89 protein-coding genes and 2 pseudogenes (1 of these 91 running past the window's edge) are annotated in these 115,343 nt (G+C 62.3%); 59 read left to right on the forward strand and 32 right to left on the reverse strand.

Features of this window, described 5'->3' with window-relative positions:
- On the reverse strand, positions 1-269 hold the beginning of the coding sequence (locus ACR9Y2_RS16535) for a glycoside hydrolase family 140 protein (protein ID WP_435042545.1). 1,162 nt of this gene lie to the left of the window's left edge; only the first 269 of its 1,431 coding nucleotides appear in the window; the start codon lies at positions 267-269; the stop codon falls past the left edge of the window.
- A gap of 91 nt (positions 270-360) precedes the next feature.
- On the opposite strand from ACR9Y2_RS16535, the gene ACR9Y2_RS16540 reads away from it, so the two are divergent.
- On the forward strand, positions 361-3,402 hold the full coding sequence (locus tag ACR9Y2_RS16540; protein WP_435042547.1) for an FG-GAP-like repeat-containing protein: 3,042 nt from the start codon (positions 361-363) through the stop codon (positions 3,400-3,402).
- A 2-nt stretch (positions 3,403-3,404) separates the two neighbouring features.
- Here the strand turns inward: ACR9Y2_RS16540 and ACR9Y2_RS16545 are convergent, their stop codons facing one another.
- Positions 3,405-5,612 carry an FtsX-like permease family protein gene (locus ACR9Y2_RS16545; protein ID WP_435042549.1) on the reverse strand — a complete coding sequence of 736 codons (2,208 nt, stop codon included), beginning with the start codon at positions 5,610-5,612 and terminating at the stop codon, positions 3,405-3,407.
- A gap of 51 nt (positions 5,613-5,663) precedes the next feature.
- Here ACR9Y2_RS16545 and ACR9Y2_RS16550 point away from each other — a divergent pair, with 51 nt between their 5' ends.
- Entirely contained in the window at positions 5,664-7,037 is a 1,374-nt protein-coding gene (locus tag ACR9Y2_RS16550) for a hypothetical protein (protein WP_435042551.1), read from the forward strand.
- A 5-nt stretch (positions 7,038-7,042) separates the two neighbouring features.
- Here the strand turns inward: ACR9Y2_RS16550 and rsmG are convergent, their stop codons facing one another.
- Positions 7,043-7,681, reverse strand: a complete 639-nt coding sequence (gene rsmG, locus ACR9Y2_RS16555) for a 16S rRNA (guanine(527)-N(7))-methyltransferase RsmG (RefSeq protein ID WP_435042553.1) — start codon at positions 7,679-7,681, stop codon at positions 7,043-7,045.
- Between the two features lie 124 nt (positions 7,682-7,805).
- Positions 7,806-8,768 (reverse strand): VWA domain-containing protein, encoded by a 963-nt coding sequence (locus ACR9Y2_RS16560; RefSeq protein ID WP_435042554.1) that lies wholly within the window; start codon positions 8,766-8,768, stop codon positions 7,806-7,808.
- A 699-nt stretch (positions 8,769-9,467) separates the two neighbouring features.
- On the opposite strand from ACR9Y2_RS16560, the gene ACR9Y2_RS16565 reads away from it, so the two are divergent.
- The 3 genes from ACR9Y2_RS16565 to ACR9Y2_RS16575 all read left to right on the forward strand — a co-directional run bounded on the left by ACR9Y2_RS16565 (position 9,468) and on the right by ACR9Y2_RS16575 (position 12,476).
- The gene (locus ACR9Y2_RS16565; RefSeq protein WP_435042555.1) at positions 9,468-10,514 is read left to right on the forward strand and encodes a M91 family zinc metallopeptidase; all 1,047 of its coding nucleotides are present in this window, start codon (positions 9,468-9,470) and stop codon (positions 10,512-10,514) included.
- Between the two features lie 534 nt (positions 10,515-11,048).
- Complete coding sequence (locus ACR9Y2_RS16570) at positions 11,049-11,774, forward strand: terminase large subunit domain-containing protein (protein WP_435042556.1); 726 nt, start codon at positions 11,049-11,051, stop codon at positions 11,772-11,774.
- Between the two features lie 39 nt (positions 11,775-11,813).
- Positions 11,814-12,476: a hypothetical protein gene (locus ACR9Y2_RS16575; protein ID WP_435042558.1), complete on the forward strand. Its 663-nt coding sequence runs from the start codon at positions 11,814-11,816 to the stop codon at positions 12,474-12,476.
- 1,169 nt (positions 12,477-13,645) lie between these two features.
- Here ACR9Y2_RS16575 and ACR9Y2_RS16580 read toward each other — a convergent pair.
- Positions 13,646-13,930: a hypothetical protein gene (locus ACR9Y2_RS16580; RefSeq protein ID WP_435042559.1), complete on the reverse strand. Its 285-nt coding sequence runs from the start codon at positions 13,928-13,930 to the stop codon at positions 13,646-13,648.
- Between the two features lie 1,174 nt (positions 13,931-15,104).
- Between ACR9Y2_RS16580 and ACR9Y2_RS16585 the strand changes: the two genes are divergently transcribed.
- Both ACR9Y2_RS16585 and ACR9Y2_RS16590 read left to right on the forward strand, forming a co-directional pair.
- The gene (locus ACR9Y2_RS16585) at positions 15,105-15,338 is read left to right on the forward strand and encodes a hypothetical protein (RefSeq protein WP_435042560.1); all 234 of its coding nucleotides are present in this window, start codon (positions 15,105-15,107) and stop codon (positions 15,336-15,338) included.
- A 268-nt stretch (positions 15,339-15,606) separates the two neighbouring features.
- Positions 15,607-16,659, forward strand: a complete 1,053-nt coding sequence (locus ACR9Y2_RS16590) for a hypothetical protein (RefSeq protein WP_435042562.1) — start codon at positions 15,607-15,609, stop codon at positions 16,657-16,659.
- Between the two features lie 25 nt (positions 16,660-16,684).
- Here ACR9Y2_RS16590 and ACR9Y2_RS16595 read toward each other — a convergent pair whose 3' ends face one another.
- From ACR9Y2_RS16595 to ACR9Y2_RS16620, 6 genes and pseudogenes are all read right to left on the reverse strand, one after another.
- A complete protein-coding gene (locus ACR9Y2_RS16595) occupies positions 16,685-17,665 on the reverse strand; it encodes a hypothetical protein (RefSeq protein ID WP_435044909.1) in 981 nt (326 codons plus the stop codon).
- A 48-nt stretch (positions 17,666-17,713) separates the two neighbouring features.
- A pseudogene (locus ACR9Y2_RS16600) lies at positions 17,714-17,962 on the reverse strand (DNA methyltransferase); the annotation flags it as partial.
- Positions 17,962-19,008, reverse strand: coding sequence for a hypothetical protein (locus ACR9Y2_RS16605; RefSeq protein ID WP_435042563.1), 1,047 nt, complete (start codon positions 19,006-19,008; stop codon positions 17,962-17,964). The pseudogene ACR9Y2_RS16600 and the gene ACR9Y2_RS16605, both read right to left, overlap by 1 nt.
- Positions 19,005-19,634 carry a hypothetical protein gene (locus ACR9Y2_RS16610; RefSeq protein WP_435042564.1) on the reverse strand — a complete coding sequence of 210 codons (630 nt, stop codon included), beginning with the start codon at positions 19,632-19,634 and terminating at the stop codon, positions 19,005-19,007. Before ACR9Y2_RS16610 ends, ACR9Y2_RS16605 begins: the two co-directional genes overlap by 4 nt.
- Positions 19,627-21,705, reverse strand: a complete 2,079-nt coding sequence (locus ACR9Y2_RS16615) for an AAA family ATPase (RefSeq protein ID WP_435042565.1) — start codon at positions 21,703-21,705, stop codon at positions 19,627-19,629. The genes ACR9Y2_RS16610 and ACR9Y2_RS16615 overlap by 8 nt, the downstream gene beginning before the upstream one ends.
- A gap of 792 nt (positions 21,706-22,497) precedes the next feature.
- Positions 22,498-23,478 carry a WD40/YVTN/BNR-like repeat-containing protein gene (locus ACR9Y2_RS16620; protein WP_435042566.1) on the reverse strand — a complete coding sequence of 327 codons (981 nt, stop codon included), beginning with the start codon at positions 23,476-23,478 and terminating at the stop codon, positions 22,498-22,500.
- Between the two features lie 253 nt (positions 23,479-23,731).
- Between ACR9Y2_RS16620 and ACR9Y2_RS16625 the strand changes: the two genes are divergently transcribed.
- Positions 23,732-24,211, forward strand: coding sequence for a hypothetical protein (locus tag ACR9Y2_RS16625; RefSeq protein WP_435042567.1), 480 nt, complete (start codon positions 23,732-23,734; stop codon positions 24,209-24,211).
- Positions 24,212-26,212: 2,001 nt separating this feature from the next.
- On the opposite strand, the gene katG is transcribed toward ACR9Y2_RS16625, so the two are convergent.
- Complete coding sequence (gene katG / locus ACR9Y2_RS16630) at positions 26,213-28,426, reverse strand: catalase/peroxidase HPI (protein WP_435042568.1); 2,214 nt, start codon at positions 28,424-28,426, stop codon at positions 26,213-26,215.
- Between the two features lie 71 nt (positions 28,427-28,497).
- On the opposite strand from katG, the gene ACR9Y2_RS16635 reads away from it, so the two are divergent.
- From ACR9Y2_RS16635 to ACR9Y2_RS16660, 6 genes are all read left to right on the forward strand, one after another.
- Entirely contained in the window at positions 28,498-29,409 is a 912-nt protein-coding gene (locus ACR9Y2_RS16635) for a LysR family transcriptional regulator (RefSeq protein WP_435042569.1), read from the forward strand.
- A 45-nt stretch (positions 29,410-29,454) separates the two neighbouring features.
- Positions 29,455-30,489: a DNA glycosylase AlkZ-like family protein gene (locus tag ACR9Y2_RS16640; protein WP_435042571.1), complete on the forward strand. Its 1,035-nt coding sequence runs from the start codon at positions 29,455-29,457 to the stop codon at positions 30,487-30,489.
- Between the two features lie 112 nt (positions 30,490-30,601).
- The gene (locus tag ACR9Y2_RS16645; RefSeq protein WP_435042573.1) at positions 30,602-31,276 is read left to right on the forward strand and encodes a VOC family protein; all 675 of its coding nucleotides are present in this window, start codon (positions 30,602-30,604) and stop codon (positions 31,274-31,276) included.
- A 125-nt stretch (positions 31,277-31,401) separates the two neighbouring features.
- Complete coding sequence (locus ACR9Y2_RS16650; RefSeq protein WP_435044873.1) at positions 31,402-31,920, forward strand: GNAT family N-acetyltransferase; 519 nt, start codon at positions 31,402-31,404, stop codon at positions 31,918-31,920.
- Positions 31,921-32,350: 430 nt separating this feature from the next.
- On the forward strand, positions 32,351-35,866 hold the full coding sequence (locus tag ACR9Y2_RS16655; RefSeq protein ID WP_435042575.1) for a TonB-dependent receptor domain-containing protein: 3,516 nt from the start codon (positions 32,351-32,353) through the stop codon (positions 35,864-35,866).
- Between the two features lie 367 nt (positions 35,867-36,233).
- The gene (locus ACR9Y2_RS16660) at positions 36,234-37,667 is read left to right on the forward strand and encodes a serine hydrolase (protein ID WP_435042576.1); all 1,434 of its coding nucleotides are present in this window, start codon (positions 36,234-36,236) and stop codon (positions 37,665-37,667) included.
- A gap of 8 nt (positions 37,668-37,675) precedes the next feature.
- Here ACR9Y2_RS16660 and ACR9Y2_RS16665 read toward each other — a convergent pair whose 3' ends face one another.
- The 4 genes from ACR9Y2_RS16665 to ACR9Y2_RS16680 form a co-directional block, all read right to left on the reverse strand.
- Positions 37,676-38,023 (reverse strand): hypothetical protein, encoded by a 348-nt coding sequence (locus tag ACR9Y2_RS16665; RefSeq protein ID WP_435042577.1) that lies wholly within the window; start codon positions 38,021-38,023, stop codon positions 37,676-37,678.
- Positions 38,024-38,117: 94 nt separating this feature from the next.
- On the reverse strand, positions 38,118-38,789 hold the full coding sequence (locus ACR9Y2_RS16670) for a methyltransferase family protein (protein ID WP_435042578.1): 672 nt from the start codon (positions 38,787-38,789) through the stop codon (positions 38,118-38,120).
- A gap of 75 nt (positions 38,790-38,864) precedes the next feature.
- On the reverse strand, positions 38,865-39,857 hold the full coding sequence (locus tag ACR9Y2_RS16675) for a hypothetical protein (protein ID WP_435042579.1): 993 nt from the start codon (positions 39,855-39,857) through the stop codon (positions 38,865-38,867).
- A gap of 214 nt (positions 39,858-40,071) precedes the next feature.
- On the reverse strand, positions 40,072-40,980 hold the full coding sequence (locus ACR9Y2_RS16680; protein ID WP_435042580.1) for a hypothetical protein: 909 nt from the start codon (positions 40,978-40,980) through the stop codon (positions 40,072-40,074).
- 284 nt (positions 40,981-41,264) lie between these two features.
- Between ACR9Y2_RS16680 and ACR9Y2_RS16685 the strand changes: the two genes are divergently transcribed.
- The 3 genes and pseudogenes from ACR9Y2_RS16685 to ACR9Y2_RS16695 all read left to right on the forward strand — a co-directional run bounded on the left by ACR9Y2_RS16685 (position 41,265) and on the right by ACR9Y2_RS16695 (position 44,535).
- Positions 41,265-41,570: a hypothetical protein gene (locus ACR9Y2_RS16685; RefSeq protein ID WP_435042581.1), complete on the forward strand. Its 306-nt coding sequence runs from the start codon at positions 41,265-41,267 to the stop codon at positions 41,568-41,570.
- A gap of 85 nt (positions 41,571-41,655) precedes the next feature.
- A pseudogene (locus ACR9Y2_RS16690) lies at positions 41,656-42,103 on the forward strand (GNAT family N-acetyltransferase).
- A gap of 179 nt (positions 42,104-42,282) precedes the next feature.
- Positions 42,283-44,535 (forward strand): DUF4339 domain-containing protein, encoded by a 2,253-nt coding sequence (locus tag ACR9Y2_RS16695; protein ID WP_435042582.1) that lies wholly within the window; start codon positions 42,283-42,285, stop codon positions 44,533-44,535.
- A 46-nt stretch (positions 44,536-44,581) separates the two neighbouring features.
- Here ACR9Y2_RS16695 and ACR9Y2_RS16700 read toward each other — a convergent pair whose 3' ends face one another.
- Positions 44,582-44,779, reverse strand: a complete 198-nt coding sequence (locus tag ACR9Y2_RS16700) for a hypothetical protein (RefSeq protein WP_435042584.1) — start codon at positions 44,777-44,779, stop codon at positions 44,582-44,584.
- 254 nt (positions 44,780-45,033) lie between these two features.
- On the opposite strand from ACR9Y2_RS16700, the gene ACR9Y2_RS16705 reads away from it, so the two are divergent.
- From ACR9Y2_RS16705 to ACR9Y2_RS16730, 6 genes are read left to right on the forward strand one after another with little or no spacing between them, the layout of a single operon-like run.
- Positions 45,034-45,669, forward strand: coding sequence for a CDP-alcohol phosphatidyltransferase family protein (locus tag ACR9Y2_RS16705; RefSeq protein ID WP_435042585.1), 636 nt, complete (start codon positions 45,034-45,036; stop codon positions 45,667-45,669).
- Positions 45,670-45,678: 9 nt separating this feature from the next.
- On the forward strand, positions 45,679-47,448 hold the full coding sequence (locus tag ACR9Y2_RS16710) for a bifunctional alpha/beta hydrolase/class I SAM-dependent methyltransferase (protein WP_435042586.1): 1,770 nt from the start codon (positions 45,679-45,681) through the stop codon (positions 47,446-47,448).
- A 41-nt stretch (positions 47,449-47,489) separates the two neighbouring features.
- Complete coding sequence (locus ACR9Y2_RS16715) at positions 47,490-48,806, forward strand: phosphatase PAP2/dual specificity phosphatase family protein (protein ID WP_435044874.1); 1,317 nt, start codon at positions 47,490-47,492, stop codon at positions 48,804-48,806.
- Positions 48,803-49,231 (forward strand): hypothetical protein, encoded by a 429-nt coding sequence (locus tag ACR9Y2_RS16720; RefSeq protein ID WP_435042587.1) that lies wholly within the window; start codon positions 48,803-48,805, stop codon positions 49,229-49,231. The genes ACR9Y2_RS16715 and ACR9Y2_RS16720 overlap by 4 nt, the downstream gene beginning before the upstream one ends.
- Positions 49,221-49,835 (forward strand): lysophospholipid acyltransferase family protein, encoded by a 615-nt coding sequence (locus ACR9Y2_RS16725; protein WP_435042588.1) that lies wholly within the window; start codon positions 49,221-49,223, stop codon positions 49,833-49,835. Before ACR9Y2_RS16720 ends, ACR9Y2_RS16725 begins: the two co-directional genes overlap by 11 nt.
- Complete coding sequence (locus tag ACR9Y2_RS16730; RefSeq protein WP_435042590.1) at positions 49,832-50,770, forward strand: phosphatidate cytidylyltransferase; 939 nt, start codon at positions 49,832-49,834, stop codon at positions 50,768-50,770. Before ACR9Y2_RS16725 ends, ACR9Y2_RS16730 begins: the two co-directional genes overlap by 4 nt.
- A 13-nt stretch (positions 50,771-50,783) precedes the next feature.
- Here the strand turns inward: ACR9Y2_RS16730 and ACR9Y2_RS16735 are convergent, their stop codons facing one another.
- The 3 genes from ACR9Y2_RS16735 to ACR9Y2_RS16745 form a co-directional block, all read right to left on the reverse strand.
- Positions 50,784-51,935: a mandelate racemase/muconate lactonizing enzyme family protein gene (locus tag ACR9Y2_RS16735; RefSeq protein WP_435042591.1), complete on the reverse strand. Its 1,152-nt coding sequence runs from the start codon at positions 51,933-51,935 to the stop codon at positions 50,784-50,786.
- Between the two features lie 212 nt (positions 51,936-52,147).
- Entirely contained in the window at positions 52,148-52,804 is a 657-nt protein-coding gene (locus ACR9Y2_RS16740) for a hypothetical protein (protein ID WP_435042592.1), read from the reverse strand.
- A 35-nt stretch (positions 52,805-52,839) separates the two neighbouring features.
- Positions 52,840-53,658: an SMI1/KNR4 family protein gene (locus tag ACR9Y2_RS16745; protein WP_435042593.1), complete on the reverse strand. Its 819-nt coding sequence runs from the start codon at positions 53,656-53,658 to the stop codon at positions 52,840-52,842.
- 214 nt (positions 53,659-53,872) lie between these two features.
- On the opposite strand from ACR9Y2_RS16745, the gene ACR9Y2_RS16750 reads away from it, so the two are divergent.
- Entirely contained in the window at positions 53,873-54,592 is a 720-nt protein-coding gene (locus ACR9Y2_RS16750; protein ID WP_435042594.1) for a hypothetical protein, read from the forward strand.
- 225 nt (positions 54,593-54,817) lie between these two features.
- Entirely contained in the window at positions 54,818-55,360 is a 543-nt protein-coding gene (locus ACR9Y2_RS16755; protein WP_435042595.1) for a quercetin 2,3-dioxygenase, read from the forward strand.
- A gap of 96 nt (positions 55,361-55,456) precedes the next feature.
- On the opposite strand, the gene ACR9Y2_RS16760 is transcribed toward ACR9Y2_RS16755, so the two are convergent.
- On the reverse strand, positions 55,457-57,238 hold the full coding sequence (locus tag ACR9Y2_RS16760; RefSeq protein WP_435042596.1) for a family 43 glycosylhydrolase: 1,782 nt from the start codon (positions 57,236-57,238) through the stop codon (positions 55,457-55,459).
- A 114-nt stretch (positions 57,239-57,352) separates the two neighbouring features.
- Between ACR9Y2_RS16760 and ACR9Y2_RS16765 the strand changes: the two genes are divergently transcribed.
- Positions 57,353-58,954 (forward strand): cellulase family glycosylhydrolase, encoded by a 1,602-nt coding sequence (locus ACR9Y2_RS16765; protein ID WP_435042597.1) that lies wholly within the window; start codon positions 57,353-57,355, stop codon positions 58,952-58,954.
- Between the two features lie 17 nt (positions 58,955-58,971).
- On the opposite strand, the gene ACR9Y2_RS16770 is transcribed toward ACR9Y2_RS16765, so the two are convergent.
- Complete coding sequence (locus tag ACR9Y2_RS16770) at positions 58,972-60,003, reverse strand: aldo/keto reductase (protein WP_435042598.1); 1,032 nt, start codon at positions 60,001-60,003, stop codon at positions 58,972-58,974.
- Between the two features lie 1,161 nt (positions 60,004-61,164).
- Here ACR9Y2_RS16770 and ACR9Y2_RS16775 point away from each other — a divergent pair.
- The 3 genes from ACR9Y2_RS16775 to ACR9Y2_RS16785 are packed head-to-tail and all read left to right on the forward strand — an operon-like array spanning position 61,165 to position 63,783.
- Positions 61,165-62,247, forward strand: coding sequence for an NAD(P)H-dependent flavin oxidoreductase (locus tag ACR9Y2_RS16775; RefSeq protein WP_435042599.1), 1,083 nt, complete (start codon positions 61,165-61,167; stop codon positions 62,245-62,247).
- Positions 62,248-62,290: 43 nt separating this feature from the next.
- The gene (locus ACR9Y2_RS16780; RefSeq protein ID WP_435042600.1) at positions 62,291-63,028 is read left to right on the forward strand and encodes a cytochrome b/b6 domain-containing protein; all 738 of its coding nucleotides are present in this window, start codon (positions 62,291-62,293) and stop codon (positions 63,026-63,028) included.
- Positions 63,025-63,783, forward strand: coding sequence for a molybdopterin-dependent oxidoreductase (locus tag ACR9Y2_RS16785; protein WP_435042602.1), 759 nt, complete (start codon positions 63,025-63,027; stop codon positions 63,781-63,783). Before ACR9Y2_RS16780 ends, ACR9Y2_RS16785 begins: the two co-directional genes overlap by 4 nt.
- 33 nt (positions 63,784-63,816) lie before the next feature.
- Here ACR9Y2_RS16785 and ACR9Y2_RS16790 read toward each other — a convergent pair whose 3' ends face one another.
- Positions 63,817-65,628: a PQQ-binding-like beta-propeller repeat protein gene (locus tag ACR9Y2_RS16790; RefSeq protein ID WP_435042603.1), complete on the reverse strand. Its 1,812-nt coding sequence runs from the start codon at positions 65,626-65,628 to the stop codon at positions 63,817-63,819.
- Positions 65,629-65,720: 92 nt separating this feature from the next.
- Positions 65,721-67,037 carry a Gfo/Idh/MocA family protein gene (locus tag ACR9Y2_RS16795; protein WP_435042604.1) on the reverse strand — a complete coding sequence of 439 codons (1,317 nt, stop codon included), beginning with the start codon at positions 67,035-67,037 and terminating at the stop codon, positions 65,721-65,723.
- A 720-nt stretch (positions 67,038-67,757) separates the two neighbouring features.
- Here ACR9Y2_RS16795 and ACR9Y2_RS16800 point away from each other — a divergent pair.
- The 17 genes from ACR9Y2_RS16800 to ACR9Y2_RS16880 all read left to right on the forward strand — a co-directional run bounded on the left by ACR9Y2_RS16800 (position 67,758) and on the right by ACR9Y2_RS16880 (position 85,134).
- On the forward strand, positions 67,758-69,398 hold the full coding sequence (locus ACR9Y2_RS16800) for an MSCRAMM family protein (RefSeq protein ID WP_435042605.1): 1,641 nt from the start codon (positions 67,758-67,760) through the stop codon (positions 69,396-69,398).
- Positions 69,399-69,563: 165 nt separating this feature from the next.
- The gene (locus tag ACR9Y2_RS16805; RefSeq protein ID WP_435042606.1) at positions 69,564-70,994 is read left to right on the forward strand and encodes a peptidoglycan DD-metalloendopeptidase family protein; all 1,431 of its coding nucleotides are present in this window, start codon (positions 69,564-69,566) and stop codon (positions 70,992-70,994) included.
- 145 nt (positions 70,995-71,139) lie between these two features.
- Positions 71,140-71,589: a cytochrome c maturation protein CcmE gene (locus tag ACR9Y2_RS16810; protein WP_435042607.1), complete on the forward strand. Its 450-nt coding sequence runs from the start codon at positions 71,140-71,142 to the stop codon at positions 71,587-71,589.
- A 26-nt stretch (positions 71,590-71,615) separates the two neighbouring features.
- Positions 71,616-73,631, forward strand: coding sequence for a heme lyase CcmF/NrfE family subunit (locus ACR9Y2_RS16815; RefSeq protein ID WP_435042608.1), 2,016 nt, complete (start codon positions 71,616-71,618; stop codon positions 73,629-73,631).
- Positions 73,603-74,094: a cytochrome c-type biogenesis protein gene (locus tag ACR9Y2_RS16820; protein WP_435042609.1), complete on the forward strand. Its 492-nt coding sequence runs from the start codon at positions 73,603-73,605 to the stop codon at positions 74,092-74,094. The genes ACR9Y2_RS16815 and ACR9Y2_RS16820 overlap by 29 nt, the downstream gene beginning before the upstream one ends.
- A 15-nt stretch (positions 74,095-74,109) precedes the next feature.
- A complete protein-coding gene (locus ACR9Y2_RS16825; RefSeq protein ID WP_435042610.1) occupies positions 74,110-74,580 on the forward strand; it encodes a zinc ribbon domain-containing protein in 471 nt (156 codons plus the stop codon).
- Positions 74,577-75,599, forward strand: coding sequence for a hypothetical protein (locus ACR9Y2_RS16830; RefSeq protein ID WP_435042611.1), 1,023 nt, complete (start codon positions 74,577-74,579; stop codon positions 75,597-75,599). Before ACR9Y2_RS16825 ends, ACR9Y2_RS16830 begins: the two co-directional genes overlap by 4 nt.
- Positions 75,596-76,294: a heme ABC exporter ATP-binding protein CcmA gene (gene ccmA, locus ACR9Y2_RS16835; RefSeq protein WP_435042612.1), complete on the forward strand. Its 699-nt coding sequence runs from the start codon at positions 75,596-75,598 to the stop codon at positions 76,292-76,294. Before ACR9Y2_RS16830 ends, ccmA begins: the two co-directional genes overlap by 4 nt.
- Positions 76,294-76,974 (forward strand): heme exporter protein CcmB, encoded by a 681-nt coding sequence (locus ACR9Y2_RS16840; RefSeq protein WP_435042613.1) that lies wholly within the window; start codon positions 76,294-76,296, stop codon positions 76,972-76,974. The genes ccmA and ACR9Y2_RS16840 overlap by 1 nt, the downstream gene beginning before the upstream one ends.
- Before the next feature lie 10 nt (positions 76,975-76,984).
- Positions 76,985-77,662 (forward strand): cytochrome c biogenesis protein, encoded by a 678-nt coding sequence (locus tag ACR9Y2_RS16845; RefSeq protein WP_435042615.1) that lies wholly within the window; start codon positions 76,985-76,987, stop codon positions 77,660-77,662.
- Between the two features lie 14 nt (positions 77,663-77,676).
- On the forward strand, positions 77,677-77,841 hold the full coding sequence (locus ACR9Y2_RS16850) for a hypothetical protein (protein ID WP_321477512.1): 165 nt from the start codon (positions 77,677-77,679) through the stop codon (positions 77,839-77,841).
- A 4-nt stretch (positions 77,842-77,845) separates the two neighbouring features.
- Positions 77,846-79,180 (forward strand): enolase C-terminal domain-like protein, encoded by a 1,335-nt coding sequence (locus ACR9Y2_RS16855; RefSeq protein WP_435042617.1) that lies wholly within the window; start codon positions 77,846-77,848, stop codon positions 79,178-79,180.
- A 61-nt stretch (positions 79,181-79,241) separates the two neighbouring features.
- Positions 79,242-80,270, forward strand: a complete 1,029-nt coding sequence (locus tag ACR9Y2_RS16860; RefSeq protein WP_435042619.1) for a class I SAM-dependent methyltransferase — start codon at positions 79,242-79,244, stop codon at positions 80,268-80,270.
- A gap of 16 nt (positions 80,271-80,286) precedes the next feature.
- Positions 80,287-81,201 (forward strand): phosphotriesterase, encoded by a 915-nt coding sequence (locus ACR9Y2_RS16865; RefSeq protein ID WP_435042620.1) that lies wholly within the window; start codon positions 80,287-80,289, stop codon positions 81,199-81,201.
- Between the two features lie 65 nt (positions 81,202-81,266).
- On the forward strand, positions 81,267-81,830 hold the full coding sequence (locus tag ACR9Y2_RS16870; RefSeq protein WP_435042621.1) for a GyrI-like domain-containing protein: 564 nt from the start codon (positions 81,267-81,269) through the stop codon (positions 81,828-81,830).
- Positions 81,831-81,856: 26 nt separating this feature from the next.
- Positions 81,857-82,606: an AraC family transcriptional regulator gene (locus ACR9Y2_RS16875; RefSeq protein ID WP_435042622.1), complete on the forward strand. Its 750-nt coding sequence runs from the start codon at positions 81,857-81,859 to the stop codon at positions 82,604-82,606.
- A 65-nt stretch (positions 82,607-82,671) separates the two neighbouring features.
- A complete protein-coding gene (locus ACR9Y2_RS16880) occupies positions 82,672-85,134 on the forward strand; it encodes a glycoside hydrolase family 127 protein (RefSeq protein ID WP_435042623.1) in 2,463 nt (820 codons plus the stop codon).
- Positions 85,135-85,191: 57 nt separating this feature from the next.
- On the opposite strand, the gene ACR9Y2_RS16885 is transcribed toward ACR9Y2_RS16880, so the two are convergent.
- Positions 85,192-87,141, reverse strand: a complete 1,950-nt coding sequence (locus ACR9Y2_RS16885; protein ID WP_435042624.1) for an alpha/beta hydrolase domain-containing protein — start codon at positions 87,139-87,141, stop codon at positions 85,192-85,194.
- 184 nt (positions 87,142-87,325) lie between these two features.
- On the opposite strand from ACR9Y2_RS16885, the gene ACR9Y2_RS16890 reads away from it, so the two are divergent.
- The 8 genes from ACR9Y2_RS16890 to ACR9Y2_RS16925 all read left to right on the forward strand — a co-directional run bounded on the left by ACR9Y2_RS16890 (position 87,326) and on the right by ACR9Y2_RS16925 (position 98,355).
- Entirely contained in the window at positions 87,326-88,258 is a 933-nt protein-coding gene (locus ACR9Y2_RS16890) for a LysR family transcriptional regulator (RefSeq protein WP_435042625.1), read from the forward strand.
- Between the two features lie 114 nt (positions 88,259-88,372).
- Complete coding sequence (locus ACR9Y2_RS16895) at positions 88,373-89,752, forward strand: acyclic terpene utilization AtuA family protein (RefSeq protein ID WP_435042626.1); 1,380 nt, start codon at positions 88,373-88,375, stop codon at positions 89,750-89,752.
- A complete protein-coding gene (locus ACR9Y2_RS16900; RefSeq protein WP_435042627.1) occupies positions 89,745-90,062 on the forward strand; it encodes an AtuA-related protein in 318 nt (105 codons plus the stop codon). The genes ACR9Y2_RS16895 and ACR9Y2_RS16900 overlap by 8 nt, the downstream gene beginning before the upstream one ends.
- A 20-nt stretch (positions 90,063-90,082) precedes the next feature.
- Positions 90,083-91,336, forward strand: a complete 1,254-nt coding sequence (locus ACR9Y2_RS16905; RefSeq protein ID WP_435042628.1) for a CaiB/BaiF CoA transferase family protein — start codon at positions 90,083-90,085, stop codon at positions 91,334-91,336.
- Positions 91,336-92,634, forward strand: a complete 1,299-nt coding sequence (locus ACR9Y2_RS16910) for a CitMHS family transporter (protein WP_435044875.1) — start codon at positions 91,336-91,338, stop codon at positions 92,632-92,634. Before ACR9Y2_RS16905 ends, ACR9Y2_RS16910 begins: the two co-directional genes overlap by 1 nt.
- A gap of 165 nt (positions 92,635-92,799) precedes the next feature.
- Positions 92,800-95,079, forward strand: coding sequence for a beta-glucosidase BglX (bglX, locus tag ACR9Y2_RS16915; RefSeq protein WP_435042629.1), 2,280 nt, complete (start codon positions 92,800-92,802; stop codon positions 95,077-95,079).
- A 38-nt stretch (positions 95,080-95,117) separates the two neighbouring features.
- Positions 95,118-96,677, forward strand: coding sequence for a carboxylesterase/lipase family protein (locus ACR9Y2_RS16920; RefSeq protein WP_435042630.1), 1,560 nt, complete (start codon positions 95,118-95,120; stop codon positions 96,675-96,677).
- Positions 96,678-96,756: 79 nt separating this feature from the next.
- Complete coding sequence (locus ACR9Y2_RS16925; RefSeq protein WP_435042631.1) at positions 96,757-98,355, forward strand: hypothetical protein; 1,599 nt, start codon at positions 96,757-96,759, stop codon at positions 98,353-98,355.
- Between the two features lie 174 nt (positions 98,356-98,529).
- Here the strand turns inward: ACR9Y2_RS16925 and ACR9Y2_RS16930 are convergent, their stop codons facing one another.
- The 4 genes from ACR9Y2_RS16930 to ACR9Y2_RS16945 all read right to left on the reverse strand — a co-directional run bounded on the left by ACR9Y2_RS16930 (position 98,530) and on the right by ACR9Y2_RS16945 (position 103,477).
- Positions 98,530-99,363 carry an FRG domain-containing protein gene (locus tag ACR9Y2_RS16930; RefSeq protein ID WP_435042632.1) on the reverse strand — a complete coding sequence of 278 codons (834 nt, stop codon included), beginning with the start codon at positions 99,361-99,363 and terminating at the stop codon, positions 98,530-98,532.
- A gap of 390 nt (positions 99,364-99,753) precedes the next feature.
- Entirely contained in the window at positions 99,754-100,218 is a 465-nt protein-coding gene (locus tag ACR9Y2_RS16935) for a DUF6496 domain-containing protein (protein WP_435042634.1), read from the reverse strand.
- 2 nt (positions 100,219-100,220) lie between these two features.
- On the reverse strand, positions 100,221-100,649 hold the full coding sequence (locus ACR9Y2_RS16940) for a PRC-barrel domain-containing protein (RefSeq protein ID WP_435042635.1): 429 nt from the start codon (positions 100,647-100,649) through the stop codon (positions 100,221-100,223).
- A 380-nt stretch (positions 100,650-101,029) separates the two neighbouring features.
- On the reverse strand, positions 101,030-103,477 hold the full coding sequence (locus ACR9Y2_RS16945) for an ABC transporter permease (protein ID WP_435042636.1): 2,448 nt from the start codon (positions 103,475-103,477) through the stop codon (positions 101,030-101,032).
- Between the two features lie 228 nt (positions 103,478-103,705).
- Here ACR9Y2_RS16945 and ACR9Y2_RS16950 point away from each other — a divergent pair, with 228 nt between their 5' ends.
- On the forward strand, positions 103,706-104,602 hold the full coding sequence (locus tag ACR9Y2_RS16950) for an amidohydrolase family protein (RefSeq protein ID WP_435042638.1): 897 nt from the start codon (positions 103,706-103,708) through the stop codon (positions 104,600-104,602).
- Between the two features lie 10 nt (positions 104,603-104,612).
- Here the strand turns inward: ACR9Y2_RS16950 and ACR9Y2_RS16955 are convergent, their stop codons facing one another.
- Together ACR9Y2_RS16955 and ACR9Y2_RS16960 are read right to left on the reverse strand one after the other, a co-directional pair.
- Positions 104,613-107,441 (reverse strand): M16 family metallopeptidase, encoded by a 2,829-nt coding sequence (locus ACR9Y2_RS16955; protein WP_435042639.1) that lies wholly within the window; start codon positions 107,439-107,441, stop codon positions 104,613-104,615.
- Between the two features lie 239 nt (positions 107,442-107,680).
- Positions 107,681-108,346, reverse strand: a complete 666-nt coding sequence (locus ACR9Y2_RS16960) for a hypothetical protein (RefSeq protein WP_435042640.1) — start codon at positions 108,344-108,346, stop codon at positions 107,681-107,683.
- Between the two features lie 418 nt (positions 108,347-108,764).
- Between ACR9Y2_RS16960 and ACR9Y2_RS16965 the strand changes: the two genes are divergently transcribed.
- From ACR9Y2_RS16965 to ACR9Y2_RS16975, 3 genes are read left to right on the forward strand one after another with little or no spacing between them, the layout of a single operon-like run.
- Positions 108,765-109,193, forward strand: a complete 429-nt coding sequence (locus tag ACR9Y2_RS16965; RefSeq protein ID WP_435042642.1) for a GntR family transcriptional regulator — start codon at positions 108,765-108,767, stop codon at positions 109,191-109,193.
- Positions 109,190-110,110 (forward strand): ABC transporter ATP-binding protein, encoded by a 921-nt coding sequence (locus ACR9Y2_RS16970; protein WP_435042644.1) that lies wholly within the window; start codon positions 109,190-109,192, stop codon positions 110,108-110,110. Before ACR9Y2_RS16965 ends, ACR9Y2_RS16970 begins: the two co-directional genes overlap by 4 nt.
- Positions 110,107-111,555 (forward strand): hypothetical protein, encoded by a 1,449-nt coding sequence (locus ACR9Y2_RS16975; protein ID WP_435042645.1) that lies wholly within the window; start codon positions 110,107-110,109, stop codon positions 111,553-111,555. The genes ACR9Y2_RS16970 and ACR9Y2_RS16975 overlap by 4 nt, the downstream gene beginning before the upstream one ends.
- A gap of 458 nt (positions 111,556-112,013) precedes the next feature.
- Here ACR9Y2_RS16975 and ACR9Y2_RS16980 read toward each other — a convergent pair whose 3' ends face one another.
- Positions 112,014-113,378, reverse strand: a complete 1,365-nt coding sequence (locus ACR9Y2_RS16980; RefSeq protein WP_435042646.1) for an IS1182 family transposase — start codon at positions 113,376-113,378, stop codon at positions 112,014-112,016.
- 1,192 nt (positions 113,379-114,570) lie between these two features.
- Here ACR9Y2_RS16980 and ACR9Y2_RS16985 point away from each other — a divergent pair.
- Positions 114,571-115,128 carry a hypothetical protein gene (locus ACR9Y2_RS16985; protein ID WP_435042648.1) on the forward strand — a complete coding sequence of 186 codons (558 nt, stop codon included), beginning with the start codon at positions 114,571-114,573 and terminating at the stop codon, positions 115,126-115,128.
- Positions 115,129-115,343 lie beyond the last annotated feature (215 nt).

Below are 115,343 nucleotides of genomic sequence, written 5' to 3' on the forward strand. Positions count from 1 at the left end.
ATGCCATACTCTTCCGCCAGCGCCACCGCCTGGATCGCAGTGAACTTCTGCTGCGCCCGCACGTCCAGGTAGCGCACCGCCTGCTCACGATCCAGGCGATGGAAAAGCTCCCATGCCGTGTCGGCCAAATAGAAATACGGATGCCCGTCCTCCGTCACCAGGAAGCGCTTGTTCTCGCTCACTTTCAGGCGCGGCAAACCTTTTCTGGGCGCCGCGGCCGATAGCGCTGCCGTCAAATTCATCACCATCAGGATTGCTATGAAACGCATATCGTATAACTCTCTCGGCGGCCATCATATCAATCCTTCCTTCGCTTTCTCTGAAACTGCCGTACAATGACACTATTCCTGGAGGAATATCGTGAGCTGGGCGACTCGACTACTTTTATGCATCTCGGGATCGGTGTGCCTTGTGGTGGGGCAATCCGATCCAACCTGCGGTCCCTTTCAATTCGCAACTGGTTACTCGGTCAAAACCTGGGGCAGCGTCAACTTTAGCTCCTATACATCCGGCCTGGCTCGGGAAGCAGATGGATCCCTGACGGAAGAACGCTTCGCGACGCAGAGCCCGTTCAACAAGGTCGGTTCCACCCCCAACGCGCAAACTCGTCTGGGCACCTGCAGCGGCCTGCCTGTACGCACCTTCGCAACCAGCCTGCCCGGCAACTTTTCCAATAAGCTCGGCGCCGAGCCCGTTGGCGTAGCCGCGCGCTTTCAACGCGTCTTCCAAGTTGCCGATGGCCGCAGTGTGCTGCTGATGATCAACGATTACGTCGGGCGTCAAAAACTCGTCGTCTTTATCGGGAAGGACGCCCGCACCCTCGATCGCACCGTTCAGTACGACGTGCCCGGCTCCCCCGACAATCTCGTCATCGGCGACTTCAACGGCGACCAGCAGACCGATGCAGCCGTCTTCTCCTTCGGCTCAGGCGCCAATCCGGTTTCACAGGTCACCCTGTTCCTCGGAAACGGAGACGGGACCTTCACCGGCAAGAACTATCCGGCCGGAGACGGTGGCAACAACCTGGGTGCGGGCGACATCAACGGTGACGGCAAGCTCGACGTGATTGTCACCGGCGGCACCGCCAACGTGGCGTACATCCTGTACGGCAACGGCGACGGCACGCTAGGTGCTCCTGTCTCGCTTAAGACTCTCGGCTACGAGACTTCGGTGGTCGTTGCCGACATCAATGGCGACGGTAAACAGGATCTGCTCTTCGGCACCGGCGGCGCCGGCGTCTACTACTTGCCAGGCAACGGCAACGGCACCTTCCTGGCCGCGGTCAGGATCAACCCCGACGCCTCAGCCAACTACGTGGCCACCGGCGACTTCAACGAAGATGGCCGCCTCGACGTAGTCTTCTCCGATCTCAACGCGCAGACCATTGTTCTCTACCTGGCACAGCCCGACGGCACGTTCATAGCCGCCGGCGCGGGTCTCGCCGGTTACCGGCCACTGGAGACCATCGTGGCCGACGTCGATCTCGACGGCCACCTCGACATTGTCACCGGCGCAATCGACCCCAACGTCCTCTCGCGCGGCTACTACGGAGACTCCACCACAATTCTGTTCGGCAAGGGCGATGGCACCTTCGCCGGCATGCCGACCTTCGCCCTCTCCAAGTCGGCCACGGTCCTGGTGAGCGCCGATTTCAACGGCGATGGACTCTCCGATCTCGTGATGGCCAACGGTACCGCCGGTGGAGCCTCGATTGTCTTCGGCTCCGCCACTGGGGTGCCCGCCGCGCCAACCGAGATTCCCTTGCCGCCGAGCAACGGCCGCAAACCAACTGTCAACTCCATCCTCGTGGCCGACTTCAATGCCGACGGAAAGAAGGATCTGGCCCTCGTCCTGGATGGCGGCACCAGCGTCACTATTCTCAACGGCAAAGGCGACGGCACGTTTGACGCCCCCATCAACCGTCCCACGCCCGCCCCGGTGACTGTCGCGGCCGTGGGCGACTTCAATGGCGACGGCCAGCTCGATCTCGCCGGCACCGTGCAGTCGGGCGCGAGGCCGCCCATCGCCACCTTGATGATCTTCCTCGCCGCGGGCGGCTTCTATCTGCCCGCCGGGTCCCTCACCATCGGCACCGACGTCTCGCAGTTGGAAGTCGGCGACTTTAACAAGGACGGCAAGCTGGATTTCCTCGTCCTCGACAAAGGCGTTTTCGGCTCAGTCAACGGCAGCATCTCCCTGGTCGCCGGCAATGGCAACGGCAGCTTCCAGAACCCGGTTTCGCTGGCGGTCACGGGCTCGACCACCCGCATGCAACTCGGCGATTTGAACGGCGACGGCACGCTCGATATCATCGCCGGCGGCCAGACTCCGTCCTATTCGTTCCGCCTGTTCGAGTTGATGGGCAAGCCCGGCGGCGGGTTCGAACCGGTCGTGCAGATTCCCACCGACTTCGGCCCGCAGGACATCGGGATCGGCGATCTGAATGGCGACGGCATCCCCGATCTCGCCATCGCTCACTGCTGCGGCCAGACGGAGCTCGGCTTCCATCAGGGCGTCGGCGACGGCACCTTCAGCGAGGAGACCTTCCTGCCCCTCGTCTCCTCCCCCAATATCCTGAAGCTGGTCGACTACGATGGCGACGGCCGCCTCGATGTCGTCGTCGGCAACCAGGGTTCCGGGTCCACGGGCGCCCTGGTTTTCCTGCGCAACGTCTACGCCCGTGTGAATACCCTCGCCTTGGCCAACACCGCCTCCGGTGCCGTGGCCACGGTCATTGCACCGCAATCCATGGTCACCGCCCAGGGTAAGAACCTGACCACAGGCGACGAGAACGCAGATCCCGCCAGCTTGCCGGAGACCCTGGCCGGCGCCAGCATCAAGCTGGTCGACTCAGCCGGCGTCGAGTTTGCTGCCAAGCTCTATTCCGCCTCCAAGACCTCCATCCGCTTCATCGTGCCCGACGCGGCTGCCGGCGCGGCCACCCTCACCTTGACCGCCGCCGACGGCCAGGTGTGGTCTACCGCCGTACAGATCGCCAACGTTAGCCCGGGCCTCTACTCAGTGAATGCCGCCACCGGTCTCGCCCAGGGCTACCTGGTGCGCGTGGATCCGGATGGCACCCAAACGGCCCTGGAATTCACAACGACCAACCCCGATACCGGAGCCCAGGACCCCGTCGCCATCGACCTCGGGCCCGACGGAACCCAGGTCTTCCTGGTCCTTTACGGCACCGGCCTACGCTTCGTCAGCGCCCCCGAGGCCGGCACGGTCACCGTGGGCGGCGAGGCCTCAGCCCCGGCCATCGCGGCCAACCCCGGCTATCCCGGCCTGGACGAAATGCGCTTCCTCCTGCCACGAACACTGGCCGGCCGCGGAGATGTCGATATCGCCGTGACGTTGGATGGAGCAACTTCCAACACCGTGAAAGTGCGCGTGCAGTAAATCTACTGCTCGCGCAACGTTTCCATCGGTCGGACTTTCAATGCGCGCCGGGTGGCAAACCATCCGGCGCACACCGCCACAACGCTCGTCAGGGGAATTGCAATCACTGCCGGCGCGTAGACTGACAGTGCAGTCGACGTATGCGTCATTCTCGCGATGAGCAGGTAAGCGCCCAGCGCGCCGGTTGCTCCACCCAATGCTCCGGCGATCGCTCCGCCCACCCCGTACGTTTTCAACGCCCGCAGCATCAATCTCCGTCTGCTCGCACCCAGCACGCGCAAAATTGCAGTTTCGGGTCTGCGCTGCCGCGCTTCGGCTGCCGCGATGAGCACCATGATCCACGCGCACGAGAAGGCAACCGCGCTAAACCCAGCTCGAATCAGGAGTAATCCGTGGTGAACGAGCTCCTGACTGAGCTCTTCCACGTCTCCGCGCGAGATATGCACGAGCGTAGGGAACGCTTTCGAAAGCTCACGGCGGAAGGCCGGCGTGTGTGTGGAGTCGACTCGAAAGGTGACGTACTTCAGCAAGTGGGCGTCGCTCACGTCCGCACAGGCGAGGTCGATGCCGATCAGCGACTGGATCAGGGTGTTGCGATCCTCGATCTGAACCACCCGGACATGCAGGCTGCGTTCGGGTAGTTGAAAGTCGAGCTTCGCACCGGCGTCCACACCCAATGCGTGCGCCTGCGCCGGTGAGAGCACCGCTTCTCCGGCATGCAGCGTGCCGTTATCGCGGCAGTTCGCCCACCACATGCGATCGGCCAGCGACGGTTGGCCGTTCACCTGTTTCAACCGCAATCGGACCACCGGGAAGGTGCGTTCGATACGCGGATACGCCGGATGTTCGGCGAGCCAGGCCTGTAGATCGGAGAACTGCTGTTGCGGATGGCTCACGATACCAAGGTCCGATTCGGGCGACAGCAGCGCGTGCGAGAGTGCCGGCGTGAGACCGAGTTCGAGAATCGCCATCAGCACGAGCAGCGCCGCGCCGGCAGCCAGAGCGCTGATTGTTGAGGCGAGATGGCGGCCTGGACGCAGTAACCGGCGTCCGTCGAACTGACGGCGGAAGAGGCGCAGCGGGCGTACGCGGATCGACAGCGCCGAGTTGCGGACGAAGAGCAGGAATCCGGCCAGAAAACACGCGGCGACCGACCAGCCGAGCGCAGGCAGCAGCGGATGCGGCGGCAGTTGCAGGCGGAACCAGTGCTCAAACAACGGCAGCATGACGCGCACGACGATCTCACCGGCCGCCAGGCCGAGCGCACACGCGCCGCCGGCGAGCGCCGCGGTGAAAGCCGCCGAGAGCAAGACGAGTTGCCGCGTCCCCGCGCCCAGCACCTTCAGAATCGCCATCGTGTCCAGGTGGGTGTCGAGGTGCAGGTGCAGAAGCAGAGCCGACGCGATGAACGAGGAGAGCAGCGACAACCCGAGGCCGATTCCCAGGAAGAAGCCGGCCGAATCGAGCGTCTGCACGGTGCGCGGATCGGGCTGGTGATAGTCGGAGATATCGGCATCGGGGAACCGCTCTTCCAGCAACGCGCGCGCCTCCAGCAGTGTGGAGGGATCCCGCAAACCGAAGAGGAGGCGGCCGTTCAGGTTGTTGCCACGGCGCAGAACCCCGGAGTCTTCCAGGGATGCGCGGCTCATCACCACACGGTTGAACGTGTAGGGCGAGGCGGCGAAGCGGTCCGGCTCACGCAGGATCGTGGCGGCGGCTGTGAAGCGGTGACCGTTGATCTCAATGAGCCCTCCAGGCGAAATCCCGAGCGCGGTCAGGAGTTCCGGACTGACGGCCACCTGACGACCGGCGATTGCTGTGGAGAGCGGCTGGGGCGGCGTCACCGTGAGTGATCCGTAGAAGGGGTACTCGCCCGGTTCGACTGCTTTGAGCACGATGGGTGTGGATGCGCCGGTTTCGGGCGAACGGGCGTTGACCAGCGTCTCGATTACGGCGGTGGAGCGCGCCATGCGCGCGGGCAGGGCAGCGAGGTCTTCGGGGAGTGGAACCCGATCGAGATTCACCTGGAGATCGGCGCCCAGCCATTGGCGCGAGCCTCCGGTGAGGAAGAGCCGGAACGAAGAGAGGCAGGCAACCGCGATGTAGACGGAGGCAACGGCGGAGGCGAGCGAGAGGACGACACCGAGGGAGCGCCACGGTGCTCCGCGCAGGTCACGGCTGGTGTATCGCAGTACCTGGCGCAGCGTCATGAGTAAGGTGCGGGCCTGTGGAACATCGTAGCCTGTTTAGAGGCTCTGAGCATGTTGAGACACTGCATCTGGATTCTGGCCGGTTCGGGCTTGCTGGCGCAGCAGCCTCCGGTGGTGACGGTGGATTCCGTCCGCAACAGCGCCAGCCGGATCGCGCCGGGTTTGCCAGGCGCGGGCTTGCAGCCGGGCAGCCGCGTGGTGATGGGCGGGTTGCGCCTGAGTCCGGGCGCTTTGCGCGTTGAGGTGGGCGGGCAGCTGGCTCCGATGCTGCGGAGTGCTCCGGAGGAGTTGGAGGTCGTGCTGCCGTTCGGCCTGAAGCCTGGCACGCTGCCGCTGGTGGTCAGCGTGGACGGACGGAAGAGCAAGCCTGTGCCTGTGGTGATCGGCTCGGCTTCTCCTGGCTTGTATGAGCCGGAGAGGAAGGCGCTGCAGCGGGGCGGGCTGTTGTCTCTGGTTTCGACCGGGGCGCCGGCGGTTGCCTTATGGATGGGCGGGATCCGGGTGGCGGTTACGCGGCATGCGAAGGGCAATGGGACCGATGAGGTGCGGGCGCGCGTGCCGGCGGCCGTTCCGCTGGGCTGCGGCGTGCCCGTGACGGCTGTGGGCGCCGATGGAGTGCCGGGCAACACGATTGCGCTGGCTGTGAGCGAGAAGGGGCAGCCTTGCCGGGAGGACGCATGGACCAGCGTCTTGGGACAGCCGGGACGGACGGGGCTGATCGTGCTGGCGCGGTCGTACCAGGACGGACGGGCGACGGATGAGGGCGCGGCGCTCTTCACTGCACGGGGCGCGGAGGCGAGCTGGCCGACCCTGATTCCGGGCAGTTGCGGCCTATACCGGGCGGACGAGGGCTTCGATCCGCGCGGGTCCATCCTGGCTCAGATGACGGGCCGTGTGCCTGGCGAGGGGCTGGACGCGGGCGCCCGGATCACGATCGCGAACGGGCCGCAAGCCCGGGCGCTGGCCGTGCGGACGCCGGGCTTCTATACGCGGACCCTGGATCCCCTGCCGAACGGGCCGTTCCTGGAGGGCGGGCGGCTGCTGGTGCAGTCGACGGGCGGCCGGGCTGTGGGCGGGCTGTCGTTTGTGCTGGCCATGGCTCCGGGCTTCTCCGCCGGAGCTACCACCCCGCTGCGCGTAACGTGGGCCGGGATGGGGGCCGACCGGCTGGCCCTGGTGGGGGTGACTGCCTCCGACGCCTCGAACCGGGCCATGGTGATGGCGCTGTGCGTAGCGGCTCCGGAAGCCGGGCAGTTCGTGGTGCCGGCGTGGGTGCGGGCGGCGTTGCCGGATACCGGTTCGGCTACGGTTTCGGTGGCCTCGATCCCGCGGGCTCCGGAGGTCACGTGGAAGGCGAAGGGGCTGGATCGCGGCGTGGCCTTCACGGTCCAGGCCCGGCATGTGATAGTCGAGCTAAAGCACTGAAGGCGCTAGGCTTGGGTCAGCTCGACGATGCAGCGGACGCCCAGGTTTTCGGGCAGCTCGAAGCGCTCCACGACCTTCATCAGCAGGCGGCGCTTGCGGGCTTCCGGGAGGGCCTCGGCGATCTCCAGTTCGGCGTCGGGCCCCTTATAGAGGAGGGCCCGGGTGCCCTGGCGGACGGCGGGTCCGAAGAGGGCAGCGGCCTTGGTGAGGGGCGCCACCGCTCGGGCGGTGATCAGATCCATCCTCGCCTTTTTGAGGACGTCCTCAGCTCGCAGAGGCATGACCTCCACATTGGAGATGCCTAGTTGAAGGGCGGCCGATTCCACGAAGGCGGCCTTCTTCTGAGTCGACTCGGCCAGGACCCAGCGGACATGGGGCAGGACGATGGCGAGGGGGAGGCCGGGGTAGCCGGGCCCGGTGCCGGCGTCCAGGACCAGGCCGGCCTTCTCGAACAGGCGCCAGGGGAGCACGGAGTCGAGCACATGCTTGATGGCGGCTTCGCGGGGCGTGGTAATTCGAGTCAGATTGAACTGCTCGTTGGTTTCCACGATGAGCCGGAGATGCCCGGCGCCCTTGGTGATCAGCTCCTCCCGATTGGGGAGGTCGGCCGGGAGAACCTGCTGTAATTCGTCCTCAAACTGCACAGTCTATCTTCGCATTCCGGGGTGGGGGCCCGGCGGAGGGGACGTTTCCGCCCTGTCCACCTGGTGGCTCCATTGATATTGCTGACGTCTTGCGTTTCGGGACAGGGGTTAAACGTCCCCGGTGCTAGCGGGCGGCCCAGTAGCGGTCCCTCGCCTGGACTTGGAGGCCTTTGGTTTTGGCCGAGAGCTGGAGCTTGCGGAAGCCGTGGACTGTCACCGGGACATCGCTGACGAAGCCCAGGCTGTACTGGCTTCTCAATTCGTCCTGGATGGTGGCGAAGATCTGCTCTATCGAGCGCTTTTTGGTCACTTCGAAGAAGCCTCCTCCGGTTTCCCGGGCCAGGCGTTCCAGGACTCCGCGGCCTTCGGGGTCTCCGCCTCCGGTGAAGTAGATGGTGTAGATGAGGGTGTCGTTGCGCTGGGCGACTTCCAGCGACTCAGCGAACGTGGCCTGGCTGCCGGTATCGACGCCGTCGGACAGGATAATGATCGCCTTGCGGTCGTGGCGATCCTTCATGACGTCGCGGCTGGCGACCACGACGGCGTCATAGAGCCGGGTGCCGGCGCCGCTGGGCATGCTGAGTTCGCGGCGGGTGGGGGTATCGACGTACGACAGGGCCTCGTCGAGCTCCTTGCGGGAGGCGGTGAGCTTCTGGCGGACGTAGACGCCCATGTCGAACTGCATGATAAAGAACTGGTCTTTGGTGTCGCGCAGGACCTGGTCGATGAAGCGGAAGGAGGCTCCGCGTTCCTTGTCGAGGACCTTTTCCTGGCTCATGGAGGTGTCGATGAGGAGGCCCAGGGTGAGGGGGAGGTCGGTCTCGCGGGAGAAGTAGCGGATGGTCTGGGGCCGGCCGTCCTCCAGGAGCGTGAAGTCGTCCTTGGTGAGGTCGCGGAGGATCTCGCCCTTCTTTGTGGCGACGGTGGCGAGGAGGCTGACGACGCGGACGTTGGAGGAGAAGATGGGCTGGTCGTCCGTGGGCTCCGGCGGCTGGGCGCGGGCCACGAAGGCGGTGGTGAGCCCGGCGGCGGCGAGCCAGGCGCGGCGAGTGAGCCGGCGCGCGGATGGGACAAGGGTTGAGGTCACAGAGGGTCTGTAGTAGCAGATGCGGGCCAGGGCGGTTGGGTTCCCGGGGTGGCCGGAAGGTGGCCTGGCTTGCCTGAATCTAGACAAAAGAGTGAATGATTGGCCTGGAGATACAACGCGCGCGCCCGCTTTAGTACTTCCGGGCGAAGAGTCACGCAAGCCAGCGTGTTTCGATCTTGCACCCTTGTGTATACTATTTGAAATCTGTACTGGAAATCGGTGTAGCCCAGAGCCGGGGGGACAGGTCACATCGAAGGCGGAACAGAGGGAATGGCAGCGGTGCTGGGAGGAAGTCAGAGCAGTAGGGGCATCCGGCGCCCGTCCGTGGGATGAGCCGGTGGCTGGGGCAACTCGGAGAAAGCCCGTCGGCCCCGCGTGTCGTGACGAGCAGTTTGTCATGAGAGCGGAGCGGACAGCCATCGACGCTGACTGGGCAGGGAAGCTGGGGGCCAGGTCAATCGTAGTGAAATCACACAGTTCGCGGAAGTAGGGAGAGACAAACAGGGCCAGAAGCGGCAGGCGGAAGCGCGCAGCGCGTGTTCCCCAGCCGATAGCCGTGTCCTGGGCAATCCGATGCCAGATTTGGGGAAGCCGTCCAGGTGGGCGGAGGTCCTGTCCTGACGTGCGGGCGCCGGAGCAATCGGGCGACTCGAGCAGGCGGGGAAGAGATCCGGTCGAATTACCGAGGAGAACCAGAAAATGATTGAATCCACGTACCTTCCTTGTCAGGCGATCCTGATCACAGGATGGCAAGGCAGTGCACTCACGACGGGCAAGGTCCTGACGATGGAGGAGTTCGTTCCATTTCGTGACCGGATCGTCGTCCTGCTGGAGATGTTGAGGAAGACGAAGACAGGCCGGATGTTGTTCCAGAGCCTGCACACGACGGGGAAGCGTGTGAAGATTCACGTCGGCGACGACTATCAGGACAACGCGGCGAAGATGGACCCGAACACGACGGCGAATGGAACGGCGGCGGCGATCAAGCCGTTCCGGCCGGCGCACCACAACGTCGAGCTGGCGCTGAAGGGGAGCGAGTCGGCGTGGAGGGGCATGGACGCCCGTGACGACCGCTCTGTGAAGAAGGCCGAGATCAAGCTGCAGATGCAGAACCTGGGCCAGGCGACGAAGAAGTCGGAGACCGCGCCGGTGATGAGGGCGATGCTGAACCGGGCGCACCTGGGGATGGGGCTGGAGCCGAGGATTACGCACTCGCGATTCCGGCGTCCGGAGCAGGAGCTGGCCGCGAAGCTGAACATCTCGCCGACGGAGTTTGACGACATGGTCTGCGGGATGAAGTACATGCCGGATTCGGTGTACTATCCGCTGTGTTTTCTGCTGTATGACTATGCCATGCCGGGCGCCGGGACGGACGCGCAGATCCGGGTGATGAACCAGAAGACCTTCGAGTACGATTTCCGGAACGACATTGAGGCGGAGAAGAAGCTGTGGCGGGGCAAGACGGACACGACGAAGACCCTGGACGCGGTGATTCTGGCGCATGAACTGGTGCACGCGTGGCGCATGATGGCGGGGCGGCGCGTGGTGGCCGGGGGCTGGGAGGAAGAGGCGATGACCTCGGGGATCGGTCCGTTTACGAACTGGCGGATGACCGAGAACTCCTTCCGGGCCGACCTGGGGCTGAAGCAGCGGAAGGAGTATGCGAACAACCGGCACTCCTCCGAGCTGATGCAGACGATGCACGGCCAGGTGAGCAGCAAGGGCTACAAGGGGACGATGTACTAAAGCCGGACGACCGGGCCTATCCGCCGCGAGGTTCGCGCGGGTGGGCCCGGCCGGCAGCCCGCGGCGGACGTCCTGGACCGCGGCGGGGCCGTTGCTCACGAAGGCCTGCCCGACCGACCTCTCTTTCGTTCCCCCGAAGATTTCGATTTCCCGCTGACACGCCCGCCGCCGCCTCATTGCCTGCCAGGCGGGGCCCCTTCCATAGACCAATTCCCAGCCCGAGATGCCGCCTGAGGAGAGCGTCGTGCGGCTGTGCCGGGCGGACGGATTTCGGGGTGTAGTCAGAAGAAAAGGACGATTCCGGACCCGGAGCGCGGAGGCAGTTCGGAAGATCGAAAAATATCTTCTGTTTCTTCTCAATACTTTAGGGGAAACAGGCCTGAAAAGCCGTATTTGGCGCGTGGATGCTCGCGACGGCCGCGAAATGCGGTCAGAAAGGTCGTGGGTATGTCTTGTTTTGGACTCGGCGTGAGGAACGCCGCGAGCGAAGTGATGGGCCATCTGAGGCTGGCGATTGGGAGGAGGCGGGTCCAGGTGAGGACGCCTTCGGAGTGGGCGCGGGCGGAGTTCGGCTTTGAGGCCGATGCCCGGCAGAGGGAGGTATTGGATACGGAGGCGCGCCGGGTGCTGCTGTGTTGTTCGCGGCAGTGGGGCAAGTCGACGGTGACGGCGCTGCGGGCGCTGCATTTCGCGGAGCATCATCCGGGGTCGACGACCTTGTGTGTGACACCGACGCAGCGGCAGAGCGGGTTGTTCCTGGAGAAGGTGCAGCGGTATGTGAAGGGTCCGGTGGTGCGGGATGCGCGCGAGGCGGCTTCGGTGAAGCTGGCGAACGGGTCGTCGATCATCGGGCTGCCGGGCCAGGAGGGGACGATCCGCGGATTCGACGACGTGGGGTTCCTGATTCTGGACGAGGCGGCGCTGATCCAGGACTGTGTGTACACGGCGACGCGGCCGATGCGGGTTTTGTCGGACGGGTTGTTGTGGATGATCTCGACGCCGCACGGGCAGAGCGGATTCTTCCATGTCGCCTGGCACGACGAGGAAGGGGGCTGGACGCGATTCAAGGTTTCGGCGGCGGAGTGTGAGCGATTCCGGCCGGAGGTGCTGGCGGTGGAACGAGTGGCGCTGGGCGAGAGGATGTACGCGCAGGAGTATCTGTGCGAGTTTCTGCCGAGCGACCTGCAGATGATTCCGGCGCAGCTGGTGGAGGGCGCGGTGACGGACGATGAGGAGCCTTTGGATGAAGCGGCGCTGTAAGGAACGCGGGCGGCCGGCGCCGGGCCGGAGGAGGGCGCCATGTTGATGACAGGGCGCATGCAGAAAGCGGGCTCGGTGTTTCACGTGGGCCTGGACCTGGGGTTGCGGCGGAATCCGACGGCACTGGCGCTGGTGGAAGACGTGACGCGGCCGACGGGTGAGTTTGACCACGTGTACTACACGGATGTGATGGAGACGGCGCTGGTGCTGCGGAACCTACAGCGGCTGCCGCTGGAGACTCCTTATGCGGAGTTGCCGGGCTATCTGGAGCGTTATCTGGCGGGCCTGGCGAAGCGGGGGACGGTCCACCTGGCGGTGGACGCCACGGGGGTGGGCCTGGCGGTGGTGGAGATGCTGCAAATGGCGCAACTGCCGGCACAACTGATGCCGATTGTGATCACGAGCGGCGAGTCCGTGGGGCAACTGAAGCATGCGACGAGTGTGCCGCGATCGATGTTGTTGCAGAACATGCGGATGGTGCTGGAGAAGGGTGGATTGCGGATTCCGTCGCGGCTGCGGCTGCTGCGGGAGTTGAAGCGGGAGTTGCGGGCGCTGGGGGACCCGAAGAGCCGGACGCCGGATGATATGGCGTTCGCGCTGGCGCTGGCGAGCTGGTCGGCGCGACCGCAACCGACGGTGGGCGAGCGGTCTGTGGCTTTGCCGGTGCATCTGGTTGGGCCGAAGCCGCGACCCTTGGTGTAGCCGCACAACAGGCAGGGCTGGCGGCAGACCGCCGGCCCTGTCCATCAGCGTGCGGGAGCCCGCCTGGTCCCATTGCTCGCGAAGGCGAAGCAAGCCGCTACGAACCCCGACCGTCAGGGAGGGGTCCCCACCGCGCTGCGAACCGCGACCGCGTACGGAGCCGCGAATGTCAATGAGCGGGCACCTCAACGAAACGCCCCAGTCAAGGGTCGAAAGCCCGCCCACCACACACCAGTCCAAGAGGTAGCGACGGGCTACTCACCCGTCTTCAACGGAGTCACGCACACCTCCGCGGGCCGCGAAAGCACACGAAGCCGGCCACCCAACACCAGTCCCAGAGCGATAGCGACGGGCTACCGGCGCGTCTTCAAGGGAGCGTGCCGCGGACACCCACGAGCCTTCAATGGACACCTCATGGGCTCCCGGTACCGGCCGAAGGTGGACAGAGTCAAGTGATGGAGTGAGCAGAACTCTCGTCGAGTAAGCCCGTCGGGTTCAAAATCGGCCGGATCATGCTCGCAGGGCTCCATCGGGAAGAACGGCATCACGGAATGTGCGCCATCAGGCAGTCAGGAGCATCAGCATACCAATAGCGCAACCCGCCAAGGCGCCCAATGCCTGAGTTCTTCCGCGACGACTGAGGGCTGCGACGAGAAGAGCCACGACCATCGCCACAAGCCAAGCCATCGCAGCGAGAATGGCAATGTGCCCAACCGGATGAAGAACGAGATGGCCTGCCTCTGTCCACCCGGCCCAAAAATGAACACCAGTTGCGGCAATAGCCAGTACCACGGAAAGCATTCCGAAACCTGAACGCGATGTACGTGGTTTCTCCATTAGGCTAGCAGTCTGTGGCGGAAGTCCCGCTAGCCGCGCGGCAAGGGCTTGCGAGCCCAGGGCGCGAAGAGCCGGCCGAACTAGTGCCGGCCACTCGGAGGCAGGCTCGACACTGCCGTGGGCCGCAACCCCTTGTCGCCCTTTGGGTTCGCTCCGCCGCCGGCCTTCCTCCCAGAAAAAGGCGACTCTCTTCGGAGCGGCTTCGAAATTGCTCTTGAGCTGCCATTCTGGTGCCGGCGGCGGTGCGAACGCGGCTGCGCGACCTCCGCCACAGGCTGCTAACCTCTCGGAACCCGACCCTCAATCCAAACGATACCAGCCTTCACCGGCCATCACGCCACGCGAGCCCCCTTCGCCCCCCACGCCAGCAACCACACTCCGCCCACCACGCGCGCCATGTTGGCACTCCAGCCAAACCAATCGCCGCGTACCGATGGCTGGACGTAGCCGATCGAGATGATCATCAGGATGCCGAGCAATATGGCGCCCCATCGCTTTTCTCGTCGCTCGCCCGGCCTTCGCCCGCGCGTGTACCACCAGGCGGGAGGGCCAAAGATCGCCAGGAATGCGACCAGAACGATCAGCCCGATGACAAAAGGATGGGAACCGGCATCCATAGTTTCGAATTCACAGGATAACGCGGGCGCAAATACAAAAGCTCACGGTGATGCGATCCCCGGAAACCGAGCCCAGTACCCCGGCAACTCCGCCGACTCGAACACCTCCACCCCGACCGCAGGCCCTGCCGGATCCAGCACCAACCCCGGAAACCCCAAAGCCGCCCACCAGTCCGAGGGCCGCAGAACGCCCCGGACCGTCCCCCGCCGCCAAGCCCCCGCCAGAGCCGAAATCTGGCCATAATTCACCCGCCCCGGAGCCAAACTCCCATACACGGCCAACCGCCTATCGGCCCCGCCGGAAAGATCCGCTACCTCGTCCATAACCCGAGTCTAGCCTTCGTGGCAGCCACACTGGACCTGGCGTCCGCCAGCAGACCACAGCCCGCGATCTCTCCGGGTGGTCGATCTGAGCACATCGCCGTTGCTGTTCCATTGCCGCTGCCTGGCCACAACAGCATGAGGCGATGTTCCAACCTGAAACTGGGAACGCCGATTGGGAACTGGCACCGCACAATGAGTACTACCCGATGCGAGCAGGAAAAGGGTGTCTCCTCATGCCAACTTCGTATTGTGGACCTCCCTCCTCCTCTGCTCTGTCACGGGGTTGGCAACTGCCCAAAAAGATGCTTGCTCCAGCGCTGACAAGAGCTTGAGGAAAAAGGCAACGCCAAACTGTCTTACAGGTCTTAATACCTCTTTCTCTGCCGTGCTTGGTACAATCCGCTCCAGGTACCCGGATGGAACATGCTCCCGCCCAGGCAGGCCTTGTCCTAGACTTGAGCGGTTTGTCGACTCGAATACTCAAATCGGCACGCGACCGCAAAGCCGGTGCAAAGCTAGACAACGTGCACTTTGAGCACCTTTCATACCTTCTCGATCATGTCTAGCATCTCCCTTATCCGGTCTGCCAATGACAACCAATTACAACAAGAGGAGTACTCTAGTGGGAAATAGATCCGTTGGGTCTTTCGCATTGGCGGCCTTGGCAGTTAGCCTCGCTGGCGTAGCATGCAGCAGTCCACCAACTCAGTGGTCTGCGGACAAGTCTGTCGGAATCAGCTTTGCGCAACCAAGTGGGAAGGTCTACCTGGTAGGGAAGGTCAGCGTCAGAGGCCGTGTGGTAACAATTCCAAGGAACCACATACTGTCCTGCGATCAGGACTGGTGGGCCATGTATGATGCCGTAACTCAGGAGGGCTTTGAAATCCGCGATAGCGGGGGCGCTACGCTCGGTCGGGATCTCAAAGTGGCTCCGGACAGCGACACAAAGATCTACCTTCTGGCTGGGGCCTGCTTCAACGGCAATTGCAGCAAGACCACCGACAACTGCCGTCTGAGGTTCAGCATAGATGGCAGTCCAGAGGTGATTGACTACCCCGTCACCATCACCAGAACCGCGCGCTAAGGGCTAAGCGCATGGCCGGAGAGGGGAACTTTCGCATTGAGAAAGAATTGATCGACGCCTATCGTCGGTGATCAAATCGCCCAAGTTTCTATGGTTGTAGGCACATCGAATCAGCATCCCTCCGGCAAGACCGTGGGGATACGGAAACCAGCGGGGCGAGCGATGCGACTGGGGATTGCGAACTGAACTGCTTCATAGGCGCAAGGCATGTTCCAGGATCTTATCCTCGCCGCGCCCTTGCCCGACACTGTTCGGTAGACTAGTCCTAATGCCCATCATTCACTACGGTCGCGCCCTGTATTATCCTCACATATTCCCCAAAGACCGCGTCTGGCTACGGACTGCCGCCTTGTACCACGACGGCATCTCGCGCATCGTGCCGAAGAGCTTCGTCGCATCGAAACACAAACGATACGACAGCATCAAGCTCCTACAAGACTTCGAAGCGCTGCAAGACTCAGGATTCATCGAAGATGAGGCGCCGACATTTCCGGCCGACGACTCACACGAGAGCTTTCGCCGCTTTCTCGATCTCGTGCGCCAGCGCCGCGTCGTTCAACCCGGGCCGCAGAGAACATATAGCATGTTCATCGACAAGATGGACAGAGCGCTGTTCGACGAACTCCGCGAGGTCGGCCTGGCAATCGAACGCGACGCCGAAATTGAGATGCCTGAAGACGTTGGACTGTTGTACATGACGTTCCTGGCTAAGCACATGGCAGGCCATCGACCAATTCTTACTGACAACCCTGCTTTTCAGACGGCCGACTATGTCCCGCTGCCACCCGAAGGTGGGGGACCACACTCAGACGTGGGGTTTGTGTTGGCGACTGCGGTGATGCGGACGGCACTGCCTGTCGATATTCAGAGCATCCCCATCTCTGACTTGATACAGTTCAGAGAGGACCACACACCAGAACGCGCCGCATTCTATGATGCAATCAGCAACCTCGCGCGCGATCTGCAAGTCTTGCGACCAGGACACGAATTGGAGAAAGCAATCGAGCACCACAACAGCGTGCTTCAGTTGAAGATCAAGGCTCTGGAGTCGAAGCTCAGGCTACTCAACATCACATGCATATCTGGGGTGTTGAGTATGTCCCTCCCGAGCTACTGGGTTTCGGACTGGGGTCTGCACTTAGCGAATCCGGCCTTCTTGGTAGGCGGCGGCGCACTCATTGCTTCATTCATGGCTCTGCGGTGTTATTTGGAACGCGTTCTCACTACGGCTGAGAATCCTGCCGCCTATGTCCACTACATGCAATCTCAACTAACGCCCGCCAAATACACTGAGCAGTTTCTTCAACTGCATTTGTCGTAAGCACAACAAGCAAATCCCAGAAACTCTATGAGCACCGGGCTGCCTTCAGAATTACAACACTTTCCCGTAGGTGGAGAGTCCGCTCGATCCCATCCGCCAGCGAGTTAATATGCTGACCAGAACTCCGCAAATGCCGTAAGACGCCCACCTCGCTCAGGTACCATCCAGAACGCTCGGCTATCTCAGCGATGATGAAGTCAACCGGGACTTCGACGCCTGCATAAGCAGAAGTAGCGACCACAATCCAAACTGCAGCTTCGGGAAGTGCCAATCGCCTCAATCGAAGAAGAATACGCTCCATATCCTCAAAGTAGGCCTGAATCATAGTGGGGATTTTTTTATCCCATAAATCCGCTGAACGCGCCCTTACTTCTGCAATCATGTTAGAAAAAACCGGGCCGAATGATGATCTCTCCGGCAACTCCCATCTCGCTTGAACATGAGATCGGATAGTAGATTTCCGAATCAGTGCGAGCTCTGCCGTAGAATCAACAAATTTACCGAGAAATAGCTCCGGGCGATACACATCCGAGTAGTCAAACGAATTCAAATAAGGAGGAGATGTAACGCATAACTTAAACCTCCGCCCCTCCGTTGTCAAAATTCTCCGAGCATCACCACAATAAATCTCAGAACTATCTTTTGGGATCGGGAACTCTTCAAGATCCGCACAAACAATCTCGACCCTATGCTGAAACCTCTCTTCAAAATGGGCCCGGTCGAATTTTGCCACCTGCCAGTCCTTGCGATACCTTAGGCATTTGCCGTCAGCGACTGCGTTGCAATTATCCATAGCTGCACCCAATAGACAAAGGCGAAGCAAGTTTCCAACACTCTCGGGAGTCTTCTGCGAAGCCCTCCAACCGCCCTCAAACGAACGGAGTACGGATCCGTTGAACAGCCATTTCGATGATTTACCCTTATCGGAAAAGGTAGAGTAGCTATCGAGCGGAGACTTCGCGCCACGCCGCAATCCGAGCAACATGCCACCGAGGTATTCGCGCACTGTTTGCGCTCGACATTGAGTGAGCTTTGTCCGGGAAACAAACTCAAGGAACGGATTGACCTCAATTCCAACCCCCCTATACCCATTGAGACTAGCAGCGAGCGGAACTGTGCCGCTGCCACAGAATGGGTCGAGGATGCTATCCTGAGCGGTCAACTCGACCCTATCAGCAGCGGACTTAAACACTTGCGGAGAGAACCCCTCTTTGATTACGTACCAGCGGTGTCGAGCCAAAGTGGAGCAGTCAGTCGCGGAAGAGCATCCAGTTCCGCGCAGTTCAAACGATTCATTCAACATTAAGGCGCACACTCGGGGGCTACAAACATCCGAATCGGATTCTCAAAGTCATCTCTGGATTCGTGATACTGTGGATCATATTCAATCTCAGCATCAGCGAATTTCATTCCATCAATTGCAGATATAGTAGAGCTATTAAGTACTAGCTTCGCGCGTCGAGCGTCCATAACAACAAGGTAGCCGCGTGCTTCATGAATAGGCGCCTGGATCCTATTTGAATCCATATAATTTGCAAGTTGCTTCGCCCCACTCCTGGCACGCGACGCTGAGTACGATGTTCTTATCTTAACACTATCCCGAGACACTCCTAACCACTTGATCTCGATCAGGGCAAGTCTGTTGGTCATGAACCATGTTACTTTGATGTCAACTGGATGTGACTCGTCAACAATCTGCTCTGGTCGCACCTCGGCACTTGCATTGAGCGTGATTTTAAGAAATCGTGTGAGTGAACGCCGAATGGTCTCTTCCGGGCCGGCAATGAAGAATAGACGCTTCCTATCGTACCAGGCTGTATTCAAAATCTCACATGAAGAGGTCCTCGCGATCGTGTCCCGATAGGATGACAACGCTTCTCTGAGGCTACTGAACGTTGGAACTGCGAAATTACTTGAACGGCCCGGTAACAATTTAACAACATGCTTGCTCTTTTTATTAGCGTGAAAATATTCAGCACCCTGATAAAAAGAATAGACCACTGAGTGCACAGAGAGTACGGCAGGATCTATTGCGTGTTTCGCCCAAAGAATAAATGTACCACTGGGAATTATTTGAATCGCGCAGTGACCAGCAATCTTATTGACGACTTCAGTTACAGAGGAGCATACGAGGCCAGGCTTGGGGATCGGGCGGGCAGTCGGGTCAAGCGATTGAAAAATGATGATCTTTCCGCTGCGACCTTCCGGCGCAATATGAGTATAGAAGCCCCGGATGAAGGTGAGGATCGATCTCACTGCAGGTCCCGCCGCCTCTCCATGCTCCCGCACCACGAACGGCAGGAACGCGTCTTCGAAGACGCTCGCCATCGCTGTTTCGTCGATAGTCATTTCTCCATCGACTCCACAACGCCAGTCGCAATTCCGCCGTTTAGCATCTCCGAAACGCGCCAGAGATAGCCTAGCCACACTGTTGCCGGTATCAGGAGATCTTCGTGCTCGATACCAACCGTGCGGCCGAGAGCCGCGAATTGTTCGTACAGGCGGGGCATATAAGGTCCGTCAAGAAGTGTGCGAGTTGTCAGCAGTTGGCTGGACGGCATCAGCGTGGGCTCCTGGGCGAGCGCGTGTCGAATGACGCCAACGGGCATTGTCAATGCACTCGATGTGGCTGGCTCGAGGCAATCGATTCTTTCCTTATTCTGATGAAATTGACGGAGAACTGAAAGCTCGGACTGTCCGCGCTCTGTGATTCTTACATTCCCCTCCGAAACGCTTAGGAACCCCAGTGCGATCAACGTGCGCACCGCGCTATCCAGCTCGTGGCTAAACGGGGAGCCGCCTCGCGTACCGGCGAAGCCATAACCCCATTCTGCGACGGGCTGCCCCCGGTAGAGAGACAAGAGGCATGCCAAATAGGCGAACACGTGGAGCTCCGCAACGACAGGGTGCTGAATGTTTTTCCGCAGAGCCTCAGAGATGTAGAGGCTATCGAAGGCGGCGTAGGGATTAATCATTCCTTGAGCGGGCTCCGATCTTCGAGCGGGCTTCGATCTTCTTTTCGCTGCGCGCTAGGATTTTCGGCCCCACCATCGCCTTCTCTATCTCGTCAAAGGCCTCATCGAAGAGATGCTCTTCTCCTTGCTGGACATCTGAGAGTTCAGTCCACGATGTCATGCGACATAAATTCATCTCCGCCTGACCGCACTTCGCCGCCAAAGCGAGAAGAAGGCGAGAAGTATTAATATTCGCGGTCATTATTATGCCGAAGCCGTCGCGTACGAATCGCGCAAACATATCCCCTGCCCTACTTTCATAGGCGATATCAAGAGAACCTTCTGGCGTGTCGACAAAAAAGCTACCCTTGCTTTCTAGAGACGACATATACTTAATCAATGCCATTCGCAATGCTATGTCAATAAAGAATCGTTGACTTTCAGACAGTTGATGAAATTGTCGGCGCGCCGAACTCTTCACCTCTAGTAACAAGGCAACTCCAAGATTCTGTGGAGTTTCTAATTTAATATCAAGATCAAGACCGATGAACCGTTGAGCGAGATCGATGAATGCCGGGACGAATTCGACTTCGGCAGCAGCATAGCGATTGATGAGGCCTCTTTGGAGAACCGTGAGCTCCCGGCGGCGGTCGTTGCGTTTGTCGTACTGAGCCTTCTTCTTGTCGAGCAATTCTTCAATTTGAGTCCGATAACGCTTTATCGTCGCATCAATTCCGTCTACCTGCTTCGGACGAGAGACCGCGTCAAGCGATTGCCGGTTCTTCGCCTCGAATTCTACTAGCAACGCTCTAGCTGTGCCCCTTCTCGCCTGCACTTCAGCCAGCTCTCTCTGCAGGCGATCTTTTTGCTTAACGGCATCGACGAGTAGCGCGTGAGTATTTGAAATGTGCTGGTCCAATGCCTGTATCGCCTTGATATCCTTTTTTGTAGCCGGCGTTACCAGCTCTTCACACATCGGACATCGATGATTATCGAGCTTCCGCTGGATCGTGGAACCGACCGATAGACCTTCCGCTCCGCATACGCCACACCGGTTCTCAGCAAGAGACATGGCAACGATAGGACTCTGTTCGACCGCAGATTGCGTTTGAAATCGTCGAGAGAACTCCATCTCGTATTCCGCGCGGAGGGAGGCTTGGCGTGCGCTCAACTCTGAGATCTTCAGATTGGCGTCCTTCAAGGCGTACTCCATGCTCTCGGTCTTCTGCTGGAGATCGTCAGATCTTTTGAACAAACGCTCATGTTCAGCTCGGAGATCTTCGGAATCGTCCGTCGCGCTCTTCCCGCCTATTGCTTTTTGGAGATCCTCAAGCTTTTTTCTGAGCTCTGTGGCCTGCCAGTTAGCATTTCGTGCCAGTGAATCCGCTTTCTCGGACTCTCGCCGTAGCTCATCCGCACGTTCTGCATCTCGCTGATCCACTCCAAATGCTATGTAGAGTGCGCGCTCGAGCACCTTGGCATCCCAGAACAAGAGATGTCGGCTTTCATCGAATGTGAAAACGAAGTGCTGAAGGAAGACGTACTGCTCGAATGAATGCAACCCGATGTCGATAGCCAAGTTTTTGCTGTAGACATCGTGTCGCTCGCGGGGCTTAAGGTCATTAATTCTCGCCAGTGACGCCCCGTCCTCGCCGGTGATCTCTAGCCCTCTCAACTCCTCTGGCTCGAACATGCCACGAGTGAGGCGGTACGACTGTGAACCAACAGTCATCTCCAGAATTACTTCGGCATATTCACGGTCATTTTCGTCAATTCGGCCGTCGAAGAATTCAGTGGAGAAGTCTTCGGTGTGGCGATAGAATTCTCCTATTGAAAGGAAAGCCCGATTAGGATCCGATACTCGGCCAGTCAGTGCGAAGTTGACAGCTGCGAGGAAGGTAGATTTCCCAAGGCCGTTGGCGCCCGCAAGACAGAATACTCCCTTATTGAGTACCACCTCAACTGTTGGCTGTGTCGAATAGAGCGAAAAATTCCTTAGGACTAGCCGGTGAATTTTTGGGAGGTTCAACCGTGGGCGAGGCACGAGTTTCTTCGAAGTGCTAGGCAAGGAGGGGGCTCCGTGGCTCAACATTTTTCTCGTTCGAGCATCGGGGATCTGGAGGTCTAACGACGGTCGAACGAATAAGCGGGAGTCTGGTCATTGGGTTCTGGGGTGGACGCAACCTAAACCACTGATGGTACAGCTTTAGGCATTGGGGCGCAATATGGTCGGGAGTGGACTCGGATGGCTGTAAGCGCTCCGCGTTTCGATGAGTGAAGATGCATTCCCGAACGAGTGGTGATGCTGCAAGAACTCGATGGCGGATCCGGGATATCCACCGGCGACCAAAGTGCGAGGCACTGCGCAATTCGAGACAGTGCCCCCTTCAACCCAGAAATCGGAATCTGTTGACCTGTCACTCCCAAGGCTGGTGCAATGTGAATGAGGGAGGCCCTGGCATTGATGGGCAGCCGGGCGCGCACTCGTCTACAAATCGCAGAGAGCGGGACACTTACCTCCGAAGGCTGCTCGTCCAGACGGTCTGACGCCGCGGATGGGCAGCACCCGACCAAGATTATTGCGATTTCGCAATCGACTCACATTAAACTACTTAAAGAGACCTACGCGGCCCCGCATCCATGCTCGGCTTGGCCCGAAGTACACATTCATTCAACCCAAATCGCCACTGTAGTCTGAAATCAGTGCGGCGAAAACAGTGTAACGACCAGCTCACCAGTACCTGGAGCCGACTCGCAATCCATCTTGCCGCCCCTCCTCACCCCACTTTGTCACACTTCAAGATTTCCAGTGGGATCGCAACTCTCGCCTGCTGCAGCAGCCGCACAACCACTGTCCACTGACCTTCGTCGAGAAGTCTCTCCCTCACTCCCCCCGCACCACCACCCCCGCCAAAGCAAATCCACCCCCACCCAAAAAAGCAATCCCCGAACTCACTGCCGGCAACCCACCGCGAGCTCTCGTCCAACTCCGTCCCTCGTCCTCCGAATAATAGATCCCCTCCGCCGCCCCCGCATACACAATCCCATCCCCAGCCCCCGCTTCCCAAACCGGCGCATCCTGAGTCAGTTCGCCAGCACCACCAGCCGCAACGGCCCCCGCCGCCCTGCCCTGCCCCCAAGTCCGCCCCAGGTCCGCACTCCACAGCAACCCACCCGGATTGTGCCCCACAATCAACGTCCCTCCAGCCGGCGCCAACACCAGCGGCACCACCTCACCCACGCGCACCCAGCGCCGCAACCCCTCCTGAAAGCTCCACAGCCCCTTCGCATACAACCCCGCGAACAACGTACCCTTCACCTTCGTCATCGTGAAGATCTGCCCATCGGCCGGAAGTCCATCACTCATGCCGACCCACGACACGCCTCCGTCCTCGGACGAATACACCCCCTGCTTGTCCGTCCCGGCATAAATCGCAGCCCCATCGCCCAGCAGGGAACGAACATACGGCGCCGGAAATCCGGCACTCCGCGACCACGTTTGGCCCTGATCCACGGAGACCAGCACCCCGCTCCGGTCCGTCCCCGCATACACCCGGTCACCCGCGGTAGCCAGGCTCAGGATCCGCCCGGAAGTCGACGCCACCCCCGAAGCCGCCTGCCACCGCCGCCCCTCGTCCACAGACACGAACACGCCCGCATCCGTCCCCGTCAGGACAGCGCCTCCGATGGCGGCAAAGGCGTTGATCCGCGCCTGCCCCGGCAACCCTTCATCTGCTCGCGACCACGACCGGCCCCGGTCCGTCGTTCGATACACCGCATGGCTCGGGCCGGCCGCACTCGCCATCGCCCCCATCAGCCCCAAAGCAAACAGGCACAAGCCGCCGAGGATCATCCGCACCGTCATACGCCGCCGCCTCCACCTCGTCGCAGGAAACGCTCTATAACTTTGTCGCCCAGGCCCTGAGTGCCGCACCCTCCTAGAATACCCGGGATGAGAAATCCTTCATCACCCCAAACACCCCCATTTCGCACATTAAGAGATCTTGATCACAGGATTTCAAAAAAAATCTCGCTCAACGGAATCAATCATTTACAGATTTTCAGGCCCATAAGCCTTGGTTACCCCTCCCTACCCTGGTTACAGAGGATTACTCGTCGTGAACATCTACGAAGACCCGGGTTTCACCATCTCCGATGCCGATCGCATCTTCCACACCACCTCCGTCCTGGAAGACGGCATCCTCACCGGAGCCAAAGCCTCCGCCGTCACCACCTTCTGCGAACGCAAGGAGTACTACAGGAAAGTTCGTGCCGCCGTCCACGAACAGTACAAACCCACTACCACCTACCAGCACATCCTCGCTGACCGCATGGCCGAATGCATCTGGCGCGCCGAACGCTACGCCTCCTTCGAAGCCAATGCCCTCACCCTCCAGATCCAACGCCAATGGGACATCACCAATGAACTCGTCCCCAAAGCCAGTCCCGGCGTCCACGCCTTGCAGGCCTGGCTGACCATGGACCCCGCTCAGCGCAAGTCGCTCCAGGAAGCTCTCAAACTCGAAGAACGCTACTGGCGGCGCCATCGCGTCCTCGCCGTCGAACTCCGCCTCGTTCAGCGGCTGTACCCGAATTGACGGCCAATACCCGGCAAACCCCGTCACCAAGACAGAAAGGCCCCGCTCATGCCCCTGGAAACAATCTCGGAAAAACGCCTGGCAGCCAACCGCGCCAACGCCCGCAAGTCCACCGGACCCCGTACCCCCGCTGGCAAAGCCGTAGTCTCCGCCAACGGTTGCCGCACCCGCGCCTACGCCCGCGTCCACCGCATGCCGTCCCGCTTGGAGGCTCATTTCCGAGTCATCGCCGAAGACAAAACCAGGGCCATAACCGACCCCGCTCGCCGAGCCCTCCATTTCGACTGGTGGATGCTCGACGGCCACCGCATCCTCCACGAAACCCGGGAGCGCGGCCTCTTCAACGCCGGCCTCGACTACGCCCAGGGCAACCAGGAACTCGCCACCCAATGGGTGCTCCGCCAAACCGGCTATCTCCAGGCCCTAAACCGTTATGCAGGCTGGATCCAGGCCCGTCTCCGCAAAGTCGAACAAGCCCTCAGCGCCGAGCCCGCAAAACTGGAAGCCGAACTAGCCCAAACCCAACCCATCGAATTCGTGGCCGACCAAACCCATTCGGCGAACCAGGCCGACCAAACCCATCCGCACCAACCGCCTCAACAGCCGGTCGGCCACCCCCAGCCTTACCCCCGGCGCAGCCGGGGGCCCGCCGCAACAACACCAACACTCGAGCCAAACGAAGTCAGCCTGACCGCACCATCGCGAGCAACCCCCAGCCCCATCGAATTCGTGGCCGACCAAACCCATTCAGCAAATCTGGCCGACCAAACCCATCCGCAACACTCGCCCCAACAGTCGCCCAGCCGCCCCCAGCCTTACCTTCGGCGCAGCCGGGGGCCCGCCGCAACAACACCAACACTCGAGCCAAACGAAGTCAGCCTGACCGCACCATCGCGAGCAACCCCCAGCCCCACCGAATTTGTGGCCGACCAAACCCATTCGGCGAACCAGGCCGGCCAAACCCATCCGCACCAATCGCCCCAACAGTTGCCCAGCCGCCCCCAGCCTTACCCCCGGCGCAGCCGGGGGCCCGCCGCAACAACACCAACACTCGAGCCAAACGAAGTCAGCCTGACCGCACCATCGCGAGCAACCCCCAGCCCCACCGAATTTGTGGCCGACCAAACCCATTCGGCGAACCAGGCCGGCCAAACCCATCCGCACCAATCGCCCCAACAGTTGCCCAGCCGCCCCCAGCCTTACCCCCGGCGCAGCCGGGGGCTCGCCGCAACATCAACCACACCCGAGCCAAACCCAATCTCCTCCAACTCAGGTGCGCGACCGATCGCCAACCCCAAACCCATAGCAAATCTGGCCGATCAAACCCATCAGCCACACCCGCCCCAACAGTCACCCAGCCACCCCCAGTCTTACCCCCGGTGGAGCCGCAGGCGCAACCGGGGACCCATCCCAATCCCAACGAAACTCGGCTCAAACGACAACCCCGCCTCCAAGGCGCCATCAGCCATCACCGCACCCAATCCAGCCAATGGGTGGCCGGCCAGACTCGTTCTTCCGAGAGCCCCCAACCAGCCACCCAGCTCCTCATCGGTTCTGCTGCGAACCACATCGCAGAGGAAACGGCAGAGCGCCTCGCCGCGTTCGCGGATTCTGGCACGGGTGCGGGGCGTGTTGCGGTTCCGGAGGCCAAACTCGGGAGTGGGACGAGGGAGCGCATCCATTCGACGCGACCGACACCCGGTTCACGCTGGAGCGGAGCCTGTCTCAGGCGCGAGGAAATCATGGCCAGCTCTCGGTGCTGGGGTTTCCGGGCCTCGTGCTGAACCCGGCAGGACCTGCGGTGCGGGTGGAGGTGTTCGAGTTCGCCGAGTCGCCGGGGCTCTCGGCGTGGGGATGGGCGGGCCTTCGGGCGGTGCTTGGGACGTTTCGGTGAGATGCCCGCTCATTGACACTCGCGGCTCTGTACACGGTCGCCGCTCTGTTCGCGGGTTTGGGATGGGCGGGAGAGAAAAGGGCGGCGGGGCCGCCCTCTCCTTGGGGTTACCGCAGGTCGAAGCGGTCCAGGTTCATCACCTTGGCCCACGTCTTCGCAAAGTCCTGCGCGAACTTCTCCTTCGCGTCCGAGGCGCCGTAGACTTCCGCTACCGCTCGCAGTTCGGAGTTGGAGCCGAAGATCAGGTCGGCCGGAGTGGCGGTCCACTTGACCTGGCCGGTCTTGCGGTCTACGCCTTCGTAGAGACCTTCGCCCTTCGTCGACACGGTCCACTTGGTGGACATGTCCAGGAGGTTCACGAAGAAGTCGTTATTCAACGTTCCGGGCCGGGTGGTGAAGACGCCGTAGGGGGAGCCGCCCGTGTTGGCGTTCAGGGCCCGGAGGCCTCCGACCAGGACTGTCATTTCCGGAACGGTGAGTTCCAGCATGTTGGCGCGGTCTACCAGTTTCTCGGCCGGGGAGACGGTTTGGCCGGCTCCGAAGTAGTTGCGGAAGCCGTCGGCCGTGGGCTCGAGGACGGCGAAGGAAGCGACGTCGGTTTGGGCCTGGGTGGCGTCGACACGGCCGGGGGTGAAGGGGACCTGGATGGTTTGGCCGGCATCCTTCGCTGCCTTCTCCACGGCGGCCGTGCCGCCGAGCACGATCAGGTCAGCCAGGGAGACCTTTTTGCCGCCCTTATTGAAGTCGGCTTGGATGGCTTCCAGGCGGGGGAGGACCTTGGCGAGTTCGGCGGGGTTGTTGACGGCCCAATCCTTTTCGGGGGCGAGGCGGAGGCGCGCTCCGTTGGCTCCACCGCGCATGTCGGTGCCGCGGAAGGAGGCGGCGGAGGCCCAGGCGGTGCGGACGAGTTCAGGGACCGTCAGGCCGGAGGCGAGGATCTTTGCCTTGAGCGCGGCGACGTCTTTGGCGTCGAGGGGCTTGGCTTCGGCCTTGGGCAGGGGATCCTGCCAGATGAGGTCCTCGGATGGGACTTCGGCGCCGAGGTAGCGGGCCTTGGGGCCCATGTCGCGATGGGTGAGCTTGAACCAGGCTTTGGCGAAGGCGAGTTGGAACTCCTCGGGGTGTTCGCGGAAGCGGGTGGCGATTTTGTTGTAGCTGGGGTCCATCTTGAGGGCGATGTCGGTGGTGAACATGATGGGCGCGTGGCGCTTGGCGGGGTCGTGCGCATCGGGGACGAGGGTGGCGCCCTTGTTATCGGCGGGGATCCACTGGGTGGCTCCAGCAGGGCTCTTGGTTTTGACCCATTCGAAAGCGAAGAGGTTGTCGAGGTATTGAGAGGACCACTTGGTGGGGGTGGCGCTCCAAGCGCCTTCGAGGCCGCTGGTGATGGCGTCGCCGCCGCTGCCCTTGCCGCACTTGTTGTCCCAGCCGAGGCCCTGCTTTTCGAGGCCGGCGGCGGCGGGTTCGGGTCCGACGCAGGTGTCGACGGGGTGGGCTCCGTGGGCCTTGCCGAAGGTGTGGCCGCCGGCGATGAGGGCGAGGGTTTCTTCGTCGTTCATGGCCATGCGGCCGAAGGTGTCGCGGATGTCCTTGGCGGCGGCGAGGGGGTCGGGGTTGCCGTTGGGGCCTTCGGGGTTCACATAGATGAGGCCCATCTGGACGGCGGCGAGAGGCTTCGCCAAGTTGCGATTGCCGCTATAGCGTTTGTCGTCGAGCATCTTCTGTTCGGGGCCCCAGTAGACGAGCTCGGGTTCCCAGTCGTCGGCGCGGCCTCCGGCGAAGCCGAAGGTTTTGAAGCCCATGTCTTCGAGGGCGACGTTGCCGGCGAGGACCATGAGGTCGCCCCAGGAGAGTTTGGCGCCGTACTTCTGTTTGACGGGCCAGAGGAGGCGGCGGGCTTTGTCGAGGTTGCCGTTGTCGGGCCAGCTATTGAGGGGATCGAAGCGCTGCTGTCCGCCACCGGCTCCGCCACGTCCGTCGAGGGTGCGGTAGGTGCCGGCACTGTGCCAGGCCATGCGGATGAAGAAGGGGCCGTAGTTGCCGTAGTCGGCGGGCCACCAGTCCTGCGAGGTTTTCAGCACATTGTGGATGTCGAGTTTGACGGCTTTGAGGTCGAGGGTGGAGAAGGCTTTGGCGTAGTTGAAATTTGGGCCGAGGGGGTTGGACTGCGGGGCGTTCTGGCGGAGGGGGGTGAGGTCGAGTTTCTCGGGCCACCAGAATTTATTGGATTGTGGCTGCTGGCCCCAGGCGAGGTTCGCGGGCACGAGGGGTGCGGCGGCGAGGACGAGGGCGAGGAGGAGCGGCTTTGCGTACAGCTTCATGGCACCGAGTTTATGCGGCGCGGTAGGATAGGTCAACACGATTGAGGCTATGGTGTGGATCGGAGTTTCCTATGGCACAGAAAATGCGAACACGCGGGTTTGATTTGCGGCAATTGGAGTATTTCTGCGCGGTGGCGCGGACGGGGAGTTTCACGAAGGCGGCGGACGATTTGGGGATCGCGCAGCCGTCGCTTTCGGAGCAGATTGCGCGGCTGGAAGAGGGGTTGGGCGGAGCGCTGTTTGAACGGCTGAACCGGCGGGTGGAGCTGACTCCGCTGGGGGAGGCGATTCTGGGCAAGGCGCAGGCGCTGCTGGAGGATGCGGCGGCGCTGCCGGAGTGTTTTGAGCGGGCGCGGAAGGGGATGCACGGTCCGCTGCGGGTGGGGGCGATTCCGACGATCCTGCCATATTATTTGACGCCGTTGTTGAAGGGGTTCACGGAGCGGTATCAGGACGTGGAACTGCATGTGCGGGAGGGTACGACGGCGGAGCTGGTGGAGCTGGTGTTGGAAGGGCAGATGGATGTGGCGGTGGTGAGCCTGCCGGTGGAGGGGGCGGGACTGGTGATGAAGGAGTTGTTCCGGGATCCGCTGTACCTGGCGGTGCCGGAGGGCCATGCGCTGGCCGGGGCGGAGAAGGTGCAGTTGCGGCGGGTGTCGGAGGAGCGGCTGTTGATCCTGAAGGATGGGCATTGTTTACGGGACGAGACGCTGGCGGTGTGCGACCGGGCGCGGGCGCGGTTTTCGGGGCAGTTTGAGGCGGATCAGTTTTTGACGATATTTGAACTGATCCGGGCCGGGTTTGGGGTGAGCATTGTGCCGGAGATGGGGCGGAGCCTGAGCCAGGGCTGCCGGATGATTGAGATTGAGCCGAAGGTGAGCCGGAGGGTGGGGTATATCCGGCTGGAGCGGCGGTATTTGTCGAAGGCGTTGGAGGCATTTACGGGGTATTTGCGGGAGACGGTGGGGGCTCGGAAACAGTAAGGGGGGTAAGGAGAAGGTGTAATCATTTGAGGAACTGGGCGGGTCATGAATTCTCCTCTTGTACTTTCGCGTTCACAGATTGTGGGCTTCCGGCGGCGGGTTTGTGGTTTAGACGAGCGGCTGCCGGCGGGTGAGGAGTCGTTGCGGCGGGCGGCGTGGGCCGGGTTGCAGGACTCGGTGCCACGGGCGGCTCTGCTGTCGATTCATGCACGGGTGGAAGGGACGGATTCGAGTGGTTGGGCGCATCCATCGCTGGTGCAGTTGTGGGGTCCGCGGTTCAGTGACTATGTGGTGGCGGCCAGGGACCTGGCGGTGTTCTCGCTGGGCCGGCTGCCGGCGGATGCGGTGCGGCGGGCGCGGGCGGAGGATACGGCGGAGCGGCTGCACGCGTATCTGAACGGGCAGCGGATGCCGTTTGGGCAAGCCGGCCGGGGGCTGGGGGTGGCTCCGAACAGTTTGCGGTATGCGGCGGCGACGGGTCGGGTGTTGTTGCGATGGGATGGGTCGCGGCAGCCAGTGGTGTGGACTGGGCCGGCGCCGGAGATGGAGCCGGAAGCGGCGCGGGTGGAGTTGGGGCGGCGGTATTTGCAGGTGTTTGGTCCGGGGACGGCTGCGTCGTTCGCGAAATGGGCGGGGATTGGGGGGCCGGCGGCGGTGGCGGTGTTCCGGGCGATGGCGGGCGGGTTGACGGCGGTGCGGACTGCGGTGGGCGAGGGGTGGATCCTGACGGAAGACGAGGGGGCATTCCGGAGAAAGGGCGGGCCAGCGGCGGTGGCGCGGCTGCTGCCGAGTGGGGATGCGTTCTACCTGGCGTGGGGCGGGGATCGAGAGATCCTGGTGGCCGATGATGAGCGGCGGGCGGAGTTGTGGACTTCGCGTGTGTGGCCGGGAGCGCTGCTGGTGGGCGGTGAGATTGCGGGGGTGTGGCGGCGGGCGGGGGCGGAGGTCTCGATCGATGCCTGGAGACGGTTCTCGGCGAAGGAGCGGGCGGCGGTGGAGGCGGAGGCAGGGGGGCTGCCGGTACCGGGGACTGAAGGCGGGTTGACAGTGCGGTGGGGTGGAGCGAGCGGGGGAAAGTGATGGGCGCGGCGATGGGGCTTTAATCAAAAGCCCGTTTCGGAACGGGCGGTTCTCATGCACAATACTTTGGTTAGGAAGTAATACCAGATGTAAGACTAACCAGGAGACAACCATGAGCACCACGGGCGTACCGAGCCCCGACACGGTCGGGTCGAGAGTCGATATGAAGTTCGAGATTGTCGTCATCCCGGTTTCGGATGTCGGCCGCGCGAAGGAATTCTACAGCCGGCTCGGGTGGCGGCTGGATGCCGATTACGATAACGGCTCAGATTTTCGCGTGCTGCAGTTTACGCCGCCGGGTTCAGGGTGTTCGGTCATCTTCGGGAAGAATGTGACGGGTGCGGCGCCGGGCTCCGCGCAAGGGTTGTACCTGGTTGTCTCCGATATTGCGGCTGCGCGGGCGGAACTGATTGCGCACGGGGTGGATGCGACGGAGATCTTCCACGACGGCGGGGGTGTGTTTGCGGGCAGTGATCCGCACTACCTGTTTGGGCGGGTGAGGGCAAGCGGGTTGGATCCGGAGCGGCGGAGCTACCGGTCGTTCCTCTCGTTCAGCGATCCGGATGGGAACGGCTGGCTGATGCAGGAAGTGACGACGCGGCTGCCGGGGCGGGTGGCCGGCGACACGACGTATGCGTCAGCGAGCGATCTGTCGAAGGCGATGCAGCGGGCGGCGGCGGCGCACGGGCAGCACGAGGCGCGGACGGGGCAGCCGGATGCGAACTGGCCGGAGTGGTATGCGGAGTATATGGTGCGCGAGCAGAAGGGCGAAGCACCGCCGGAGTGACGGCGGGCGATTTGCCGGAAGGGCCGTGCGGCTGAGCGGATGACGCTGGCTGAGCGTGCCTGCACGCCGGTAGACTGGATGTCCAGGAGCTGGCTTTGCACACTTCCGGACCCACAAACGCGCTGATGATTCCCGTGATCGAAACCGAACGGCTGCGGTTGCGCGGCCACCGCCTGGAGGACTTTGTGCCATCGGCCGCCATGTGGGCGGACCCCGCGGTGACGCGGTTTATCGGCGGGCGGCCTTTCTCGGAAGAAGAGGCGTGGGTGCGATTCCTGCGGTATGCAGGGCACTGGCAGTATCTGGGCTTTGGCTATTGGCTAGTGGAAGAACGGGCTACGGGGCGCTTTCTGGGCGAGGTTGGTTTTGCCGATTGGAAGCGAGAGATTGAGCCGCCGATCCAGGGAATACCGGAGGTGGGGTGGGTGATGGTGCCGCCGGCGCAGGGGAAGGGGTATGCGACGGAGGCCGTGCGGGCGGCGTTGGCGTGGCGTGACGTGGAACTGGGGGTGGGGCGCACCGTGTGCCTGATTCATCCAGAGAATGCGGCATCGATGCGAGTGGCGGAGAAGTGCGGCTTCCAGGAATATAGCCGGACGGTCTACAAGGGGCACGCGACGGTGCTGTTGGAGCGGCGGGCCTGATTGCGGGCCGCGGGTTGGCGGTGCGTCCGGAGGCGTGGGAAATTCCCACTTTCCTGGAATTGCGCTGACTGAGCGATGCCAGTGAGGCAATCCCGGCGAAGAAACGGCGCGCTATCTTTTGGTGTTCCCTGGTTGATGGAGTGACTGCAAAGTGACGTAATGCAGGTGACCGACGAGCCTGTATTGCGGCAAATATGCGGCGATACCCGGGCAGTGTGCCTGCTCCCAAGCGATGCACGCAGCCGGTGCCAGCATGGGGCGCCATCCGAATCCGCCTATGTTGTTGTGGGGATTACAGAGAAATGGAGATACCGTAGGCGTCATTGCATTATTTCTGTGTAGCACAACAAGTTTCTTGACTGAGGCGAAAAAACGGGTTATTTTTCATCAGAGATATCGCATTAAATTGGTGGTTCAGGAGAACTCAAGAATGCGAACGCAGAGGGTGTCTTCCGGGGTGGGGATCCTGCTGTCCATTGCGATCACCAGCTTCCTTCTTTTCGCCGTGAATTCCTCACTTGCCTCCGCGCAAGTGCTTTACGGCTCCATTGTTGGCTCCATCACAGACCAGTCCAGCGCCGCGGTAGTGAAGGGGGCGGTGACTGTGACAAATACGTCAACGGGCCTGACTGTGCAGGCTTTCACGGACCAGAGCGGGTATTTCGCGGTCCAGAACCTGATGGAGGGCAGCTATGATCTGTCGATCACGGCTCCGGGGTTCAAGACCGTTACGCAAAAGGGCGTGGCGGTGCGGATCAACAATGTCACGCGTACGGACTTGCGGCTGGAAGTTGGGGGTGTTGCTGAATCGATAACCGTGGCGGCGAGCGAGGCTACGTTGCAGACGAGCAAGGCCGACGTGAACACGAACCTCGAGTCGAGAGCGATCGGCAACCTGCCGCTTTCGGGGTACCGCAACTATCAGACACTGATGAACCTGGTGCCGGGCGCGACGCCGGTGCAGTTCCAGAATGCGGTGATCGACACTCCGCAGCGGGACCTGAGCACGAATATCAACGGCCAGGAGCGCGGGGCGAATAATACGCGGGTGGACGGCGCGGCGAACATTCTGGTGACGATGCCGCACCATATGGTGTATGTGCCGCCAGTGGAGAGTATTGAGGAGGTGAACATCTCCACGAACAATTTCGACGCGGACCAGGGGATGACGGGTGGCGCGGCGGTGACCGTGGCCACAAAGACGGGGACCAATAGTTTCCATGGCAGCGCGTTTGGATTCAATGCAAACAATGTCACGCGGGCCATGCTTTGGGATGAGAATCGCACAGGGACCACGAAGAAGCCGAATGGGAACCGCAACATTGTCGGCGGGAGTGTAGGCGGGCCGGTGAAGCGGGGCAAGCTGTTCTTCTTCACGGATTGGGAAGGCACGTTCGAGCGTGTGGGGCGGTCGAGCCTATTCTCCGTCCCGACGGATGATTTCCGGGCGGGCGATTTCAGCAGGAAGCTGGGCTCGCAGATTCTGGATGCGCAGGGCCGGCAGATCATGGTGCCGACCACGGAGGGCGGCCAGACGGCGTTGCGGGAAGGGATGGTGTTCGACCCGTATTCCGGCAGTCCGGATGGCACCGGCCGGTCGGTCTTTTCGAGCGGCGGACGTCTCAACGTGATTCCGGGTTCGCGGTTCAACGCGCCGATGCAGAAGCTGCTGGCGCTGGTGCCGCATGCGAACCAAGCGGGGGACCTGAGCAACTATTTCAACCAGGGGACGCAGCGGCTGAATCGCAACAATCTCGATGCGAAGATCAACTGGAACCGGAGCGCGAAGAATCAGATCTGGGGCAAGTACAGCGTGATGAATGCGCTGGTGCACGGAGATTTCGGATTGGGCGCGGCCGGCGGCGGGTGCCTGTGCGACGGCGGTGTGGGAGACGGTCACACGCTGGTGCAACTGGCGGCGATCGGGCAAACGTACACGGTTACGCCGACGTTCCTGATTGACGGAACGGTGGGCTGGACGCGGTTCGGGCAGAACGTGCAGTCGCCGGACCTGGGCACGAATTTCGGGCTGGACGTGTTGGGGATCCCGGGGACAAACGGCCCGGATCCGAAGGAAAGCGGGATGCCGGCGTTCTATGTTTCCGACTACTCGGGACTGGGGAATACGGAAGGCTGGAACCCGTTATACCGGAACGACCAGTCGATCACTTTGAACACCAATGCGAGCTGGATGAAGGGCAAGCACGATATCCGGTTTGGCTTCGAGTTCCTGCATCACCTGATGAATCACTGGCAACCGGAGCTGGGCGAGGGCCCGCGCGGCGCGTTCTATTTCGGATCTGGATTGACGGCGCTGAACCCGTCGGCCCTGGAGCAGACGGTGGGGTTCCAGAATGGGGCTCCGTCGTTTGAAGAGACCTGGAACGGGATGGGTGCTTTTCTGCTGGGGGCATCGAACGAAGCGGGGAAGAGCAGCCAGTTCATCAAGATGAACAGCATGGAGAATGTGTATGCGCTGTATGTGAGAGACCGGTGGAGGGTGAGTCCCAAGCTGACGCTGAGCCTGGGGCTGCGCTGGGAGCTGTATCCGACGCGGACCCGTTCGGCTGGGATGGGTGTTGAATCCTACGATCCGACGACGAACGAGGTGCTGGTGGGCGGGTATGGCGGAGTGCCGAGGGATGCGGGGGTGGGCTTCAGCAAGAAGCTGTTCGCGCCGCGCGTGGGCCTAGCGTATCAGGTGGCGAACAACACGGTGATCCGGAGCGGCTATGGCATCACGTATCACTCGCATCCATGGGGTGCGCAGGCATTGCGGGGCTGGTATCCGTTGACGCTGGTGTCGGTATTCGATGGGGTGAATGGCTACCAGCCGGTGACGACCGATCCGAACTATGTAAAGGCGGGCGTGCCGAACCAGCCATTGGGTCCAAATGTGGGCATCATTCCAATCTGCTGCCCGGACATCAGCAAGGGCCGGATTCCTCTGCCGTCGTCGGACGAGATGGGCTATCCGGTGGCGAACGAGCAGATGAAGCGAGGCTACATCCAGTCGTGGAACTTCATCGTCGAGCACAAGCTGCCGGGCGAGTTCCTGGCGTCGCTGGGTTATGTCGGGACGGCCTCGGTGAATGGGTTCGCGTTCCTGGATATCAACGCCTCGCAGATCCCGGGTTCGGGCAACGACGGGCGAGTGTTGTATCAGCGGTTCGGGCGCACTGCGACGACTCGAGAGTGGAATGGGCGTACACACAGTAACTACCACTCGATGCAGATGTCGGTGAACCGGCGCCTGACGGGTGGCCTGCTGATTAAAGGCGCGTATACGTATTCGCATGCCATCGACGAGGCAAGCTACAGCGATTGGACAGCGTTCAGTTGGAATGCGCTGAGCGTGCTCGACCGGAACCGCGCCAATTCGAATTTCAACATCCCACATATGTTCCAAGTGGGCTATATGTATGAGCTTCCATTCGGGAAGACGAAGAAGTGGGCAACGGGCGGGGTGGCCGCGGCGGTGTTGGGCGACTGGCAGTTCAATGGACTGTTTGCCGCTTACCAGGGGCGGCAGTATACCGTCACTGCTTCCGGGTCGAGCTTGAATATGCCGGGGAATCTGCAGACGGCGGATCTGGCGAAGCCGAATGTGGACAAGTTGGGGTTGGTGGGTGACGACGGGACGTGGTTCGACACGACAGCCTTTTCGCGTCCCACTGGCGCAAGGTTTGGGACAGTGGGGCGGAATACGATGCGCGGACCGGGCGTGATCAATGCGGACTTGAGTCTCTACCGGACGTTCAAGATCACCGAGGCGGTGAATGTGCAGTTCCGAGGGGAGTCGTTCAACCTGAGCAACACACCGCACTTCGCGAACCCCAATAGCAATGCCAATAGTTCGAACTTCGGGCGGATCCTGGCGACGCAGTCGGGGGATGCGATGGGGCGGTCGCGGGAGTTCCGGTTTGGGTTGAGAGTGGGGTTCTGAATTGTGGCTGGTCGCGGGCGCGGGAGGTGGTTCTCCTGCGTCCGCGATGGACGGATCGCCGGTGAGGGATTGGGGTGTCGGATGGCGGGGTCCGTGGATGACGAGCCGCCTAGGGATCTTGAGGATGCTTCGGATTGTGACGAATCCGCTTCGGGGAAGGGACCTCTGAGGTCCACGACCTTGAAGACGCTCACGCACTGCCTCGCGCTGCTGAACTGAGTGGAGCCTTACGGTGGCTATCCGCTCACTTACGTTCACGGCGCCGTTTGCTGCTTCGTCTGTATTGGCGGCCGGCAGGGCGGAACCCTGCCGGGGTGATTGCCGCCCAATTTGCAGATCGCTGGCCCCGGGTGTACCTATATAGGACATGAATCCACGCAAGTATATTGCGGCTGCGATGCTGTGCGCGCTGGCCGGTTGGCCGCTGGTGCGCGCCGCCTCGCCGGCGGAAGAGCGAATCGCACGCGTTGAGAACGGGCTGCAACGGCCCAACCGGCTGAAGGGCAGTGCGGCCGAGCGGATGAAGATTGCCGAGCGCATGGCGCACTACAAGGTGCCGGGCGTGAGCGTGGCGGTGATTCACGGGGGCCGGGTGGAGTGGGCCCGGGGGTATGGGCAGCGCGATGCGGGCAGCGGCGCTCCGGTGACGGCTGAGACTTTGTTCCAGGCGGCTTCGTTGAGCAAGGGTGTGGCGGCGTCGGTGGCGATGCGGCTGGTGGAGCAAGGCAAACTCAGCCTGGACGAGGACGTGAACGAGAAGCTGCGGAGCTGGAAGGTTCCGGAGAATGAGTTCACGAAAGTGGAGAAGGTGACGCTGCGGCGTTTGCTGAGCCACAACGCGGGGCTGACGGTGCATGGATTCCCGGGGTACGCGGTGGGCGCGGCGGTGCCGACATTGCCGCAATTGCTGGACGGGAAGGCTCCGGCGAATACGGCGGCGGTGCGGGTGAACAAGGCTCCGGGCAGCGGCTACCGGTATTCCGGCGGCGGGTATGAGGTGATGCAACTGCTGCTGGAGGACGTGACGGGGCAGAAGTTTGCGGATCTTGCGCGGGCGTTGATCCTGGATCCGTTGGGGATGAAGGTGAGCTCGTATGAGCAGCCGCTGGGGATGGAGCGTGCGCGGACTGCGGCGAGCGGGTATCGGGGAGAAGGTAAGGCGATTGTGGGGCGGTGGCATACGTATCCGGAAGAGACCGCGGCGGGGTTGTGGACGACACCGAGCGAGCTGGCGCGGTGGGTGTTGGAAATCCAGAAGCCGGGTAAGGTGCTGAAGGCGGAGACCGTGAAGACGATGCTGTCGAAGGCCGCCGGGCAATACGGGTTGGGTATCGGGTTGAACGAGACGGCGGGCCGGGCGTCGTTTTCCCATGGGGGCGCCAACGAGGGGTATCGCTGCCAGTACTTCGCGTATCGGGATTCGGGCGAAGGGGCGGTGGTGATGACAAATGGGGACTGGGGCGGCGACCTGGCGATGGAGATCCTGAGGTCGATCGCGGTGGAGTATGGGTGGGTGGACTACCTGCCGAAGGAACGGGCCGTGGTGGCGGTGGACGGGGCGGTGCTGGCGTCGTATGTGGGGGATTATGCGTTTCCGGGCGGGCCGGTGGTCCATATCCGGGTGAAGGACGGGCGGCTGACGTCGGGGCTCGGGGAGGTGGGCGTCCCCCTGCTGGCGGACGGGCCGGATTCGTTCTTCGACATGGACGGGCATGTGCCGCCGACGCGCTTCCGGACGGGGGCGGATGGCGGCATGGAACTGCTGGCGGATGGGGGCGTGGCGAAGCGGAAGGGACGGTAGAGGGCGGGTTAGGAGTTCAAGTTGGGCGAACCGGCGGTTGGCGGCGGGGGCGCCGGATTGCGCCGCAGCAGGAGGCGGCCTAAGAAGATCGACGTGATGAGGATCGCCAGGACCCACCTGGATTGCAGGAAGCCGCCGGAGAGGCCGAAGTGCTTGTCGAGGGCGACCAGGATCGCGAGTCCGATGATGACGATCCAGCGATGCTGCTGGAGGTCGTCGACGAAGGCGGCTACGGGGGAGTTGCGGGCGCGGGCCTGCCGGAGAGGCTCCTCGATCACCTTCTTCCGGGTGCAATGGGGCAACACCGCCAGGCAGGTGAAGAGGGTGACGGCGAACAGCCCTGCCAGGGTGGTCATGCTCATTCCTTGAGTTTCGACGGGATCCGTGCGGCGGGTGACCGGGTGTACGCCCTAGGCGCGGTCGGCGATTCGCCTGACGGGGCGGACGGCGCTACCAGATGGCGGGGCAGAGGCGGTAGCGGACCCGGCGTGCATAGTCGGGGTAACCCTCGAGTTCGTTGTGGAGGGTGGAGTCTTCCAGGCTGGTGCGGAGGAGCATAACGGACGCGGTAGCCGCGGCAGGCAGCAGCGCCCAATAGGCGCCGAGGATCAGGGGCGTCGCCAGAAGGTAGATGGCGGAACCGGCGTAGCCGGGGTGGCGAATGAAGCGGTAGGGTCCGCTGTCGACGACGGTGTGGCCGCGGTCCTTCTGAATGCGGACGACGGAAGAGAAGAAGCGGTTGGCGCGCATCGCCCAGGCGATGAGGGCGGCGGAGAGGACTGCCGCGGCGAGGCCCAGGGAGAAGGCCAGGGGGGAGACGGCTTTCGACCAGTGGAAGCGGAAGTCGAGGCCGGCGGTGATCCAGACGGCCATGGGACCGAGAAGGACGGTGATGCCGACGAGGAGCTTGTCCCAGCTCTTGCCGGCCTGGACGTTGCGGCGTTCGGCGGCGAGTTCGGGGTCGCGTCCGAGGGTGAAGGCGAGTCCGGTCAGGAAGGAGAGCGCCAGCAGGACCCAGGCATTCCGCCAGTCCAGCCGGCCGGCAGCGCCGAAGAGGCAGGCCGCGGTGATGGCGAGGCTGAAGAGGATCGAGACCAGTTGCTTGGTGTCCGGAAGACGCATGCGTTTCCTCCGGTACGGTATTTTAGCATTTCAGGCCTGAAAGGAGCATTCCGCCGGGCGATGCCGCGGGGCAGTTCAATTCCCCTGGGGCCGGTTGACGTTGTGGACGAGGATCGTAGTTGCGGCCCAGTTGACCGACCCGCTGGCGGCTCCGATGCGGTCACTGGGCCCGCCGCTGATGAGGAATCCTCCGAGTCCGCTGGCTAGATCGGAAAGGGCCGGGCCGCTGCCGACGATGGTTTGAGTGAGGGCAGTGAAGAGCCGCTGGACTCCGGTCTCGCTGGGGGCGGCCGCGGCGCTGCGTGTGGTTAGGATGCTGCCAGCCGCGGCTCGGCCGCTAAATCCGGCGATTCGCATTTCATTGAGAAGAGCCTCGCACCCGCCGCGAGCCAGGGTGGTCCGAATGGCGGCGTTGATGGCCTGGGCGGTGTAAGCCGAGTTGATTGCGGCCAGGCCGCCCCTGAGTTGGAGGAGATGGACTATCCCCTGCGCCCCTCCCACCAGGCCCGATCCCACGCCGATCGCATCCACGAGCAGTGTGGTGGCGACATAGTAGCCGTTGCGGTCCAACCGATAGAGGGAGTCGGAATCGGGGTTATTGCCCGCCTGCTGGTACCGCAGGGTTGCATTCACGCAGGAGGCCGCCGAGGCGGCGAAGCCGATCCAGGCCAAGGCTCCGATGCCGGTGGCGCTGCCGGCGATGGCGATGGCTCCGGAGAGCGCCATTGCGCCGCAGGCAAGTTGCATTCCGGTCAACTCCGCGTTGACACGACTGGCGTTGCGCGTCGCCCGCTGGACTGCTTCGGCGGCCGGTTGGGGGGTGGCCGGGGCGGGTACGGCCGGGCCTCGTGCGGCGCGCTGGATTACCTGGACGCTCGGCACCGCGCCCTGGCCCGGCACGCTGACTTCCTCGACGATGACGTACCGGCGTGTGAAGTTCTCGCCGGAGAGCCCCGGGTCCAACACCCGGGACGAGCCATTCGCCTGCAAGCCGATGATGCAGCCGTTCAGGTCGGGCTGCTGGCGGATGGCGGCAACCGTGCGCCGCAGTGCTTCGGCCGTGATCATTCGATGTTCTCCTGTTTGTACCCGGTTAGATTTTCTGAGCCCGAAACGGCCGGCCTGATGCAACGGAGGCTGCCGGCACGGGCCGAGCGAGTTGGGGACCGCTCCAGGCGGCGGTGGGTTCGAGTTCGATTGTGTTAGGTAACGCCGCCGGCGCAGGAGTGTCCTGAGGTTAACGGGTGGGTAAGTTACGGTACTCGCGATGCAAATAAAGGGGTTAGAACGGCAGCCCGGTTGTCTTTAAGACGGCCGCGAAATGGGGATCGGCGCGCAGCGGCGCGAACAGCGGGTCGACTGCGAGATAGAGGACGTTAGCGCCGTGCTCGTGACTCTGCTGGATGGCTGCGGCGCGGGCCTCGGGCAGGCGGTCCTGGCCCAGGTAGAGGAGGCACATCGCGCCCGGAGGCACGTACCCGGTGCGGCCGACGTCTTTGAAGTGGCGTTCGATTCCGGCGGCGCCGTCAGAGCGCCCGGCGCGACCGTAGGCGTAGGCGAGGAATCCCAGTTGGGCAGGACTCTGGCTGAGCAGACGGGACGGATCCGGCATCAACTTCTCCATCATGGAGACGACCTCCGCCGCATGTCCGGCATGGATAGCGGCAATTGCGATGCCCCCGCCAAAGGCGGGCGAAGCCGGCTGAGCCTCCTGGAGTTTGCGAAGCTCGGCCACGGCGAGGTCGGCCTGCCCCCGGAAGATGTGGACCCAGGGGGTGCAGAATGCGGTATGAGCGGACAAGGGGTCGGGGTCGAGGGCGATGCGGCATTCGGCCAGTGCCTCGTCGAAGCGGCGCAGGGGGAGGAGTACGCTAAGGGCCAGGCCGACGTGGGCGGCGGGCTCGGAAGGGGACCAGATTCGAAGCAGTCCGGCGAGTCCGAGGATGACCACTGCCGCTAAGGCCACGGTGGAGGCGATCAGAATCCAGCGCGGTTTGGGCGCTGGAGAGACGGCCGGGCTGGCTTCGGCGACTGGCAGGCGCAACACAAACCTGGGGACATAGGTCCCCTTTGGAATCTCTATGATGACGGGCGACTCGATCCCCTCGCCGGTGTAGTAGTCCTTAAGGCGTGCGCGGAGCTTTCCGGCCTCCACGCGGACGATGGGATCGGTGCGCGGGTCGAAATCCACCCTGCGGTCGAAGACTTCGGCGCCGAGGACGGACTCCTTGATAGAGTCCTGTGCGCCGGCGAGAGTCTGCTGTACGCAGAACTCGAGAAAACGGCTGGAGCGGTTGGCGTTGGTGAAGGGTGCGCTGGCGAGAATTGCCGCCAGTTGCGAGCGGACATCGTCTTCCGTGGGGGCAACCTTCGGTGGTTCGGTGGGGCCGCTCGGCTCTGGCGAGGCTCATGGATAGCCCAGCACCCGGAGCGTTCGAGGCAGCCAGTAGAATGTTTCGAGGAACTGGGCTTTGCATGACAACCCGGCTGGTGTTGACGCGATCGCAGATTCTGAGCTTCCGGCGGCGGGTGAACGCGCTGGACGAACGGCTGCCGGAGGGCGAGCAGTCGCTGCGGACGGCCGCCTGGGCGGGGCTGCAGGATTCGGTGCCGCGGGCGGCGCAGCTTTCAATACATGCCCGCGCAGCGGAGACGAGTCCTGGCAGTTGGGAGCACCCGTCGCTGGTGCAGTTGTGGGGTCCGCGGTTCAACGACTACGTGGTGGCGGCGAGGGACCTGGCGGTGTTCTCGCTGGGACGCCTGCCGGCTAGCCTATGGTGAGCCGGCAGTGCAGACTGCCTAAGCCTCAGGTGCCCCCACGATTCCTTTGATTGAAACAGACCGGCTGCGATTGCGCGGCCATCGCATGGAGGATTTCCTCCCCTCCGCCGCTATGTGGGCGATGCCGGAGTGACGCGGTTTATCGGGGGCCGGCCGTTCTCGGAAGAAGAGACCTGGGCGCGGTGCCTGCGCTACGCCGGCTCTACTGGATGATTGAGGAACGAGCGACCGGGCGTTTTCTCGGCGAGGTTGGCTTCGCCGACTTCAAACGGGAGGTCGAGCGCTCGATCCAGGGGATTCCGGAGCTGGGCTGGGTCCTGGCGCCCGAGGCGCAGGGGAAAGGGTTCGCCACTGAGGCGGCACGGGCCGCGTTGGCGTGGTGCGACGTGCACCTGAAAGCCGGGCGGACCGTGTGCCTGATCGACCCTGAGAACGCTGCGTCCGTTCGTGTGGCGGAGAAGTGCGGATTCCAGATGTACTGCCGGACGACGTACAAGGGGCACGCCAGCGTGATGTACGAGAGGAAGCCTTGACGGCTTTCCGGCTCCGGCACGCCCTCTTCAGGGGATCAGAGCCGGTGCCAATTTCACCGTTTCAGATCCGATATAACTAAACTGCTGTCTTGCGGCATCAGTTCCTCCCACCGCCGAGAGCGGGGCCGGGCGACTGGCGTCGCTTCGGTGGAATGGCTGCGGCCGGGAGGTTGAGTCCGATGAACTGGTACCTGGTCCGGGATGGACAACAGTACGGTCCATATGACCGGCAGGCGATGCAGGACATGATCGCGCAAGGCCTGTTGGCGCCTGCGGATATGGTCTGGGCCGAAGGCTCGCCGAATTGGATTCCGGCCGCCCAGGCGGGTTTCCTATGGCCTTCGCTGGCGCCGCCGGCCGCAATCGCTCCGCCCGGTAACAGGAAACGGAGGTTTGGCTGTCTTGGCTGCGTGGGCTTGCTGATTCTCATCCCGGTCCTGCTGATCGGTTGCCTGGTGCTCTGGATGAAGTACAGGGATAGCGGCAACATGGGGCTGGGTTCGGCGGCCACGCTTGCTTCGGCCACCGTGCCCTCGACGGGCGGCTCGATCACGATTGGCCAACCGGGCTCCCCGCTGAATGGGATGACCGTCAGTGTGAGCGCGGAGGCATATGGCAAGGCTCTCCCGTTCCGGATCCAGTCGACGGCGATCACCAGCCACAAACTGGGCCCGTTGTTTCATCCGGCCACTCCGCTGATCACGATCGATAACGGTCATGCGTATTCGAACGATCCGATGGTGGTGAAGATTCCGGTGAACATCGCCCGGGACGAGTTTGCGCTGGGGTTCTACTACGACCGCAAGACGGGGCGGTTGGAAGGACTCCCACTGATTGGCGAGGACGCGCAGTCGATCACCATTCTCACCAGGCACTTCTCTGATCTCGTGATCAGCAAGGCGAAGAAGGCGGAGATCGTGAGGGGGCTACCCGCCGCCAGCGGCTACCTGCCGGGTGTCGACGACTGGCAATTCACGAACTTCGGATCGTGGCTGGCACCGGCCGGACACTGCGCAGGCCAGTCGATCACTTCGATGTGGTACTACCTCGAGAAAAAGCAGGCCGCTGGAGAACGGGCGCTGTACGGCCGCTACGACAACAACGACTATGGCATGGGCACCATCCAACTGCAGGAGGACGACTCGTGGGGCTACCGGTTTGCCTCGATGGTTCAAACCGAACTCGACTGGGACAGCCTCAGCCGGAGGATTGTCCGGAAGATCAACGGTTTCCCTACCGGCTTGACGTGGTTTGCCTTCGCGTATTCGATTCAATTGACGGGAGAACCGCAGTACATCGAGATCTGGGGGCAGACGACTGATCCTAAGGGGAAGTCGGTGGAAGCGGGCCATGCGATGGTCGTCTACAAAGCGGATGCCACGGGGTTGTCCATCGCCGACCCGAACTACCACGGCAACGAGCAACGCAGGATCACTCTCACGAACGGTGAGCTGCTGCCATACAACTCCGGCCTGAACAGGGCCGAAATCGACAAGGGTAACGGCATCAGCTTCCCGATCCTGCTCTATATCGGCAAGACGGCGATAGCCGATTGGGGGAAGGTGGGCGCGCGCTATGCGGAGATCGCCGCGGGCACCATCGGCAATGACAAGTTCCCGAAGTGGAAAGTGCGGTATCTGATCCAGGAAGGCGCGGAGAAGAAGTGGCCGGAAGTCCCGAAGGTGATCAAGACCGATGAGCCTACGACCATGTTGCCGGGCGCGGGGTTGAAAGGGATGCTCCGGTTCGAGGTCAAGTTTCCTTATACGACTGGATCGGCAGAGTATCGGGTCGACCTGTTCAAGGACACGACCGTGTTAGCCAACGGGTCGTTCGACGGGCACGGCGAGTACTATTACAACTTCAGGCTGGACAAGGGAGTGAACAACATCGGCTTCTACTACTACAAGGTGGATGCCGACGGTAACGCGCAGTACGTCGATTTCAAGCGAGTGCGGATTCTATACGGGGATGACGACTTGAGCGGGACGTGGAACGGAGAGATGACGGTGAGAGGCACCGAGGTTTTCCGAAAGCACATTGAAGATATGGTCGTCATCGTCCTGAGGGCGTTTCTGCCGGATCGCAGCGAAGCGGACCTGCGCGGCGCGGCGGCAGCCTCAATCACGATGAACGTAGAGACGAATCCCTTCTCGTTCGTGCTCACGAAGAGGGCGCAGGAGGAGGGTAAGTATGACTTCTCGATGGAGTACCGCGACAAGGAAGGCCGGCGTTATGGCAGTACGGGGATTGCTACATATAAGGACGGTGTACTGACCTGGCGCGCGAAAGCAGAAGACCGCTCCACCGCCGACTACCAGGGTAACCTCCTGGGCAAAGAAGTATTGAAGGGGACTATCGATATCAACGCCTGGGGCGTGATGCCGAACGCCGCGACGAGCGAATGGCATGCCCAGAGAGCCAAACGCTGAACTGCACTGCCGAAGCAAAAGGCAATGCCGGCCGCCCTGGCCGGTGCTAACCCTCGCTTTTCGCGAATTGCTTTCGAAACATCGCCAGCTGATCACTGGTTGGAGGCCAGTCAGTGTCGCAAGTATTGCAGTGGAATACGAGCGCACCTGACTTCAACGCCTCCTCGAATTCCTCCTGACGGAAGGTAACGGTCTGGTTGTGGTTGTTCGGACAAACCACTTCAAAGTCCAAGCGGTCGCTCATGAGTCCTCCTGCTGAATCTGAATCGCGGCGGTCTGTTGCGTTTCCTCGGAGAATCCTGACGCGCGGAAACCTGAACTACGGCGCCCAGGGAAGTTGCCCCTGCCCGATCGTAGCGCACTCCTGTCGCGCCCTGGGCTCGCAAGCCCTTGCCGCGCGGCTAGCGGGACTTCTGCCAAAGACGGTTCGCCAGGATTTAAGACTTGTTGGTGGATCGCGTTTCCCCCTTTCTTTGAACGCTTGGGTACACTTAGCTGGTGCCGAGCATTTATTCGCTTAAGCCGCGGTTTCAAGGCCTGCTTCGACCGCTCGCACGATCCCTCGCCCGCTGCGGTGTTACCGCCAACCACGTCACTGTCACCGCCTGTGCTCTCTCCGTTGGGCTGGGGCTGCTGCTGACGGTCAGAATCCACGATCGCGCCCTCTTCCTGGTGGTGCCCGGCTTCCTGTTTGTGCGGATGGCGCTCAACGCCATCGATGGGATGCTGGCCCGGGAATTTGGGCAGAAGTCGGATCTGGGTGCTTACCTGAATGAACTGACCGACGTGGTTTCGGATGCATTCCTCATTCTTCCTTTTGCCTATCTGCCGGAATTGGAGCCGCTTTGGATTGGCGCGGTCATCTGGCTTGCCGCCGTTTCCGAAATGGCGGGGACCGTGGCGGTGATGACAGGGGCGGGGCGGCGATATGACGGGCCGATGGGGAAGAGCGACCGGGCTTTCGTGTTTGGAGCACTGGCGCTTTGGATTGGCCTTGGCGGAGCTGTGCCTGGTTGGTTGGGTTGGGGGTTTCCCCGGTTGCTTGGCTTGCTGCTGGCGGTTACCATCGTGAATCGAGTATTGGGCGGGTTGGCCGAGAGGAAGGCCAGCCAGCAGGAGAAGGGCGTTTCGTAGTCAGACTTTATGCGTATTCCGGAAGAGCGTTATTTCACTACCAGTGATGGTACGCGGCTGTTCTACCGCTACTGGCCGTCCTTACAAGGACCTGCCAAGGAGGCGGTGGTTTTGTTTCATCGCGGCCACGAGCATTCGGGCCGGCTGCAGCATGTTGTGGATGAGCTGGAAATGCCGTCGACGGCAATGTTTGCGTGGGATGCGCGCGGGCATGGCCGATCTGTGGAGTCCGCCGCGAGCACACCGGGCAACGGGCATGTCCCGACGATGGGCATGCTGGTCAAAGACGTGGATGTGTTCGTGCGGCACATTTGCGGCGAGTTTGGGCTCGCCGTGGAAGACATAGCGCTGCTGGGACAGAGCGTCGGCAGCGTGCTGGCCGCGGCTTGGGTACATGACTATGCTCCGCCGATCCGGTGCATGGTGCTGGCAGCACCGGCCTTCAGTGTGAAACTGTACGTGCCGCTGGCGCGACAGGCCCTGGGGCTGTTCCACCAGTTGTTCGGCAACTTCCACGTCAATTCCTATGTGAAGCCGAGCGCGCTGACACATGATCCGGAGCGAATCGCTTCTTATAAGGCGGATCCGTTGATCCGGCGGCCGATTTCCGTCAACATCCTGCTCGCGCTATACAGCACAGCGGACCGGCTGATTGAGGATGCGGCGGCGATCCAGGTGCCGACGCAGGTCCTGATCTCCGGGGCCGACTTCGTGGTGCACCACAAACCGCAGCACCAGTTCTATGAGCGGCTGGGGTCGAAGGTCAAAGAGGTGCACGTTTTCGAAGGGTTCTATCACGACACGCTGGGGGAACGGGACCGGGCTCCGGCGATTGCGAAGGCGCGGGGTTTCCTGCAGAAGTGCTTTGCGGAGGCTCCGCCCCGGACTTCGCTGATTGGGGCTGACAGGGCCGGGTATACGAAGGACGAGTATGAGCGGCTTCGCCAGCCATTGCCCGCGCTGCATCCGAAGGCCCTGAATTTCGGGCTGACGCGGTTTGGGATGAAGACGGGCGGGCGGTTGTCGGACGGCATCCGACTGGGGCTGGAGACCGGCTTCGATTCCGGCAGCACGCTGGATTACATCTACCGCAACAAGGCTGCCGGCATCACCCCGTTGGGCACACTGATCGACTGGTTCTACCTGAACGCGATCGGATGGCGCGGCATCCGGGTGAGGAAGGCGCACATAGAACAACTGCTGCGCGGAGCGATTGCGTCGCTGCAGGCCAGCGGGCAGCCCGTGCGAATTGCGGACATTGCGGCAGGGCACGGGCGGTATGTACTGGAGGCGATTGAGGCACTGGCGGCGAAACCGGAGCATATTCTACTGCGCGACTTCAGCGAGTTGAACGTCACGCAGGGTAGGGAACTGATCCAGAAGAAGGGTCTGGCCGGAATCGCGCAGTTTGAGAAGGGCGACGCCTTCGACCGGGGCAGTGTGGCGGCTATGGCTCCACGCCCGACGCTGGGGATCGTTTCGGGACTGTACGAATTGTTTCCGGAGAATGGGCCGATTCGCGAGTCGCTGGCCGGACTGGCGGAGGCGATCGCTCCAGGAGGATTTCTGATCTATACCGGGCAGCCGTGGCATCCGCAGTTGGAGATGATTGCGCGGACCTTGCCGAGCCACCGGAACCACCAGCCGTGGATCATGCGCCGCAGGACCCAGTTGGAGATGGATGAACTGGTGGAGGCGGCCGGGTTCCGCAAGACAGAGCAACTCACGGACGAATGGGGCATTTTCACGGTTTCGGCCGCGCAAAGGAAGGGTGATTGAGCAGTTTTGAAGCCGCGGCCCGTTCCGCCGAATCCAGGCCCCTGGAAGGGGATCCGAAGGAATCGCGGCCCTGGCTGCCGGCCCTGCTTTGGCTGGCAGTGCTGGGGCCATTGTTCTTTCTGAGCTACGGGTTTGCCAATTGGGTGACGGGCCTGCGTGAGAATGTACCGGAGGTGGCGTTTGCGTGGGAGCGCCACATTCCGTTCTGGGCCTGGACGATTGTGCCCTACTGGTCGACGGATCTGTTCTACGCCGTCTCGGTGTTCCTGTGCCGCACCCGGAATGAGTTGCGGACGCATGTCAGCCGGCTGATCGTCGTGCAGCTTGTGTGCGTGACCGGCTTCCTGGCGGCGCCACTGCAATTCGGGTTTGAACGCCCCGTCTCGGAGGGATTCTTCGGCGGCCTGTTTGACGCGTTGATGAGCTTCGACAAGCCGTTTAACCAGGCGCCCTCGCTGCACATTGCGCTGATCACGGTGCTCTGGGCGCGGTATGCGCGGCATTTCGGCGGGGCCACGATGTGGCTGCTGCGGATCTGGTTTGTACTGATGGCGGTTTCGACGCTGACGACTTACCAGCATCACTTCATCGATCTGCCAGCGGGCTTGTGGGTGGGGCTGCTGGCGATGGCTTTGTTTCCGGAAGAAGGGTGGGCCGGACGATTGGCACGATCCCGGGATCCGCGCCGGTTTGCGCTGGGTGCGGCCTATCTGGCGGGCGGGTTGATTTGCGCGCTTGCCGCGTACCTGATGGGGGGGCTCGGTTGGCTACTGGCATGGCCGGCGGCAGCGCTGGTGCTGGTAGCGGGCTTCTACTGGTACGGGCAGCCGGGTCTATTCGGCAAGGCGGGCGGGGCCATGGCGCCGGCGGCGCTGAGCCTGGTGGCACCGTATGTGGCTGGAGCGTGGTTGAGCTCACGTTGGTTCACACGGGGCCAGGCTACGGCGCACGAGATCGCGGAAGGGGTTTGGCTGGGGCGGTTTCCGAGCCGGAGTGAACTTGCGGAGTCGGGCATGGCTTCCGTGGTGGACGTCACAGCCGAGTTGCCGTTTGCCGGACGGGGCGTTGAGTATCGAAGCGTGCCGATGCTGGATTTGCTGGCGCCTGGGGCGGAGCAATTGGACGCGGCTGTGGAGGCGATTGAGGAGTTGTCGGCGGAGCGGCCCACGCTGGTGTGCTGCGCGCTGGGGTATTCGCGGAGTGCTGCGGCCGTCGCGGCATGGCTGGTTGCGACGGGGCGCGCGTTGTCTGTGGATGCGGCGATCGAGATGATCAGAGCTCGCCGGCCGGTGATTGTGCTGGGCGCCACGGCGCGTCGCGCCCTGACGGAATGGGCCGCTGGGAGAGCCTCGCGATGAAACCTGAATTGGACGGCAAGTTGACGGCCAGTTTCCTGCGATCGGGCCGGGTGGTATTGAATGCGAGCAACTGTGCGGCGGTGATTACGGGGGCGGGGCTGTTGCTGGGGCGGCCCGGCGCGGGGCGGGTTTGGTTCGCCGTTTCCGCTGTCAGTTGGTTGGCGGCACTGTATTTCGGGTTGCGGGTGGCGATTGACGAGGGGCTGTTCCGGGCGCTGGTGGAGGAGCCCGAGGAGTCTGGGCGCGGGTTGGATGAGTGGCTGGGGTCGAGAGGACTGGGGCAACCGGTGCGCGCGCGGTCGATGGAAGAGCGAAGCCGGGGTGCACTGCGGCTATGGATGCGGCTGCTGATCGCAGTGGGGGTGCAACTGGCGGCAATGGCGGCCGGGTTGCTGCTGCAGGCGTGGAGGCCGGATGCTGGCTGAGCTGGCCGGGGCGCTGATCACGGGCGCGACGCGGCTGATGACAGGAGTGCAAGGCCGGTGGCTGGGGTGCGCACCGAGCGAGGTCCAACGCCTGTATTTTGCCAATCACGCCAGCCACCTGGATTTTGTGCTGATCTGGTCAGTCCTGCCGCCTCGAATCCGGCGGCGGGTGAGGCCGGTGGCAGCGGAAGACTACTGGAGCCAGGGCCGGCTGAGAAAGTTCCTGATCCATGAGGTGTTCCGGGGTGTGCTGATTGCGCGAGGGAAGGTGGAGCGGGAGCACAATCCACTAACCGCTATGTGTTCAGCCCTGGATGACGGCGATTCCCTGCTGCTGTTTCCGGAGGGGACGCGCGGGCCGGGCGGGGCTGTGCAGCCGTTCAAGTCCGGTGTATATCAATTGGCACTGGCCTATGCGGAGTTGGAACTGGTGCCGGTTTGGATCGACAATGCGCATCGGGTGATGCCGAAAGGGACGCTGCTGCCGCTGCCGCTGTTGTGCTCGGTTGCCTTTGGGGAGCCGATGAAGCTGGGCGCGGCAGAGGGGAAGATGGAGTTCCTGGAGCGGCTGAGGCACGCCTTGATCGATTTGGGGAACGCATGAATACGAAGGAAGTCATGGTCACGCTCTCCGTGCTGGTGGGTGTGCTGACGGTGGCGAGCCTGGTCTCGTTTGTCCTGCGAGGGCGAGCAAAGCCCGGTCCGAACGCCGTGCTGGACAATCTCAATGCGCGGATCAACGCGTGGTGGGTGATGATTCTGGTGCTGGCCGCGGCATTTCTGGCGGGTCAACTGGCCGTCACCCTGCTGTTCGCGTTTGTGTCGTTTGCGGCCCTGCGCGAGTTCATCACGCTGACGCCGACGCACCGGGCCGATCACATTGCGCTGTTCATCAGTTTCTTCGTGGTGCTGCCGATGCAGTACTGGCTGGCGTCGATGGACTGGTTTGGGTTTTTTGCGGTGCTGATTCCGGTTTATTCATTCCTCATCCTGCCGATTGCGTCGGTGGTGTTTGGCGACCCGAAGAACTTTCTGGCCCGGACGGCGGAGACGCAATGGGGGCTGATGATCAGCGTGTACTGCATTTCGCACGTACCGGCGCTGCTGACGTTGTACATCCCCGGGTATGCGGGACGAAACGCGCTGCTGGTGGTGTTTCTGCTGATCGTGGTGCAGTCGAGCGATGTTTTGCAGTACATCTGGGGCAAATTGTTCGGCCGTCACCTGGTGGCGCCGGAACTGTCGCCCTCAAAGACGGTGGAAGGGCTGATCGGCGGCGTGTTGAGCGCGACGATATTGGGGGCGTGCCTGTGGCCGATCACGCCCTTTCATTGGTGGCAGGCGGGTGGCATGGCGTTTGTCGTCACGATGATGGGATTCCTGGGCGGACTGGTGATGTCGGCGATCAAGCGGGACCGCGGGGTGAAGGACTGGGGGCAGTTGATCGAAGGCCACGGCGGGATGCTGGACCGGTTGGATTCCGTGGCCTTTTCGGCTCCGATTTTCTTCCACCTGACGCGGTATTTCTTCACGCCATAGGGTGGCGCGGCTGCTACTGCTTGGCCTGGCGTTTGTGCCAGTCCTCGGAGTAGAGGTTGAAGTGGACGTTTTCGCGCGGGTGGGCGGCGACAAAGTCCTCATTCAAAGACAGACCGAGGCCGGGACGATCGGGCAGGGAGAAGTAGCCGTCGACGACCTGCGGATAATGGTCGACCGCGCCCTGGACCCAGGCGTCGGCGAAGTCGTTGAAGTGCTCGAGGATTTTGTAGTTGGGGGTGCAGGCGGCGAGGTGGACGTTGGCCGCCGTGGCAACGGGTCCGCAGACGTTGTGGGGGGCGACGAGCATGTAATAGGCCTCAGCCCAGGCGGCGAGTTTGCGGGCTTCGGAGATGCCGCCGAAGTGGGAAAGGTCGATCTGGACGATGTCGCAGCACTGGAGTTCAAAGAGCTCGCGGCACTCGAAGCGGGTATGGATGCGTTCCCCGGTGGCGATGGGCGTGTGGACGGCGTCCGCGACCTTCTTGAGGGCTTTCAGGTTTTCGGGCGGCACGGGTTCCTCGAGCCAGCCGGGATGGAACGGTTCGAGGTCGCGGGCGATCTGAATAGCGGTGGCGGGATTGAAGCGGCCGTGCATCTCGACGAAGATGTCGAAGTCGGGACCGGCTTCGTGGCGGACGGCTTCGACGAGGGCGATGGATTTGAGCCGTTCCTGGCGGTCGAGTTCGTAGAAGCCTGCACCAAAGGGGTCGAGTTTGGCGGCGCGGTAGCCGCGATCGACGACGCGGCGGGCGGCCTTGGCGAACTCTTCGGGCGTACGTTCGACGGTGTACCAACCATTGGCATAGGCCTTGATTTTTGATCGCACGGCTCCGCCCATCAGGCGGTAGACGGGCTGGTTGAGGGCTTTGCCGACGATATCCCAACAGGCCATCTCGATGAGGGAGATGCCGCTCATGGCGACTTCGCCGGCGCGGCTGTAGTCGTGCAGGCGCATGTTGTCGACGATGAGTTCGCGGTCGAAGGGATCCTTGCCGATGACGTAGCGGGGGGCTGCTTCGGCGAGATAGCCGAGGAGGGCCTCGGTGTTATTGATCATGCGGACTTCGCCGAGGCCGGTGAGGCCCTCGTCGGTTTCGACGACAACAAAGGTGAGGTTGCGCCAGGGGGTGCCCATGACCAGGGGGCGGACGTTGGTGATCTTCATGGTAGTGATGGCGGCAGGGCCGGGATCCGAGGTGAGGATATCAGAGTGAGGTGGAGGGTGAAGAGACGGGCGGCATGCCGCGCAGTGAGGACGAGTTCACTCGGGGGATCCCGCTCGCTGCTTCCTCCATGTTTCGTCGATGCACCGCGACTCTCCGCGATGCTCTCCCAGGGTGTTGTGCCGCGATCCGATCCCGTCCAGTCGTCTTGCCACTACCTTACCTGTCGCAAGAAGAGGCGCTTTAGCCGGTTTGAAAGACTTCGAAGCGCGTCCTTTGCCGGGCCTCCAGCCTGGCCGGATCGAGGCGCCGAAGCTACGACTCGGACGTTCCGAACCGGAGTGCCTGGCGGTATTTGCACCCATCCCTCGGCGGCATTGCCGTCGATCAGCTTCCGAAACAGCTCCTGCGCGCTCTCAAGCTCAGTGCGGCGGCGGGGATCCGTCTCCACACGGAGATAAGCCTCAGCCCCTAGCAGCAAGTCATGGGCTTCTTCTGCAGAGATTACGACTTCATGCGCTGCTCCGAAGGTATCGAAGGTTGCGTTCATTGCAGCGGCAAAGTCGAATAGGTATTCACGTCCACCTCGATGCAGGAGGATGGACAGCAGCCCTGCGAAATGGTGCGGCGCACACCACGCCTTGTGGCTCCACGCGGAATCTTCCAAAAGCAGATCGCGGAGCAGAACAAGGGGAACTGAATCCGGCTCTGCGAGGGCCAGTCTCGCAAGCGACCAGCGGAGTTCCTGATGCTCGTCGTGGAACTCCTCAGCATGTTTCCCATTCCAGGCGAAACGGATAGAGGCGCGCTGTTGACCATCGTAGTGGAGCGCGAATTCATGAATGGACTCGCTGGTATTGTCGTCGAACATTGATTGTCCTTCAGGCCGAGAGGGCGCCGTGCTGGCTACGAAGAACCCTGATCGTCGTTTCGCAGACCTACCGGCAAGTCCTGCCACTGGATGCCAAGCTTCGCCAGGTCTCCATCCAACCATTGCTCGTACCAGTCCAGGAAGCCCAGATGCCGGCCACGATCATCGCATTCCGGACGTAATCCAGCGTCGTCGTTCTGAGCATCCCGCCAAACCTCCCCGCGGCACTGTCCATTGACCACGAGGATGAACCGGATGCCGCAGCCGCAATGGCAGATATACAAGGCTCCAGGAACTCCCAGGATGATCTGGCGTGGAGGTTGCGCTGCTTCCTCTCCCCTGCCATCGGGGTCTGCCTCGAGCATTTCGTCCGGCCAGTCTTCCTCGTCGTCGCACCAGACGTCCTCCTGGCTGCACGGATCCTCCCAGTCGTATGGGTTGAAGGCTTCTGTCCAACGAAAAGGCTTGCGGGTGAGTTCCGGTTGTGTGAGGTCTTCGGGGTCGGGACCATCCAAGGAGATGAGCCCATAGTACGGACCAGCGCCGCCATCACCGATCAGTGTGACGAACAGGCGATACTCGTCTGGCAATTGCACGCCCAAGTGCTTCTCCCATTCGGACACGGCTTCTGGTGGGAGGGCGGGCTGCAGGTGGTATTCGTGGGTGTCGGATCCGAAGAGTGTCAGCGCTGGATCGGCGGCTCGCAGCTGGTCCAGTTTGGATTGAATACGAGCGAGACGAGCGGCGAGTGCGGCATTCTCTTCAGGCACATTAGGCACGAAATGCAGGCTAGCATAATTCCCGTTTTGAGCTGAAGAGGGCTTGAGTTCCGGGCGATTCGTCCGAGGGTTCATGGGTGCCAGGTGTTCATGCTCGCCGGGTGTCAGGGCCGCCAGGGATGGCGGCCCGGGTTCGCCACTAGGCTGGATGCGACACGGGTGAGCAACGAACGGCAAATAATGGATCCGCCGGGCCTGGCGAGCATCCTATCCTCCGGACGGCCATTTTGACCCTCGAAGTGTAGCGCTTTGCTGGGGCACGGTTGCCGGGGATCGTCTCGCTGTACCAATGAAACTAATCGCTATGCATGTTCGAGCCTATAAGACTGATTCGATGGGCCGGAGCCGCCAGTTGCCCGCCAGGCAGGGTTCTGGAATCATCAGCCGCCTCCCCTTCGTTGCCGGGATCCTGTTTGGGCTGGCCGGCTGCACTGCCTTGGGCCAGACGCCGGGATTGAACTGGAACACGCGCCTGAGCGGCGATCCGGCGCTTACTGGTGACCAGCGCGTTTCGCTACTGGTGCACAACAATTTCCTCTCGACGGGGGCGTTCTTCCGGACGGTGGGGCCGGCGTTGGGGGCTCATATCCGGGATCGGCCAGCGGAATGGGAGGGTTCGGCCGAAGGATTTGGCCGGCGGTTGGGGACCCAGTTCTCGATCCAGACATCGCGAGGGTTGATCAATTCGGGGGCGGCGGCTTTGCTGGGGCGGGATCCCCGGTATCAGCGGTGCGGGTGCGAAGGAGGGTGGCGGCGCGTGGGGCATGCGCTGTCCGGGTTGGTGCTTTCCGCCGATCGCCAGGGGGAGCGACGATTCGATCCTTCGAATCTGGCGGCATCGTTCGGCGGTGGATATGTGGGGGCGAGCCTGTATCCATCGCGGTATACGGTATCGGTAAAGGGCTACCAATTGGGGACGCAGTTGACGGGCCAGGTGATGGCCCAGAATCTGTTCCTGGAATTCGGACCTGAGATCCGGCGGGTGTTTCGGAAGGTGCTTCGACGGTAAGCGGTTCTTGCCGGCAGTGGATGCGGATTGCTACCTTCGGAAGCCGTTCCGTATTAGCGTCACCCTCCAGTAGATAGTTACCGTACGGGAACACTGCTCATTCATAGAGTGCTATTCGGTTGGAATGTTACCGAGCGGGAATAATGTGGTCGTTGGCCGGAGCGGTTTGCGTCCTGTGTGGATCGAGAGGACGCATGCGGCCGCCGGCCGCCCCTCGAAAGATGGATGAGCCGTTGGTGCACGATCCTGCGCGTCTTCGGGTGGAGGTCGAAGATGACGATTGCGCAGATGGCTCCGGTGATTACCCGGAAGAGCCTGGAGAACACCTACCGGTATGGGGGCGGGGTGATCAGCATCCTGTTGTCGGCTGCTGACACAGGCGGGCAGTTTTCGGTTTGGGAGAGCGTGCAGAAGCCCGGCAATGAGCCGCCGCTGCACGTCCACCACACATCCGACGAAGCCTTCTTCGTTATGGAGGGGACGATGCGGTTCCTGGTGGGCGAGGAGGTGGTGGACGCACCGGCGGGGAGCGTGGTGTTTGCGCCCAGGGGGATCCCGCACACGTTCAAGATCAAGTCAGAGTACGCGCGAGCCATCACCGTCTGCACTCCGGGCGGATTTGAGGAGTGGTTCAGTACCTTGGGGACCGCTGCCGAGAACTTTGATTTGCCCGAGGTGGTGGAGCCGTTTTCGCCGGCGGAACTGCCCCGGATGATGGAGTTGGGCCAGAAGCTGAAGACCGAAGTGATCCGGCCGGTGGAGTTCTAGACAGCTGGATTGCGCGGCCTTCGGACTGGAGCCGCTGCTGGAGTTCGTTGAGGCTCCCGGCGGCTCCTGTTTGTGCCCGTGCCGTGGCGTCCTGGCCTACCTGGCTGCCGGATACGCCGCCTGCCTGGTCTCGCGGCCCGGCGTGCGGCCGGTTTCGTTGAAAGCGTCCACCGTCACGTAGTAGTCCGCATCCGCGTTCAAGCCGTGCAGGGCGAGCTCCTTCTGGCCCCGCACCTCGAAGCTGTGATAGAGCTTGCCGGGTGCGATGCCGTAGCGAACGATGTAGCCGGCGGCGTCGCGCGACATTTGCCAGCGGACCACGGCGTTCCTGGGGTCGCTGGCGTCGCGGTGGACTTCGAACGCCGGAGCCGCGGCCGGCGGTTTCCCTTCCGCGCTGCCGAAGATGCGGAGATCGCGTACGCTGAACGGTCCGCCGCCGGGCATGTGGACGTTGGTCAGTCGGACGTGGCGCGCCGGCGTGGATGCACCGAGCTGCACGTAGTCGTGGGGGACGTCTTTTCGATTGGAGGAGCGGTCGGCCAGCGGTTGCCAGCTCTTGCCGTCGAGCGAGGACTCCAGCCGGTACTGGTGGAACAGGTCCGCGCTACGGCCCAGTGCGGTGGAATCATGTTCGGCGAAGTTGACCTGAATCGCGTCAAGGCGGCACGTCCTGCCGAGATCCACGCTGAGCCATTCGCCGGCGTTGGGCGTACGGGCGCTCCAGTAGCTCTTGATGTCTTCGTCGAAGGCTTTCTCCGGGCCCAGAGAATCGATGCTCGATGAGGCTTGCGCCTTCCTGCCGTAAGAGAGCAGCATCCAGCCGGCGGAGGTATCCAGCGAGTCACCCTTGCGATCATGGGGCGCCACTTGGGGGTAGTCGCCGAACAGCGTGTTCATGTGGAGGACACGATCGGCATCGAAGGCTACGGGGAAGAGGCCGAGGCGGCGCTCGAACTGGTGCTTCACTGAGATCACCATGGTGGCGATGTGCCAGTAGTGGCCCTGTTTGTCGGCGAAGGTGCCGCTGTGGCCGGCTCCGGTGATGAACCCCGTGGGCTTGAACGAGAACGGGCTGGAGGGCGAGTAAGTGAAGGGGCCGCGGGGGCTGGCCGCGGTGTAGACGCCGTCGGCGTAGGTGCGATATTCGGTGCCGGGGGAAGCGTACTGCAGGTAGTAAGTGCCGCCGTGTTTCGTCATCCAGGCGCCTTCCAGCCACGGCCCTTCCTGGAAGAGATTGCCGGTGGCGGCACCGAGGTTGTCGTCGCCGCGCCGCTCCCAGCCGTGCTGCGCATAGTTCGCACGGAAGCAGACCCAGGGCTCCCCAATCGGCTTGAACTGATTTTTCGGGTCGAGCTCCCTGCCGGAGATGGCGCCGTTGTAAGACAGGCCGTAGTAAAGGTACACGCGGCCGTCGTCGTCGGCGAAGAGGTCAGGATCGCCGACGTTGAAGGTCTGGCTGACGAACTCCCATTTGCCGCTTTTCGGGTCAGTGGTTTTGTAGAGACCGATGTTGCAGGCGGTGTAATAGAGCGTATTGTTGAGGACCATCACCGCCGGCGCGTAGGCTTCGATCGGCAGGCCGGTGGAGGCGACGAAGGTCCAGTCGATCAGATCCCTGGAGTGCCAGTAGCCGCCCGACTTGGAGGCAAACAGGTAGTAATCATCGCCGAAGAGGACGATCGCCGGGTCGGCTGCTTCGCGACGGCTGGGCCCGTCGACCATGAAGCGGTATTCGAGATTCAGCGGATTGGCAAAGGTGCGGGGACGCTGGGGTTCCGCACCGAAGAGGGCGATCAGCGGAACGGCCGCCAGCCCGAGGGTACGGAGAAGCGTGCGGGTGCGGGCGGCGGTGGATGGCGGAATCCGCGGAATGTTCATTGCATGATAATATCCGGCGGCGATGCTGCTGGGAACGGGATATTGAGATCGCGTGGTGCCGATCGGCGATACCCGCGGATTGCGCGCGGCGTCTTAGTGTGATCGACTCGGGGCATGATTTCGTTCGCCTGTTCGGGAACTGTCCTGCGCCTTTGGGCCTTTGCTCTCGCTGCCGGGGTGCTCGCCGCCCAGCCATCCACCAACTATCAGGGGAAACCCTATCAGGGCCGCGCCCAGGTGATTCCCGGGCGCGTGGAGATGGAACTCTACGATACGGGTGGGCCGGAAGTGGCCTTCCACGATACTGATCCCGAGAACAACGGCAGCGGGAAGCTGAACAAGGGCAACACGCCGGTGGAGCGGTTCCGCCAGGACGAAGCGGTGGACCTCTCCTACACGAAGACGAAGATCGACAACACGGTCGATGGGGTTCAGGAAAAGGTGGGGTCGCTCTATCTGGGCTGGACGGCGCCTGGCGAATGGGTGAACTACACGATGGACGTGCAGTCTTCGGGCCTGTACACGGTGAGTGCGCACATGACGTCGCGGACTGACAATGCGCAAATCCGCCTGTCGGTCGATGGTGTGGATGTGACGGGTCCGCTACGCCTGCCGACCACCACGCACTGGCACCTGTGGAGGACCGCGGCGAATCTTGCGCAGGTGAAGCTGGAGAAGGGTGTGCACGTACTGCGGATCTCAACTTTGAAGGAGGGAAACTTCAACCTCGATTTCCTGGCGTTCGAGCCGGCAGGCAACGGGCCAGCGCCGCGCGTGTTCCCGGCCGTCGGGGCACTGGATCAGGTGAAGAAGATGGGCCGAGGCCTGAATATTATCGGGTACGACCCTCTGTGGAAGGACCCGGCCAAGGCGCGGTTTCAGGACCGGCATTTCCAGCGGATCCGCGAGGGCGGGTTCCAGACCGTTCGCGTCAACCTGCACGCGTTCTCCCACATGGACGCCGGCAACCGGCTGAGCGGGGCTTGGTTCAAGACGGTGGACTGGGTAGTGAATCGGGCGGTGGAGAACGATCTGACGGTGATTCTGGATGAGCACAATTTCACCGACTGCGGTCGTGATGCAGCGGCATGCAAGCCGAAACTGATGGCGTTCTGGGAACAGGTGTCGGAACACTACAAAGATGCTCCGGCGAGTGTGGTGTTCGAGATCCTGAACGAACCGAACGGGCAGGTGACGGTGGAACTGTGGAACACCTGGGTCAAAGAGGCGCTGGCGATCATCCGCAAAACGAACCCGACGCGGAATGTAGTCATCGGGCCGGCATCCTGGAATGGTATCCACGCGCTGAATCAGTTGGAACTGCCGGCGGACGACCGGCACATCATTGGCACGGTCCACTACTACTTGCCGATGGCGTTCACGCACCAGGGCGCGCCGTGGTCGAAGGAGAATGCGAAGCTCTCGGGCGTCACCTGGGGGTCTGAAGAGGACAAGCGCAAGGTGGATGCGGATTTCGCGGGTGTTCAGGAATGGGCGAAGTCGCACGACCGGCCCATTCTTCTGGGCGAGTTTGGAGCTTACGACAAAGCTGACATGGACGCGCGCGTGCGCTACACGGCCTATCTCGTGCGGACGGCCGAGTCGCTGGGTTGGACCTGGACCTACTGGCAGTTCGACTCGGACTTCCTGGCCTGGGACATGAGCAAGGACGATTGGGTAGGTCCGATCCACTCGGCCCTGGTGCCGCCGAAGTAATTGCCTGTGCCTCGAAGCTAAGCCCGGCTGACAAAGCGGAAGAACAGCGCCTGCTTGGAGACGGGTTCCACGCGGTGGGCGATGGCGGACATCTGTTTCTCGTTGAGCGGCGTAAATTCCCGGGCGAGCTGCACGTTCTCCTCAAGCTGGGCGATGGAGTCGCAGCCCACGATGACGGTGCTGACTGGGAGAGTGAGTGAGTAGGACATGGCCTCGCGCATTGTCAGCGGGCCTGGTGTCGTGGCGATGACGGCACCTTCCCAGGAGCGCTGCTGCCGTTCCAGCGGCGGCGGGGTCCAACTGGAGAGAAGCCGGCCGCGGCCGGGGACCTTCATGCCGATGATGCCCATCTGCTTCTCGACGGCCAGGGGTAGCAGTTCGTCCAGGAAGCTGTAGTGGTACTGATCCGCGGCGTTCAACGAGAGAAGGATGGCGTCGAACGGGAAGCGCCGGATGGATTCCACCAGAGCTTCGGGCCGGAAGTGGCCGGTCACGCCAAGGTAACGCACGAGTTTCTGTTCGCGGGCCTGGAGCAGTGCTTCCATGGCGCCGCCCTTCGCGAAGACTGCTTCGACATCTTCCGGCAGGCCGATGTCGTGCAACTGCCAGAGGTCGAGATGATCCGTATTGAGGAGTTTGAGCGACTCCTCCAGCATGCGTAGGGAGCCGTCCTTTGTGCGTTCCTTGGTCTTGCTGGCGAGGAAGGCCTCGTTGCGCCGGCGCTTCATGACCTGCCCGACATAGCGCTCGCTCCAGCGGTCCTTGCCGCCATAGATGGAGGAGGTGTCGATGTAATTGACGCCGAGATCGAGGGCGCGGTCGATGATGGGTACGGCAGCCGCCTCGTTGTTGGGACGCTCGAGCGCGGCCTGCCCGCCAAGGCTGAAGATCCCTGTTTTGTAGCCGGTGCGACCCAGGTTGCGCGTGGGCATGGCCGGCTTCTGCGGGGTCTGTGCCGCAGTGGTGGAGGTGGAGCCGAAGAGGCCCGCAACGGTAGCTCCTCCAGCTTTCAGAAACGTGCGGCGTTCTCGAGGGGTAACTTTCTTCATGGCGGCTCTCCTGGGCGATTCCTGGTCGGGGGGAAGCCCGGAGGGAATTGCGCTCTCACTATATCGAAGCAGGTTGTCTACTGGGGAGTAGCGGCGGGGGTATGGTGAGGCGGACGGCCTGCGGGCGAGAACTTGAGCCCCTCCTGGGAGACTTCCACGGTGAGCAGGAACGGTTCATACGCGCAGTCCACAGCCACTCCTTCAAAATCCACTACTGAGCCCGGAGCGACACGGCTTTTCAGTTCCCGGTCCAGTCGCAGTTCAATCTCCGGCGACCTCGAGTCCTCGATCGCAATGAGGAGCCTGTCCGTGTGTTCTATTGGATTGGCCTCAAGTATGGTGCCTTTCAGTCTTGGTAAAGAGCGGCCCTTTAGGTTCGCAAGGAGCCAAACCTGCCGATCCTCCTGCCGGAGCGAGGCTCGGATTGAGTGCCACGTTGCAAGGTTGGTGCGCTCCGTCCTTTCTTGGTCGAGCGCCTTCAGAGCTGGAAGTCGATCCGGCGGGACAAGACTCCAGAATGCGTGCGGCGGGGAGACGAGCCTCGCCGGATATGCATTGAGATGACCAAAACCCTTGGGGCTGATAATGGGCCCTGTTCCAGGGGCGGGCCTGTTGGTCTCGAACCGGCCGTAGACAGCGGCGGGCAGACCGGAGTACCATCCGTCCAGCAATGGCTTCAGATTGGAGCCCGTTCCGGGTGGCCGTTTCGCCAGGACCGAGGACAGATGTGCTCGAAGATCCGGCGGTGACCCTGCGGCCGCATCAGCGATTCGGGATTCCGTGTCCAGCCAAAGAGCCTTTGAGGCGTGACCTTTCCCGGCGGCCTGCACCGCAGTGCAGTTGTCCGAAAGGATGGACCCCTCAGACCATGCTTGATACTCGCCCACCACGATGACTCTCTTTCCCTGATATTCGGCGGGATTGCTTAGGATTTCGCAGACACTGAGGACGGGCAGGGGCTGGGCGCCCGTCAGGGACGCGACTATTGACGCCAGGAGAATACACTGCGCAGCGGAACTCGCAGACATGCCCCATGGAACCACAACTTTCAACGTCGCGCCCGGGTGGATCGTCTCCTCTAGCGGCGACTCTGCCTGCTCGGCCGGCAGATACCAACTCGAGCCCTGGCATCACTCAATCGAGATGCCGGAGAATGTTCCTATGCCGGACTGGCCCGATCGCCGTCTTCTCCAACTGCTGAACATCGAACTCCCCATCATTCAGGCACCGATGGCCGGTTCGGACACGGTAGCCCTGGCTCGCGCCGTCGCATCGGCAGGAGGTCTTGGTTCGCTCGCCTGCGCGCTGCTCAGTCCGGATGCTGTTCGTGAGTCGGCGCGCGCCTTCCGCGACCAGAATGCCCGACCAATCAACCTCAACTTCTTCTGCCACCGGATGGAGGCTCCCGAGCCGGCGGCGCTGGAGACCTGGAAGGAGTTCCTGCGGCCGCACTACGAGCGATGCGGGTTGGATATCGAGAGGATTCCCGCACCGCGATTGCGTATGCCCTTCGATGAGGAGTACTGCCAGGTGGTGGAGGAGGTGGCTCCGGAGATCGTCAGCTTCCACTTTGGAATGCCCGAAGCGGCGTTGGTCAGCCGTCTAAAGCGACGTAGGATCATCATCCTGTCGACCGCGACGAGTGTGGCGGAAGCCCGATGGCTGGAAGCACGCGGCTGCGACGCGATTATCGCGCAGGGGGCCGAGGCCGGAGGTCATCGCGGCATGTTCCTGGAGACGGACATTGCGAGCCAGGCCGGGCTGTTTGCGCTGTTGCCCCAAGTGGCGGATGCGGTGTCTGTTCCGGTGATCGCGGCCGGTGGGATTGCCGACGGGCGTGGCGTGGCGGCGGCATTCGCCCTGGGGGCGTCGGGCGTCCAACTGGGCACGGCCTATCTGCTCTGCCCGGAGGCGAACGTCACACCTCTCTACCGCCGCGCGATTGAAGAGATGACGGAGAGTGGAACGGTGCTGACGAATCTGTTCAGCGGGCGCCCGGCACGCGGTATTGTCAACCGCTACCTGCAGGAATGCGGACCGATGAGCGATGCGGCTCCGGCGTTTCCCTTTGCGGCCACCTACGTTGCGCCACTGCGGGCGGCTGCCGAGAAGGCGGGATCAGTGGACTATCTGCAGATGTGGGCGGGGCAGTCGGGCCCCCTGGCCAAGAGTATGGGCGCGGAGGAGTTCACTCGCCAATTGGCGGCGGAGGCGCTGCGGCAATGGTCGAAGACGGGAAGTTGATCCCGCCGTATGAGTGCGGCCCGGGTCATGCTATTCTGCCGGGATGCCGGATGCCGCCACACTGGGAAGCTCGCAATCGCTGCGGCATACCGCTTTTGTGCGCGTGACACATTGGATTACCGTCCTATCCTTCTTCGCACTGCTTGTCAGCGGAGTGGAGATCCTGATCTCCCACCCCCGCTTCTATTGGGGTGAGACAGGCAACTCGCTGACACCTCCGCTGTTCCAGATTCCCATCCCGGCTTCGAGGGGTTCAGTTCCTACTGGTTACGGGTACGTTTTGCCCGATCAAAATGGGTGGAGCCGGTATCTGCACTTCCAGTCCGCCTGGGCCGTGGTGCTGACCGGCCTTTGCTACTTCCTCTATGGTTTGTGGACGCGGCACTTCCAGGAGAACCTTGTGCCCAATGCGGCGGATCGGTCGTGGCGGGCCATTTTGAGGGTGATGGCGAGGCATCTGCGGCGGAAGCCCGCACTGGAGAGCGATGAGCATTCGTACAACGCCCTGCAGCGCACCGCCTATCTGGGCGTGATCTTCCTGCTCTTCCCGCTGGTGATCTGGACCGGCCTTGCGATGTCCCCAGCTTTCAATTCCGCGATTCCAGCTGCTGTCAACCTCCTGGGTGGGCGGCAGTCGGCGCGCACCTTGCACTTCTTTGTCTCCGGCTTCCTGCTGCTGTTCCTGGTGGTCCACATCGCAATGGTGATGCTGACGGGATTCAAGAGCCAGATGCGGGCGATGATCACTGGCTGGGGCCAAGGGCCGAAGGAGCACCCATGAGCAAGATCTCGCGACGGAAGCTCGTGACAGCAGGTTTGTCGGCCGCAGCGGGCGTATCGGGTTTGGCCGCGGCTGCGAAGCTGGCACAACGGTATGGTCTTGTGCCCCCGGATGGCGGCGGCCTGTATGGTCCCGGCGCGACCCTGACCTACGCCGCGCAACGGCTGTTGACCGCCAACTCGTTGGCTCGCGAGTTCCCTCGCAGCTTGATTTCCAAGGCGCCGTTTGCCAATGCAGTTGCTCCTTTGGGGGATGCCTTCGCGCGGCTGCAGGCCGGCGGCTTTGCAGAATGGCGCCTGATGCTGGATGGAATGATCGCCCGGCCCATGTCTTTCTCTTTGTCCGACCTGAAGCAGTTGCCAGTGCGCCGCCAGATCACTGAGGTGGTGTGCGAAGAGGGCTGGTCGTATATCGCGGAGTGGATTGGCACGCCGCTGCAGGATGTCCTGAATGCGGCCGGAGTGCTGCCGCAGGCGCGCTATGTCGTCTACTTCTCTTACGACCGGAACTGGTGGGACAGCATCGATATGTCGGATGCGCTGCATCCCCAGACGATTGTCACCTGGGCGATGAACGACGGGGACTTGCCTGTCTCTTTCGGCGGACCGCTGAGGATGCGCGTACCCCGTCAACTGGGCTACAAGAGCGTTAAGTTCATCAACAGGATGACGGTCACGGATTCGCTCAAGGGATTCGGCAAGGGGCTGGGCTCGGCCGCGCCGGAGGGCGGGTACTCGTGGTACGCAGGCATCTGAGGCGCTCGCAGGGCTGACGGCGAGAGGCCTCTTTTACAGGCCGAAGCAGAGGATGTTGGGCCCGGCCGCGACCGCAACGTACTGCCGGCCTCCCAATGAGAAGGTCATGGGCGAAGCTTTCATGCGCACGTTGGTAGGGAAGTTCCAGAGGGTCTTGCCGTTGCGTTGATCCACCGCCTCGAAGCCGCCGTTGGGCCGGCCGTAGAAGAGGAGGCCTCCGGCGGTGGCGAGCACCCCGGTCCAGGTCTTGGCGCGTGCGGCTCCGGGTTGCGGAACTTCCCACACGATTTCGCCTGTTTCGATATTGAGGGCTCGCAGGAAGCGCTGGCCCGTCTGGTCGGGATAGCCGGTGGGCTTGCCGGTGCACTCTTCCAGGGCGATGACGTAGTAGAGCCGGGTGAGTGGGGAGTAGGCGGTGGAGTCCCAGTTGGCGGCGTCGCTGGGGCAGCCCCGCGGGTCGACCACCACGGGCCGGCCTTGCGCATCAATGGAGGTGGCCCAATCAACGCGGCGCAGGAAGGGTTTGGCCAGCAGCAGTTTCCCATTGGTGCGGTCGAGGACATAGAAGAAGCCGTTGCGGTCCGCGTGGAGCAGCAGTTTCGCCGGTTTACCCTGGTAGACCGTATCGACCAGCACGTTGGGCTCAGTTGCGTCGCGATCCTTCACGTCGTGTGGAGTGAACTGGTAGTGCCATTTCAGGGCTCCCGTGTGGCCATCGAGGGCGAGGACGCAGTTGGTATACAGGTTGTCGCCGGGGCGGTCGCGATCGTCCCCGTCGGGCCAGGGGTTGCCGGTGGCCCAGTAGAGCGTGTCGGACGAAGAGTCGTAGGAGCCCGTCAGCCAGGTGGAGCCGCCTCCGTAAAGAGGTTCCTTGCCCTGCCAGGTTTCGATCCCGGGTTCCCCGGCGCGTGGAATCGTCCAGTGGCGCCAGACGAGCGCTCCGGTATCGGGACGGAACGCGGCGACGAAACCGCGGATGCCTTCGTCTCCACCGGCTACACCCGCGACCACGGTACCGTTCACGATGAGGGGTACGATGGTGCCGCCATAGTGGTGCTTCTCGTCCGACGGGGGCGCCATGGTGATCTCCCAGAGAAGCTGGCCGTTGGCGCGGTCGAGCGCAAGCAGATGAGCATTGTCAGTGACGAAGAAGAGACGGCCGTCCAGCAGGGCCACACCACGATTGGTGCCGAGGCGGGCATCGCCGACCATGCCCGGACTGGCCGGCCGGGAGTAGTGCCAGAGAGCGTGGCCGGTGAGCGCGTCGAGCGCAAAGACCTGATTAGGGCCGGTGACGTAGAGGACGCCGTCGGCGGCGATCGGCGTCACCTCCAGTCCGAAGTACTGGATGGGGAATACCCACTTCAGTTTGAGCGACTGCACATTGGCCGTTGTGATCTGTCTGAGAGGGCTGTAGCGGTTGGCCGAATCGTCGCCGTTGTAGCTGCGCCAGTCGCCGGGCTGGGGCGGTCCCCAACTGGTCTGGCGCGCCGCGCCGGCAACTGGAGCTGGGGGCACGATGGTCTCCACGTTGAGGCGCAGCAGGTAGCGGGCGAGGACCTGGAGATCGGCTGGCGGTAAGTCCGAGAACGAGGGCATGCCGGCGCTGGGATTTCCGCGTTCCAGGTAGGTGCGCAGTTGTTCGGCCGATTGGACGGCGACACGCGGGTTCATGGCGAGACCGGGGCCTTTGGCTGTGCCGCGGCCGTCGTCGCCATGGCAGCCCGCGCAATGCCTGGCGAAGGGCTGCTGCGCGGGCAGGACAGATGGCGCCAGGAGAAGACTGAGGACGAGCAGGGCAGGGACTGCCAGGCGGCCAATGGGGCGGACGGTCGGAATCGTCACAGGGAAGCAACGATATCACTGAGCACGACGGGCGGCAAGAGAACCCGGTTACGCCCAGCAGTTCAAGCCGGCGCTACGGTTGCAGGCGGACGTTAGAGCGTCCAGGGGGCGCGGTGAACGCGGTCGAGCATGCCGCTGGCGCCGGGGTCGTCGAGAATCTGTTCGGCATGCGGATTCCAGAGGAGGCTGCGCCCGGTGCGGAGGGCGATGTTGCCGAGATGGGCAATGGTGACGGAGCGGTGCGCCACTTCGATGGGCGCCGCGGTGGGTTTCCGGGTCAGGATGCAATCAATGAAATTGCGGTTGTGGTTGGCGCTCTCATACAGGTGCAGTTCGCGCTCGCCGAGTACTGACGAGCAAATCTCGGGAGAGCTGGCCTGATGCTTGCCGCGATCCCCCCACACCCATCCTTCGGAGCCTTCGAAGGTGATGCCGCGCTTCTCCTGATCGGAGACGATGAGCTTTACGCCGTTCTCATACACTGCCTCGAAGTAGAACTCGGTGGCGGTGTTATAGACCGGATGCTGAGCGAAGACGGCGCGCGGGTTGCGTATGGCGACGGGGCCGGTGTAATCCGTGCCGAGTCCCCATTGGGCCATGTCGATATGGTGGGCGCCCCAATCCGTAAGCTGGCCGCCGGAGTAGTCGAAGTTCCAGCGGAAATTAACGCCAACGCGGGCCGGGCAATAGGGCGCTTCCGGCGCGGCGCCGAGCCAGAACGGGTAGTCGAAGCCTTCCGGTACGGGCACAGCGGCGGTCTGGCTGGCGACTTTGCCGAAGTCGGGGCAACCTCCCGGCAGCCCGACCCGAACGGTATGCACTTTGCCGATGCGCCCGTTGCGGACGAGTTCGCAGGCGCGGCGGAAGCTGGGGTCTGATCGCTGCTGGCTGCCGGTCTGCCAGACGACGCCGGCTTTCTGCACCTCGTCGGACATCATTCGGCCTTCGCGCACGGTCAGTGAAAGCGGTTTCTGGCAGAAAATCTGTTTGCCGGCGCGAGCGGCATCGATGGCGATGCGGGCATGCCAGTGGTCGGGCACCGAGATGCAGACTGCGTCGATATCGGCGCGGCGCAGGACGTCGCGGTAGTCGGTGAGGGCCACACAGCCCTTCTTTCCGGTCTTTTCCTGCACCAGGCGTTGGGCCGGCCCCCAGCCACGAACGGAGCCATCCCAATAGCCAGGCCCCTCTTTGTTCACGTCGCAGACTGCGACGATCTGCACCCGCTCGTCTTTGAGGAATTCCTCCAGCATGCCGTACCCGTTATTGCCGGTGCCGATGACGGCGAGGGTGATTTTGTTGGACGGGGCGCTTTGCCCGAAGACCGTGGAGGGGACGATGGTGGGGGCGAATGCGGCACCGAGGGTTCCCAGGGCGGCGCGGCGAGTGGGATTTGTTAGGAGGCTCATGATTCTTGTATCGCCCGCCGGCGTGCGGGACGGCTTGCGGACTGATTGTATCGTGCAGGGATAGGGCAGGAAATGGGCCGGGGGAGGTGTAGGTCGATACTTGATGCCCCAGTTTCGACAAGCGCCGCCGCCAGGCAAGTTGAGATCGAGTCAGCGGACTACTGGCCGTCTCCAATGGATGGCGCTGATGAGATCGGCCCGCGATACATCCTGCTGTGTTCATGGATCGAGAAATGAGGGCCATGGCCCATCCACTCACCCTGTGGCGCAGATCCCCCGAAGTCCTTGGTAGTAGAGGCCCCGCGAGACGACGATCCTGTTCCCATAGGACGGAAAATCGCGGGACAACTCGCAAATGGAAACTGGCTTAGAAGTTTGGCACGAACCGGCCCCAGCGCAGCCGACCAGGAAGAGAAGCGCGAACAGTCGATTCATCTTCATTGCAGATGCCGGCTTGGTGTAGTTAGTTCCGCGCACCGGCGGTGTACAGGCGTCGGGCGACGCACGGAGAGGGATCCAATGGTGCCGTCGCTCCCGCGCCTGGAGGGGCTGGTCTGACGGATTCTGGCGGTGCGGAGGACAAGCCGAATCCGTTCGGACCCCGGAAACCACTCATTTTTTGATATGATTTGCCCACTAGCGCAGGCGAATATTTCGCATGTCCGCTGCGATTAGTGAACGGCGATTCTTCCAGCTACTGGTGATTCAATGCGTACCTGCGTGAGATGGGTCATCGCGAGTGTCTTTCTTCTCCGCGCGCTAAGTACGGCGTTTGCGCTGCAGTCGCCTGTTCCGCCGAAAGGGGCGATGACCGGAGTCGTTCGACGAGCCGCCACGGGCCGTCCCATCGGAGCGGCCTCAATCCGTCTGCTCAATGCCTCCGATGAATCCGAAGCCGCCTCAACATTGAGTGGAGACGATGGAACATTCCGCTTCTCCGACATACCCGCCGGCACTTATATGCTGGAAGCCTCCGCAACCGGTTTTGCCAAGCGCCGATATTTGACCAATCCGAAGACGCGCGAGCCGTTGCGATTCACCAGTGCGGCGGAGAAACTTCAGGTCGAGGCCGACCTGAAAAGCCTTTCCCGGATCTCCGGGCGGGTCGTCGATGCACAAGGAGATGGCATTCCGGGCGCAATGGTGTGGGCGGTGGCCAACGTCGTGGCAACCGAGCGGGGTTTGGAATGGCGGCGGTTGACCGTCGTAGGAGCGGGCGGTTCGGACGGCGAGGGCAATTTCACAATTTCGAACCTGTTGCCGGGTGAGTACTTCCTGTATGCCATGCCGGTTCCGGGCAGCCAGGCCGGTGGGGGTTATTCCAGCTTGCCGCATGGTGCGAAACGGCTGATGGATGGATATTACCCGCAGGGCCGTTCCCTGGAAGAAGCGAGGCGGGTGTCGCTGCTGAGCGGCGAGTCGCTCACGGACATGACGATTCAACTCGCGGGCGCACCCGGTTATTGCGCGCATGGGACCATCATGGGCGGCGAGAGTGCGACCAATCCAATGTGGCTGGTGGCCGCCCTGGCTGACCGGCAATCGAAAATTGCGCGCAACCCGGTCTCAACCCTGCAACTGAAGACGGGCGCGAAAGAAGTGACGCTCTGCGGACTGCCCGCGGAACAGTTGGTGGTTGAACTCTTCGGGCCGGGCGCGGGCGGGGTGGTGGCAACCGCCTCGTTCACCCCGGGCAAGGAAGACCGGACGGAGTTTCAGCTGGAGGTGCGTCCCACCTTCCCGTTGCAGATCAATACACGGCTTGATAGCGAAACGGCCCGATGGTGTAAAGAGACGGAACTGCCGACTGCCGGCTGCTACGACACGGGGACGGTACGCTTCCAGCTGCAGGCCCCGTACACCTATATCTTCATGAATCCGCGCGCGATCAAGGATGGGCCGGGCACCCTGTCGATCAACGCTGTTTTCCCCGGTTATTACCGCGGTTCGATCGAGCCACCACCGGGCTTGTATGCGAAGCAGGTGAAGCTGGGGGTGCAGGGGGTTGCTCCGGACGAAGCGGTGCTCCTGGATGGCGGGGTCCGCGCGTTGGATGTGACATTGTCAGAGTCGCTGTCGAAGGTACAGGTTGAGGTCAAAGACGCGAAGGAATTTGCAGGCACTGTCTACCTGGTGCCTGTCGGTCCAGATGCTCAGTACTGGCGACAAATCGTGAGCGTGCCGGTCGCGGCGGGTGAGTCGCGGGCGGAAGTCAAAGGGGTGGCTCCGGGCGACTACGAGGTCGTGGTGGTGAGTGGCGACGATCCAACGGCCGCACTCTCAGTGATGCGAGCCGGGACTGGGTTTCCTCATGTGCGGGTTGAAGTGAATGGCTCCGCGCGCGTTTCCGTCCGGCCCTAGCGTCAACCTGAAGATCGCAGTGGTGCCGCAACAGCACCGGGATCCCTTTTCTCGGTTGCTTCTGATCGAGGATGGACACCAACCGCCTCCGGCCTCCTGGGGCAGCCCAAGCCCTGATTCGAAACGCCCCGTCTCAAGCTCGCCGGGGTTTCCGCCGATATCTCGATGGTGAGGACGGTTCTTTTTGCGCTGCTGCTACCACTGACGGTAGGGGCGGCTACGGTTGGCGAGTTGCGCCTGGGTTCTGCGGCGAACGAGTCGACTTGCACAATCACACGCTCAGCCGCGCGGTTTACGGCCGATTCCGAGCAGGCTTTCGTCCAGTTTGTGGCCCGCGGTGTGCGAGCGGGCGACAGATTGCGGATTGACTGGATTGCTCCTAGCGGGGCAACTTCCTCTTCGGTCCCTTACGACACCCTGCCGACGACGGCCAACCTCTGCTTTCTCAGCGCTTTGCCGATTGGCGGCTTCGAACCGGCCACTCAGCCAGGTGTTTGGACGGTGCGCGTGGTGGTGAATGAGGCTGTGCTGCAACAGGCGCGCTTCGAGGTCCAGGGCGCTGCCACCAATCTGGCGGCTCGCGTAGTTCGGGTGACCGATCAGGAACTCGTAATCGACGCCACCGGCGCTACTTCCGACACCTCCATCAATATCGCCCGTTATTCGCCCTCCGGCGGATGGCAATACATCGCTCCGCTGCTGGCCGAGCACCAGGAAGGCAACCGGATCACGGCGCCGATTCCGAAACTGGAGGCGGCCGAGTATCTGGTGATCCTGCGGAATCCGGATGGCACCCAGAGTCCGCCCTCCCGATTCGTGGTTTCCACCGGGGGCGGGTACGCCATGCCGACGCTTTCGACGGAGCACTGGCGCATCTCACAGCGGCCATACGGCTCCTATTCTCATTGGGGGCGGAGTATCCATGCTTACGACATCGCCCCGATCGACGCTCGCTTTGTGGCAGCTATGCGGGGCGGCATCGTGTCGGCGCATGACTTGGGCTTCGGGCAGACTCCAAATCTCCGAATCTTCGGTAACTACATTACGATTCAACACGATGACGGCGAGTTCTCGCACTATGCCCATCTGAAGACCGGGACGTTTCGCGTGCGGACCGGGCAGCGGGTGGACGCCGGGGAAGTGCTGGCCGAGGTGGGCACCAGCGGGTATTCGTTTGGGCGCCACGTTCATGTCCACGTCACGAAGGCGGCGTCGATCTCCGCCCAGAGCATTCCTTTTCGCTTTGAGGAGAAGTCCTCTGTTCTCACCAAGGTAGTGACGCCCGGTCGGCCGCAGCCAGCGAAGGCGCAGCCCACCCGCCCGCGGTGGAACGGCGCACTCGGGTTCGCGGAGTGGTGGACCCGGATTCTGCCCGTGCCGCGCGGTGCGAAGGCGCTGGAGGTCAAACTTGGCTGGGAAGACCAGGGCACCGACTTCGATTTGTACGTGGTGAGCCCAAGCGGGCACACCTATCGACCCGAATCGGAGGCGGTCCGCATCGAGACGCCGGAGCCGGGCCCCTGGAGAGTGTCAGTCCAGGCGGTCCGGGGAGCAGGAAATAACCTATCTTTCTGGGTGGAACCGTCCGCGCGGTAACCCATTGCCAAAATAGGACTTATTAGTCCGATATAGCCGTTTCAGGCCCCTTGGAGCCCCTTGCTGGAGCGGCTTTTCTTACTTCATATCAACGTATTAGCGACATTCCTGAACGGATTGCCGTATACTGGGGGCAAGGTGACGCATGAAGACCTACGCTAGGTTTACCCTTCTCGTGGTTGCGATTGTTGGCACGTTGGCCTGGTTGGCGGCCAGCGGGATCAACGAATCGAAGACCTACTACAAAACGATCTCCGAATTGAAGCAACTGCCGGGCGGTGAGGCCACCAAGCGCGTCCGCGTTACCGGCGATGTAGTGCCGGGCTCGATCCGACGCGACGGAGAGCGAGTTCACTTCCAGATCGCGGAGAAGGGTCAGCCGCAGATCCTCAATGTTGTCTACACGGGCAAAGATCCGCTGCCCGATACGTTCCGTGACAATGCCCAGGCTATGGCTGACGGCAAGCTGCAGCTCGACGGCAGTTTCCAGGCCAGTTCCATTGCCGCAAAGTGTCCCTCTAAGTATGAGGCAGCGCCGGGCGGCAAGCCGGCCGCTCAGCCCCTGAACGGCGCCAAGCCGCCGTCGATGTCGTAAAACACCGCTAATAGGGAGCGCACTTCATGGAGACTCTCGGCGCATTCGCCATTCTGCTGGCCTTCTGTCTCGCCATCTACGCCTTTTCCGCCTCGCTGGTCGGATCGATCCGCAAACGGGCGTTTCTTGTTGTTAGTGGTGAGCGCGCCGTGTACGCCGTGTGGATCCTGATGACCACGGCGGCCGGTATCCTGGTTTACTCCCTGATGACCAGCGATTTCCGCCTGGCCTACGTTGCCGCGCGGTCGAACCGGGCGATGCCGATGGTGTATAAGTTCGCGGCGTGGTGGGGCGGTCAGGAAGGCTCGCTGCTGCTGTGGTCGTGGCTGCTGTCCACGTTCTCGGTGATGGTGCTCTGGACCAATCGCCGCAAATTCCGCGACATGATGCCCTATGTCATCGCGGTGCTGAGCTTCACGCAGATCTTCTTCTGCACCCTGAACGCCTTTATCGAGCCGCCCTTCCAGGTGCTGGCCGTGGGCAGGGGCGTGCAGGCCGTCGCGGACGGCAATGGACTGAATCCGCTTCTGCAGCATCCGGCGATGGCGATTCACCCGCCGATGCTCTATCTGGGTTACGTCGGCTTCATTGTTCCCTTTGCTTTTGCATTCGCCTCTCTGGTGACCAAACAACCGGGTGAGGCGTGGATCGCCACGACGCGCCGGTGGTCGCTGATCACCTGGGCGTTCCAATCGACAGGCATCCTGCTGGGCGCCGGCTGGGCGTACGCGGTGCTGGGTTGGGGTGGCTACTGGGGATGGGATCCGGTGGAAAACGCTTCGCTGCTGCCCTGGATCACGGCCACTGCCTTCCTGCACTCAGTGATGATGCAGGAGAAGAAGGGCATGATGAAGGTCTGGAACATGGTGCTGATCTCGGGCACCTTTTTCCTATGCATCTTCGGCACGTTCCTGACACGGTCGGGGGTAGTTTCCAGCGTGCACGCCTTTGCGCAGAGCTCCCTGGGCTCGTGGTTCCTTGGGTTCCTTGCGATCGCCGTGGGCGTCACGACGTTCATGATCATCAAGCGGTTGGACTATTTGAAGTCCGAAGCGCACCTCGAGAGCGTCCTGAGCCGTGAATCCAGTTTCCTCTTCAACAACCTGATCCTGCTGGCCTCTAGTTTCGCCGTCCTGTGGGGTACCTTGTTCCCGGTGTTGACCGAAGCCGTGATGGGCGAGAAGATCACCGTTGGCGCGCCGTTCTTCAACAAGGTGAACATTCCAATTGGCCTGTTCCTGCTGTTGCTGACGGGCGTGGGTCCGCTGATCGCCTGGCGGCGCAGTTCGTGGGATAGCCTGAAGCGGGCCTTCCGCTGGCCTACCGTTTTCTTCCTCGTCACCGTTCTGGGGCTGGTGGCCTCAGGCATTCATCACATGTATGCGCTGATCAGTTTTGGATTGTGCGCCTTCGTCACGACGACGATTGTGATGGAGTTTTTCAAAGGGTCGCGGGCCATCGCCATCAAGAACCAGATGAACTTTCTGCGGGCGATGATCGAGCTGACGCACCGCAATACGCGGCGCTACGGCGGGTACCTGGTGCACATGGGCATCGTGATCATGTTCATCGGTTTCACCGGCGCGGCCTTCAACAAGGACACGACGAAGGAAGTGAAGATCGGCGAGCACATCCAGCTTGGGAATTATGACCTGCAGGTGAAGCAGGTGTTGGATGGCGACAACCCGAATTACTCCTGGCAGCGGGCGGTGATCGCGGTGTCGAAGGGTGGCGATTCGCTGGGCGACCTGACGCCGGAGCGCAGGGTTTATGTTTCGAGCCAGCAGCCGACGTCGCAGGTCTCGATCCGGCGCCGGTTGAACGAGGACCTCTATTTGAATTTCGCGAGCATGAGCCAGACCGACCCGACGGCAGCGATCATCCAGGTGTACATCTTCCCCCTGGTGAGCTGCATCTGGGTAGGCTTCTACGTGCTGTTGTTTGGCACGCTGATTTGCCTGGTTCCGAGCAAGGTGAAGTACTCCTACGCTCGCACGGAAGTGGTTGGTGTTTATGCAAAACAAGCTCAACCTACGAAGTAAGATCGTTCTTGGGCTGGCGTTGAGCGCCGCGCTCGTGCAGGGCACTGTGCCCCTGACGAACGAGCGTGTGCGCCGGTTGGGTGATCAGATGCAGTGCAAGTGCGGGTGTTATGCCAGCATCACGGGCTGCAACATGATCAACTGCCATTTTTCCGATCCCGTCCGGACGCAGTTGCTGAAGCTGGTGGATGAAGGCAAGAGTGACGACGCCATCATCGCCGACATGGTCGCGGCCTATGGCAAGGACATCCTGCTGAAGCCGCCGGCTGAGGGCTTCTACCTGTTGAGCTGGCTGATGCCCTTTGTGTGGATCAGCGGCGGACTGGGCGCCATCTATCTTGTTCTTCGCAGTTATCTCAAAAAGCGCCCGGTTGCCGAGGGTCCCGGGCAGATCGTTGTAGAGTCGGCTGACCTGGCCCGCTATCGCGATCGCATTGACAAGGATCTCTCGGACTTGGAATAAAGTGGTCCACGGCTCATGATTTTCGCCGCCTCTATCCTGCTTACAGTGGGTGTTCTCGCTTTCGTATTGTTCGTCCGGCCTCAAGACCTGCCCGAACCCGAAGCCGCCTCGCCCATCCAACACCTGGAGGATCGCAAGGCTGTCATTTATGACAATCTACGCGATCTCAACTTCGAATACCGGCTCGGCAAGCTCTCCGAGGCGGACTACCAGAAAACCAAGCTGACCCTGCAGAACGAACTCGCCGCTGTGCTGGCCGAGATCGACCGCGTCCTGAAGGGCGTGAAGCCTGCTCCTCCGGCCGCCAAGCCGGCCAAGGCCGCTCCGCCGGCGCAGAGCGCAAAGGCTGAACAACCGGCCCAGGCTGACGCCGCGAAAGCCGAGGCCGCAGAACCGCTGCTGTGCCCGCACTGCGGTGCGAAGTTTGATAAGCCGATGAAGTTCTGCGGCGAATGCGGCAAGTCGATGTCGGGAGCCGCTGAATGAAATCCGTACTGCTCTTTCTCACTGCCCTTCCGCTGCTGGCCGCCATCGACGGAACTGTCGTCAACAAGACCACCGGGCAACCGCAACCGGGCGTCACCGTGAGTCTCACTAAATTGGGCCAGAACGGCATGGAGCCCGCAGGTTCCGCCAAATCCGGGCCGGATGGCAAGTTCTCGATCGACGCTCCAGCTGCATCCGTCCACTTGCTGCAGGCGATGTATCAGGGTGTTGCGTACAACATGCAGTTGCAGCCGAACGCGCCCACCACCGGCTTGCAGGTGCAGGTGTTCGATGCCCTGCCGAAGCTGAGTGCGATCGACATGTCGCAGCACATGATCCTGGTGGAGTCGGACGGGAAGGAACTGGTCGTCAACGAGACGGTCATCTTCCAGAACGACAGCCAGACAACGTGGTATGACCCCAAGGCGGGTACGCTGCATTTTACGGCGCCGCCGGAAGCGGGCAATGACGTGAAGGCGCGGGTGATCGCGCCGGGCGGCATGCCGGTGGAACGCGATCCGAAGCCGCTGGGCGGCAAGGGTGAGTACGCCATCGATTTCCCCGTGAAGCCGGGCGAGACCCGCTTCGATATCAGCTATAAGCTGGCGGTGAAGGATCCGATGGTGTTGAGCGGCCGGATCCTGCACGATCCCGGCCCGGTGCGGTTGATTGCGCCGAAGGGGATCACGGTGGAAGGCAGCGGCCTCACCTCCCTGGGCAATGAACCCCGCAGCGGCGCGGCGATCTTCGACATCAAGGGCAACACGTATTCGGTCAAGATCAGCGGGGCGGGTACGCTGCGTTCCTCCGAGGCCGATGCGCAAGGTGCTGGAACGGCTCCTGAGGCGACCGACCGGGAAGAGGACGGCCCGCGCATCCAACAGATCATGCCTCCTGGTTATGAACGTGAGTGGAAGTGGGCGCTGGGGCTGATCCTGGCCATTCTTGCTTTGAGTTTTGCAGCCCAGTATATGAAATCGGCACCCTCCTCTTCCGCCGGGGGCAAGCCCAAGGCATGAAGGCGCTGGCCGTCGAGGGACTCTGGAAATTCTACGGGGACTACGCGGCCCTTCGTGAAGTCGCCTTCGATATCGAGCCGGGGCAATGTGTAGCCCTGTTGGGCAGGAACGGGGCCGGCAAAACGACGCTGATCCGCATCCTGGCCGGGCTGTCCCGTCCCTCCCGCGGTGTCGTGAAGGTGTTCGATACCGATTTTCAGAACCGGTCCACCCGGAACCGCATTGGTATTCTTGGCCACGGAATCGCCATCTACGACGAGCTTTCGGCCTATGAGAATCTGCGGCTGTTCGCCTCCCTGTACGGGTTGGAAAAGCCCGATTTCGCCGCCAATCACTGGCTGGAACGTACCGGTCTGGACCGCGTGAAGGACAGCCTGGTGCGCGAATTCTCGCGCGGTATGCGCCAGCGTCTGGCGGTGGCCCGGGCGTTTCTGCACAACCCGCAAATGCTGCTGCTGGACGAGCCTTTCACGGCGCTGGACGACCGGGCGATCGCGCTGCTGCAGAATCTGCTGCGCGATGCGCTGAAGGAAGGGCGGACCGTACTCATGTCCACCCACCAACTGCGCGAAGCGCTGGAACTGGCCAGCCATGTGGTGCTGATCAATCGTGGAAAGCTGGCCCATCGCGGACTGCGCACACAGGAGATGCTGGACGATCCTGGCTATCTCTACCGCACGTACGGAGAGGCGTAATGTTGTTCCTGCGCCAGGTCTTTACTATCACTGCAAAGGATCTGCGGAGTGAGTTGCGCACCAAGGAGGCATTGAACGCCTCGCTCGCCTTCGCGTTGGTGATCCTGCTGTTGTTCAGCTTCGCGTTTGATGCCAATCCGGAGATGATGCGCGAGATCTCGGGCGGCCTGCTGTGGCTGGTGTTCGCCTTCGCCGGCGCACTCATCCTGAACCGCAGTTTCGCGCGGGAACTGGTGAATGACTGCCTGGATGCCCTGATCTCTTCGCCGGTGCCCGGCGCGGCATTGTTTCTCGGGAAAGTGCTGGCAAACTACGTGCTGCTGCTGGGCATCGAAGTGGTTTGCCTGCCCATCTTCGGCGTCTTCTATAACGTGCGCTGGGCGCAGCAGCCGCTGTGGCTGGCCCTCGTTTTGATCCTGGCCACATGGGGTGTCTGCGTGGTCGGTACCATCTTCTCCGCATTGACGGTGAACCTGCGGCTGCGTGAGTTGATGCTGCCGATGCTGGTGTACCCCATGCTGATCCCCTGCCTGATGGCGGCCATGATGCTGACCACCCCTCTGCTCGCGGGACAACCCATTCAGGGCGATATGTTCGCCTGGCTGCGTCTGCTCGTCGGCTTCGATATCATCTTTACTTCGCTGGCGGTTGTGCTCATCGACACCGTCCTGATTGGATAGCAGGAGAGCCATGAGAGAAAAGACTCTGTACGGCCTGGGCGCACTGGCTATTGCCTTGCTTACCCACAATATCTGGAAGATGCTGGTCAATCTCCCGGATGAGGCGTTTCAGGGCGCCATCTTCCGCATCATCTTTTTCCACGTCCCTGCCGCGTTCACGTGCTTCGTGTGCTTCCTCGCCTCGCTGATTGCAGGGATTTCTTACCTGAAGACGAGGGATCTCAAATGGGATGCGCTGGGTGTCTCCACCACCGAGGTCGGCCTGGCCTTTGGGGCCGCCAATCTGCTCACCGGCATGATCTGGGCGCGCATCATCTGGGGCATCTGGTGGACTTGGGACTGGCGTCTCACTTCCATGCTGATTTGCTGGCTGCTGTACGGCGGCTACCTGGTGCTGCGGCGCGCCATTGAGGAGCCCACGGAACGGGCCCGCCTGTCAGCCGTGATGTCCATTCTCAGCTTCTCCGTTGTGCCGTTCGTCTTCTTCTCCATCAAGTGGTTCCGCACGCAGCATCCGCAACCCGTGCTGTATGGGGACGGGAAGATGGACTCGGGCTACCGGGCCATGCTGTACGGCAACTGGGTTCCGATTTTGATGGTCGCCTTTGTGCTGGTCGCCGTCCGCATGATGCAGGAGCGGCGGCAGCGCGAGGTGGATGCGTTGCGCCGGTCCGCGCACGCTTTCTAGGAGATTAGCTCACCATGAACGACGCCGCTGCTCGCAATTTTGAATACCTTGCCTACGGGCTTATTACCGCTTGGCTCGTCCTGGTGGTCTATGTGCTGACTCTCGTCAGCCGCGAAGGCCGAATTCGCCGCCAGATGGAGAGCCTACAGCGAATGCTCGAGGACAAGGAGAAACATTAACCAAATGAATCGCCGCAGCCTGCTCCAATTGGTAGGCGCGGGGGCCCTGTCAGCCCGCGAGATGGCCGCGCAGGAATCTGTTGCGCGCGCCACGCGGGCCACGCCCTCGCCCAAAATTAAGGATGTCCAGGTCATCGCCACCGCTCCGGTGGGCTTGCGCCTGGTCGTCGTGAAGGTTATTACCGACCAGGACGGCTTGTATGGCTATGGCTGCGGGACGTATACCCAGCGGGCAGACCTGGTGGTCAGCGCCGTCGAGCGCTATCTGAAGCCGTTTCTCATCGGCCAGAAGGCCGATCGTATTGACGATCTCTGGCAGGCAATGTACAACTCCAGCTACTGGCGCAATGGCCCGGTGCTGAACAATGCCATTAGCGGTGTGGACCAGGCACTGTGGGACATCAAGGGTCGTCAGGCCGGGATGCCTGTCTACCAGTTACTGGGCGGCAAGTGCCGCGAAGCCGTGGACTGTTACGGGCACGCCTCGGGCGCCGACTTCCCGCAACTGGTCGCCAACGCAAAGAAGTTCATGGAACGCGGCTTCCGCCACATCCGCGTACAGATTGGCGTACCCGGGCAGGCCGGATATGGCTCTGGCGGGAGCGAAGTGAAGGTGGAGAAACTCCACGACAAGCCGGTCTTCGAGCCCGAGGATTACATCCGGCGCGCGCTGAAGATGTTTGAATACTGCCGTAAGGAACTGGGCGACGAGATCGAACTGCTGCACGATGTGCACGAGCGCATTTCGCCCATCCAGGCTGTCCGGCTCGCCAAGGAAGTGGAAAAGTTCCGGCTGTTCTTCCTGGAGGACGCATTGTCGCCGGAAGACATCGCGTGGTTCCGCCAGATCCGCCAGCAGTGCTCGACGCCTTTGGCCATGGGCGAACTCTTCAACAGCCCGCACGAATGGACGCCGCTGATTGCGGAGCGGCTGATCGACTTCATCCGTATCCACGTCACGCAGGCCGGCGGGCTGACCCCCTGCCGGAAGATCGCAGCCATGGGCGAGATGATGGGCGTCAAGACGGCCTGGCACGGTCCGGGCGACGTTTCTCCCATCGGTCACGCGGCGAACATCACGCTCGACCTGGTCTGCCAGAACTTCGGCATTCAGGAGAGCTATGAGTTCCCCGAACGCGTGAAGGAAGTGTTCTCCGGCTGTCCGGAGATCCGCAATGGCTACTACTACATCACCGAGGCGCCTGGTTGGGGCATCGAAGTGAACGAAGCCGCGGCCAAGAAGTATCCTTTTGGCTCGGGCGAACGCGGCGACCGCCAGAAGATGAACGGCGGTTGGGGCGAAGTAAGGCGCCGCGACGGAACAGTTATCAAACAGTAAAGAATTCTTGGAAAGCTGGGGATCCGTGGCGCTATCCTGTCCTCAATAGAGGAGGCCTGCCATGCAACCTGGGATTGCCATGGATCCCGCCCCCAATCCGGGGCTCATATTCGAGAACCTGAATGCGCACCAGCGGTCGGCCGCGCTGCGCACCGCCATTGAGATTGACCTGTTCCGCGCCGTCGGCCAAGGTCCGGCTGATGCGCTCACGCTGGCGGGCCGCTGCTCGGCATCGCCGCGCGGCACCCGTATCCTCTGCGACTTCCTGGTCGTCATGGGTCTGTTGCAGAAGGAAGACGGGATTTACACCCACACGCCCACCAGCGCGCTCTTCCTCGACCCCAACTCGCCGGCGTCGCTGCACTCCACCGCCCGCTTCCTGGGGCTCTCTGAGATGAAGAAGTCCTACGACAGCCTGACCGAAATTGTCCGAACCGGGCGAACCACCCTGCCCGGCGAAGGCAGCGTGGAACCGGACAACCCCATCTGGGTGGAGTTCGCGCACAGCATGGCGCCGATGATGGCTCCGCTGGCCGGCCCGCTGGGCACCGTGGTGCTCAACGGACGCACCGGTCCGCTACGGATCCTGGACATCGCGGCCGGACACGGGCTCTTTGGAATTGAGATCGCAAAGCAGCATCCCGAGGCGCATATAGTTGCTTGCGATTGGCCCAAGGTGCTGGATGTCGCCGAAGATAACGCCCGGAAGGCAGGCGTGGGCGACCGGTTCAGCCGGTTGCCGGGCAGCGCTTTCGATGTCGACTTCGGCGGTCCTTATGACGCGATTCTGCTAACGAACTTCCTGCATCACTTCGACATCCCAACGTGCACTGACCTGCTGAAGAAGGTTCGGGCCGCGCTCAAGCCGGGTGGTCTCTCGGCGACTCTGGAGTTCGTGCCCAACGAGGATCGTGTCACTCCGCCGATGCCCGCCGCATTCAGCATGGTCATGCTTGTCTCGACACCCGGTGGCGATGCCTATACTTTCAGCGAGTATCAGGCAATGCACCGCGAAGCGGGCTTCGTCCAGATCGAGGCGCATCCGGTGCCGCATTCTCCGCACACGGTAGTCACTGGTATCGCACGATAGGCGATACAATCGCCGCATGCGCCGGCGAGAATTCCTCATGGGGGCCATGCTGGGTCCATCGACACCATCGGTCCCCAACAGCATCCTGATTCACGAACACGTTCTGGTGGATTTCATCGGGGCGGAGAAGGCATCTCCCTCTCGATACGACGCGGAGGAAGTGTTCCGCATCGCCAGGCCGAAGTTGGAAGAGTTGAAGTCGTTCGGGTGCGTGCGGCTGCACGAATGCACCCCCAACTACCTGGGGCGCGACGCCCGGCTCTGCGCACGTCTCCAGGAGGCGGCCGGCATTGAGATCTGGACCAATACTGGAATCTACGGCGCGGCCAACCGGTCAGCAGTGCCCGAGTTTGCCAGGCAGGAGTCCGCGCGCGACCTGGCGAAACGCTATGTCTCGGAGTGGAAGAACGGGATTGGAGGGCTCAAGCCGCGGTTCATCAAAACGGCGGTGAACGGGTTTCCATTGGAACCGCTCGACCGGAAACTAGTGGAGGCGGCCGCCATGGCGTCGCTGGAGACCGGGTTGCCGATCGCTTCCCATACGAACGGCGGCGGACCGGCCGCCGAGGCGCAACTGGAGATACTGGCCGGCCTGCATTGCCCGGCGGCCAAGTTCATCTGGGTGCATGCCCACAGCGAGAAGGACCACAAGTTTCACGAATCGGTTGCCCGTACGGGGGCCTGGGTGGAGTTCGACGGCATCAGTGAATCGTCGGCGGAATGGCATCGTGAATGCGTTGAATGGATGCAGGGCCGCGGCGCGCTGACGCAGGTTCTCATTTCGCAGGATGCCGGCTGGTACCACGTCGGGGAGAAGGGCGGCGGCACTTACCGCGGGTACACCTACCTCTACAGCGGGTTTCTGCCGTTGATTCCAGCTTCCTATTGGGGCCGGCTGCTGGTGGACAATCCCCGCCGCGCCTTCGCCTGAGCCGCCCACCGTCACTTCGCAAGAACGGTCAAGACACCGTTCCCGGAAAGCCGTATGTTGTGTTCATGGCCAAACCGAATTACTCCAAGAAACCTACTTTGGTCGAGATTCCCGCCACGCACTATCTCTCTATCGAGGGTCACGGGCAACCCGGCGGACCTGAGTTCCAGGACGCGATCGGAGCGCTGTACCCGATGGCTTACACGATCAAGATGACGCGCAAGTTCAGCGGCCGGGCGTCGTTTCCCGTTGCCCCCCTGGAAGGGGTGTATTCCACGATCACAGACTGGCAACTGCAACTGCCGGTACCGTCCGTGATCCGCATGGACGAAGTGCGGGAGACCGCCGTGAAGCTCATAGAGAAGGGCAAGACCGAGTCGGTGCAGCGCATCGAACTGGTCACGCGGAAAGAAGGCCGCTGCCTGCAGGCGTTACACGTCGGACCGTACGACCAGGTGGCCGAGACCATCGCTATTCTGAAGCAGTTCGCCGATGAGAATGGATTGGAACTGGTGGGCCCGCACCATGAGATCTACCTCTCCGATCCGCGGCGCACAGCGCCAGAGCGGCTGAAGACCGTGGTTCGCTACCCGGTGAGGAAGGCGGTCGCACCGGGCCGGCCGTCATGAACTATCAGCAGCGGATTCTGCGCGTGATGAGGTACGTCGAAGATCACCTCGACGAAGAACTCTCGCTCGACCACCTGGCCGGTGTGGCCTGCTTCTCGCCCTTCCATTTTCACCGGATCTTCCGCGGGATGACCGGAGAACCTGTGAAAGAGTACGTGCGACGGCTGCGGATGGAGCGCGCGGCTGACAGGCTGCAGCGTGGCGCGGGGCCGATCATCGACATTGCGCTGGAGGCAGGCTATGAGAGCCATGAAGGCTTCACGCGCGCCTTTCATGCCCGATATGGCGAGTCGCCGGCGGAGTTTCGCGAGGCCCAGACGGTGCACGTCTTGCGCATGCCTCTGCGCTGGGCTGTGGCCGCGCGCCATACCGGACCGTATGCGGAAGTGGGTGAGGCCTGGCAGCGCCTGTTTGCGCTGGCGGGTCCGGCCCGGCTGCTGGGCCCCGGGCTCGAATATTTCGGCATCGTGCACGACGATCCGGAGGCGACTGAGCCGTCCGCGCAGCGATATGACGCGGCGCTGAAAGTGAAGCCGGGCACTGTGCCGCCCAGCGGCCTGGAACTGGTGGAATTGCCGGAGCGCGAATTTGCTGTGATGCGGCATAGCGGCCCCTACCATCAGTTGGGGCTCACGTACGCCAGGCTGTGCGGAGAATGGCTGCCTCAAAGCGGCCGCGAAGCGGCGTGGACCGCGTCTATTGAGTACTACCGCAATGACCCGCGCAGTACGCCGCCAGAGCGGTTGATCACCGACATTTATCTGCCCCTCGAGTAGACCGGAGGCCCCTCGCGATGGACCTGGTCGAATTGCGTGTAAGCTGATTCTGGAGGCGCCAGCTTATGTCAGGCAAACCATCCGGAACACGCATTTCCCGCAGGACTCTTCTCAGCGATGCGGGCAAGACCGCCGTGGCGGGGGCGGTCCTCGCCCCGGTTCTGAATTCAGCAATTGTCTCCTGCGCTTCAGCCGCCGACGCGCCGCCCTTGAACATCGAAGCTGGCCTGGACCGGGTGGTAATTCTGCCGGGTAAGACCTATTTGCGCGGCTGGGCCGGCTACGGTGCGGTGCCGCATCCCGGCCGGCCGGTGCGCCGTGGAGCGCCGCCGCCGCCGCCTGCGCCTGTCGGGCCGGCCGTGACGCTTGCCTGGAGTAAGCAGTCGGGTCCCGGGACCGTCGCGTTTGCCGATGCGAAGGCGCCCATCACAACGGCTACCTTCACGGCGCCCGGCGCCTACGTCCTGAAACTGACGGCCGCCAACGGCCAGGCCCAGTCCGCGTCCACATTGCAGGTGCTGGTGGAAACGCCCCCGCCCACGCAGCAACTCGGCGCGGTGTACACACGCAATTTCAAGATCTCGAGTCCGTTGTGGAATGCGCGCGCGAAAGCGCTGATCGTGAACTGGATTCCTCACTGCATCGATCAGATCAACCGCACCGATATCCAGGTTGGTCCCGGTGGCATCGACAACTTTGTTGAGGCAGGGAAGGCGCTGCGGGGTGAGCCGCACGGCCTCCACAAAGGCTACGTGTTTTCCAACGCCTGGGTCCATCAGACAGTGGAGGCGATGAGCATCGCTCTGATGGTGGATGCGCAAGGCGATCCCGAGATTGTTGCGGCGCATAAAAAGATGCGCGCCACGCTGGACGATTGGATTCCCAAAATCCTCGCGGCGCAGGAGCCGGACGGCTACTTGCAGACCGCGTTCACGCTGTCGAGGGAAAGCCGGAACGGGAAGGTGATCGACACCACGGGGTTCAAGCACTGGGACCCGGCGCACCGCGGCGACCACGAAGGCTATGTCGCGGGCTACTTCCTGGAGTCGGCCATCAATCACTACCTGATGACCGAGCGGAAAGATGCGCGCTTGTACAATGCCGCCAGGAAGCTGGCCGATTGCTGGTACAACAACCTGGGTCCTGCGCCGAAGAAACCCTGGTTTGACGGACATCAGCAGATCGAACAGGGGCTGGTGCGCTTCGGGCGCTTCGTGAACGACATGGAAGGTGGCGGCCAGGGCGACCACTACATTCAACTGGCGAAGATCCTGCTGGATTCTCGTTATACGACGGCCACCGGTCCACGCGAACAGCTGGAATATGACCAGAGCCATCTGCCGGTGACCCAGCAATACGAGGCGGTGGGTCACGCCGTGCGCGCCGCTTATACGTATTCAGGAATGGCGGACGTGGCCGTGGAAACGCACGATCCGGACTATCAGAGCGCGGTGAAGTCGCTGTGGCACAATCTGGTGCACCGCAAATACTACCTGACTGGCGGGATCGGCAGCGGCGAGACGGACGAGGGGTTCGGGCCCAATTACTCCCTGAGGAATCGCGGGTATTGCGAGGCCTGTTCCAGTTGCGGCGCAATCTTCTTCCACTGGAAGATGCATCTGGCGTATCACGAAGCGAAGTACGTCGACCTCTATGAGGACACCCTCTATAACGCACTTCTGGGTTCAGTCGATCTGTCGGGCAAATACTTCTACTACGACAACCCGCTAGACGAAGTAGTGCCCAGATACGAGTGGCACGTCTGCCCGTGCTGCGTCGGAAACATCCCTCGTACACTGTTGATGCTGCCCACGTGGACCTACTCCAGGACACCGGATTCGGTCTATGTGAACCTGTTCGTGGGCAGTTCCATCGTGTTGGAGAAAGTCGCCGGCACTGATGTGGAGATGGTGCAGGAGACCAACTACCCGTGGAACGGCAAAGTGGCCATCACGGTGAATCCCAAGGCATCGAAGCAGTTCAGTGTACGCATCCGGATGCCTGATCGCGGAGTGAGCCAACTCTACAAACCTTCACCGGATTCGAACGGGATCACCTCAATCCTGGTAAATGGAAAAGCGGTGAAGACGGCGGCGGAGAAGGGCTATGCGGTGATCGCCCGCACCTGGAAGGCGGGCGACAAGATTGAATTCGAGGTGCCACTGAAGCCCCAGCGTGTAAAGGGTGTCGAGCAAATCGAGGCGACACGGGGTAAGGTCGCGCTGCGCTATGGCCCGCTGATCTACAACATCGAGCGCAACGAGCAGGACATCACCAAACGGTTGGCCCCGGCCTCGCCGGTTACGGCGGAGTGGAAGGGTGACCTGTTGGGCGGAATCATCGTCTTGAATGGCAAGTTCGCGGATGGCAGTCCCATGCTGGCGATCCCGAACTTCGTCCGGAAGAACCGCGAGCCCGGGCTGCCCCTGCCGCCCGAGGAGCCCGGTCCCGATGCTACCGGTCGCCGCCCCGAGGAGCCCGCGCCTACCTCGATCGTGTGGATCAGGGAAGCTTCCGGCAAAGCCTGAGATTGCCGGGATCCGCCTGCCCGATGAGAGGCTTCGAGAATCCGGCTGCGCGCGATCTCAGCGCCCGACCGCGCTCACAGTCGCCTCCCGGATGAGCCGGTCCGCATCTTCCTGCAGCAGGAAACGATCGCGGACCAGTTGGACGGCGGCTGTACGCACCCGCTCGACAAACGAGTCGTGGGTGGGATAGCGCTCTTCCAGCGAGGGGCGCGGATCCCCGGCAGCCAGCCGTTCGGCCCGGGTCGCGGCGAACGGGAGAAAGCCGCCCGCGAAGCCGCAGCCCCGGCCCTGTTGGAAGCCCCGTGCCGTGACGTTCCAGCCGAGGTAGCTTCCCAGTGGCGCCTGATGTTGCACTGACGGCACTCCGGTCATCTCGTTGCCGTCAATATCAACCTTTGGAACCAGCATTCGGATGGCCTGCTTTCTCACCGGCGGCTGCAGGGAAATCACGCCCGACAAATCGTTGTATAGGAATCCAGGGCCAAAATCGTAGTCGTAGAACGTGTTCAGTAGTTGATCTGGCAAGGGATACCCGGGTATGACGGGGAATCCCATCTCGCGGTGACCGCCGCTGACAAGTTGACCCTGTTCGATCCGTGGGTAGCGGCTGGCCGGAGGCTCGACATCCTTGGTGACCCAGGCCACCAGTGCGTCGAGCAGCGCTCGCATGGTGTCCGATTCCGGATTGGGATTGTCCGGCAGCAGGCACCGGCCGCCGCGTGCCGGGGACGCGATATTGAACCCGCCGCGGCCGCCTCCGTGCGTCGTGCCCGGAAAATAGTAGCGGCGCACCGCGGGCGGCAGCGGAATGTCCGCTACTGCATCCGTGCCTACCAGGCCAGGCGACATCTTCAGACCCCAGAACTCGGCCGAACCGAAGGTCTCAAAGATCTTCGGGCACGTGGAGGAGAGCCCGCAGCGGCGCAGCATTCCATCAGCCTTCCGGCCGCGAACAGGGTCGTTCGAATCCGCCCACCAGAGCACGGCCTCGCTGCCCGGCTCGTACATGCCGGCGGATCCGCCAGGTACCGCGAAACGAAAGTTCAGTGGTGTCTGGCGCGCGGCGATGTGATCATCCGCGCCGTCCCACACCCTCTGCCCCTGCTCATCCTGGTTGAAGCCGAGATGGACAAACGACTTCACAAAATTGCCAGACTGCGAGATGCCGAGGGCGACCACGTGTTTAATCTGTCCAGAGAGCGGATTGGCCGCGCCAACTCCATCCTTTGCCTCGCGACGGAAGAAGGATACTGTGTCGCGAGTGGCTGCAAAGCCGATGCCCAGCACCAGAGGGTCCTTCGCGGTGTAAGTGAGTTCGTAAAGAAAGCCGGGTTCAAACCCTTTCTTCAGGCAGATGTGTCCGGGGTCGGGCAAACCAGGAAATGCCCGTGTGGTGCAGTCCGCGAAAGCCCAGTCGCCGGGAGCGAGCGGGAGGATGGCGCCCTCTTCCGACGCGCGCTTCGTGAGCGTTGCTTTCGTGGTGTCAAGACTGGCTGCAAGATAAGGGCGTCGGGGCAGCAGGGCCGTCACCGGCATGGACGTTGTGCCCGGCGGCAGATCACTGAATCGCACGAGCACGGGGCCAGTGATGCTCGAGCCATCGGGGTTTCTCGCCACTGGTGCGAGCAGGCTTTGCACGCCGGGGCTTGGCAGCACGTCTCCCTGCCAGCCGCTGCTGAGAATGGCATGCCCACGTCGAAAGAGAAAGCCGTCTCCCGGCTCGCCGCCTTGGATCGCACCCAACAGCAGGCGGCTCCCGCGATTAGGGACGTCGTAGATGAGTACGCCGCTCGCCTTACTTGTGTCCATTGGCTTCAACAATGTGAAGGTCGCCGAATACTCGACCATCCCGCGGGCATTGCGGGGCGCGAATTGGATGTCGGTGATGATGGAATTCCTGGGATCGGCGGGGTCCAGTTCGCCGAAGACCTGGCCCGAAAGCCGCTCATATGCCCCGGCGCCAAAGTCCTTGCCCGCGAACGCCGGCGATTCTTTCTGCTCGATCACGATTCGAACGATCCTTGCGGTAGCTCTGGGGCTAAGCGCCATCAGCAGCGTGGCTGCGGAGAGCGCCGTGACAAGAGACTGGAGCCGTGAGCTGAGGGAACGAATCATTTCCGCACAGTATCGCAGCGGTGCTGATGAGGCAATTGAATAATTCAGATCGCAGTAATAATGTACCCTGATTGCCATGACGAATCTGAATCTCCGGCACTTTGAGGCTTTCGCCGCCATCGCGACCGCGGGCAACTTCACCCGGGCGGCTCAGGCGCTGCATGTTTCTCAGCCCGCTCTGACTGTACAGATTCGCCAGTTGGAGGAGACCATTGGGGTTCGCCTGCTGGATCGCAATACGCGCTCAGTGAAGCTAACCCGCATCGGGCAGCAGCTCTCGCCGGTGATTCAGCGCCTGTTGCGCGAGATCGATTCCGTCATTCTCAACGCGCGCGAGCTGGCCACCGGCGATCGAGGCACGGTCAGCGTCGCCGGCCTTCCTTCCGTCTGTTCCACCATCCTGCCCCGGATCATCGCCGAGTTTCGCCAACAGCAGCCGGGCATCACTGTCTCGCTCCGCGACGCTGTCGCGCAGGTGGTGCTGGCGCAGGTCAAGAACGAAGAAGTGGACCTGGGGATCGGCAGCTTCGCAGATGCGGATCCAGCCATCCAGGTGGTTCCCCTCTTCAATGACAAGATGCGAGTGGTCTTCCCCCCGGGTTCGCCGTTGGCCGCTCGGCGGTCCATCCAACTAAAGCAGCTGATCACGGCGCCGATGATCCTGATGAGCCAGCAGAGCAGTGTACGCATTCTGGTGGACCGTGCCTTCCAGTCAATCGGTCACTTTCCAGTACCAGCCTACGAAGCTTCGTATATGTCCACGGCAATCGGTATGGTGAGAGCCGGCTTGGGCATCACCTTCCTGCCGACCTCCGCGTTTGAACCATCGGAACTGGGCGGCTTGGGTTCACGCATTCTGCAGGAACCCGGGTTGACACGGCGCATCGTCGCCATCCGGAAATCGGGCCGCACCTTGTCACCTGCGGCTACGGGTTTCCTGAAAGCCCTTGTCGCTGGCTGCAGTACTTCCCGGCCCGCGTCTCGAGCTCGCCGCACCGTCGCCTCATAGTTCATAACCAAATCAGATTACTGGGATAGGAATAATTCAATTGTTCCGGGATCCGGCCCGCACTATGGTGGAGCTTATGTGTTTTCTATGCGGCCGCCACGCCGGGTACGAACAATGAGCGCACCGCGTGTGATCCGCATAGCCAACGCCCAGGGATTCTGGGGCGACTCGCTGGAGGCTCCTCTGCTGCAGATGAGGCAAGGGGCGATCGATTACCTGACCCTCGACTATCTGGCGGAAGTGACAATGTCGATCCTCCAGAAGCAGCGTGCTCGAGATCCCAAGGCAGGATATGCCCGTGACTTTGTTGAAATGATCGGGCGTGGCGCGCACGAAATCGTGCAGCGCGGCATCAAGGTGGTGGCCAATGCCGGCGGGGTCCATCCGCTAGCCTGTGCGGAAGCCACCGCCTTGGCGCTCGGCCGGGCCGGGATTTCGAGCAGTGTGAAGATCGGCGTGGTCCTCGGCGACGATATCCTGCCCAGGTTGGACCAACTGTTGGAGCGCGGCGTCCCCCTCGCCCATCTGGATACCGGCGAGCCCCTGGCCGCTGTCCGCCCGCGTGTGCAAAGCGCGAATGTCTACCTGGGCGCCGCCCCTATCGCCAAGACACTCCGCCTGGGAGCCCAGATCGTCATCACGGGCCGTTGCGCGGATGCGGCGCTTACGCTGGGGCCGGCCGTTCACGAGTTCGGCTGGCGTTGGGACGACTGGCCGCGATTGGCTGCCGGAACTGTGGCCGGCCACGCGATTGAATGCGGAGCCCAATCCACCGGCGGCAACTGCCAGTTCGACTGGGAGTCCATTCCTGACTTCGAGCACATCGGTTATCCCATCGCCGAGATCGGAGAGGATGGGGCGGTCCTCATTACGAAGCACGAGGGCACTGGGGGCCGCGTGAACATACCGGGTGTCACCGAGCAGCTCCTCTATGAGATCGGCGACCCGGCTGCTTACATCACGCCTGATGTAGTCGCTGATTTCACTGCCCTCGAACTGGACCAGGAAGGTCCCGACCGCGTTAGGATCAAGGGCGCGGCCGGCCATCCGCCTACGGACTTCTACAAAGTGTCGATCAGCTACACCAGCGGTTACAGAGCCATCGGCCTGCTCGTCTACGGGTGGCCCGATGCGGCCAAAAAGGCGCGGCGCGCAGAGCAGATTCTGCGAGCCCGGCTGGAGCAGTTGGGGCTTGCCTTCGATGCCATCCACGCGGATTTCATCGGCGCCAACGCCTGTCATGGCGATGCGTTGTCCGGGCCCCCTCACCCGGATACGCCGGAAGTCGCGCTACGCATCGGTGTTCGCGGCGGCGACCGGACAGCGGTGGAGCGCTTCACCCGGGAAATCGCACCGCTGGCGCTGAACGGACCACCCGTTGTGACCTACGTGGGAGGCCGCCCGAAAGTCGAAGAAGTTGTCGCCTACTGGCCGGCACTCATCCCGAAGTCGGAAGTTTCCTGGAGTGTCGTCATGAGGGAATCCCATGCCTAGGGTTCGACTGCTGGAGTTGGCCCACGCCCGGTCAGGCGACAAGGGCGATTGCACAAACATTGGCCTCATCGCGTTGAGGCCGGAGCTCTATCCTCTTCTCGCCGCTCAGGTGACGGCTGAACGGGTGAAGCAGCATTTCCGGGAACTCTGCCGCGGCAGTGTGGAGCGCTACGAGTTACCCAGGTTGCGGGCACTGAACTTTGTGCTGCGTGAGTCGCTGGATGGCGGTGGCACTGTCTCGCTGCGCACCGACGCGCAGGGTAAGACGTATAGTGCCGCGCTCCTGCGGATGGAAATCGATGTTCCGTAACTAGGAGTCCGCCTTGCACTATGCCCGATAATCCGGCTACCGTCTCCCCCGCCGCGCTGCACGGCATCCGCGTGCTCGACTTCTCCCACGCTCTCGCGGGGCCGTATTGCACGCTTCTGCTGGCCGATTTTGGCGCAGAGGTCTTCAAGCTGGAAAGCCCGTCCGGTGGGGACATGGGCCGCGGCTGGGGCCCGCCCTTCGCCGGCAACGACTCTTCTTTCTTCTTTGGCCTGAACCGTGGCAAACGCGGCATCTCCATCGATCTCAAGCGCCCCGAAGGCCTCGACCTATGCCTGCGGCTGATCGACAGGATGGATGTGCTCATTGAGAACTTCCGGCCAGGCACAATGGATCGGCTCGGACTCGGTTACGCGGCCGTTGCTCTTCGCAATCCCCGCCTCGTCTACTGCTCGATCTCCGGCTACGGCCAGGCCGGCCCGTCCCGCGACGAGGCGGCCATGGACCTGATCGTCGAGTGCTCCAGCGGCTTCATGAGTATCACAGGCACAGAAGAGGGAGAGCAGGTGCGCAGCGGCTATGCCGTAGCCGACATCAACGCGGGGCTCTTCTCCGTGATTGGCATCCTGATGGCTCTCCGCGCCAGGGAGCAGACCGGTCAGGGCCAATATGTCGATGTGTCCATGCTCGACGCAATGATCTCGGCGATGAGTTCCAACTACATGTCGTTCCTGGGCTCGGGGCGGATACCCTCGCCGCTCGGCAGCGGGTTCCCCACGGTGGTCCCTTACCGCGTATTCCAGGCTCGGGATCGCGCCTTCTCCATCGCGGTCGGCAGCCCGAAACTGTGGGTTGCGTTCTGCCAGGTCATCGGGCGGGAGGATCTCGCCTGTCATCCCGATTACTCATCGAACGCCCGGCGCGTCGAGAACCGGCATGCCCTGGAAGCCACCCTGGCCGCCATCTTCCGCGAGCAGGACACCACGCACTGGATTCCCCTGATGCACTCAGTGGGTATCCCCTGTTCGCCAGTTCGCAATTTCCAGGAAGTGGTCCACGATCCCCAGACTGCCCTCCGGGCGATGTTTCCCGTCATCCAATGTCCAACCGCTGGACCCCAGAAGGTGACGGGGCCGGCCGTGAAGCTGTCGGCGACACCAGCGCGCGTAGGCGAGCCCGCTCCAGGCCTGGGCGAACACTCGGCGGCTGTTCTGTCGGAGGTGCTTGGCCTGTCTGCTGACGAGATCGAGGCCCTCTCCACCGGAGGCATCATCTGGCCCTCTAGTCACATGGGGACGCAGGAAGCGGGCGATTGATGCTCGCTCTGGCCGGACTTCTGACCATCCTTGTTTTGCTGGCGGTTATCCTCAGCAAGCGTCTCTCCCCGCTGGTCGCCTTGATTCTGGTACCAGTGGGCGCTTCGCTGCTCTGTGGGTTTGGATGGCAGACCGGCTCCTTCGTTCTGAAAGGTATTCAGAATGTCGCACCCGTGGCAGGCATGTTCCTGTTCGCGATCCTATATTTCGGGATTATGACCGATGCCGGGATGATCGATCCGGTCATCGACCGCATCCTTCAGGTGGTCGGCAACCGGCCCGCGTTCATCGTGCCGGGAACCGCGCTGCTGGCCCTGCTCGTTCATCTCGATGGGTCGGGTGCGGTTACCTTTCTGGTCACCATCCCGGTGATGCTCCCGCTGTACAAACGCGTGGGCATCGACCCGCGCATTCTCGCCTGTTCTGCCTCACTGGCAGCCGGCGTGAACTTCCTGCCCTGGACCGGCCCCACCCTGCGTGCCTCCGCCGCATTGCATATTCCCGTCACGGATCTTTTCAACCCCCTCCTCCCCGCCCAGGCCGTCGGTCTCATCTACGTCTTCGCCGTTGCATGGATTCTCGGGGTCAGGGAGGAGCGCCGTCTCCGCATCGACCCGCAGGTGGCCGGAGTTCTGGTCCTCAGGCGGGAAGTCACTCCGGAACAGCAGGCTCTGCGGCGGCCCCGGCTCGTATGGCTCAATGCCGGTCTGACTCTGACGTTGATTGGGATCATGATCAGCGGAGCCCTGCCGCCGGTGGTTGTATTCATGCTCGGCACGGGCCTGGCCCTGGCCCTCAATTATCCGGGCATCGAGGCGCAGCGCGTCCGCATTGAGGCGCACGCCAAAACCGCTTTCATGATGGCCGGGATTCTGTTCGCGGCCGGGGCATTTACAGGCATCCTGAAGGAATCCGGCATGCTTGCAGGAATGGCGGCGTTCTCCGTGCGGCTGATGCCCTCCGGAATGGCTCGCCACATCCCCGTTGTTCTCGGTCTCCTCTCCATGCCGTTGAGTCTGCTCTTCGACCCGGATTCGTTCTACTTCGGCGTAATGCCCGTAATTGCGGATGCAGGAAGAATGCTGGGGGTTGCGCCCGCACAGGTGGCACAAGCCGCACTTCTGGGCCAGATGACAACCGGCTTTCCCGTCAGTCCTCTCACACCGGCCACCTTTCTGATCGTCGGGTTGTCCGGGATCGACCTGGCCGAGCATCAGCGTTTCACGGCGCCGCTGCTCTTCGGCGCATCCGTGCTGATGACTCTTGCGTGCGTCGCATTCGGAGTCTTTCCCTTGTGAGCCGCGCGATGCCAAAGACAGATTATTTTTCCCTGGTTATTGCTGTTATTCGATTGATTCAATTGCCTGACCATTGGGCGAAGAGTATTATCGGAACGCGCATGCGCGCCCAGTCCGGCCCAGCCGCTGGAATCGACCGGCTCAATGTAGATCTGGAGCAGTGAAATGAAGTACTTCATCGCAGGAATCGCCCTGTCGGCAGCATGCCTCGCCGGTACGGCGCAGGCGCAACCCGCTGGCTCGGCCGCCCTCAAAACCAAGGTGGATGCTCTCCTCGGGCGCATGACGCTGGAAGAGAAGGTCGGTCAACTCGCCCAGATCGGGGGCGTTGCCTTCATACCCGGTTCTCCCAATCCGGAGGATGCGATTCGCAAGGGCCAGGCTGGCTCCATTCTTTGGATCTCCAAGCCCGCGGACATCAACAGGTTGCAGAAGGTTGCAATGGAAGAGACCCGCCTGCGGATTCCGCTGATCTTCGGGCTCGACGTCATCCATGGCTTCAAAACTGTATTCCCGATGCCCCTTGCCTTGGCCGCTTCCTGGGATGGATCGCTGATTCAGCGTGTTCATGGAGTCGCGGCCAGGGAAGCGCGAGCCGCGGGGATTACCTGGACCTTCGCGCCCATGCTGGACATCGCGCGCGATCCGCGTTGGGGCCGCATGATCGAAGGTGCCGGCGAGGACCCGTTCCTGGGGGCCATGGTGGCGCGCGCCCAGGTCCGAGGCTTTCAGGGTGATGACCTCAGCAGCCCCGATCATATCCTGGCCTGCGCAAAGCACTTCGCAGGCTACGGAGCGGCCGATGGCGGCCGTGACTACGACTCGTCGTACATCTCCGATTCCGAGTTGTGGAACGTCTACTTCCCGCCATTCCGCGCGGCTCTGGATGCGGGTGTATCCACCTTCATGAGCGCCTACATGGATCTGAACGATGTGCCGGCGACGGGCAATTCCTTTTTGCTGCAGGATGTGTTGCGGAAGACCTGGAAGTTCCAGGGCTTCGTCGTCAGCGATGCTAACTCGATCGGCGATCTCGTAACCCATGGGTTCGCCCGCGACCGCAGCGACGCGGCCTTCCGCGCGTTCACCGCCGGAGTCGACATGGATATGGCCAGCGGCACCTATAACGAAAACCTGCTCACGCTGATCAAGGCAGGCCGCATTACGGAAGCGCAGGTCGATTCGGCTGTGCGGCCAATCCTGGCAGCGAAGTTCCAACTGGGTCTGTTTGAACATCCCTACGTGGATGAGGCCCGGTCAAAGACGATCATCGGTGCTCCGGAGTACCTGCCGCTCGCGAGAGAGGCCGCACAACGCACCGCGGTGCTGCTGCGTAATGAAGGCGGTTTGTTGCCCCTCGCCAAGGGTTCCGGCAAGACCATCGCCGTCATTGGCCCTCTGGCCGACTCCAGGCGCGACATGCTCACCATGTGGAGTGGCTTTGACGTGGATACCAGCACCACCGTGACCGTGCTGCAAGGCATCCGCAACAAACTCGGCGCCAATGCCCGGGTCGAGCACGCGGCTGGTGTCCAAATCGCCAAGCAGTACCGTTCGATGTTTGAGGACCTGCTTGGGATGAAGAAGGTTGACCCCTGGACCGAAGCGCAGGCAGGACAGGAATTTTCCAAGGCCGTTGATCTGGCCAGGAGATCGGACCTGGTCGTACTCGTGCTGGGCGAAGCAGCCTTGATGAGCGGGGAACTCGCATCGCAGGCGTCGCTCGATCTGCCCGGTAAGCAGCAGGAACTCATGGAGGCCATCGCCGCGACAGGTAAGCCGGTGGCGCTGGTCCTGATCAATGGACGCCCGCTGAACATCACCTGGGCATCGAGCCATATTCCAGCGATTCTCGAGGCCTGGCACCCGGGCAATGAGGGTGGAAACGGCATTGCCGACCTGCTCTTTGGCGACGCCAATCCTGGTGGCAAGCTGCCAATCACCTGGCCCCGCAATGTGGGCCAACTGCCGCTCTATTACGCGCACAACCTCACCCATCAGCCGGAAAACGCCCGGGGCTTCACATCCCGCTACTGGGACCAGTCCGGTGCGCCTTTGTATCCCTTCGGCCACGGACTGAGCTACGCGAAATTCGCCGTATCGAATCTGAAGGTGGCGAAAAGTCCGGTCAAAGCGGGTTCCCCGGTCGAGATCTCCGCGGAGATCGAGAACTCGGGCTCCGTGGCCGGGACTGAGGTGGTCCAGTTGTATATTCATCAGCGGGCCGGCGGCGCCTCACGGCCCGTGCGTGAGTTAAAGGGCTTCGAAAAGGTGGCACTGAAGGCTGGCGAAAAGAAGACCGTACGGTTCTCTCTCGGGAAGTCCGAACTCAGTTACTGGAGTTCCGCCTCCAAAGACTGGGTGCTCGACGCCGAGAGCTTCGATGTCTGGGTGGGTCAGGATGCCTCTGCTGCATTGCATGCGGAGTTCAGCATTCAGCCGTAAGTGTGCGGCCAATACGTTCCTCGAAAGGTAATCCGAGCATGCGATCTCTCCTGGTGTTCTTCCTGCTGTCAACGGCAGCGGCCTCTGCCGCCTCCGATGAAGTGAAAGTCGATACGGGCCGCCTGAAGGGCGTGGTCAAAGAGGGAGTGGCCTCCTTCAAGGGCATCCCGTTTGCAGCGCCTCCCGTCGGGGATCTGCGCTGGCGCGCTCCGCAGCCGGCGAAGCCCTGGACCGGAGTCAGGCCCGCCGCCGAATACGGCGCCGACTGCATGCAGAAGCCGTTTCCCGGAGACGCCGCTCCGCTGGGCGTGACTCCCGCCGAGGACTGCCTGTATGTCAACGTCTGGCGTCCGGAAAAGCCCGCCGCCAAAAAGCTACCGGTCATGGTTTGGATCTATGGCGGCGGCTTCGTCAATGGCGGCAGTTCGCCCGCCGTCTACGACGGCTCGCAGTTCGCGAAGCAGGGCATCCTCTTCATTAGTTTCAACTACCGCCTGGGCCGGTTCGGCTTCTTCGCCCACCCGGCGCTGAGCAAAGCGCATCCTTCCGAGCCGCTGGGGAACTACGGCTACATGGATCAGATCGCTGCCCTTCAGTGGGTGCGCCGCAATGCGGCTGCCTTCGGTGGTGATCCGGGCAACGTCACGCTATTTGGCGAGTCAGCCGGCGGCGGTTCCGTGCTCACCATGATGACGTCGCCTCTCGCGGCCGGCCTCATTCACAAGGCCGTCATCGAATCGGGCGGAGGCCGCTCGTCCCTGATGGGCGACCGCTTTGTCGATCGCCCGGGCCCCACCGGTATGCCCTCTGGTGAATCGGTCGGCCTTGCGTTCGCCAAGAGCGCGGGCATCGAAGGCAGCGATGCAGCCGCCTTGGCCGCGCTGAGGAAACTGCCCGCCGAGGCGATCGTCGCCGGCCTGAACATGGCATCCATGGGCACTCCGACCTATGCGGGCCCCATGATCGACGGAAAGCTGGTAGTAGAGTCGCCCGGCGCGGCCTACGAGGCCGGTCGTGGTGCGAAGATCGCGATCATGGCCGGCGCCAACAGCGCCGACATCGGCTTCCCCCGCGGCCGCACTATGGAAGCGCTCCTGGCTCCCTTTGGGGCCGATAGCGCGAAAGCCAAGGCGGCTTACGATCCCGATGGCACGGGCAAAGTCATGGACGTCGGCGTCTCGATCGCAGCCGACCAGATGATGGTGGAACCCGCCCGCTACACCGTGCGATCGCTTGTCAAGGCAGGTCAGAAGGCCTATGAGTTTCGCTTCTCCTACGTTGCGGAATCCATGCGCGGCCAATGGAAGCGCGGTGCGCCGCACGCAACCGAGATTCCCTATGTCTTCGACACAGTCGCGGCCCGCTACGGCAAAGACCTGACCGCCGCCGATCAGGCTATCGCCCGTGCAGCCAATGCCTATTGGGCCAACTTTGCCAAGACGGGGAATCCCAACGGCGCCGGCCTGCCGGAATGGCCAGCCTACCAGCCGGAATCCGACAAGCTGCTGGATTTCGCCACCGGTGGGCCCGTTGCCATGCCGGATCCGCTGAAAGCGCGGCTGGATCTCGTCGAGCGTCTTTCCCAACCGAAGAAGTAGCCGTCCGGACACGCATGCTTACACCCCGGCTGGCAATACTGGTCCGGGGTGTATGGTAATTGCGGACTTGGAGACGATAATGTACGAATTAGTCAGTCATAGGGGCGGCCGTCGCTGGCCTCATGTGGCATCCGCCGCGCTGATACTGGCCGCCCTGGCACAGCCTCTGCCCGCCGCCGAACCCATCACTCTCGCGCCGGCGCGCTTTCAGCGAATCGGGGCGGTCGACGAGCGCTTCCAGTCGTTCAATGTGGAGATGGTGGAGGTGACCGGCGGCCGCTTCTGGGCGCCCTACCGGAAGCAGGCCGGTACTGCGGCGGAAACCCCCGCGGCCACACCTTCGGTGCCAGGGCTCGATCCAACTGCGTTCCGCATGCGGCAACCCCTCGACCTGTCCAACCCCAGGCTGCGCAAGCTGGCGGCGGCACTCGGCCCATCCTACGTGCGAGTCAGCGGAACCTGGGCCAATTCGACATACTTCCACGATGCGGATACCCCGGCCCCCGCAACGCCGCCGGCCGGCTTCGGCGGAATTCTCACCCGCGGCCAATGGCGAGCCGTCGTCGACTTTGCGAAATCATCGGACGCCCGGATCATTACCTCATTCGCGGTCAGCGACGGTGTCCGCGACAGCCAAGGCGTCTGGACCTCTGGTCAGGCGTCAGAATTCGCGGCCTTCACCAAGGCGGCCGGAGGTACCATCGCCGCGGCGGAACTCTTCAACGAACCCAATTTCGCGGCCATCGGCGGCGCTCCCAAGGGCTATGACGCGGCGGCTTACGGCCGCGACTTCGCCGCCTTCAAGCGATTCGCGAAACAGTCGCTCCCCGGGATGCTCATCCTCGGGCCTGGCTCCGTGGGGGAAGGGGCTCTCGTCGCGACCGGCTTCTCCGGCCTCAGCACCAGAGACATTCTCCAGGCCTCGGGCCGCGGAGTGGATGCCTTCTCCTATCACTTCTACGGTGGTGTCTCAAAGCGCTGCTCATCCATGAAAGGCGCGCCCCAGACTAGTCCGGAAGTCGCGCTTTCGCAGGAGTGGCTTGCCCTCACGGACCGTGAGGCAGCCTTCTATACAAAGCTTCGCGATCAGTTCGAGCCCGGCAAACCGCTGTGGCTCACGGAGACCGGCGAGACCGCTTGCGGGGGGAACCCCTGGGCCGCCAGTTTCCTGGATACCTTCCGCTACCTGAATCAGTTGGGGAGCCTCGCCAAACGAGGTGTGCAGGTCGTGGCCCACAATACTCTGTCCGCCAGCGACTATGCCCTCATCGACGAAGAGACGCTCACCCCGCGGCCTAGCTATTGGGGCGCGCTCCTCTGGCGCAAGCTCATGGGGACCACCGTCCTGGAAACCGGCACCGCTCCTGCGTCCGATGTGCATCTCTACAGCCACTGTCTCCGCGGCCAACCGGGCGGCGTCGCGGTGCTGGCAATCAATGCGGACCGGGCCGCCGCCTTCGACTTGCTCACGCCCTTGCCATCCAGCCGCTATGAACTCACCACGGCCAATCTGATGGGCTCTACGGTCGAACTCAACGGGAAAGAGCTCAAACTCGGAACCGGTGATACCCTCCCGGAAATCGCCGGCCGGCCGTCTCCCGCCGGCAAGGTGACGCTGGCGCCGGCCAGTATCACTTTCCTGGCCTTCCCGAATGCTGGCAATGCCAGTTGCCACTAGCAGTCTGTGGCAGGAGTCCCGCAGCCCCTTGTCGCCCTTTGGGTTCGCTCCGGCGCCGGCCGTCCACTTTCAATACGGCGAATCTCCTCGGTGCGGCTCCTATATCGCTATTGAGGTCCCATTTCGTGACCGGCGGCGGTGCGAACGCGGCTGCGCGACTTCTGCCACAGGCTGCTACGCTTCACCATCCGTCGGATCGTAAGCATAGTGGTACTCCAACTCGAAGGCCAGCGAGCGCGCCAGGCCATCCAGGTCCGGGAACAGGGTGGCGTTCGTGATATTCATCCGATAGAGTTCACCCAACGCTCGCTTTCTTAACGCTCGTCCGCGCAGCACGAACTTCGCAATCACGCCCTCCTGGCTGGCGAGGATTTCATCAATGGGACGCTCGATATCCCAAGGGAAAGCAAACGTGCCGGACTGGGCGATCACACGGCGGTTCTTAAAATAGGGCTCCCCAATGGCCACGGCATTCTTGCCGCGAATACCAATGCTGTTCAGCACGTCCTGCGGGCTCGGCGGGCGCTGCGCCGGCGCAAACTCCGGCCCATATGCAAAGGTTCCCAGCTGAGGAGCGTTAATCGCCCACACGGCGGCATCGTCCACGCTGGATTCCAGGGCAAAGAATGCGGCGACATACGGCGACCATGTGAAGTCCACAAGGCGCGTCGGAGCGCCATGATGCTGCATCAGCGCCATCCAGTGCGGAGTGTCGGCCACCACCGGCAGGTTCTCCAGGAAGCCGCTCGCCTTCCGCTGGAAGATCCAGATCAGGCGGTGCTCCTGTGAGGTCCAATAGCGGGGAGCCACATGCCGGCTGCGCAGTTCCCGGCTGACCGTCGACCAGACTTGCCAGCTCGCATCACGCTGCCCGCGGAACGCCCAGTGCCGGAAAGGATCGGCGGACACCAGTTGCAGAAAGTCTTCCCAGCTATCCACGACCTTCTCGAAGAGATACGACCGCTTCACTCTGCCCCGCGCGCCTGTTTTCGATTTCGTTGAACTCATCCGGCTCCTCCTCATCCCTACACTTCTCCCGGCAGGCCAGGCTTCTCCCGCTCTCCATCTGGATTCCAAAATGGAGCCGTACCCTTGCCCTCGCCGGAGTTAGCGGCTGGATGCTCTGTTTTGAGATTAGCGGGATCGCCGGCAGTGTGGTGCGGACTGGCTCTGAGGTAAATCGGGCGGGGGGCAGATAGAGGACGAACGGAAGGAGGAGTGTTGCTTGGAATTGTGGAAGGGCCGGAGGGCAGCGCGGGTGGTGAGCCGGTCAGGTGGCGAGTCCTCTCACTCCGGCCACGCCCTGGGCATGGCTTGGATGAAATGGGCTCGATCTCATTCCCTGACTCGGCTCACCCCGCATGGCAGGCGCAGTTGGCCGCCCGAAAGTGATCTCTGCTAGTGAGCGGCTCGCCTCGCCCGTGTTTTGGCCGCTTTTACCGCCGCCTGATGACGCCCTTCCGCGCCCTTCGTGCGAACGGCTTTTGCAGCGGCTTTACTTAAGTTCTCCGGCCCACGCTGACGGGCGCTGCTTCGCGCATGACGCGAAAGGGCCTCGTGCGAAGCCGAACTGGTACCTTCACGTTCCAGGGCCTCCTGCGTGGCCTTTGAGCGCTTTGGGTTCGGTTTCCGCGTCGTCGCTTTCGTCGTCGCTGCTTTCGGCGCCTTCTTTCCTGGGGGCGGAGGAATGTTCACCCCGGCCTTGCGGGCACGGGATAGCCCGATGGCGATGATCTGCTTGGCGGATCTTGCTCCATGTTCGCCTTTGCGAACGTGCTCGATCTCCTCCCGCACAAATTCACCGGCCTGTGCCGAAGGTGAGCGCGACTTCCGCGCCGTTTTGGCACCACGTTTGGCAGGCATGCTTAGGGCCTGTCGGGAGAATTCCACTGCTTCGTCTCGGTGTCGTCCCAGTACGGTGTGGCCCGGTAGTATTTGAATACCTCGGCGCCCCAGGTGGTGTCGGCCATATCGGGCCAATTGTCCTTGTCGAACCCCGGGGCGCTTTCGAGCGTCTTGCTGTCGACGTCCAGGATGAAGCACTTTTCGTCCTCATCCACTCTCAGGGCACTCCACGGCACCGCGAACAGCTTGTTCCCCATGCGCAGGATTCCGCCGAAGGAAAGCACCGCGTAGGCAATCCGCCCGGTTGGAATATCGATCATGATTTCATCGATCTTGCCGAGGTCTTCGCCTACTGCGTTTCGCACCTTGTCTCCGGCGAGCGTACTGGCCGCCAGAACCCGGCGAAACTTCTTGTCTGGATCGATCTTCTTGATTTTGCTTGCTTGCATGGTAAGGCTCCTTATGAACACTAACCATTGCAGCTTTACTGCCTTTCTCTTGCTTCCCTCTGAACTCCAGGTCGGCTTCCGTTATGAAACTACGTCCACATGGCAATGACTATTCGCCGTGGCGGGCGACTATATGGCACAAAACAATCGGATGCACTCCCGAATCAGGTGTCTCGCATTCCACTCGCGCGTCGCACTCACTTTCAATCCCTATCGGAAACAGGGCCCGGCCCTCAGTGCCGATCAAAGGGCAAAGGTCCCTGGGTGCCAGTTGCTCCAGCACGGTAAAAGCTTCCGGTCTCGCGGAAATAACTGCCGCGTTTGCCTCGATTCCTCGTTTTTTGGAATGCCAATGCGTTCAAAACTTCTGATGGCCCCGGTCACTCACTGCGAAGCGCGGTTGTCGGCGCGGTCATAGCCGCCCGTCCCGCCGGCAGCAGTGTGGCTGTCAAGGCCACAACAGCCAGGAACCCCGCCGCCGCCGCAAAGGTTAGCGGATCTGCCGCCGTCATGTGGATCAGCAGGGAATTCACCCACGGGGCAAACACCAGCGCGCAACCCCCGCCCAGCACCAGCCCGGTGGCTGTCAGCGTCAGCCCTTCCTTCAGCACCGCCCCGACGATCTGCGCCGGCCGCGCGCCCAAAGCCACACGAATACCCATCTCACGCGTCCGCTGGCTGACCGCATAGTTCATTACGCTGTAGAGTCCAATGCCCGCCAGCAGCAGGCACACCGTACCCAGAAAGCCCAACAGCATGGCGGCCACACGTTGCGGATACAGCGATCCCTCAATCGACTGGGTGAATGAAGTTGTCGTAAAGATCGCGTCGCGATTCAGTTTGAGGGCCTCGCGTTGCATCGCCTGCGCGACCGCAGCCTGGTTGCCCGCGGTCTTCACGTAGAAACTGAAGTTCAGTCCCGGCTGGAATCTCTGCTGGAACGGCAGATAGAAGAACGGCATGCTGCGCTCAGTCAGGCTGTTGTATTTGACGTCGGCCACCACTCCGACGATGGTCGCCCAGACCTTCTCCACTTGCACCTTGGCGCCGACCGCAGTGCCGCCGCCCAGGTAGCGCCGCACGAAGGATTCGTTCACCAGCATCACCAGGGGTTTCTTCGCCTCGTCCGACTCCTGAAAGTCTCGCCCTTCCCGCAGCGCGATCCCCAGCAGTGATGTGAATCCGGGCGCCACGAACATACGGCCGATATTCATATCTTCGTCGGGCGGCGCCGCATAGCCCGGGATCGTCAGCGGGTGCACCGGCATCGGGCCCAGGCTCATCGGGATCTGGTCGGCGTAGCTGACGGCCACAACTCCGGGAACGCTCTCCAGGCGCTCTCGCAGCGACCGGCAGAACTGACGTTGTTCCGGCCCCGTGTAGCCGCTGGCCGACAGGTAGAACTGGCTCACGTTCACGTCTCGCGTGTCAAAGCCAGGGCTGATCTGCGTCGCATTGCGAAAACTGCGCAAAAACAGCCCGGCGCCGATCAGCGCCACAGAGGCCAGGGCGACTTCGCAGACGACCAGGGCCGCCCGCAAATGGTGTGTCGATCGGGACGCCCCGCCGCGCCCGCTGGATTCCATGCTCTCCCGCAAAGACGTGCGGATTGCCAATAGCGCCGGTGCCACACCGCACGCGACTGTGGCCGTGATGCAGAGCAGCGCCGTGAAGATCAGGGTTCGCCAGCCCATCTCCGTTTCGAATCGGATCGGCACATCCACTGGCGGCAGCAGCACACGCAGCATCTGCACCATCCAGGGTGAGATCAGCATGCCCGCGCCCGCGCCCACCGACGCCAGCAGAAGTGTCTCGGTGAATACCTGTCGCAAAACCTGGCCGGGCCGCGCCCCCATCGCCAGGCGGATCCCGAACTCGCGGCGCCGCGCGACGCCCCGTGCCAACAGCAGATTCGCCACATTCGCACAGACGATCAGCAACAGCAGCACGCTCACGGCCGCCAGAATGCGCAACGGCGCTTGAAGCAGTTGCTGCGCACCGGCATGGCCGGCATAGCTGGGTATCAGGTGGGCAGTCAGTCCACGATTCGTGTCAGGGTACGCGGCCGCCAACCGGCTGCTCAGCGCCCTCATCTCCGCCCCCGCCTGCGCAAGGTTCACGCCAGGACGCAGCCGCGCAATCGTCGTGGTCAGGTCCCGCGTGCCGCGATAGCCCAGGGTCCCATTGCCGGTCCCCATCGCCGGGGCCATATTCAGCGGCGCCCACAGGTCGTACGCCAGGCCCGGCGTCGTGCCCAGAAAGTCCTCCGGAGCCACGCCGATCACCGTCAGCTCGTGCCGGTTTACGCGCAGGCGCTTCCCCAAGACGTTGGGATCCTGCCGGAAATAGCTCTTCCACAAGCCATGGCTGATCACCACGACTGGTCCTGCTCCGGCATCCCGCCGTCCCTCCTCCACGGTAAAGGTCCGTCCCAGTGCCGGTTTCACACCCAGCAGGTCGAAGTAGTTGCCGCTCACCAGTTCACCCCACGCGCGGCGCGGGCGCCCATCGCCACCCAGGCTCAGCGGAGTGAATCGGGCCACTACCAACCCGGTCAGAAGCCTCGCATTGTCCCGGTAGTCCAGATAGTCGAGGAAGGACATGCCGTTTCGGAATTCGCCGTTCGCCGTATGCATCTCGATCAACGCCAGCGACTCCGGCTCCGCGATGCCCGGGAAGGGTCGCAGCAGCAGGTGGTCGGTCCAACTGAATACGGTTGTGTTCACGCTAATGCCGAGCGCGAGCGTCAGTACTGCGACGAAAGTGAATCCCGGATGATTGCGCAGGATCCGAAGACCGTGTCGAAGATCGGAGAGTACCGCATGCATGCACTACACCCCTACACGCCGCGTGCCAATCGATTTGCCCCGCAAATCCGGCTTTCCTGATTTCGCCGGTGTCCATTTTCGGAGCGGAATGACCGAATTCGGACGAAGCAGCCCTCACTCTCCGGTTGTCGCCATAAAGCGTACATTAGTGTCCGAATTGGCACGCTCGGCTCCGAGAGCCTAGCCGGCGCATCGCCAGTCTCGCAGCGGGATAGAATCAGACCCATCATGACTCGCCGCGAAATTCTCGCCCTGGCTGCCGCCGGTGTCGCGCGCGGCGCCGCCCCAGCGCCCCTCATCGACACACACATCCACCTCTTCGAGCCCGCGGCGTTTCCCTATCACCCGCGTGGAACCTATCATGCGCCCCCTGAACCGCTTGTGCCCTATCTGGCCTTTGCCAGGGCCGCCGGCATCTCGCACTCCATCCTCGTCCACCCAGAGCCCTATCAGGACGACCATCGCTTCCTCTGGCACTGCTTCGAACACGAATCGCCACGCGGCTTCTTCAAAGGAACCCTCCTCCTCGATCCAATCGATCCCAAGACCCCGGCCCGCATGGAGGAGCTCGTCAAGGCTCATCCGCACCGCATCGTCGCCCTCCGCATCCACGCCATGAATGCGCCCGGAGAACCGCCTGAAAAAACCGGAGCCATCCGTAACCGCGACCTCAGGGATCCGCTGGTCCAACAGGTCTGGCGCAAGGCGGCCGACCTCGACATAGCCATCCAGATGCACTTCCTGCCGCACCACGCACCGGAAATCGCGGCCCTCTGCAAGGCGGTGCCCCAGGTAACGGTCCTCCTCGACCACATGGGCCGCACGGGCATGGGCACGGCGTCCGATCTGGACTCGGTCATGGCGCTCTCGAAGTACCCAAAGGTCCACTTCAAATACTCCGGCTGGAGCTATTTCACAAACCCCGCCATGCCTGTCGGGCCGGTCGTCCGTCGAGCCCACCGGGACTTTGGACCGGACCGCATCCTGTGGGGTGGTCTCGGCATGAACGCCAAGACCCATGCCGAAGCCGAGCGCACCTTCACTGACCACTGGAGCTTCGCCTCAGCGGCCGACCGTGAGAAGATCCGCGGCCGCAACGCCGCCCGACTCTTCCACTTCGAGTGACCGGCGCCCCTTACTGGTACACGCCGGAAGCCTTGAAGTCGCCCGCCTTCACAATCGTCAGGCTCGCCGGATTGATGTGCTTCCGGAAAGCCGCCGTGATCTGCTCCGGCGTCAGGCTTGCGATCCGCTGCTCCAGTTGCTCGTCCCATTTCATCGTGCGCCCCAGCTGTTCATGGCTGGCCAGCATCGCCAGCAGGGCGGCATCCTGCGAACGGCTCACCAGGCGCGCGTCGAGGTACGCTTTCTTGGCCGCATCCACTTCCTTCGCCGTGAATCCTTCTTTTAAGGTCCGTGCCAGCTCATCCGTGAAGCTGAACTCCACCTTCGGCCCATTGGCCGGATTCAGGCTCACCGTGCCGGAGAGCAGCGCGGCATCGCCCTCAGCCGGAATCGCCACCCGGGCATTCGCCCCATAACTCAGCCCTTCCCGGTTCCGGATCCGGTCCGAGATGTGCGAAGTGATGGGCCCGCCGAACATATACCCCGCCAGCAGCATCGCCGGATAATCCGGATCGCTGTCTGAAAGCCGGAATCGCAAACCGGCTTCGAACTGCGCATTCGCCTTGTCTGGTGTCTCAATCTTCGTATTCAGCGGCGCGGCCTGCCGGAAGGCCGCCTTCATCGGCTGGTAAGCCATGCTCGTATTCCACGACCCCAGCAGTTCGGTCGCCGCCGCCATCACCGCCGCCTTGTCTACGGGGCCTGTCACCGCAAACACCCCGTAGTTGGCCCCATAGTATTTGGCATGGAACTGTTTGACGTCATCCAGGGTGACCTTGTTGGTCTCCGCCAGCTGCGCTTCGCGCGTCATCGGATACAGCACATCCCCCGCCTTCCACGGGCTGAGGTGTCGCTGCAGATTCTCCGCGGCCAGTTGCGTCGGCTCCGTCTGGACGTTCTCCAGCGCCTTGATGCGCGGTAGCCGGATCCGGTCGAATTCGTCCTGCGCGAACGCCGGATCCTTCAACATCTCCACCGCCAGGCGCAGGGCCGCTACGAACTTGTCGGCCGGAGCCGCAATGCTCGCAATCGCGGAATTCGGCGCGCTGGTGGGCCCGGCGGGTCCCCGTCCACGGCCGCCCGCGAATCCGCCGCCGCCCCCGCCGCTCACCTGGATGCGCGCATTCAATACGCGCATCTGGTCAGCCAGTTGCTCCCGGTTCTTTGACTTCGTGCCCCGGCTCAGTAATGCGCCGGCAAACTGAGCTGCCGCATTCTTGCCCGCCAGCGTCGTCTGGTCTCCAAAGCGAAGCTCGATGATCCCGGTCACCATCCCCGCATCCGTCTGCTTGGGCAGCATCACCACCCGCATCCCGTTCGGTAGCTTCGATCGCACCACCCGGCTCTCGATATTGGCCGGAGTCGGATCGAACACCTCACCCTGGGCCACCGAGATGGTGCTCTTGTAGTCCTTCAGGATGCTCGAGAGATCCGGAGTGTTGGGCACCACCGTCCGCTCCGGCGCCGCGTCGGGAATGAAGTACCCAACTGTCCGGTTTGAGGCTTTGAGATACGCCTTGGCTACGCGCACCACATCCGTAGCCGAGATGTCCTTCAACCGGTCGTGCTGCAGGAACATCAGCCGCCAATCGCCCTGCGAGATGGCCGTGTTCAACGCGCCGGTGGCAATGGACTGCGGGTCGGACAGGCTGTTCTCCAGATTCCTCAGCATCGGCATCGTGATGCGCTCGATCTCTTCCTTCGAAGGCGGATTCGCAATCACCCCCTCCACCGTACCGATCAACAGCTTGCGGACCTCTTCCAGCGACTGGTCCTTATTCAAACCCGCTGAAAGTGTGATCAGGCCCGGATCGTAGAGCTGTGCGACAAACATCCCGGCCGAGTCCGCCTTGTGCGTATCCACAATCGCCTTCGTCAGCCGTCCGTCGCTGCTGCCGCCACCCCTCGGACCGCGCCCGCCGCCGCCGCTCATAAGGCCCGCCAGCACCTGCAGGGCCGCCGAATCAGGATGCCCGGCCGCCGGCCCGTGATAGGCAATCACCACACTCTGTCCTTCACCCACGCGGCGCAACTCCACAAACCGCTCGCCATCCTGCGCCGGCTCCACCGTGTAGGTCTGGTCCAGCACGCGAGTGGGGCGGGGAATTCGCCCGAATGCTTCGTTCACAGCCGTCAGTGTGGCTGCTTCCTCCAGCCGGCCCGTAATCACCAGCACCGCGTTGTCCGGTTGATAGTACTTGCGATAGAACGCCGCCAGTCGCTCCACCGGAACCTTCTCCAGGTCATCCTTCGAACCAATCGTCGACTTGCCGTAGTTGTGCCACAGGTAGGCCGTCGCCTCGACGCGCTCCCGCAGGATGCTCTGCGGGCTGTTCTCGCCGCGCTCGAATTCGTTCCGGACGACCGTCATCTCCGTATCGAGAATCTGCTTCGTGAACTTCACGTTGACCATGCGGTCCGCTTCGAGGCTGAGCGCCCATTTGAGATTCTCAGGCGTGGCCGGCACCGTCTCGAAGTAGTTCGTTCTGTCGTTGGAGGTGGTGCCGTTCCAGGCCGCACCCCGGCTGACGATCTCGTTCTTGATCTGCCGCCCGTTGGTCGTCTCAATGAAGTTCATGTGCTCCAGCAGGTGCGCCATGCCGGTCTCGCCATACCCTTCGTGCCGCGAGCCCACCAGGTAAGTCACATTAATCGTGATCTTCGGGCTGGCCGGGTTCGGGAACAGCAGCACGCGCAACCCGTTGGGATACGCATATTCGGTGATCCCGCCCACGGAAGCTTTCTTCTGGACGCCGGGCGGCAAAGACTGGGCAAAGGAGACGGCGAGGGCGGCCGTCGAGACAAGGGCAAGAGCGGCGATAGTGATTCTGGAGCGCATGGTTGGGGCTACCTCAGTTGCAGACAAGGCGGTCGGAATGAGGAAAGGCGTCGTTTGTGCAACAGATGTAACGCCGGGACCAGGAAATCCGCTAGGCCCCCATCCCAAGCCGCCCGCTGCTAAGGGCGAGCCATCCAAGATCAGGTTTTCAAAGAGCATGTCCCGGCAGGCATTCACCGCGCCGGGCGGCCTCCCGAGTGAAACTGGGTTTGTTTCGGCGAAGCCGGCTGCGGGTGACGTTACGCCGCGGATTCGGCCATCAGTTGCTCTTTGCCGGCGACCTGGAGCCAGGCGTCGGTCCAGGATTTGCTGAACTGGATGGCGGTTTCTGCTCCGGAGGTGAACCGGGTTTGCGCCTGGACCTGGTCGGCGTTGTGTCCAGCGAAGTATTCGCGGAGCCGGGGCTCCAGTTTCGAGACCTCGGCCATGGGCGCGGCTTCGGTCAGGGCGTGGATGGCAAAGGGGCTCTGGAGCTGAAGCAGGGCGCGTTCGGTCTGGAGTTTGCGGAGCTCGTTCATGGCGCGATAGAGGGAGCGTTCGAGGTCGCGGCGGTAGCGGGCGAAGTGGTTCAGGCGGGCGGCGTCGGTCTCGGAGAAGTCGATTGGGTCCGTTTCGGCGAGGATGGCGGACTCAAAGGATTCGATACGGCGGAGGTTCCAGGTATGGGCGAGGATGCGATGGAAGACCTCTTCCTCGAGGCAGGACTTGGGCTGGGTCTCGCCGAGGAGGCGCGCTTCGAGGGCGGCGAACTCGGCGCAGTCGTCTTCCGAGATGTGAGGGGTGCGAGCGGTGAGGCCGTGGCGGCGGGCGTTCTGAGCGGTACGGGCTTTGCCCTGGGCGGTGACGGGCCCAGTGGACCATTGAGCATTGGCCTGGTTGGCGGTGACCTGAGCAGCGGAAGCCATTATGAAAGTCTCCTTGGAAATGAAAACGGCCGGCATGAGAGCCGGCGCGATTCCAGGGTAGCTGGCGAGGTCAAGGCGGTTTCGCTGTTTCTTCGTGGTCGCTGTTGCAAATAAAGGAAATAAAGATCTTGAATTCCTGTGATCGCATAAGGGAAATCGGGGAGAAGTGGGGGTGAGAAGCGGGGGAGGGGCGCTGGGGGGGCGTGGTGAAAGAACAATGGTCAAGCCTGCTTTGATTTTGGTCCTGGGCGATTATCCCCAATTGGGGAACTGCTGCTGGTTCGCGATGGGACTGCTCTCCCCGGTTTCCAGGGCCGTAGGGGGCCATGCGACAAATGGCAGGTCATGGGGCGCGTCCCTGGCAAGGGTATTAGGAGCCTCCGAACACGCGAGATTATTTGGGTATTGAGTTTAGTGTATGGTGTGTTATAGTACACGCATGATTCCGTTCTCGGTTTCCTTCGCATCCGGCGTCCCGATCTATGAACAGGTTGTCTACGCTGCGAAGAAGGCGATTCTTGCGGGCGATCTGGCTGCCGGCGAACGATTCCCCTCCGTGCGCGCACTCAGCCAGGAGCTCAAGATTAACGCCAATACCGCTCACAAAGTCGTGATCGAACTGGTATCCGAGGGGTTGCTGGAAGTCCAGCCGGGCCTTGGTACGGTTGTGGCGGCGCGGCCCGTCTACGGACCATCCGACCGCGCCCATCTGTTGAAGAACGAAGTCGAGCACCTGGTCGTGGAGGCGAAGCGCCTGGGTATCACCCTGGACGGACTACTGAGTGGGATTGTCGATCACTGGCATGAGCTGACCCCGCAAGAGGACGCCGGCCGGAGGTCACGATGAGACCGGCATTGCGTACGTACGGACTGACCAAGCGATATCGGGGCACTCTGAGCCTGGATGGGCTGGACCTGGATGTTCCCCAGGGGAGCATCTTCGGCTTGGTGGGGCCCAATGGAGCAGGAAAGACCACCACGATTCAGATCCTTATGAATCTGGTGCGGCCTACTTCCGGCCGTTCAGAGGTGCTGGGGCGCGATTCGGCCGAGTTGGGACCGGAGGAACTGACCAGGATTGGGTACGTTTCCGAGAATCAGCAGATGCCCGATTGGATGACCATCGACGAACTGCTGGCGTATCTGCGGCCGTTCTACCCGACCTGGGATGATGCGCTCGCGCGGCGAATGATGGCAGATTTGTCCCTGCCCGGTAACCGGAAGCTGCGGCACCTGTCACGCGGGATGCGGATGAAGACCGCCCTGGTTTCCTCGCTCGCCTACTACCCGGAATTGCTGATTCTGGATGAGCCATTTAGCGGGTTGGACCCGCTGGTTCGAGAGGAATTCATCGGAGGGGTGCTGAACCAGACAGGTGAAACAACGGTGCTGCTCTCCTCACACGATCTGGCGGAGATAGAGAGTTTCGCCAGCCATATTGCCTATCTTGACGAGGGGCGGCTGCGGTTCTCAGAGGAAATGGACTCGCTGGCCCGGAGGTTCCGCCAGATCGAGGTGAGGGTGGATGGTCTGCACGGGCTGCCCCGCGGTCCGGAGTGGCCGGAGGCGTGGCTTTCTCTACAGGCCTCCCAGGCGCTGGTGCGCTTTGTGGATACGCGTTTCGACGAGGAGAGGACGCCGCAGGAGATTCACCGCGTCCTGCCTGGCACGCGGCACATTTCGGCCGAACCCATGCCGCTGCGGGCGATCTTCGTAGCGCTGGCCCGGAGTGGCTCCGCTGCCGGGGCCAGGGAGGCGCTGTGAGGCAGGCATTTCACATTCTGAAGAAAGATGCGCGGTTTCTGCGACTGGAGATCTCGCTATTGTGCGTCCTGTCGATGTTCTATGGCTGGGCGGCTACCCGCATGGCGAATTCAATCCCGATTCAGGTTGTGCTGGGCATAGCCGCGGCGTACGTAATTGCCTGCCTGGTGCATGCCGAGACTATCCCCGGCAATCAACAGTTTTGGGTGACGCGGCCGTATCGGCGCAGCAGCCTGATGGTTGCCAAGCTTCTGGGGCTTCTCTTATTCGTGAACCTGCCGATTCTGGCGGCCCGGCTGTATGTGCTGGGGCGCTCGAACTTCCCGCTGACCGACGCCGTGGGCGCTCTGATGTGGTCGCAGTTGCTCCTGTTCCTGGGCGGCATGCTTCCCGTAGCGGCCTTGGCGGCGGTCACCTCCGGACTGGTGCCGTTTCTCTTCACGGTCCTCGTGCTGGTGGCCGTGGTGCTTGGCGTGGATGCGAGCATTGCGCCCCCCTCCGCGTCGGCGGTCCGGCTGACGTTGAGTGCGTCCCAATGGGTTTGGAACTCAATTGTGGTACTGACACTCGTGAGCCTATCGGTGCCCGTGCTGTTGCTCCAGTACCGGGCCCGGCGGACATGGTTGAGCCGCTGGGTGATCGGGTGTGTGGTGCTCGGCGGAATTGCGGCCTACGTGTATGTTCCCTGGCCGGTGGCGGCCGCAGTGCAGAGCCGGCTGTCTCCCCGGCGCTACCCCGAGGGCGCGGTTGAATTGCGCATGGAACCGGAGGCGCGGCGGTTTTTCGAACGGGGCATGATGCGGCAGGGCGGCGTACAGGTGGATGTGCCAGTCGCGGTGCGGGGCCTCGGGCCGGATGTCGAAGTGATTCCCGACGCCGTGAGCCTGACGTTCCAACGGGCAGATGGACGCATCTGGTCGACCGGGCCGTATGGGTATGCCGCGATTGCGAAGCAGGCTCCGGGGCAGGGCGATGCGCTGCTCAATGCGGATGTGGATCTTCCGCAGGAGTTCTTCGATGGGGCCGTGCGGCAGCGGGTCGGGTTGAAGGCCGTCTACTACCTGACGTTATTTGGGAGCGGGCAGGCCTCGACGATTGCGGCGCAGTCCACTCCGGTGCCTGTTTCGGGTGGGCTGCAATGCTGGCTGGGTGCGTTCCACATGCTGACGTGTGCCTCGATGTACCGCTGGCCGAACCGCATCGTGTACGCGCAATTTGGTGGCGGTTTGGTGCCTTTCACGCGGGCGATTTCGTATTCACCGTTCCCGGCCGGGATGAATCTGTACTCATTTGAGGTGAGGCAGGTGTCGTCGACGCCAGGGGCTCAGAAGGTGACGATTGTCCAGAAGGAAGTGCTGGCCCACTTGCGGCAGGAGTTTGTCGTGGAAGATTTTCCACTACGGCGGATGAGTGTGGAGATTCGGGGCACATCGCGGCGGGAGTGATGCCAGGGGTGCAGGTGGGGTGTGGCGCTCTGCTCGGGGGCGTGGGCTAAAGTGTCCGGGACACATGAAGGTCCTGGCCCAACGGGGTTTTCGCTGTGCTGATTGCAGACTATCGGGCACGGTTTGTGGAATATGGCGCCGAGTTTGCCTTCTGGGCGGGTGGGGAGGTGCCGTCGCGGGCTGGGTGCCTAGTCGCACGACGGAATTGCAGCGACGGCTGAAGGTTGCAGATGAGATTTAGTGTGATATGCCCCAAGTTGAGGCCGGGATTTGGTGATTCGCGGTGGGACGTGTCAGGAGCCTGTCGGAATGAAATCCAGCGCGAAACCTGGCCCAGGCGGCGTCCGGGGCGCCTCCCGGCGATCGTTCCTTCCGACAACCGATCCAACTGCGCCTCCCGATGCGATTGAGCGCTAAATTAGGCCGGTGTTTTCAAGAATTCGGGCCCTATCTCAGCCTCACGCAAGCACCACTTGGGGTTGGTGGCGGTGCAGCTTCCACACGTTCATCGCCATGCAGATCATTTGCCACTCCGCTCTCACCTTTTCCAACCCTCGGAACAGAAATCTACGGTAATGTCTTAGCTCCTTGATGAGTCCGAACACCGGCTCCACAATCCCGCTTCGCTTCTTGTATTGCGTCGCGTCGGGCTCGCTCGTCAGCCGCTCCCTCATCTTTACCGCCAGTGGTCCTCTGGCCCCATTGCGAGGCAACGTCCCGGTCCGTCGCCACGTCGCAAATCCATCCGGCGGCACCATCACATCCACGCCGCGCTCGCCCAATTCCCCAATGCGTCCTTCATTCCAGTAGCCGGTGTCGGCCACTACCAAACTGCACTTGGCCTGGACATTGGTCTCCACCGCATCCACCATCGGAACCAGTTGCTGCCGGTCGTTTTGTTGGCTGGTCACTTCCGCCGCCAAGATCACCTGCTGCTTCTGATCCACCGCGATTTGCGTGTTGTAGCCTTGGATATAGCGGTTATTCGCACCGTCAATCATCACGCGCGACTGCGGATCCGTCAGATTGCCTAGCTCTTTCTGCGACGGCACGCCCTTGGCCGACCGGTACCACCGCTTACGCTGTGATTCGTCCTTCGGCTTGCCGCCCTGCGCTTCCTTCTCTTTCGCGGCCTGCTCGGCACGCCGCCGGGCTTCTTCTTCCAGTTCTTTCTTAGCCGCGCGAATACGGTCTAATTGCTGCTGCGCCGTTGCCAAATCCGCTGGCAATTCATCGCCTCGCCGCCCAGGCCCAAACTCGTTGTCTTCCTGTTCGTCCTTCGCCTGGGCATCTTTGAGGATCTGCTCCACGGTCTCCAGCCACTTCTGCTCGCGCTCACTCAGTTTGGCGTAGCTGTGCGATTTGCGTTGGCTCGCATTGGCCGCGAGCTTGCTGCCATCAATGGCGATCTGGCCCAACTGCACCATGCCGGCCTTCCGGCAGAGAGCGAGAACCTGCAAAAACAATTTTGCCAGTTCCTGTAGGTGGACCTGCCGGAACGTGGAGATGGTGTCGTGATCGGGATGCTGATCTGCGGCAAGGTAGCGAAAGGGCACTTCGTCGTAAGTGGCGCGCTCCAACTGACGAGAACTCCGCTTGCCCACGGCATAGCCGTAGACCAGAAGACGGACCAAGAGAATCGGATGGTAAGCGGCCTTGCCGCGGCCATCCTTGCGCGCATGGGTATCGAGGATGGGGCTCAGATCGAGGGCGTCAACGACATTGGCGACGAAGCGGGCCAGGTGGCCCTCGGGCAGCCAGTCCTGCAGGGAAGGGGGAAGGAGAAAAGGCTGATCCAGATCACAGGGCCGAAATCTCTTCATTGGGGATAGAGCTTGGATGTAGCCAAGACCAATGAGGCTTCAGCAAATCGGCGGCGGGCCGCAATCTATTTCCGACAGGCTCTCAGGCTGTCGCCCTCCCCAGGCTTAGACTCAGACCTTAGAAGGCCAGTTTGAGGTTTCATTTTTCGGTCTTTCGGGTCTGATACACTTCTAGCGAGTGCACGAGCGTGGCGGAATCGCTCGCCGGGCTTCGTGCAATACCATCGAGTCCAAAGCGCAACAAATGAATAAACTCCCTGCTCGAATAGTCCTAATGTGCGTGGCCATTTCTGGTGGTTTGGCGGCGCAGATCCAATTGTCTGTCAGGTCATCCCCGTCTTCTCTCCAGATCAATCAAAGCAGTGCTTTGCTTATCTCCTTGACCAACACCAACCTCGGAACGAACAGTACCGTCCAACACGGAGATGCCCTACAACTCTACCTGGACTTGGGAGACGCGGGGATTGTGTCCGTTGATGAGCATCCGGTACTGGGCGGGAGGGGGTTTAGGGATGGGGATTGGGTGGTTGATGCTTCTACCACCAATCCCATTACTTTGGTCTATCAAGGAACTGATCAAGCCTGGCGGCCGTTGGAGAGCGTTGCGGTTTCGCTTCAGATCCGGCCGCCAAGCTACACCACAGTCGGCGTCGTAGTTCTGCGCATCCCTGCCGATGGGCGCTATGGTGGCCAGGAATGGCAGACAAGCCCGGTCAACATTGTGAGCGCCATGCTGTTGCCTCGAGGCGAGACCGGACCGGCCGGCTCCACTGGCCCCCCTGGCACGACAGGACCTCAAGGTCCCACGGGCCCTATAGGACCAGTTGGACCACAAGGGGTGCAGGGGCCGGTTGGCGCGACGGGAGTGCAAGGACCGGCAGGACCGGCTGGATCTGTGGGCGCCCAGGGGTTGCCAGGCGCTCTGGCGTTCTACGGCGATGGATCAGACGGAGCACTGACTATCTCATCGAACGTGGATTGGAACGCAACTCCGCCTAGTGGAATGCTCCAGTTTTCGAGTTTCACGATCGCATCAACAGGGTCCCTCACAGTTCCTAGCGGCCTGATAATTCGTGTCAGAGGCAATGTCAGCATCAGCGGCCCGATCATCGTTCGACCGACTTCCAGAGTGATTGTTGGTCAAAGTTCTGTTGGCGGAGGCAGTTGTGTCCCATTGCCCTCCGTCGGGCCTATGGATGAAACAGGCAACCCGGGTCTAACCACTCTTGCTGCCCGCAGTTTACTCAAGCCTGTTGACGTGAGCTACGCGCTCGGGGGGATGGCCGGGGCAGGCAGTATTGCGCTGATCGCCACGGGCAGTATTGTGATCACTTCGAACGGATCGATCTCATCGCCAGGCATGTCAGGCAGCCCCTGGGCCAACAATCCCAATTTTTTGGCGTCGGCTAGCGCCGGGGGAATCGTGATTCTAGGCTCCAGAACTTCGATCAGTAACGCGGGTTCGCTCATCGCGACGGGAGGGAACGGCGCAAACGGGATCCCAGATTATAATGCCGGAGGCGGCGGCGGTGGTGGAATCATCCACCTGCTGGGGCCATCCATCGTATCTGGAACCACCGATGTCTCTGGCGGTTCAGGCGGCATGAAGGGCACCGCCAGCGGCTTCCCGGTTTTTGGCGGCGCCTGCGGTGGTAGCGGGGGGAGATCAGGCGAAACCGGCAGCCCTGGCGGTGTTGGGTATGTATTCAGAACCATCGTCGCGGAACCGGCGTCCCTCTTCGTCCCGTGACGCGGCTTTCGCCGTTGAGCGTGCTCGCATGGATGGCATCGCGTCTACATGAACCGGGAACGTTTCGCCGCCCACGCGCGGCAGATTGCGTTCCTGGACTAACCCCAGGGGTGCCCGCCATCCGGCCGGCGCCCCACCCCTCACAACGGACTCTTACGGAAGGGATTGGCTCGGCTGGGACGGGCTGTCCCCTTTCCCAATCGGCCGTTTCCGCC

The organism is Paludibaculum fermentans (assembly GCF_051172195.1).
GTDB classification, from domain to species: domain Bacteria; phylum Acidobacteriota; class Terriglobia; order Bryobacterales; family Bryobacteraceae; genus Paludibaculum; species Paludibaculum fermentans_A.

Bases quoted from the DNA above. Each gene is read 5' to 3' on its own strand.
- ACR9Y2_RS16865 (WP_435042620.1), top strand. From the start codon at position 80,287: ATGCGCCGGCGAGAATTCCTCATGGGGGCCATGCTGGGTCCATCGACA.
- ACR9Y2_RS16650 (WP_435044873.1), top strand. From the start codon at position 31,402: ATGATTCCCGTGATCGAAACCGAACGGCTGCGGTTGCGCGGCCACCGC.
- ACR9Y2_RS16730 (WP_435042590.1), top strand. From the start codon at position 49,832: ATGAATACGAAGGAAGTCATGGTCACGCTCTCCGTGCTGGTGGGTGTG.
- ACR9Y2_RS16795 (WP_435042604.1), bottom strand. From the start codon at position 67,037: ATGAGCCTCCTAACAAATCCCACTCGCCGCGCCGCCCTGGGAACCCTC.
- ACR9Y2_RS16860 (WP_435042619.1), top strand. From the start codon at position 79,242: ATGCAACCTGGGATTGCCATGGATCCCGCCCCCAATCCGGGGCTCATA.
- ACR9Y2_RS16845 (WP_435042615.1), top strand. From the start codon at position 76,985: ATGAGAGAAAAGACTCTGTACGGCCTGGGCGCACTGGCTATTGCCTTG.
- ACR9Y2_RS16725 (WP_435042588.1), top strand. From the start codon at position 49,221: ATGCTGGCTGAGCTGGCCGGGGCGCTGATCACGGGCGCGACGCGGCTG.
- ACR9Y2_RS16930 (WP_435042632.1), bottom strand. From the start codon at position 99,363: ATGAGTTCAACGAAATCGAAAACAGGCGCGCGGGGCAGAGTGAAGCGG.
- ACR9Y2_RS16890 (WP_435042625.1), top strand. From the start codon at position 87,326: ATGACGAATCTGAATCTCCGGCACTTTGAGGCTTTCGCCGCCATCGCG.
- ACR9Y2_RS16640 (WP_435042571.1), top strand. From the start codon at position 29,455: ATGAATTCTCCTCTTGTACTTTCGCGTTCACAGATTGTGGGCTTCCGG.
- ACR9Y2_RS16720 (WP_435042587.1), top strand. From the start codon at position 48,803: ATGAAACCTGAATTGGACGGCAAGTTGACGGCCAGTTTCCTGCGATCG.
- ACR9Y2_RS16735 (WP_435042591.1), bottom strand. From the start codon at position 51,935: ATGAAGATCACCAACGTCCGCCCCCTGGTCATGGGCACCCCCTGGCGC.
- ACR9Y2_RS16850 (WP_321477512.1), top strand. From the start codon at position 77,677: ATGAACGACGCCGCTGCTCGCAATTTTGAATACCTTGCCTACGGGCTT.
- ACR9Y2_RS16960 (WP_435042640.1), bottom strand. From the start codon at position 108,346: ATGGCTTCCGCTGCTCAGGTCACCGCCAACCAGGCCAATGCTCAATGG.
- ACR9Y2_RS16670 (WP_435042578.1), bottom strand. From the start codon at position 38,789: ATGCGTCTTCCGGACACCAAGCAACTGGTCTCGATCCTCTTCAGCCTC.
- ACR9Y2_RS16700 (WP_435042584.1), bottom strand. From the start codon at position 44,779: ATGAGCGACCGCTTGGACTTTGAAGTGGTTTGTCCGAACAACCACAAC.
- ACR9Y2_RS16820 (WP_435042609.1), top strand. From the start codon at position 73,603: ATGCAAAACAAGCTCAACCTACGAAGTAAGATCGTTCTTGGGCTGGCG.
- ACR9Y2_RS16745 (WP_435042593.1), bottom strand. From the start codon at position 53,658: ATGAACCCTCGGACGAATCGCCCGGAACTCAAGCCCTCTTCAGCTCAA.
- ACR9Y2_RS16810 (WP_435042607.1), top strand. From the start codon at position 71,140: ATGAAGACCTACGCTAGGTTTACCCTTCTCGTGGTTGCGATTGTTGGC.
- ACR9Y2_RS16710 (WP_435042586.1), top strand. From the start codon at position 45,679: ATGCGTATTCCGGAAGAGCGTTATTTCACTACCAGTGATGGTACGCGG.
- ACR9Y2_RS16980 (WP_435042646.1), bottom strand. From the start codon at position 113,378: ATGAAGAGATTTCGGCCCTGTGATCTGGATCAGCCTTTTCTCCTTCCC.
- ACR9Y2_RS16665 (WP_435042577.1), bottom strand. From the start codon at position 38,023: ATGACCACCCTGGCAGGGCTGTTCGCCGTCACCCTCTTCACCTGCCTG.
- ACR9Y2_RS16910 (WP_435044875.1), top strand. From the start codon at position 91,336: ATGCTCGCTCTGGCCGGACTTCTGACCATCCTTGTTTTGCTGGCGGTT.
- ACR9Y2_RS16655 (WP_435042575.1), top strand. From the start codon at position 32,351: ATGCGAACGCAGAGGGTGTCTTCCGGGGTGGGGATCCTGCTGTCCATT.
- ACR9Y2_RS16740 (WP_435042592.1), bottom strand. From the start codon at position 52,804: ATGTTCGACGACAATACCAGCGAGTCCATTCATGAATTCGCGCTCCAC.
- ACR9Y2_RS16895 (WP_435042626.1), top strand. From the start codon at position 88,373: ATGAGCGCACCGCGTGTGATCCGCATAGCCAACGCCCAGGGATTCTGG.
- ACR9Y2_RS16880 (WP_435042623.1), top strand. From the start codon at position 82,672: ATGTCAGGCAAACCATCCGGAACACGCATTTCCCGCAGGACTCTTCTC.
- ACR9Y2_RS16615 (WP_435042565.1), bottom strand. From the start codon at position 21,705: ATGTTGAGCCACGGAGCCCCCTCCTTGCCTAGCACTTCGAAGAAACTC.
- ACR9Y2_RS16900 (WP_435042627.1), top strand. From the start codon at position 89,745: ATGCCTAGGGTTCGACTGCTGGAGTTGGCCCACGCCCGGTCAGGCGAC.
- ACR9Y2_RS16965 (WP_435042642.1), top strand. From the start codon at position 108,765: ATGGTGTGTTATAGTACACGCATGATTCCGTTCTCGGTTTCCTTCGCA.
- ACR9Y2_RS16545 (WP_435042549.1), bottom strand. From the start codon at position 5,612: ATGACGCTGCGCCAGGTACTGCGATACACCAGCCGTGACCTGCGCGGA.
- ACR9Y2_RS16610 (WP_435042564.1), bottom strand. From the start codon at position 19,634: ATGATTAATCCCTACGCCGCCTTCGATAGCCTCTACATCTCTGAGGCT.
- ACR9Y2_RS16620 (WP_435042566.1), bottom strand. From the start codon at position 23,478: ATGACGGTGCGGATGATCCTCGGCGGCTTGTGCCTGTTTGCTTTGGGG.
- ACR9Y2_RS16805 (WP_435042606.1), top strand. From the start codon at position 69,564: ATGGTGAGGACGGTTCTTTTTGCGCTGCTGCTACCACTGACGGTAGGG.
- ACR9Y2_RS16905 (WP_435042628.1), top strand. From the start codon at position 90,083: ATGCCCGATAATCCGGCTACCGTCTCCCCCGCCGCGCTGCACGGCATC.
- ACR9Y2_RS16550 (WP_435042551.1), top strand. From the start codon at position 5,664: ATGTTGAGACACTGCATCTGGATTCTGGCCGGTTCGGGCTTGCTGGCG.
- ACR9Y2_RS16605 (WP_435042563.1), bottom strand. From the start codon at position 19,008: ATGACTATCGACGAAACAGCGATGGCGAGCGTCTTCGAAGACGCGTTC.
- bglX (WP_435042629.1), top strand. From the start codon at position 92,800: ATGAAGTACTTCATCGCAGGAATCGCCCTGTCGGCAGCATGCCTCGCC.
- ACR9Y2_RS16755 (WP_435042595.1), top strand. From the start codon at position 54,818: ATGAGCCGTTGGTGCACGATCCTGCGCGTCTTCGGGTGGAGGTCGAAG.
- ACR9Y2_RS16945 (WP_435042636.1), bottom strand. From the start codon at position 103,477: ATGCATGCGGTACTCTCCGATCTTCGACACGGTCTTCGGATCCTGCGC.
- ACR9Y2_RS16785 (WP_435042602.1), top strand. From the start codon at position 63,025: ATGAGCAAGATCTCGCGACGGAAGCTCGTGACAGCAGGTTTGTCGGCC.
- ACR9Y2_RS16940 (WP_435042635.1), bottom strand. From the start codon at position 100,649: ATGCAAGCAAGCAAAATCAAGAAGATCGATCCAGACAAGAAGTTTCGC.
- ACR9Y2_RS16840 (WP_435042613.1), top strand. From the start codon at position 76,294: ATGTTGTTCCTGCGCCAGGTCTTTACTATCACTGCAAAGGATCTGCGG.
- ACR9Y2_RS16565 (WP_435042555.1), top strand. From the start codon at position 9,468: ATGATTGAATCCACGTACCTTCCTTGTCAGGCGATCCTGATCACAGGA.
- ACR9Y2_RS16830 (WP_435042611.1), top strand. From the start codon at position 74,577: ATGAAATCCGTACTGCTCTTTCTCACTGCCCTTCCGCTGCTGGCCGCC.
- ACR9Y2_RS16825 (WP_435042610.1), top strand. From the start codon at position 74,110: ATGATTTTCGCCGCCTCTATCCTGCTTACAGTGGGTGTTCTCGCTTTC.
- ACR9Y2_RS16580 (WP_435042559.1), bottom strand. From the start codon at position 13,930: ATGGATGCCGGTTCCCATCCTTTTGTCATCGGGCTGATCGTTCTGGTC.
- ACR9Y2_RS16660 (WP_435042576.1), top strand. From the start codon at position 36,234: ATGAATCCACGCAAGTATATTGCGGCTGCGATGCTGTGCGCGCTGGCC.
- ACR9Y2_RS16585 (WP_435042560.1), top strand. From the start codon at position 15,105: ATGTATGATGCCGTAACTCAGGAGGGCTTTGAAATCCGCGATAGCGGG.
- ACR9Y2_RS16575 (WP_435042558.1), top strand. From the start codon at position 11,814: ATGTTGATGACAGGGCGCATGCAGAAAGCGGGCTCGGTGTTTCACGTG.
- ACR9Y2_RS16925 (WP_435042631.1), top strand. From the start codon at position 96,757: ATGTACGAATTAGTCAGTCATAGGGGCGGCCGTCGCTGGCCTCATGTG.
- ACR9Y2_RS16935 (WP_435042634.1), bottom strand. From the start codon at position 100,218: ATGCCTGCCAAACGTGGTGCCAAAACGGCGCGGAAGTCGCGCTCACCT.
- ACR9Y2_RS16775 (WP_435042599.1), top strand. From the start codon at position 61,165: ATGCCGGACTGGCCCGATCGCCGTCTTCTCCAACTGCTGAACATCGAA.
- ACR9Y2_RS16815 (WP_435042608.1), top strand. From the start codon at position 71,616: ATGGAGACTCTCGGCGCATTCGCCATTCTGCTGGCCTTCTGTCTCGCC.
- ACR9Y2_RS16855 (WP_435042617.1), top strand. From the start codon at position 77,846: ATGAATCGCCGCAGCCTGCTCCAATTGGTAGGCGCGGGGGCCCTGTCA.
- ACR9Y2_RS16645 (WP_435042573.1), top strand. From the start codon at position 30,602: ATGAGCACCACGGGCGTACCGAGCCCCGACACGGTCGGGTCGAGAGTC.
- ccmA (WP_435042612.1), top strand. From the start codon at position 75,596: ATGAAGGCGCTGGCCGTCGAGGGACTCTGGAAATTCTACGGGGACTAC.
- ACR9Y2_RS16985 (WP_435042648.1), top strand. From the start codon at position 114,571: ATGGATGAAACAGGCAACCCGGGTCTAACCACTCTTGCTGCCCGCAGT.
- katG (WP_435042568.1), bottom strand. From the start codon at position 28,426: ATGAAGCTGTACGCAAAGCCGCTCCTCCTCGCCCTCGTCCTCGCCGCC.
- ACR9Y2_RS16920 (WP_435042630.1), top strand. From the start codon at position 95,118: ATGCGATCTCTCCTGGTGTTCTTCCTGCTGTCAACGGCAGCGGCCTCT.
- ACR9Y2_RS16750 (WP_435042594.1), top strand. From the start codon at position 53,873: ATGAAACTAATCGCTATGCATGTTCGAGCCTATAAGACTGATTCGATG.
- ACR9Y2_RS16770 (WP_435042598.1), bottom strand. From the start codon at position 60,003: ATGAAGAAAGTTACCCCTCGAGAACGCCGCACGTTTCTGAAAGCTGGA.
- ACR9Y2_RS16590 (WP_435042562.1), top strand. From the start codon at position 15,607: ATGCCCATCATTCACTACGGTCGCGCCCTGTATTATCCTCACATATTC.
- ACR9Y2_RS16955 (WP_435042639.1), bottom strand. From the start codon at position 107,441: ATGCGCTCCAGAATCACTATCGCCGCTCTTGCCCTTGTCTCGACGGCC.
- ACR9Y2_RS16675 (WP_435042579.1), bottom strand. From the start codon at position 39,857: ATGATCACGGCCGAAGCACTGCGGCGCACGGTTGCCGCCATCCGCCAG.
- ACR9Y2_RS16970 (WP_435042644.1), top strand. From the start codon at position 109,190: ATGAGACCGGCATTGCGTACGTACGGACTGACCAAGCGATATCGGGGC.
- ACR9Y2_RS16695 (WP_435042582.1), top strand. From the start codon at position 42,283: ATGAACTGGTACCTGGTCCGGGATGGACAACAGTACGGTCCATATGAC.
- ACR9Y2_RS16765 (WP_435042597.1), top strand. From the start codon at position 57,353: ATGATTTCGTTCGCCTGTTCGGGAACTGTCCTGCGCCTTTGGGCCTTT.
- ACR9Y2_RS16780 (WP_435042600.1), top strand. From the start codon at position 62,291: ATGCCGGATGCCGCCACACTGGGAAGCTCGCAATCGCTGCGGCATACC.
- ACR9Y2_RS16870 (WP_435042621.1), top strand. From the start codon at position 81,267: ATGGCCAAACCGAATTACTCCAAGAAACCTACTTTGGTCGAGATTCCC.
- ACR9Y2_RS16760 (WP_435042596.1), bottom strand. From the start codon at position 57,238: ATGAACATTCCGCGGATTCCGCCATCCACCGCCGCCCGCACCCGCACG.
- ACR9Y2_RS16875 (WP_435042622.1), top strand. From the start codon at position 81,857: ATGAGGTACGTCGAAGATCACCTCGACGAAGAACTCTCGCTCGACCAC.
- ACR9Y2_RS16635 (WP_435042569.1), top strand. From the start codon at position 28,498: ATGGCACAGAAAATGCGAACACGCGGGTTTGATTTGCGGCAATTGGAG.
- ACR9Y2_RS16685 (WP_435042581.1), top strand. From the start codon at position 41,265: ATGACAACCCGGCTGGTGTTGACGCGATCGCAGATTCTGAGCTTCCGG.
- ACR9Y2_RS16950 (WP_435042638.1), top strand. From the start codon at position 103,706: ATGACTCGCCGCGAAATTCTCGCCCTGGCTGCCGCCGGTGTCGCGCGC.